Raw genomic sequence first — 113864 nt, 5'->3', positions numbered from 1 at the left:
CGGCGATGACCGCTTGGGTGACAGTCATAGCAGCTGTCATGGAGCGGACGTAGCTGACACTTTCACTAGGCACGATTACCGATTCGTCGGCAAGGTCGGACAAAGCGGTTCGCCGGTCGGAGATAACGATGACTTTGGCGCCGCGCTTTTTCGCCACCCTAGTAGTTTCCAATATCCATGAGCTGGAGCGCCACAGCGCGCAGCTGATGATGCAATCGCCTGCTTTTAGAAGCCGCAATCGGGAAGCCAATGCGGTGCTCATGGCCATGTGAAGTTCCAGATCATGACCGAGTGACTGACCAATGTGCGTTAGTTGCAGACCGGGTGCCGCGTAACTTCCGGTGGCCAACACCATGGATCTATTGGCCTCGGAGATCAGCTCCGCAATGCGACGGAATTGGGTATCGTCGGCGCGGGCAACGAAGTCATGAAGATTTTTGACATCGGCCATCATGCTGGATCGCGACGGGGAGTTGCCAGAAGTGCCCCTGTTGCGCAGGAGCTGGTCGCCGCTCAAAGTCGCGAGGTACCTATGCCTGACTTCCTGCTTCATTTCGGACCAACCGCTGAAGCCCAGGAATTGGGCCGCGCGAACCACCGACGCCACATTGACTCGTGCAAAAGTTGCAACTTTCTGGGCAGAAAGAGGAAAAGTTCCGCCCGGATCGTCTTTCAGCACTTCAAGTACGCGAAGCGTGGCGGGGGATACTTCCCTCTGCTCAACCAGGGAATCGATCCATTCAACAATTTCGGACATACAGGCATTCTGCCCCATCCAGCGACATCTCTTGCAAAAAAGCATGCCAAGTCCGCATGGATGATAGCCTGCAACAAACATTGCAGCTCTTGAAAGGCCCGTATGCTCCAGCAGCCAGTCGCCCTTATCGCGAATGCCCAGATTCTAGACACACGGAACTTCAAAATTTCGTCCGGGAAAACCATCGAGATTATTGACGGTCGCGTCTCGAAGATTCGCGACAGCAATAGCGATGACGTGACCTGTGAAAACGCCATTGACGCGGCAGGAAAAATTATCATGCCGGGATTGATCGATTCCCATGTTCACGTTACCGCTGCCACTGCCTCGCTCGGAGATCTTGCCGACTGGTCACCGAACTACGCCGCGGCCCGTAGCTCGACCCTGATGAAAGACATGCTCCTTCGCGGATTTACCACGGTGAGAGATGTGGCCGGAGCCGATTGGGGCATTGCAGACGCGGTGGAAGAGGGCTATTTTCAAGGACCACGAATCTATTTCGGTGGCAAGGCATTGAGTCAAACTGGCGGGCATGGTGACATGCGTGGGCCGGGACGTACCTTCGTGGACAGTCATCCATGTTGCCCGACGATTGGAGTGATTTGCGATGGGGTGACGGAGGTTCGAAAGGCCTCTCGTGAACAGCTGAGAACTGGAGCCCACCACATCAAGATCATGTTGTCCGGCGGTGTTGCCTCACCGACGGATCGAGTGGATTCAATTCAATTCTCGGATTCGGAAATCCAAGCAATAGTCGAAGAAGCCGAGGCGGCCAATCGTTATGTAGCCGGACACGCTTATACGGCCAAGGCCGTCAATCGTGGGTTGCGCGCAGGTGTCCGAAGTATTGAGCATGGAAACCTGATTGATGACGAAAGCGTGGAACTTTTCAAAGAACACGGTGCCTTCCTGGTGCCGACACTTGTCACCTATGTTCATTTGAAGAAGGACGGCGAGGCAGCTGGGCTTTCGGCAGAAAGTCGAAAAAAGGTGGATCTCGTCCTGAACGCGGGTCTGGACGCCTTGGGCTTGGCAACGAGGGGCGGGGTCAAAATAGCCTTCGGAACTGACCTGCTGGGAGACATGCAAAAGCACCAAAGCGAAGAGTTTACGATTCGTGCCCAAGTTCAAACTAACGAACAAATCATCGCTTCGGCGACCACGATCGGTGCCGAGTTGCTGGGTGCCGAAGCCGATTTGGGGGCCGTGCAAGTTGGTGGTCACGCGGATCTGTTGTTGTTGAGCGGCAACCCGCTCGAGGAGATTCGAGTGTTGGCTGAACCAGAGACCTACCTATCTGGTGTCATTAAGGCCGGAATGCAGCAAAAGTAATCCAGTGCCAGAGTCGGTTCTTGTCGAATTTGGAACATGGTTTCCCCGCTAACTTCGCACCATCGGGTTCCAAGATGCGGCACCCCTACAGGCAAGCAATCGGTTTCAGCCGCTTTGCCAGCTCGCATCGATGTCACCTCACGCCGCGAAGCAGCTTGAAGCCGTTGAACGACGGAGTATGACTCAGTGCGAGGTAGCGCACCAGATCGTTAACGTCAGGTCCTGAAGCCACCCGCCTGCGCGCGTCCCAACGTGCAGGCGGGTGGCTTTTTCGTGTCCGGCGAAGGGGTCTCCAATGACCCTTGTTAAGCTCTTGCTTATATAAGGCAGAGTTGTAGTATGGGGTTGTGCATGCATTTGAAGTCCTGGGCGACCCGACCCGGCGCCGTATCCTCCAGCTTTTGGCCAATGGAGAGCAAAGCTCCGGGGCCATCGCCGGACGCATCCGGGACGAGTTCGGGATCTCCCAACCCGCCGTCTCGCAGCACCTGAAGGTGCTGCGGGAAAGCGGATTCGCCTCGGTCAGGGCGGCGGGCACCCGCAGGCTCTACGCCGTTTCCTCTGAACCGCTGCGCGAGATCGACACCTGGCTCGAGGACTTCAGGCATTTCTGGGACCAGCCGCTGGATGCGCTGGAAACCGAAATTGCCCGCGGAAAACGGGAACGGCGGCTGGCCGCTTCTGCCGCGGACGACCCACAGACCACACCCAAGGAGCAACAATGATCGACATTGCAAGCCAGATCGGCGCCATCGACAGGACGGTCTCCCAGCGGAAGCTGGAAGACGGAAGCGAAGCCGTCTCGGTCCTGGCGCGCCGCACCTACAAGTCCGATCCCGCGGAGCTGTGGGACGCGTTGACCAATCCCGAGCGGATCCCGCGCTGGTTCCTTCCGATCAGCGGTGAGCTGCATGAAGGCGGAACCTTCCAGTTGGAGGGCAACGCCGGTGGACGCATCCTGGAATGCTCGCCACCGACCCGCCTGAAGGTCACCTTCGGCGGCGAGGACAGCCTCGTCGAGCTGCGCCTTGCCGCCGACGAACCCGGCACCACGACCCTGGAGCTGGAGCACACCGTCCCGCTGGCCATGGCCCAAAGCGGTGCCGGGGCACTATGGGTGGGTCCGGGCTGGGACGGAATGTTCCTGGCCCTGGGGCTGTTCGTGGATGGAATCGTGGCCGAGGACCCGGCCGCGGCCGCGCTTTCCCCCGAGGCATTGGCCTTTTCCGAGCGTTCGGTCCGGGTCTGGGCCGAGGCGGTGCGCGAATCGGGCACGGCCACCGGCGAACAGCTCGAGGAAGCTCTGGCCATTTCCCTGGCGCAGTTCGCTCCCGGCAGCGAAGACCCGGCTTCCAGTTAGGTCTGCGGGGCCACGGCCACAAGCAAAGGCCACCCGCCTGGCGTACATCCAAACGTGCCGGCGGGTGGCCTTTTCGTGTCCGGAGGACTCAGGAAGATCCGCGTTCCGGCCCGCGGGGCAGGTCCAACTGCCCGGCGTGAAAGTCGATCCGGCCCGCGGGGCAGGTCCAATTGCCCGGCGTGAAAGTCGAAGTGTTCGGTGGGGTAGGCGTAGAGCTGCGCCAGGGTCATGGCTCGGGTGAAGAACGGGTCCCAGCGGGTCGGGAAGGGCATGGCGCGGGACAGCGCGGCGGGAGACTCGGACTCGAGCTTCCTGCCCAACACCGCCAGGACCCGATGGAGCCTTGCCGCCATCCGGTGACGGTTGTAGAAGCGGGCTGCGGCCTTCGAGCCCCAGTAGTTGACGGCATCGAAGGGGACGGATGCGGCATCCAAGGCGGCGGCGAATCCGGCGGATACGGGGGTCGGCAACCGGGAAAGCACCCGGTGGAGCGGCAACAGGGCGCGTGCCACCATATATCCAAAGACCATGTGGAAGAGCAGTTCCTCGTTGTTCCAGCGGGTCCCTTTGCTGCGGCGGCCGAGGTCGGACGGGGACGCCTGGGCCAACCAGTCGCGTAATTGGTGCTCGGCGCGGGCGTACTGGGCGAGGATGCGTTCCCGGTCCGGGTCCATGACTGCCTTGTGGCTAGGCGCGGGCGTTGGGTGCAGCTGCCGGGAGGGCCGCCCGGATGGCCCGGCGCAACTCGCCAATCTCCGGCTGGCCGGCGAGTCCCGAGGCCGTGGGGTAGACCCGGCAGGCCACGGCCGGTGCGGCAGTGGAGGCAAAGAGGTCGGTGCCTTCGAGGCTGAAGCTGGGAGAGCCGTGGAAGTCGTATCGTTCGGCCTGGTCCTGGGTGGTGATTTCACGAACTTCGACCGCATTCGTGATGCCTTCGAGGCCTAGTGCCGTGTCGAAGAGTTCCTTGGCGGTGCCGGAATTCGGGCATCCGGGGATTACGAGCAAAACCAGTTCCATGTCTTCAGTATCGCGCGTTTCGCAGACGGCGGCAGCACAACATGGCACGGAACACCGGCACACCCGGGCCCCCACCAAGGCGGACCCGGAGCGCGGTGGTCCGGGAAGCGGTGGAAGGTGGGCGGAACTAGCCGTTGAAGGTGCCCGGGAACGGGCCGGTGCGCCCGTCGCGATCCAGGGCATCGAGCGCCGCGATGCTGTCGGTGTCCAGGTCGAAGCCGAGCAGATCCAGGTTCGAGGCCATACGCGAGGCGGTGACGGACTTCGGGATCACCACGTTGCCCTGTTGAAGGTGCCAGCGCAGCACCACCTGGGCCGGGGTGACCCCATGGACCGCGGCGGCTGCCAGCACCGCCGGGTCATCCAGCACGGCGCCCTGGGCCAGCGGGCTCCAGGCCTCGGTCGCGATCCCGTGGGCACGGTTCACCGCGGCGGTCTCGCGGTTCTGCAGGAACGGGTGCAGCTCCACCTGGTTGACCGCCGGCACCGTCCCGCCAAGTTCGATGATGCGCTCGAGCTGTTCCGGCAGGAAATTGGAGACTCCAATGGACCGGCTCAGCCCCGCGGCGCGCAGTTCCTCCAGCACCTGCCAGGATTCGAGGTACGCCTCGGTGTCGGTGCCCGGCCAGTGGATCAGGTACAGGTCCACGTGGTCCAGGCCCAGCTTGTCCAGGCTTGCGGCCAGCCCGTCGCGGGTCGTTTCCCGGCCCAGGTCGGCAAGCCAGAGCTTGGTGGTCACGAAGAGCTCCTCGCGCGGGATGCCGGAATCGGCCAGGGCGCGGCCGACCCCGGACTCGTTGCCGTAGATGGCGGCGGTGTCGATGCTGCGGTACCCGGTTTCCAGTGCCGTGGACACCGCGGCCGTGGTCTGTGCCTCGGGGATCTGGAAGACTCCGTAGCCCAGCTGCGGCATGCTGGTTCCGTCATTGAGGGTGATGGTCGGGACGGTGGTGGTTGAAATGCTCATGGGGATTCTCCTGGGATTGACTGGGTCGGGTGGTTGGGGTGGGGGTGGCACTAGCCGACGGTGACGGGCACCGATTCGGGCGCGCGGGCCCCGGAGTATTCGCCGCCGCGCACGCGGGTCGCAAGGAGCATGACGGCGAGTCCCGCCACGGTGATCCCCGCGCCGGCCCACAGCGGTGAGGTGTACCCCAGTCCCGCGGCGATGGTCAGGCCGCCGACCCAGGCGCCCAGCGCGTTGCCCACGTTGAACGCGGCGATGTTGGCGCCCGAGGCGAGCGTGGGTGCATGCGCCGCATGGTTCATGATGCGCATCTGCAGGCCCGGGACGGTGGAGAAGCCGATGCCGCCCATGAGCAGCAGGGCGACGATGGTGGCAATCTGGTTGCCGGCAAGAAGTGCGAAGGCCACCAGAACGACGGTGAGGATCGAGAGCACCGTGATCAGCGTGGCGGCCAGATTGCGGTCCGCGGCCTTGCCCCCGAGGATGTTGCCCACGAAGAGTCCGACGCCGAAGAGCACCAGCAGCCAGGGAACTGACGTGGCGGCGAAACCGCTGACGCCGGTGAGCGTGAAGGCAATGTAGGTGAAGGCTCCGAACATGCCGCCGTAGCCCAGGATGGTCACAGCCATCGACAGCCAGACCTGGGGGCTGCGGAAGATGTTGAATTCGGCGAAGACGCCGGTGCTCGCGGAACGGGCCAGGTTGCCCGGGACCAGGACCATGATGCCGATGAAGGCAATGATGCCGATGGCGGTGATGGCCCAGAAAGTGGAGCGCCAGCCGGTGGCCTGGCCCAGCAGCGTCCCGAAGGGGACGCCCAGGACGTTGGCGATGGTCAGGCCCGCAAACATGAAGGCGATGGCCCCGGCACGCTTGTTGGGCGCCACCAAATCGGCGGCAACCACCGAACCGATGCCGAAGAAGGCGCCGTGGCACAGCGCGGCAATGATCCGGCCGACCATGACCAACTCGTAGCTCGGGCCGGTGGCGCTGAGCAGGTTTCCGATGATGAACAGGAGCATCAGGAACAGCAGCGACTTCTTGCGGTCCAGCCTGCTGAGCACTGCGGTGAGGATGATGGCGCCGATGGCCACGGCGAGGGCATAGCCGGAGATGAGGTAGCCGGCGACGGTTTCGGTGACCCCGAAATCCGCGGCAACCTCGGGCAACAGGCCCATGATGACGAACTCGGTCAAGCCGATTCCAAAACCGCCCAGGGCAAGGGCGTAGAGAGCTATGGGCATGGAGAACCTTCGGTGTATGAGGGCTGGGATGAGATGCGAAGGGTTTCCCCACATCGGTCGTTGCGTCTGCAACTAACTGCTGACACAATGATTGCATACGCGCTATATCGGCGCAAGGTGCTACTCTTGGGGAGTCGGAAAACACGAGGAGCATTACCCATGGGGATCAAGGACGACGCAGTGCAGGTCCGCGCGCAGGGCTGGCGCACGCTCGCCGCGCTGCACAACCTGATCGAGGGAGAGCTTGAGCGCGCCCTGCAGGCCAAGCACGGGCTCTCCGTCGTTGAATTCACGGTGCTCGATGCCCTGAGCCGGCAGGACGGCTGGCACATGCGCATGGCCCAGCTCGCCCGTGCCGCCGCACTCTCTTCGTCGGCCACCACCCGATTGGTGACCCGTCTCGAGGACCGTGCCCTGCTGACCCGCATCCTGTGCCTGGATGACAGGCGCGGGATCTACACCGAACTCACCGAGGCAGGGGAGCAACTGCTCGTCGAGGCCCACCCGACACATGATGCGGTGCTCCGGGAAGCGCTCGAAAACGCCGCCCGGGTCCCCGAGCTCCAGGGCCTGGTCACCGCGGTCGCTGCCAGCGGCAACGGCTAGCCAGCCTCCAGGCCCACCGCGCATCCCGCCGCATCACCGGCGAGCGCGGGCAATATCCATGACCTTCCGTGTGCCCGCATGTCCGCTCGATGACGCCCGGTGACTTCCCGTGGCATGCGCGGCGGCGTTCCAGCGGCGGGGGTGACGCTTCATGACAACGCGCTTCGGCCGTTGACGCGCCGGGTGAGCAACCCCCTTCCCGGTTCCTAGGGTCGAGTCATTGATTCGACGCGAACCCTCGAAGGAGACCACCCGCATGAGCACCACCGCCATTGACACCAACACTCTTCCCCGCACCCCATGGAACGGGCATGCCGACGAGCGCGAACTTGAACATTGGGCATCCGTAGCCCGCACGGTTGCCCAGGCCCTCGCCGTTGACGCGTTGGCCCGCGACGCCGCGAACCAGGACCCGTTCAGCGAGGTTGGCCTGCTGCGGGATTCGGGGCTGCTGAACCTGCTGGTCCCGGCCGAATCCGGAGGGGCCGGCGGACACTGGGAGTCGGCCTTCGCCGCGGTGCGCATCATTGCGGCGGCCGACGGTTCGATCGCCCAGCTGCTGGCCTACCACTACGCCAACCAGTCCAGCATCGCGTTCTATGCCGATCCTGCGACCCAGGGGGCCTGGTTCGCCCGCAGCGCCGCCGCAGGCTGGCTCTGGGGTGATTCGGTGAACCCCGTCGATCCCGACCTCTCCCTCACCGCCGTGGACGAGGGCTACCGGCTCAATGGACTCAAGCGCTTCTCCACCGGTTCCTCCGTCGGGGACGTGATCGTCGTCAATGCCGCGGTAAGCGGCGGGACAAATGACGGCAAGGTCCTTGCGTTCGTGCTCGAACGCACCCGCGAGGGACTGGAGCTGCTCGGGGACTGGGACCACCTGGGCCAGCGGCTTTCGGCCTCCGGCTCGGTGAAGTACCACGACGTGCTGGTGACGCCCGGGGACGTGCTGGGCGAAATCACGCCCGATCCGATTGTCACGCTGCTGACCCCGGGGCTGCAGCTGGCCTTCGGGAACTTCTACCTCGGCATCGCCGAGGGCGCTTTGGCGGCCGGGCGCAAGATCCTGCTGGAGCGCAAGAACTCCTGGTTCCTTTCCGCGGCCGGCAGCTACGCCCAGGACCCGATCTTCCAGCGCACCATCGGGGAGCTGAAGGCGCGCACCGCCGCCGTCGGCGCCCTGGCCGAGAAGCTCAACCGCCGCTTCGACACCGAGGTGGGCCGCGCCGGCGCACTCGATGCGGCGCAACGAGGTGATGTTGCGGTGGCCATCGCCGAGCTCAAGGTCGTCGCCACCGAGGTGGCGCTGGAGGTGGCCAACCGCATTTACGAGGTCACCGGAGCCAGCTCCACCGGGAACGACGTGGGACTGGACCTGTTCTGGCGCAATGTGCGCACGCACTCGCTGCACGACCCGGTGGACTACAAGAAGATCGAGGTCGGACAGTACTTCCTGCACGGAACCAACGCCCCGCTCTCCCTGTATACCTAAACCGCGCACCCGAACCCCGAAAGGGAGCGCCCATGCAGGGGGACCACCACCCCTGGGTGTTCAGGGCGGCGCTGGCCGGCGAGCACGCCGTGCGCGGGCTTCAGTCCTCGGCACCCAGGTACGCCAGGTCCTCGTCTTCCGGGTCCTCGTAGCTGATCTCGACGCCGGAGGGTTCGGCCAGGGCAAAGGCGACCAGCTTCTTCATCGCCGCGGGAATCCGGAAGTGCGTGTCGCGTTCCAACAGGCCTTCGGCGACCATGAGCTCCAGGAACAACTGTGCGAGGACCACCTCATCGGTGTCCACCTCGTCCAGCGTCGCCATGGCCACCACCAGGTGCTCCACCGGGACCCCCTCGTCGAACCCGGCTTCCAGGAGGATGGAGGACAGCAGGTCAGCGAAGAGATCGTCTTCCGACTCCTGGTCGTCGTCGAACCCGGCGGCCGCCGTGGCGATGAATTGCAGGTACAGGCTCAACGCCACGTCCCGTACCAGGTGCATCAGCATCTCCTCGTGCGCGGCCCCGGCCAAGGCATCCAGGGGACGGCTCATGGTCGCGCGCCGCGAACCCACCTCGAGGATGCCGATGCGCACCAGCGCTTCCCAGAACAAATCGAGCAGCGGAACCTGCTGGGCGCTGGTCGCCTGGAACGGCGCGTCCTCGGCGTCGGGGCCACGGACCGGGATGGTGTTGGCTCCCTGCGCCGCAACTCCCAGTGCCGCGGCCGCAGCCTGGATGTCCTTGCGGGTGAGCCGGCCTGTGGAGGTGACGTCGCGCTTGTCCCCGAACCATGCGAAGAATGCCTGCAGGTGCGCGGCCAGCGGCAATGCGAGCAGTGCATCCCGGGTCTGGGTGCGTGACAGGGCCGGGACCTCGAAGACCCGTTCGTCGAAATCTGCGTCGGCCTGCTCGTCTGCGGCTTCCAGCAACTCTTCCTGCACCTCATCGAACAACTGGTCGCTGCCGCTCCACAAATCCGAGTCGTCCAGATACAGCAGGTACCCCATCACCACCTGCAGGACGAAGCCGAAGTCCTCCTCCGGGTGGTCGAAGAAGTACTTGCCCAGGGCCACCTTCGTGGCGAAAGGATGAAGCTCCGTGGCCACCTGGGTCTTGGCGGCAACGAGGTAGTTTTCCAGGAATGCCCGCAGCACCGGGAGCGGTTCGCCCAGTTCCGGCAGCGAGGTGTTGGCGCGCACCCATTTCATGAATCCCGCAGCCACCTCGTCCCCACTGCTGCGGACCCGGAACTCGTCGATGCTGACGATGTTCCCGGCCGCCCCGGTCCGCCCGGAGTGCCCCTGCTTGGCCTTGTGGGACGTGGGTTTCTTCTTCTTGGACACGGGCTCTCGCATTCTTGCTGGCGGGAGGTGGCAGGCAACTTCCCACCACAGTACAACGGATCGACGCACGGGTTGGGGGGAATCCTTGGACGCGGAGGCCGGTTGCATGGGAGATTTGCATGGTGGATGAGATGAGCGTCGAAATTGAATTGAAGACCCTGGACCGTGCCCGGGAACAGCTACGTACCATGTTGATGTTGGTGGAGGGTGGCCAGATGCGTTGCAGCGCGGCCACCAAGAAGCCGTCGGCCGCAACCATGCGTTTGCTGGCCGAGGCACTGCCGGGAGGTGACTTCTACCCCGACGAGCACATCGCGGCCTTCGCCTGGCCATTGCTGCTGCAAGCCGGCGGACTGGCAGCCGGAACCAGGCTCGAACTCACCGCGCGCGGCCGAGCCGCACTCAAGAAGGAGCCGGATGAAGTCCTGTTGGGGCTGTGGGACCGGTGGGTCCGCGGCGGGGTGATCGACGAGCTGTCCAGGATCGAGGCCATCAAGGGGCAGAAGCGGACCAACACGCTCTCCGGGTTGAAGAACCGCAGGTTCATGGCGGCCGAGGTCCTGAAGGTGCTCTCCACCAGCGAGTTCACCATGGTGACCCAGGCCTACAACGCCTCGATCCACGAGGGCGCGCACTTCACCGTGGTGCGCAACGACATGGCGGCGTTCAAGCTCTATGTCGAAGACCCCGAGTACGGCAGCCTCGGGTATGACCACATCGATTTCGAGGGATTCGTGGACCGGCGTTACCTGATGGCGTTGCTCCTTGAATACGCGGCGACGCTCGGAATCGTTGATGTGCGCTATGTCGATCCCGCGTTCGCGATGGATGACTTTGAGGATTTGTGGGGTACCGAGGCACTAACACGGATCAGCCGCTATGACGGTCTGCGTGCGGTGCGCCTGACCGAATTGGGGTTCCGCTCCATGGGGTGAACGGGAGGAGCCGCCTAACATAGGCAAAACCGAGGATTCGAATCGATAAAAACAGTTTTACGTATGTGCCGTGAGGCTACATCCTTGTGTGAAGGACATCTCATTCTTCTCGCATAAGGAGCAGCACACGTGCAAGGCACTTCCCTGAAACCCCGCGTCGTCACCCTGGGCACGGCCGGCGGCCCGCGTTGGTGGACCGGCGAAAACGCCGGCAAGCGCGCGGGCATCGCCACCGCAGTGGTCGTCGGCGACGCCGTGTACCTGGTGGACGCCGGAACCGGCGTGGGAAACCAGCTCATGAAGGCCGGATTCAGCACCGCGAACCTACGCGGGATCTTCCTGACCCACCTGCACTCCGACCACACCATCGATCTGGCGTCGCTGGCGATTTTCGGGCTCTTCACCATCACCCCCGGCCAAGCTCCGGTCCGCATCATCGGCCCCGGCGACCGTGGCGCCCTGCCGCCGGCCTCGCCGCGCGCCCAGGTCCCGCCGACCCCGCTCTACCCGAAGAATCCGACCCCGGGCACCGCGGACATGTTCAGCCACCTCATGCAGGCCTACGGCACCGACTTGAATGACCGGGTGATCGACGCCCTGCGTCCCTCCCCGCTGGACCACTTCATCGCCTCGGACATCGCGATCCCCGCCGGAAGCGGCTACCACCCCAATGCGAACCCGACCCCCGAGGGCTTCGAGCCGTTCGAGATCTACCGGGACGAGCTGGTCACCGTGACCGCCACCCTGGTCAAGCACCCGCCGATCGCCCCGGCCTTCGCCTTCCGCTTCGACACCGCCGAGGGTTCCGTGACAATCTCCGGGGACACCGCACCGTGCGAGAACCTCGTGCGGCTGGCCCGCGACACCGACCTGCTGCTGCACGAGGCCATCGACTTCGACTGGGTCCAGCGCAGCTACGGGAGCATCGGCACCGAGGCCGCTGCCGCCTCGATGGACCACCACCGCCTCTCGCACACCTCGGCGGCCCAGGCCATCGAGCTGGCCGAACGTGCCGGGGCCCGCACCCTGGCCCTGCACCACCTGGTGCCAGGGACCACACCGGTCTCCACGTGGCTCGCCCACGCCAGGGATTTCTCCGGGACCTTCCTGGTTCCCGATGACCTCGATACCATTTCCTTTAGCCGCGCTCACACAGAATTGATGGTTGCGCCATGACCCACCTCAAGACATCGGCCGGGCAGTCGGCAGAGATCGCCGTTCCGTCGTTGAACGATCCGCACATGCGAAGGATCCTGGCCTCCTCCTTCATCGGCAGCGCCATCGAGTTCTACGACTTCATCCTTTACGCCACCGCCGCGTCGCTGGTGTTCAACAAGGTCTTCTTCGTCAACCAGTCACCCGCAGTGGCGCTCTTCGCCTCCTTCGCCACGCTCGCGGTGGGCTACCTGGCCCGCCCGCTGGGCGGCATCATCTTCGGGCACTACGGAGACAAACTGGGCCGCAAGGGCGTGCTGATCACCTCCATGGTGATGATGGGCGTCGCCTCGACCATCATCGGCCTGCTGCCGCCCACCGCACAGGTCGGTGTCATTGCCCCGATCGCACTTATCACCCTGCGCGTCATCCAGGGCCTGGCCGTGGGCGGGGAATGGGGCGGGGCCATGCTCATGGCACTGGAACACGCACCCAAGGAACGCCGCGGCTTCGCCGCCAGCTTCGCAAACATGGGCGGTCCGGCCGGCGCGGTGCTGGCTACCCTTGCCGTCTCCGCCGTTTCCACGCTGCCCACCGAGCAGTTCCTGGCCTGGGGCTGGCGCATCCCCTTCATCGCCAGCCTGGGCCTGGTTGCCATCGGCCTGGTCATCCGCCTGAAGGTCACCGAATCCCCGCTCTTCCTGGCCCTGGAGGACAAGGCCGCGGAGAAGAAGATCCCGCTGCTGCAGGTGCTGACCAAATACCCGAAATCCGTGCTCATGGGCACGCTGGTGGGCATGAGCTCCTACACCGTGCAGGGAATCATGACGGTCTGGGCCATCTCCTACGTGGTGGAGGAAGCCGGCATGGACCGCACCGCGGTGCTGAACATCAAGGCCGTGGGCGCCACCCTGACCATCGTGGCGGTGTGGTTTGCCGCCCGCTACTCGGACAAGCTGGGCCGCCGCCCGGTGATGATGTTCGGCATCATCGCCGGAGCTGTGCTCGCGCTGCCGATCATGTGGATGCTGCAACTGGGCGAGCTGTGGCTCTTCGCGATCGCGCTTTTCCTGGCCAACGGCGTCATCCAGGGCACCATCTTCGGGCCGTTCGGCGCCTTCACCGCCGAGCTGTTCCCCACGCGCATCCGCTACACCGGGGCCTCGCTGGTCTACCAGCTCTCGTCGACCCTCGGTGCGGGCTTCACCCCGATGATCGTCACCGGCCTGGTGCTGCTCGGTGGCGGCTCGCTGTGGATCGCCGGGGCCGTGTGGGCCGGGGTCTTCATCGTGGCCGCGCTGGCCATGCGCAGCGTCAAGGAAGGCAAGGACGCGGACCTGGGCGCCGAGGAGATGTAGCACCAGCCAGCTGTGCCGCGATGCGGGGGCCGGGAATGTCCGTTCAGGACGTCTCCGGCCCCTGCTCGCGTTCGGCCCCGATCCGTTCGCAGAACTCGATGAAGGCGCGCAGCCGCAGGCTTGGCCGCTCGGCGGCCGTGTAGGCGACGCAGATGTCGCTGTGGCCCACCTGCCCCTCGATCTCCAGCACGGCAAGCGGCAGCCCGTCGTAACTGACATCCGCCGGCGGGCGCTGCACCAGCACCGTGTAGCCCAGCCCGCGGGCGACCATGCCGCGCACCGCCTCGAAGTTCGAGCTGCTCCAGGCGATCTTCGGGTCCAGCCCGGACATGCGCAGGTTGACCAGCTGGTTGTCGCGCACCGTGGGGATGTCCAGGGACACGAAGTCCTCCTCGGCCAGGTCGGACAGCCGCACGGAACCGTTGCCCGCGAGCCGGTGCCCGGCCGCCAGCAGCACATAGGGGCGCCCGCTCATCACCGGGGTGTGCTGCACGCGGGGCAGCAGGTGCCGGGTGTGGGTGATCACCGCATCGAGGTAGCCCTCGAGCAGGCGTTCCTGCAATTCGGCACCGTCTCCCTCGGTGATGTGCACCTCCAGGCCCGGGTTGGGCTTGGTGAATTGCTCGCAGACCACCGGCAGCCAGAAGGCCGAAAGCCCCGAATACATCCCGATGTTCAGCGGCCCCACCAAGCCGCTCTGCCGTTCCCCGATGAGCTCCTGGACCTCCTCGGCGTGCCTGACCAGCTCCTTGGCGTCACGCAGGAAATGTGTTCCCACCGCGGTCAGCACGACGCCGCGGGCCCGGTGGCGCACCAGCAGCTGGGACCCGACGATGCGCTCGAGCTCCCCGATGGCCTGGGACATCGCGGCCTGCGAGATGTGGCAGGAGGCCGCGGCACCGGAGATCGTGCCGGCATCGGCCACGGCGATGAAGTACTGCAATTGCTTGAAGGTGTAGTTGACCACCTCCCCAGCGTAGGTGATGGGCGCTGGGCCGTGGCTGGGCTCCGGGGCAAATGTTCCGGCCTGTCGCGGGGCACTTCATTCGAAAATGCCGTGGGCGGGCATCGGATATCCGGTGCCCGCCCACGGCATGTGCGATGCCCGGTTGTTACTTCTTGGACCTGGACTTGGAATTGGCCTTGCGGGCGTTGACGATCTCCATGACCTGCTCCTCGGCGTCGATGCCGGCCTTGATGCCGCCCGGAACCTTGAAGAAGAACACCGCTCCCATGCCCCACCAGACGAAGAAAATCAGCCACGGCTGCCACGACAGCGAGGCGGGCATGCCCGGCATATACAGGGAGAACAGCGCCAGGGTCAGCACGGTGGCGGCGATGCCGATGGCGATGCCGCCCTTGCCCTTGCCTCCAATGCGCAGCGGGCGATCCATCTGCGGTTCGCGCTTGCGCAGCACCAGGAACGTCACGGCCACCAGGAAGTAGGCAATGATGATGCTCGGTGCGCCGCCGTCAACCAGCCAGCCTAGCATTTCGACGCCGAAGAACGGTGCAAGCATCGAGATGCCGCCGATGAACAGAAGCGCGTTGTGCGGGGTGCGGAACTTCGGGTGCAGGGCGCCGAACCATGCCGGCAGCATGCCGGAACGGGCCAGCGAGAAGACCAGGCGCGAGGCGCCGAGCAGCAACGAGTTCCACGAGGTCAGGATGCCGGCGATGCCGCCGGCGATCAGGATCTTGGCCATGATGTCGGAGCCGAACAGTGCGCCCATGGCATCAGCGGTGGCGATGTCGGTCTTGACCAGCTCGCTGGCCGGCATGGCCGAGGCGGTGGTCAGCACGACCATGATGTACCAAATGGTGGCCAGGACGACCGCGATGACAACGAGCCTGCCGACCTGGCGCGGCGGGATGTTGACCTCCTCGGCCGACTGCGGGATGACGTCGAAGCCGATGAAGAGGAACGGGACCACCATCAGCACCGCGAAGTAGCCGCTGACCCCATTGTTGAACATCGGGAACATGTTCTCGGAGCTGCCGCCGATGACGGAGCCGAAGAGCAGCAGCGCTCCGATCAGCAGCAGGAAGAGCACGGTGAAGGTCTGCACGATGCCAGCCTGCTTCACGCCCAGGATATTGATCAACGTGATCAGTGCTCCGGCGACCACGCCGACCAGTGCCCAGGTGAGGTGGACCTCGTACCCGGCGATGGTCCACAGCGGGATCCGGCTCAGCCCTGGAACGATGTATTCGATGGTGCGCGGTAGCGCCACGGCCTCGAACGCCACGATGGTGACGTAGCCGCCGGTGATGGCCCAGGAACCAATGAACGACGGGCGGGGGCCGAGGGCGCGCAGGATGAAGTTGTGCTCGCCTCCCGCCTTCGGCATTGACGAGGTCAATTCGGCATAGGTCAATCCGACGATGGCCATGATGACGCCGCCGGTAAGCATGGCCAGGACAGCACCCATGGTTCCGGCGCTGGAGAGCCAGCCACCGGTGAGCACCACCCAGCCAAATCCGATCATGGCCCCGAATCCCAGGGCGAGGGCATCGCGGTTGCCCAGCGTCTTGGCCAGCGTGTTCGCCGGTCCCGACGGGGGCTTGAAATCTGTAGTCATAAGGGGTCACTCCTTCGTGCCTTCAACGGTGAAGTATGTCTGAACGGCGTGATCCAGATCTATGTGCAGATCGTCGATCACAGGCCTGTCTGTTGTGTCCATGCCCAATGCGATCGGCCCCGCCGCATGCATCGAGCCGTTCGGCGCTCCGCAGGCGCCGCCCAGCCCACGCTAGAAGAGGTTTTGAGCCCATGGTGAAGCGTCACACATTTGTGGAATGTGACGTGACGCCCATGGGTTTCGAGGTCTGGCAACGGACGGAGCACCATCTGAGAGGCGCTGTGTCGACGAGTCGAGGGCCCAGCTGGACGCGGATATCCACGGACACGGGAGCCTGCCAGTACGGCACGAGGGAAATGTCTGTCATGACATCTGTCATGGCAATTTCATGATCTATAGGACTTCTGCGGGCAGGCCCGAGGCGACAGACTGGAGGCATGAAAACCACGACCGAACAGCAACCGGCATCGCCGCGGGCACCGCAGCCCGGTGCCACGGCACTGGAACTGCGCGACGTGCGCAAGTCCTTCCACACCAACGAAGGCCGGCTCGAGGCCGTCGCGGGGATCGACCTGCGCGTGGGCACCGGGGAGATCGTGGCCTTCCTGGGCCCCAATGGAGCCGGAAAAACCACCACGATCGACATGATGCTCGGCCTCACCCAGCCCACCTCCGGCACGATCTCCGTGTTCTGCAAGCCGCCCCGGGCGGCCGTCGAGGCCGGGGAAATCTCGGCGGTCCTGCAGACCGGCGGGCTGCTGCGCGACCTTACGGTGCGCGAGACCGTCACCGCCATCGCCGCGCTGCACGGTGCCAAGTCGCGAATTGACGAGGTCATGGAACGCACCGACATCACCTCCCTGGCCAGGCGCAAGGTCTCCAAGTGCTCCGGGGGCGAGCAACAGCGGCTCAAGTTCGCCCTGGCCCTGCTGCCCGATCCGCGCCTGCTGATCCTGGACGAACCCACCGCCGGGATGGACGTCTCTGCCCGCCGCGCATTCTGGGACACCATGCGCCAGGACGCGGTCGCCGGGCGCACCGTCCTGTTCGCCACCCACTACCTGGAAGAAGCGCAGGACTTTGCCGAACGCACCGTTCTCATCGGGGCCGGGCGGGTGCTGGCCGACGGGCCCACCGCGCAGCTGCGCGAGATGACCGGGGGACGGGTGGTCGGCGCCACGCTGCCGGCCGGCAGGCCGACCGCCCCCGCCGTGGCGGCGCTCCGGGCCCTGGACCAGGTCACCTCGGTGCGGCTGGAGGGCCGCCGCGTTTCGGTGACCGGCCCCGAGTCCGACGCCGCGGCGCGGATGCTGCTCAACGAACTGGCGGCCACCGACCTGGAAATCACCACGCCGACCCTCGAGGCGGCCTTCATGGCACTGACCGGAGAAGACTCATGAACCCGACCTATGTCCGCATCGAGCTCTTCCGCCAATCCCGGGACGTCGGGAACCTGATGTTCACGGTGCTGATGCCGGTGGTGATGTACCTGCTTTTCGGGAACATGTTCGGCGGCGGGGGAGAACCCGCCGGAAACGGGAACGTGAAGTTCTACGTCATGTCCTCGATGGCGGCCTACGGGGCGGCTCTGGCCACCACCTCCATCGCCGGCACGGCAGCCACCGAGGCCATGTTGGGCTGGGGACGCCAGATCGCCCTGACGCGGATGACACCCGCCGGGTTCGTGTCCTCCAAGCTGGCCGTGGCCCTGATCGTGGCCACCGGTTGCGCCGGGCTGGTCTTCGCGGTCGGGGCGGGAACCGGCGCCCGCGCCGACGCACCGTGGATCTGGACCGCAAGTTTCCTCATCGCGGTGCTCGGCTCCGGGGTCTTTGCCCTGTACGGACTGGGCATCGGAATGGCCTTCAAGTCCGAGACCGCCCTGGGCGTGGCCAGCGGGGGCATGGTGTTCTTCGCGTTCTTCGGAAACGTCTTCATGCCGCTGAGCGGGACCATGCTGGACATCGCCCGCTTCACCCCGATGTACGGCTACGCGGGGCTGGTGCGCTACCCGTTGACCGAGGGCTTCGGCGCGGGCGAGGGGGCCGGAACCGATTCGCTGGGCATGCTTGTCGCTAACCTTGTGGCATGGACTCTTCTCTTCGCGGTGTTCGCCCTCTGGGCAGTGCGCCGCTCCCGGGCGCGGAGGTGAACGACGAGGTGGGCGACCCCGGTTCCTTCTGGTCGAAGTTCGGCTGGCTGCTGGCAGCCGTCTGGGTTGTCTTCCTCATCTTCCCGATCCTGTCCATCACCGAGTCAACGCAGCCCATGCCCGCCAAGATCGCCGGGTACGGGCTGGTGGCGGCCTTCGCCGCCGTCTATCTGTGGGGCTTTTTCACCTACAGCTCGGAACTCGGGGTCAGCGCGAGCGGCCACGGACGCGCCTGGGTCCCTTTCGGCGCCCTGTTGGCGATCACCGCCGCCAGCCTTCCGATCCTCGGTGCCGACGCCATCAGCCTCGGCCCGTTCCTGATCAGCTTCGCTGCCTACCTGCTCTCGGTGCGCAGCATGTGGATCACCAACGCCGGGGTGCTCGCCGCGGCCCTGTCGGTCGCCATCCCCGCGGGGCTGGGCGACTACGTCTTCCTGCTGGGCCTGCTGGTGGTGCTCGTTGTCGTCAACGCGGTGAACACCGCGCTGATCCGGCGCGGCATCGCGGCAGACGACCTGCGCCTCGACTATGCGCTGCTGGCCGAACAGGAACGGATGGCCCGGGACGTGCACGACGTGCTGGGGCACTCGCTCACCGCGATCGGGCTGAAGGCCGAACTCGCCGAACGGCTGCTGGATTCCGACGTCGACGCCGCCCGCGCCGAGCTGCGGCAGATCCGCGCGCTGAATGCCGAGGCGCTGGACTCGATCCGCGCCACCCTGGACGGGCAGCGCAGCACCACCCTGGCCCAGGAACTTGCCTCCGTGCGCGCCGCGCTGGACGATGCGCGGATCAAGACCGTGCTCGTCGGCAACGCGCAGGATCTCGAGCCGGCGCACTCCACGGTGCTGTCCTGGATCCTGCGCGAGGCAGCCACCAACGTGCTGCGCCACGCCCACGCCACCACCTGCTGGATCCGCATCGCCCCCGGCAGGCTGGGCATCGAGGACGACGGCGACTCGCTGGCCGGAAGCCGCGAGGGGCACGGCATGCGCGGGATGCGCGAACGCGCCCGGCTGGCCGGGGCGCGGCTGGAGATCGGGGACTCGGACCACGGTGGCACCAGGGTTGCGGTGAGCTGGGAATGAGCGCAGCAGATGCCGCCGCGGCCGCACCCATCAGGGTGCTGCTGGCCGACGACCAGGCGCTGGTGCGCGGGGCGCTGGCCGCGCTGCTGAACCTGGAACCCGACATCGAGGTCGTCGCCCAGGCCGGTGACGGAGCCGAGGTCGCGAAACTTGCCGTCGAACACCGGGTGGACGTGGCGTTGCTGGATGTCCAGATGCCGGGCACCGACGGGCTGGAAGCGGCACGGATGCTGCGGGCGGCCATGCCCGGTTGCAGGATGCTGATGGTGACGACCTTCGACCGGCCGGGGTACCTGCGGGCCGCGTTCGAGGCCGGGGCCAGCGGGTTCCTGGTCAAGGACACCCCGTCCTCCGAGCTGGCCGCGGCGGTGCGCCGGGTGCATGCCGGGGGCCGGGTGGTTGACCCCGCCCTGGCCGCGACCTCGCTGACGAGCGGGGCCAACCCGCTGACCGAGCGCGAGCGCGAGGTGCTGTCCCGTGCGCAGTCCGGCGCCCCGGTGGCACAGATCGCCGCGTCCCTGCACCTGAGCGCCGGCACGGTGCGCAACCACCTCTCCAGTGCCATCGGCAAGACCGGGGAGGCGAACCGCATCGCCGCGGCCCACCTGGCCCGCGAACAGGGCTGGATCTAGGCGAGCCCACGCCCCTGCGGCACAAGGCCGGGCGGGTGTCCTCTGTAGACTCGTACACATGTCGGTTTCGGAACTTTCCATCAGCACGCAGAACTACCTGAAGGTCATCTGGGGCCTGTCCGAATGGTCCGACGACCCGGTCACCGCAACGGACATCGCCCAGAAATCGGGGCTGCGGGTTTCCTCGGTCTCCGACGCGGTGCGCAAGCTGACCACCCAGGGCCTGGTCAGCCACGCCCGCTACGGGGCCGTGGAGCTGACCGAACTGGGCCGCAAGTACGCCCTGGACATGGTCCGGCGGCACCGGCTGCTGGAGACCTTCCTGGTCGAGCACCTGGGCTACAACTGGGACCAGGTCCACGACGAGGCCGAGAACCTGGAACACGCGATGAGCGACTTCATGGTCGAACGCCTCGACACCTTCCTGGGCCACCCCTCCCGCGACCCGCACGGGGACCCGATCCCGAGCGTCGACGGGGTGCTCACGGTGCCCGACGCGGTGCTGCTGAGCACCGTGGAGCCCGGGGGTCGGGTCGTGGTGGAACGCATCAACGACGAGGACCCGGAGTTGCTGCAGTACCTCAGCGCGCAGGGCGTCGTGCCGGGGGTGGGCCTGGTCGTCGCCCAGGCCGCACCCTTCTCCGATGCGGTGCAGCTGTTGGTCGCCGGCGGCACGGCCAGCATCACGCTGGGCCGCCAGGCCGCCGACGCGCTGCACGTCTCACGGGGCTAGCTCCCGGGGCCCGCGCCTTCCGGCGCCCGGGTCCCGGAATCCGCGGTGCGGCGGCGGCGCGCCGCGGCGAAGATCCGCCGCCCCAGCAGCCCCTGGGCGGGGGCGAAGAGGTACACGAGCGCGAACACCGCGCCCTGAACCAGCACGATCATGCCGCCCGAGGCGGTGTCCAGGTAGTAGCTGGCGTACAGCCCGATGACCGAGCAGGCGACCGAGATGGCCGGGGCGATGATCAGCATCCGCCCGAAGCGATCGGTGAGCAGGTGCGCGGTGGCCCCGGGGATGATCAGCATCGCCACCACCAGGATCACGCCCACCGCCTGCAGCGCCACCACACTGGTCAGCGCCAGCAGGCCCAGCAGCGCGGCGCCCAGCAGCCGCGGGTTCAACCCGATGGCGTGCGCATGGGTCGGATCGAAGGCAAAGAGCGTGAAGTCCCGGCGCCACAGCAGCAGCGCCGCCAGGGCCAACGCCCCCAGGATGAGGATCTGGACCAGCTCGGCCTTGGAGACGCCCAACAGGTTCCCGAAGATGATGTGGCCCAGGTCGGTCTGGGAGGGGGTCACGGAGATCAGCACCAGGCCCAGGGCGAAGAGCGTGGAAAAGACGATGCCGATGGCGGCGTCCTCCTTGATGCGGCTGGTGTCGCGCACCGCCCCGATCAAGCCCACGGCCAGGAAGCCGAAGAGCAGCGCGCCGATGGCGAACGGCACGCCGAGCACGTAGGCCAGCACGACGCCCGGCAGCACCGCGTGGGACACCGCGTCTCCCATCAGCGACCAGCCGATCAGCACCAGCCAGCAGGAGAGCACCGCGCAGACGGCCGCGGCGGTCACGGCGGTGGCCAGGGCGTTGACCATGAAGCCGTAGCCCAGGGGTTCGATGACCAGGTCCAGCAGGTTCATGATTCTTCGTTCCGTCCCAGGACGTCCAGGCCGAAGGCCAGGGCAAGGTTTTCGGGGCGCAGCACGGTGTGCGGGTCCCCGTGCATCAGCACCTTCCGCATCAGGAGCACCGCCTCGTCGGCCAGCGCCGGCAGGGCGTGCAGGTCGTGGGTGGAGACCAGGATCGCGGCCCCGGCGGCGGCCTGTTCGCGCAGCAGCCGGGTGATGGTGGCTTCGGATCTCTTGTCGACCCCGGCGAAGGGTTCGTCGAGCAGCAGCACCGACGCGCCCTGGGCGATGCCGCGGGCGACGAAGGCGCGCTTCTTCTGTCCGCCGGAGAGCTGCCCGATCTGCCGGTTCGCGTGCCCGGTCAGTTCCACGCGTTCCAGGGCCTCGGCGACGGCCAGCTTGTCGGCCTTGGCGGGCCGGCGGGTGAATCCCATGTGCCCGTAGCGGCCCATCATCACCACGTCGTGCACCGAGACCGGGAAGGACCAGTCGACGTCCTCGGACTGCGGCACGTATCCGATGGCCCCGGACCTCCGGGCCCGGGCGGGGGTGCCGCCGTTGATGCGCACGGTTCCGGCCTCGGGCTTGAGCAGGCCCATGATGGCCTTGAACAGCGTCGACTTGCCCGATCCGTTCATGCCCACCAGCCCGCAGATGCGCGAGGGATAAAGCTGCAAGCTGGCCTCGTCGAGGGCCAGCACCTCGCCGTAGCGCACCGTCAAGCCGGTGGCGTCCACGGCGGGGGTGCTCATTCGGTGCCCCCTCTCAGTGCTTCAAGGATCACGTCGGAGTCGTGGCGGATCATTTCCAGGTAGCTGGGGACCGGGCCGTCGGCCTCGGAGAGCGAGTCGACGAACAGCGTGCCGCCGTAGGCTGCATCGGTGGCTTGCACCACCTGCTGCATCGGGGCGTCGGAGACCGTGGATTCGCAGAAGACCGCCGGCACCCGGTGCTCCTTGACGAATTCGATGACCGAGACGATCTGCCGCGGGGTGGCCTGCTGTTCGGCGTTCACGGCCCAGATGTATTTTTCCTTCAGCCCGGCGTCGCGGGCGAGGTAGGAGAAGGCGCCCTCGCAGGTCACCAGCGCCCGCTCGTTCTCCTTCAACCCGGAAAGCCCGGCGACCAGGTTGTCCTGCAGCTCCTGCAGCTGCGCGGTGTAGGCGCCGGCGTTGGCCGTGTAGTGCTCGCGGTTTTCCGGATCCAGCTCGATGAAGGCATCGCGGATGTTGGCCACGTAGTGCTGCACGTTCACCGGGCTCATCCAGGCGTGCGGGTTGGGCTTCCCGGCGTTGGCGTCCTCGGTGATGTCCATGACCTCGATCCCGTCGCTGAGCACCACGTGCGGCACGTCGAGCTCGGCGACGAACTTCCCGAACCAGGCCTCCAGGTTCAGCCCGTTGTCCAGGATCAGCTGGGCCTTGGAAGCCCTGGCGATGTCCTGGGGCGTGGGCTCGTAGCCGTGGATCTCGGCCCCGACCTTGGTGATGGATTGGACCTCGAGCTTGTCGCCGGCGACGTTTTGGGCGATGTCGGCCAGCACGGTGAAGGTGGTCAGCACGACCGGGCGATCGGAAGCGCCCCGAGCGGTTCCGGTTCCGGGGGAGTCGCAGCCGGCAAGCGTCGCGGTGAGCGCGATCGCGGCAAGGGCCGCCGCGAGGCGGCGGTGCCAGCGGGATGTCGCGGCACGGAGGCGTTGAGGATTCGTCATTGAGGTCCTAGGCGGTGCGGTGTGTCGATAGGGGGAAAGGGAGCGGATATCCCATATTACGTCATGGCGTAGATATTTGTACGTCTAGGCGTAACTTTGTGGTCGGGTGCCCGTGAGACGGGCAACGGCGGCAGGGCCCGGCGCCCCGCACCGCGAATCCGCGAACTACCGACCGGTATCCGGAAGAAACCATTGATGTGGCGCGGGCACCGGCATAGAATCGCCCGTGGATCCACATTCATACACCCCTTTTGATCGGTTGGAGTCGTCATGCCCAAGCCCGCGCTGCCCGTCGGATCGCCCTGCTGGATCGATCTGCTGACATCGAACCCGGAGAAATCCAAGGAGTTCTACAACGCGCTCTTTGGCTGGACCTACGAGACCGGGGACCAGGAGAAATACGGCGGCTACGTCACCGCGTCCAAGGACGAGGCGATGGTCGCCGGGATCATGAAGAACGACGGGACCTCCGGCTCCCCCGACACCTGGACGACCTACCTGCGCGTGGACGACATCGACGCGGCGGCGAAGTCCGCGGCGGAGCACGGCGGACAGGTCTACCTGCCGCCCATGGAGGTTCCCGACCAGGGCAAGATGGCGATGTTCGGGGATGCCTCGGGTGCCGCCGTCGGGATCTGGGAATTCGGCGGGCACACCGGATACCAGCTGGCCGCCGAAAACGGGGCACCGGCCTGGCATGAACTGTTCACCCGGGACTTCGCCCCGGCCGTGAAATTCTACCAGGACGTCTTCGGCTGGAAAACCGCGGTGGTCGGCGACACCGACGAATTCCGCTACACCACCCTCGGGGAGGGCGACAACGCAAAGGCCGGCATCATGGACGCCAGTTCGTTCCTGCCCGAGGGGGCCCCGCCCAGCTGGCACGTGTACTTCGCGGTCGACAATGCCGATGACGTGGTTGCCAAGACAGTTGCCCTGGGCGGGGCGGTCATCCAGCCCGCGGAGGATACGCCCTTTGGGCGCAACGCCGCGCTGACGGATCCCACCGGTGCGGAGTTCTGGATCACCCAGGACATCGGCCAGGGAAGGTAACCAGGGGACCGCCGCAACGGTTTCCCGCTTGGGGGATTCATTGTCGTCGGCGCCCGCTACTTGGGGTGCGCGGCGCCGGCGTCAATGGACTTTGGTTGTCGTTCTGCCGCCCATCGCCGCGGACGCCGGGACCGAAGAAACGTGTAGACGACCGTGGCCGCGCCCGAAACATCGGACGCGGCCACGGGCCATGGGGTCGGTGCCGGAAAATGCCCGGCCGAACCGCTTACTTCTTCAGGTGGTCAACCAACTTCGAGGCGATGCCGTTGTAGGACCCCGGGGCCAGCGCCAGCAGGCGTGCCTCGGCCGCGGTGGAGAGGCCCAGCGAGGAGACGAACTCCTGCATGCGGGCCGCGTCGACGCGGCCCGAGGTTCAGATCTTTCTGCAAAAAAGGAAAGCTTCGTCAGCCGATTGACGGCAAATACTCTGGTCTTCCTTTCGCATCAAACCGCATGTAGCTAAAAACTGGAGCCCATTTACTACGAATCGAGCTTATAACCCAGAATCTCTTCCAGAGTTCCAACGAGAAGAGTGAGTCGAAAATCAATGAATTCCGAATCGTTCGTGGGAAGCGGTGAAGGCAGTAGTTGCGAATCGTTAAGCAGTAATGAATCCTCGATGGATTTCTTTTCATAAACGTTATTCAGGTATTGCAGACCCTGACGAGCCAGACCGATGGAACTCGAGTTTACGAGAATCTGGCTAAGGACAAGTTGAGATGCGGGATCATCTATGCCCTCCACCCGCGCATTGGGATCAAAAATTGAGACCGGGCGTGAATGATTTGAGATCTGCTCAAGCGAATTTGGGTCCCGGGCACCCTGCATGGCCAACAGGCAGAGGAAAGCCCGCCAGACCGCAGCTTTTTTCTTCCGTGTTACTTCCCTGAGGAAAGATGTGCTGATAACAAATTTTGGCATTTCTGTATCAAAAACTATTGAATCAACTAATGAGTTGAACTCATCCACGGTTATGGTGTTAGCTGCGCCTTGGTATTGGAAACCAAACCCGCAGCCGACGAACCAAGGCACTATTTTGTCAGCGTTCGTATCGAGATCGTGCTCTACAGCGACCGCCGCCAGGGTTGTTAGCATGCCGCCATAAGGAAGCCAGTCTGCTCTAAGGACTCCGCAATTGTTCTTGAAGAATCGAATGGCGGCGGCAACTGCGCGAATGGCCCGATCCCAGTGCTTTCGGACGAGATCTCCTGTTAGCCCGAGTACGTCGGTCTCGCGGACGCTACGCGAGTGGATAAGGGCGATCACGCGGATGACAGGGAGCCCGTCTTCTTCGAAAAATTCTTCAAGGTCAGGGAATTCAACACATGCTTCAGACCACTTGTCGCGCAGGTTCCATCCCACATCGAAGGATTTGGCGACCATCAAGTCGAAGGCGCTGAGCCGTAGTCCGCCGCGATTGACTCGTTCGAATATACGCGCAATCGCTTCGGGCTCGAGGCCCTTATTTACGATGATGGAAGGAAGGATGAAGGTTTCAAGGGAGCTTAGATGATTTCTGTATAACGAGGATAAATTGGAAGCAACCTCCGTCCTTTGCTCGGCTTGGGTGTACTCAAGCACCTCATCGCGCCACATGAAGTAATCAGTGGGTGATTTGAGCGAGTAGTATGGCACCCATTCCCACGGATTGATCGCTGAGAAGTTGCGATATTTATCGTCCCACTCCTTGCGAGAAAATGCCTTAATGCCCTCTTCAAGTTCCTCGATTGAACTGGCGGATAGCGTCTTCTTTAGATTTGCAGCGAAGACGAAGTCACCCGAGTCATAGATGGCGTGGTAGAGAGATGTTAGTCGTTGCTGACCGTCCAGGGCAACATAATGAACTTTTTGAGGATCAATGGCAGGCCCGCCGTCAAAGGGGCGAAGACGATAAAACGTCTCCCCTGGGAATTCCTGCAAAAGGAGTGATCCCGCTGGCCATTTTCTCGAGATTGTGGCCAGTAGCTGACGTACACGGTCTTCCTCCCAGTCGAAATCTCGCTGAAATTCGGGAAGTACAAGCTCGCCTTTATCTATGAGGTCGAGCAATTCAGGAATACGAATGTCTCTTGTGTTTGTACCAGCTCGTAAATTCGTCATGAGTGTCCTCCGTGGTCAGGAGCGCTATTTGATCTCAAGGCATCAGAAGTTGGCATGTCAACGAGCCCTGAATCATCCTCAATGGACTTGAGTTGGTTAGATATCCAGCTACCTGTAGATGAATTGCTCGCTACGCATGACCAGAGGTGGGGGCGAACGGCCATGTCATTAATGGCGGATCCTGATATTTCGACGATTGAATTAATATTTGAGTTTAGATAGCCATTGTTGAGTGGACGATTATAAGTAGAAATACTCAATTTTGATGATCGTCGCGTGATAGTCCTCTTCCAAGAGCCAGAAACTTGAAGCGGAAGTTTCTCGAGAGCTTTCCTGACTGAATCAATTTCGAGGGAATGTGCGCAAGCGAGTCGCGCGACGCATTCAGCACTTTCATGCGACGGCAAGAATAGATGGATCTCAAGATCTCGACTGTTCGCCGCTAGAAAGAGGTTTGACATATATTGGCGTGTCCATGTTTGCGGGTCCATGGGAGCTAAGCGGAGGGTCGTTGAATTGTTGAAGAATTCATTAAAAAGATCTGTTGATGGTTCAGCTAAAAACTTGAATCCAGACACGGAAACGCTCTCCGCAATCCCGACCGTCGACGAAACTTCACCAAGAAACTTATCTCGTTGAAAGGCTTCATAGATGACACTTGCAACACCAATTGTCAGCAATGAGCTTGAAACAGTCGATAGTAATGTGACTAACGTCGAAGACGTTTCCGGAAGCCTGAAAGCAGCGATCCAGCCTAGTACCCCGAGCGAACTTATGATGATCCCCACAAAGAGGGATGTCCCGAGTTGTCCAGGGAAAATGCGTTTTTTCGTCGTCTTCCTACTCATTTAGAGGATCGAAGGTGGTCGACCAGCTTCGAGGCGATGCCGTTGTAGGACCCCGGGGTCAGCGCCAGCAGGCGTGCCTCGGCCTCGGTGGACAGGCCCAGCGAGGAGACGAACTCCTGCATGCGGGCCGCGTCGACGCGCTGGCCGCGGGTCAGGTCCTTGAGGCGCTCGTATGGGTTTTCCATGCCCTCGATGCCGGCGATGGCCTCGGCGCGCATGACCATCTGGATGGCCTCGCCGAGCACCTCCCAGTTGTGGTCCAGGTCGTTGGCAAGCACGTCTTCGGCTACGTCCAGGCGGTCAAGGCCCTTGGCGACGTTGGAGATTGCCAGCAGCGAGTGGCCGAAGGCGGTGCCGATGTTGCGCTGCGAGGAGGAGTCGGTGAGGTCGCGCTGCCAGCGGCTGGTCACCAGGGTGGCACCAAGGGTGTCGAGCAGGCCGTTGGAGATCTCCAGGTTTGCCTCGGCGTTTTCGAAGCGGATCGGGTTGACCTTGTGCGGCATGGTCGAGGAGCCCGTGGCGCCCGCAACCGGGATCTGCGCGAAGTAGCCGATGGAGATGTAGCTCCACACATCGGTGCACAGGTTGTGCAGGATCCTGTTGAAGCGGGCCATGTCCGCGTACAGCTCGGCCTGCCAGTCGTGCGACTCGATCTGGGTGGTCAGCGGGTTCCAGGTCAGCCCCAGGCCCTCGACGAAGGTGCGCGAGACTTCCTGCCAGTCGGCGGCGGGCACCGAGGCGTAGTGGGCGGCGTAGGTGCCGGTGGCGCCGTTGATCTTGCCCAGGAACTCGGTCTTCTCGATGCGGTCCAGCTGGCGGGTCAGGCGCCAGGCCAGCACGGCAAGTTCCTTGCCCAGGGTGGTGGGGGTTGCAGGCTGTCCGTGGGTGCGCGAGAGCATCGGCACGTCGCGGGAATCCTCGGCCATCGTGGTGATCTGGGCTACCAGCGTGCGTGCCGCCGGCAGCCACACGTTCATGACCGCGTCCTTGACACCCAGGGCGTAGGAGAGGTTGTTGATGTCCTCGGAGGTGCAGCCGAAGTGCACCAGTGCGGTGAGGTTCGCGATGCCGATGCCCTCGAGGCGGCGGCCGATGTAGTACTCCACTGCCTTCACGTCGTGCACCGTGACGGCCTCGATCTCGGCCAGCTCGGCCACGGACGCTGCGTTGAAGTCGGTGACGATCTTGCGCAGCGCGGAACGCTGGGCCTCGGTGAGCGGGGAGGTGCCCGGCAGCACGGAGTTGTCGGTCAGGTGGATCAGCCATTCGACTTCCACGTGGACGCGGTCGCGGTTCAATGCCGCTTCGGAGAGGTGGTCGACCAGCGGGGCCACGGCGGCACGGTAACGACCGTCCAGGGCACCAAGGGCGAGGGGTTCGGATGCAAGTGAAATGCGCGCGGAATCAGCCATGGTGCCCATTCTTTCATGATTCATCGACACGGCGCCCGGGACGTGACGCCGCGCACGTCGCATACCTGACGCATTCGGCCTTGCCGGGTTATCCACATGTCGCGGCCATCGGTCCGCCGGCGGAGCATGGTGCTGTCAGCGTTGAACCCAACAAACACGACCGGGCCACCGGCACGAAGACGGAAGGGGTGCGGCAGAACAGATGCTCGAAGCAATTGCCGATGAAATGCTCATGCGGGTGGTCGCCACCCAGGCCGCGGTGTATCGGGCCCGCGAACAACTCGAACAGGTGCTGCGCCTGGAATGGGAGTCCCCGGCCGGCCGCGCGTTCCGGGACCGGGCTGCCGAACTGGCAGCCAAGGTCGCCGACCTGGACACCCGGCTGGAATCGGCCCGCGGTGAAATCTGGTCCGCCCGGTCCGACCTGGCCGAGCTCGAGTCCACGATCCTGTCCACCCTGGGCACCCTGGGGCCCATCGTGACGCCCGGAGGATTGCCGCGCGGATTGCTTGGAGGGTTCTAGGAAACGGAAAAGGAGGCAAAACCACCATGGGATACGAAGTGCGCGGGGGACCGGGATCCATCCGGTTCACCCTGACCGAACTCGAACGAACCACCTCGATGCTCACCCGGACCGGCGCGGAACTGCTCGAAGGCGCTTCCCTCCTGGCCAGGTTCCCGCAATTCCCTGCGGCCATGTTGGCGCTGGGCACGCTGATGCTGCGGGCCCGAGTCATCGGCGCCGTGCAGTCCCTGGCCGAGGCCGCCGGATCGTGCACCGCACGGGCCGCGGAGGCCGGGGTGCTCGCGTTGGCGGTTGCCACCGCGCGGAGCACCTACGAACAAACCGAATTCGCGGCGCAGCGCGGGATGAACGAGGCACGCGGAAGCTTGTTGCCGCTGACCGCGATGTGGGACCTGGCCAGCAACAAGGGCCGGCCGCGGACCCAAACCACCGAGGACCTGATCAACGAGATGCCGAGCATCCTGGGATTCCCCTTCGGGTTCTTGCGCGACACCGAGCACGGAGGCATGTTCAAGGCCCCGCTGGCCGAACGGCTCTACCCGCAGCTCACCGACTTCCTGCATGACCAGAACCTTCTGCACCTGGCGCCCGTCAAGGTCCGCGGACAGGGGCCAGACCGCGTCGTGCAATTCGACGGGACCATCGAAACCCTGGTCGAGCTGCAGAAGCTGGCGGAGCGGGAACCTCCGGGCAGCCTGCTGGTCACCCGGTTCGAGGGTGACGACGGGCCGGTCTATGTCATGACGATCCCGGGTACGCAGTCGGATCCGCTCAAGGACATCAACGAGAAGGTTCGCCGGATCAGGGGAACGGAATCGGAACCGAAACTGGGCAACCCCTGGGACGGCACTGGCATTGTTGAGGGGATGGGCAACGACTCGAAGAACCTCATCCCGTCCGTCGAGGAGGCATTGCGGAAATCGGGTGCCAACGACGGGGACCGCGTGGTGGTCACCGGATACAGCCAGGGCGGGATCCACGCCGTGAACATCGTCAACCACGAGCATCTGAACAAACTCTTCGACTTCCAGTACCTGACGACATTCGGTTCCCCGACGGGACAGGTCCCGATACCCGAGGACACCCTCGCGCTGCACCTGGAGGACAGGAACGACTTGGTTCCGGGCGCTGACGGGAGCAGGAATCCCGAGGAACGCAACAGGTTGACGGTCGTCTTCGACGGCCCCGACGGATCAATCGAATTGGGCAACGACGGGTTCGGCGAGGCCCACAAGCTGGAGAACTACGAATCGCATGCCAAGGACCTGCGTGGTTCCAAGGACCCGGGAGTCATCGAGTCCCTGGGTCTGTTGGGAACCCTGTTCGGGCAATCCCGGCGCGGGAAGGTGCATTCCTTCCGGCTCGGGCGCCAACCCAAGCCGGAAATGAAGCTGCCGAAGAAAGACGAGAAGCGCGAGCGCCTGTCCAGGATCACCCCGGGACACTAGGAAGCGAAAATCCCGACGGTTGCAGGAACCGATGCGCGGCGCATCAACGCTTCGCCGGTGCGATCCAGCCCATCAGGGCCGAAACGATGGAAATGATCACCGCGCCGAGGACGGCATCCCAAAAGAACCTGTCGACATGCAGCCCCATGGGCAGGTACTGGGTCAACCAGGAGGTCAGCATCAACATTGCGGCGTTGATGACCAAGGTGAACAAGCCAAGGGTCAAGCAGGTGATCGGCAGCGACAGCAGGCTCACGATCGGCTTCACCACCGCATTGACCAGCCCAAAGACCAAGCCCACCACCAGATACGCCAAGACCACGCCCAACGTGGCATCGGTGGACGGTGCGGCGGTGACGGTGATGCCGGGCAAGACCCACGCGGCGGCCGCAAGGGCCAGCGCGTTGATCACCACGCGGAAGATAAACGCAATCATGGACCCAATAATCGCACACAGCATCCGGGCCCCGCGGCAGTGAAACAGTCTTCCCAGAAGCTTGGCAGGAACGATGCGACACATGGGGACTGCCCGGGCGGCAACGGATAAGGTGTAAGGCATGACCACCGAAAATCCTGCGCCCCTCGATCCGGTCCAGCCCCGCACCATTATTGGTCGGATGCCCAATTATGCTGCAGGCAAGCCGCCGCGCGAGGTGCCGGGCCTGAACGCCTTCAAACTCTCCTCGAACGAGAATCCGCTGCCGCCGATCCCCGAGGTGATGGACGCGATCCGGGCCCAACTCGACATCAACCGGTATCCCGATCCGCTTTCAACCAAGTTGCGCAATGCCCTGTCGGAATTCCTCTCGGTCCCGGCCGACGACATCGTCACCGGTGCCGGATCCCTCGGCGCGCTGACCCAGATCCTGGCGACCTTTGCCGGCCAGGACGACGACGGCGTGCAGGACGAAGTGGTCTTTGCCTGGCGCTCCTTCGAGGCGTACCCGATCGTGGTGGAAACCGCCGGGGCCCTGCCGGTGCAGGTTCCCCTGCTGGCGGACGGCCGCCACGACCTGGACGCCATGGCCGCGGCCGTCAACGAAAACACCTCGGTGATCCTGCTGTGCACACCGAACAACCCGACCGGCCCGGCATTGCGCACCGAGGAAGTCGAGGCGTTCATTGCCAAGGTTCCCGCCAACGTGTTGATCGTCATCGACGAGGCCTACCAGGAATTTGTGCGCGATCCACTGGCCGTCAACGGAATCGACACCTACCGCAGGCACCCCAACGTGATGGTGCTGCGGACCTTCTCCAAGGCCCACAGCCTGGCCAACCTGCGCGTGGGGTATTCGGTCTCGCATCCCGAGATCACCAATCACATCCGGGTCGTCGCCACCCCGTTCGCAGTCTCCTCGCTGGCCGAGGATGCGGCGGTTGCATCCCTGGCCCACTTCGACAAGGTTGTGGAAAGGGTACAAAAGGTCGTTGACGAACGCACCCGCGTGGTTGCCGGCCTGCAGGAGCTCGGATGGCAGATTCCGGACGCCGACGGCAACTTCGTTTGGCTGCAACTGGGTGCCAATACCGCCGAATTTGCGGAGCTGGCCTCGGAGCAAGCGTTGGCGGTGCGTGCCTTCGGCAATGAGGGAGTGCGGGTGAGCATCGGGGAAGCCGAGGCCAATACCCGGTTCCTCGAGCTTTGTCGGAACTATCCAAAAGCCCCGACGCTTTCCTAGGGGCGGATAAGTCGTGGTTTGCGGCAATCCACCGCTAGGCTAGAACAGACAATCCCGCTATATGCCCCATGGGGAATGTATTCCGCATGGGGCATATTTCATGTATGTAAGGACGCCCTCGGTATGACCAACACCGTGCACGAGCCCTCGGAGCAAGCGCTGATACAGCTACTTACCCCCGAAGGGGAACGTCGCTCGCATGCCGAGTACGACAGCTACATCCAGGATGTCGACGCGGAAATGTTGCGTGGGTTCTACCGCGACATGGCACTTACCCGCCGCTTCGACCAGGAGGCCACCGCGCTGCAGCGCCAGGGCCAACTGGCCCTGTGGGTTCCCCTGCGGGGCCAGGAAGCGGCACAGATCGGTTCGGGCAGGGCCACCCGCCCGTCCGACTACATCTTCCCCACCTACCGCGAACATGGCGTGGCGCTGACCCGCAATGTCGACTTCCCGCAGATGCTGCGGATCTTCCGCGGCATCTCCAACGGCGGCTGGGACCCGAGGGAAAACAACTTCCACATGTACACCATGGTGCTTGCGGCCCAGATGCCGCACGCCACGGGCTACGCCATGGGCATCCAGCGCGACCAGGCCGGCTGGGACGCCGAACGCCTGGAGAAGGACGGCGAGGCCGTCGTGGCCTACTTCGGCGACGGTTCCTCCACCGAGGGCGAGGTCCATGAATCCATGGTCTTCGCCGCCAGCTTCAATTCCCCGGTCGTCTTCTTCTGCCAGAACAACCAGTGGGCCATCTCGGTCCCGTTCCACGTGCAGTCCAAGGTGCCGCTGGCCGACCGCGCCGCCGGCTACGGCTTCCCCGGAATCCGGGTGGACGGCAACGACGTGCTGGCGGTGCTGGCCGTGACCCGCTGGGCCCTTGAGCGCGCCCGCCGCGGCGAAGGTCCGGTGCTGATCGAGGCGGTCACCTACCGGATGAGCGCCCACACCACCGCCGACGACCCCACCAAGTACCGACTGGACGCCGACGAGGAAGCCTGGGTCGGCCGCGACCCGCTGGCCCGCCTGGAGAAGCACCTGCGGGACAACGACCTGGCCGACGAGCTGTTCTTCAAGCAGGTAGCCGTCGACGGCGACGAGATGGCCACCCGCGTCCGCGTCGAGGCCATGGCGTTCCCGGACCCGGAACTCGCCCAGTCCTTCGCCAACGTCTACGCCGAGGCCCACCCGCTGATCCAGGAAGAGCTCAAGTGGCACCTGGAATACGAAGCAGGATTCGCCGACACCACCGAGGAAGGGGCCACCCGATGAGCACCACCACGATGACCCTGGCCAAGGCCATCACCGCCGGACTCGACAAGGTCCTGGCCGACAACCCGAAGTCCCTGCTCATCGGCGAGGACATCGGACGCCTGGGTGGCGTCTATCGCGTCACCGACGGGCTGATCGACAGCTACGGTGCCGACCGCGTGGTCGACTCGCCGCTGGGCGAGGCCGGGATCATCGGCACCTCCATCGGGATGGCCATCCGCGGCTACGCCCCGATCGCCGAGATCCAGTTCGACGGCTTCGTCTTCCCCGCCTTCAACCAGATCACCACGCAGCTGGCCAAGATGCGCGCCCGCTCCGAGGGCCGCTTCGGCGCCCCCGTGGTCATCCGCATCCCCTACGGCGGCGGCATCGGGTCCATCGAGCACCACTCCGAATCCCCGGAGGCGCTCTTCGCGCACACCGCCGGGCTGCGCATCATGGCGCCGTCCAACGCGCACGACGCCTACTGGATGATCCAGCAGGCCGCGGCCTGCCAGGACCCGGTGATCTTCTTCGAACCCAAGCGCCGCTACTGGCTCAAGGGCGAGGTCGACACCGAGAACCCGGCCGCCGACGCCTTCAAGGCCCAGGTGATCCGTCCCGGCGAGGACGCCACCATCGTCACCTACGGCCCGCTGGTGCCCGTCGCCCTGGCCGCGGCCGAGGCCGCGCGCGAGGACGGCCGCAGCGTCGAGGTCATCGACCTGCGCTCGGTCTCGCCGATCGACTTCGACACCATCACCGAGTCGGTGGAAAAGACCGGCCGGCTCATCGTCACGCACGAGGCCCCCACCTTTGGCGGCATCGGCGGGGAAATCGCCGCCCGCATCTCCGAGCGCGCCTTCCTCTCGCTGGAAGCCCCGGTCATCCGCGTCGGCGGCTTCCACATGCCCTACCCGGTGGCCAAGGTCGAGGAGCAGTACCTGCCCGACATCGACAAGGTCCTCGAGGCCCTCGATCGGTCCTTCGCCTACTAAACCGCAGGTGCGCACCTTTGCCACCGCACCGCAGATGCAAAGTTTCTCACAAGGAGTGAAGACGATGAGCACCTTCAATCTTCCCGATGTCGGCGAGGGCCTCACCGAGGCCGAAATCGTCAGTTGGAAAGTCAAGCCCGGCGACACCGTGGCCGTGAACCAGGTCTTCGTGGAGATCGAGACCGCGAAGTCGCTGGTCGAGCTGCCCAGCCCCTACGCCGGGGTGGTCAAGGAACTGCACGGCGCCGAGGGCGAGACCCTGGCCGTGGGTGCCGCGCTGTTCACGGTGGAGGAGGCCGGTTCCCGCCCGGCCCCGCTGGCCAACGTGCCCCAGGTGGCCGACATCGCCGAATCCGACACCCCGGTCGCCAGCGAGGAACCCGGCCCGCTGGTCGGCTCGGGACCCAAGGCCGATGCCGTCAAGCGCCGCGCCCGCACCAACCGCCCGGTCCCGACCAGGCCCGGCAGGGCCGCAGGCGCACCGGGTGCCCCGGCGATCCCCGCCGCGCTGGCCGACACCATCTCCCGCCGCGCCGCCGAGATCGGCCAGGCCTCCACCCGGCTGACCGCAGCGGCCAAGCCCGCCGTGGCCGCCTTCGTGGACCGCGTGCTGGCCAAGCCGCCGGTGCGCAAGGTCGCCAAGGAGCTCGGCGTGGACCTGACCGAGGTCACCGGCACCGGAGGCCAGGGCGAGATCACCCGCGACGACGTGCTCTCCTACAAGTCCCAGCGCGAGGCCGAGCGCGATGCGGCCCCGATGTTCTGGTCTTCCCAGGGCGTGGAGCTCGACGAGCGGATCGTGCGCACCCCGGTGCGCGGGGTGCGCAAGGCCACCGCCAAGGCCATGGTCGAATCGGCCTTCACCGCCCCGCACGTGTCGATCTTCGTGGACGTGGATGCCTCCCGGACCATGGAGTACGTGGCCCGGCTGAAGAAGAGCCGCGACTTCGAGGGCATCCGGGTTTCCCCGCTGCTGGTGCTGGCCAAGGCCGTCATCTGGGCGGCCGCCCGAAACCCCTCGGTCAACGCCTCCTGGGTGGAGACCGAGAACGGCGCCGAGATCCAGGTCAAGCACTTCATGAACCTGGGCATCGCTGCGGCAACGCCGCGCGGGCTGATCGTCCCGAACGTCAAGGAAGCCCAGAACCTGTCCATGCGCGAGCTGGCGATCGCGCTGAACGACCTCGCCGAGACCGCCCGCGCCGGCAAGACCTCCCCGGCCGACATGGCCGGCGGCACCCTGACGGTGACCAACATCGGCGTGCTGGGCATCGACACCGGAACACCGATCATCAACCCCGGCGAGGTCGCGATCGTCGCCTTCGGCACCATCCGGCAGAAGCCGTGGGTCGTCGACGGTGCAGTGGTGCCGCGCTGGATCACCACCCTGGGCGGATCCTTCGACCACCGCGTGGTGGACGGGGACCTGTCGGCCCGTTTCATGGCGGACGTGGCGGCCATCATGCAGGAACCGGCGCTGCTGCTGGACTGACACACAGCGGGACAACCTGTCGGTCCGCGGCCGGTGCGTGGAAGCGATTCCGCGCACTGGCCGCGGCACTTTCCCGCGCTGGCAATTCCACCGGTGCTGGGGCACAGTGGAAAGCGTATCGACGTCCGATTATGCACTCGCGCACAAGGAGACCACCGATGAGCATCAACCGGGCAGCCGCCGCATTCGGTGTTGCATCGCTGCTGGGCATGGTTTTGCTGGCCGGCTGCGCAGATGCCGCACCCCGCAAGACCTTGAACCAGAGCACCATCGATTCGAGCCCCTTCGGCCCGCCGCAGGTGCCCTCCGCCTACCCCGGGGAAGATTCCGGCAGCCCGGGCCCGACCCCCACCCCGGCGGCCTCGAGCCAAGCGTCCGGCGCCCGGGTCCCCGCAGGCGAGATCGACACCACCGGGTGGAAGAGCTTAAGCACCCAGGGAGTGGGCTTCACGTACCCGGCCGACTGGAACATCGAGGAAGACGACTGCAGCGACTGCAACTCCACGGCCAAGGCACTGGCTGACCCGTTCGCCAAGTGGGACCTCGAAAACTCCGACGGCGACGAGATCGCGGAGTTCCGGGCCGACAGTGCGACGGACACCGACGGCGACATCGCAACCTACACCCGCACCGTCCTGGAATCCACGCCCCTGGACGCCGGCTTCCACCAACCGGCCGAGGTGCTCTTCGAACACATGGTGATCCAGGCGCCGGGCAAGAAGACCGAGCAAAAGGTCGTGCTGATGATCAACGACTCCGCCGCCACCAAGGCGCGCGGCGAGCGCCCGGCGCTGGACTTCTTCACCCCGGTCAAGGGCCTGGCCAGCCAAATGGCCAGCACCGACGACCTGGCCGAGGAACTGGGGTTCGACGACGACCAGGTGAGCCTCGACGAGGCCAGGAAGATCATGCGAAGCAAGGAATACCGGCAATTGCGGGCCGTCATGCTCAGCGTGCGGATTCAGAAGTAGCATGGAAGTCGACCAACCCACGTACCGACCGGGAAGTGCCGAGTGAATCACCAGCTGTACATCAAGATCTGTGGACTGAGCACTCCCGCGACCGTGGAAGCGGCCGTGGAGGCCGGTGCGAACGCCGTGGGATTCGTCTTTGCCCCCGGCAGCCCCCGGACCGTGGACCCGGAGCTCGTCAAGACGCTCGTCGCCCGGGTGCCCGCGGACGTCGAAACCGTCGGGGTCTTCCGCAACCAGCCGCTGGACCAGGTCATCGACCTCGCCAAGCGGGCCGGCGTGGGCACCGTCCAGCTGCATGGCGACGAGCCCTACGCGGATGTGCAGGCACTGCGCGAGCAGGGGTTTGCGACGCTGCGGGCCCTTTCCTTCGACGACTACCGGGCGCTGGCCCCGGCGGAACGGGAACGCTGGGAGGCCGAACGGATCCTGCTGGACGCCGTGGAACCGGGCGCCGGGGTCACCTTTGACGCCTCGGAGCTGCTGGCGGAACCGCCCGCCGGAACCTGGATACTGGCCGGGGGGCTGAACCCCGGCAACGTCGCGCACCTGGTTCAGACCCTGCAGCCTGCCGGGGTCGATGTCTCTTCCGGGGTCGAATCCAGCCGAGGTACCAAGGACATCGGGCTGATCGAGGCATTCGTCGCCGCGGCCCGGTCCGCCGAAGCCACGGCCCAATAGGCGCAGCGTCCTTCGCCCCGGAGGATGCTGGAATGGCGGCCACGCCGACGACTGATACTTTTTGGCTCTGAATCGAGCCGATACATGTATTTCCCATAAGTAATCTTTGCGTCCTAATCTGGCAGTGGAGCACATCAGTGCCCGCGACCGGAGGGTGGACGACGTGGAAGTGCGTCAGATGCGTTACTTCATTGCCGTGGCCGAGGAAAAACACTTCGGCCGCGCTGCGCAACGCCTGCACATGGCCCAGCCCCCGCTGTCCCAACAGATCAAGGCGCTCGAGGAGCAGCTGGGCACCCAGCTGCTGGTGCGCACCACCCGCAAGGTCGACCTCACCGCTGCCGGCGAACTGCTCCTGGCCCGGGCCAGGTTGCTGCTGGCCGAGATCGAGAAGCTCGAACAAGACGTCAAGCTCGTGGGCCAGGGAGCCAGCGGCGTGCTGCGGGTTGGTGTGTCCGGCACCGCCACCTACCGTCTGATGCCCATCATCGTGCAGGCCGCCCGGAAACACATGCCGGGCCTGCGCCTGAGCGTGCAGGGCGAGATGCTCACCCCCGAGATGGAAATCGCGCTGGAAGAGCAGCGCGTGGACGTCGCGGTGCTGCGCCCGCCGATCCGTTCGAACCAGTTGAGCCTGAAATTCCTGGAGAAGGACGAACTGGTGGTGGCCCTGCCCGAGGACCACGAACTGGCCTCGCGCGGGCTGCTTGAGCTCGCGGACCTGGCCGATGAACCATTCATCGCCTACCCGTTGAGCTCCGCGGTGAATGCCATCTCCACCGAGGCCTGCCGCCAGGCCGGGTTCAGCCCCCGGATCGTCCAGGAAACCCAGGAAACCTCCACCCTGCTTTCATTCGTTGCCGCCGGGATGGGCGTTGCCCTGGTCCCCACCGCGCGACGCATGTTTGCCCTGCAAGGCATCGTCTTCCGCCAGTTGCGCAATGCGCCAGCGGTCGACCTTGCCGTTGCCTGGAAGACCGACAACGAAACAGCCCTGCTGAAGAAGTTCCTGGACCTCTTCGAGACTCCAGCCACCACGGAAGGAAACCAAGCGTGAAAATCCTGCGCATTGAAGCGATTCCCTATTCGATTCCCTACAACCACCCGCTCAAGTTTGCCAGCGGGGAGGTCACCGACGCCGAGCACGTGCTGGTGCGCATCCATTCGGACGAGGGACTCATCGGCGAGGCCGACGCCCCGCCGCGCCCCTACACCTACGGCGAGACCCAGGCATCGATCATCACCATCATCGAGAATGTCTTCGCCCCGCAACTGATCGGGCTCGATCCATTCGACCGCGGCAAGGTCCATGAGGTCATGGCCCGGACCATCCACAACCAGGTGGCCAAGGGCGCCGTGGACATCGCGCTGTGGGACCTGATGGGCAAGGCACTGGGGACCCCGGTGCACAAGCTGCTGGGCGGCTACACCGATTCGATGCGCGTCTCGCACATGCTCGGGTTCAAGCCGGCCCAGGAACTGCTCGACGAGGCGCTGCGTTTCGGCGAGGAATATGGCATCACCACCTTCAAGCTCAAGGTAGGACGCCGCCCGCTGGCCCTGGACATCGAGGCCTGCCACGTGCTGCGCGCCGGGCTCGGCGACGACGTGGAACTCTACCTGGATGCCAACCGCGGCTGGAGCGCCAACGAAGCCATGGAGGTGCTGCGACGCACCGAGGGCCTGGGGCTGACGGCCCTGGAGGAACCCTGCGACGCGAAGGAAGCCATGAGCCGCCGTCGCCTCGTGGAGAAGTCCCCGATCCCCATCGTGGGCGACGAATCGGTGCCGACGGCGGGGGATGTCTCGCGCGAGCTGCTCTCCGGCGGCTCCAACGCGATCTGCATCAAGACCGCCCGCAGCGGCTTCACCGAAGCCACCGAGATCCTGGGCCTGTGCACCGGGCTGGGCGTGGATGTCACCATGGGTAACCAGATCGACACCCAGGTCGGCTCGCTGGCCACCGTGACCTTCGGTGCCGCCCACGAGGCCACCGTCCGCCGGGCAGGGGAGTTGTCCAACTTCCTGGACATGGCCGACGACCTGCTGGCCGAACCCATCCGGATCAACGGCGGCCGCATCTCGGTGCGCAACGTCCCGGGCGTCGGCGCGGCCGTCGACGAGGACAAGCTCACCCGCTACCGCCAGAACTAGCACCTACCCAAAACGCCTACTCCAGGAGAAGACATGTTGTTCCTAGCCCGCATGGACGTAACGTTCCCGCCACACCTGACCGAGGCGCAGATCGCCGATTTCCAGGTCCGCGAGAAGGAATACTCGGGATCGCTGCAAGGCAGCGGAAAGATGGCCGGCATCTGGCGCATCGTCGGCGAGTACGCCAACCACTCGCTGTTCGATGTCGAGTCGAATGACGAGCTGCACCAGATCCTCAGCGGGTTCCCGATGTACCCGTACATGAAGATCAAGGTCACGCCGCTTGCCAAGCACCCGAACTCGATTCGCTGACACCGGTATTCTTTAGAACGCCACCCGGTCCGTGGCGTCGGGACGCGCTTTAATGCGTGCCCCGGCGCCACGGACCGTTGTCGTTGGAGGACGCGCGCGGGCCCGCCGGCGCACTGTTCTCGCCTGGGCCCGCCTTCCGAACAGGGGTCATGACGGGAAGCCTGGACCGGGCGTCCAGGCCGCGGACATCGATGCTTCACAGCACCCGCGATGCAATGGTTGAATGATCTCCTCCGCATCCTGGATCGGGCGCGATCCGGTCGTCGGGGCCGTTCAACCGTGGAAACCGTCGACTTATATGCAGAACATCTGAATGTAGCGAAAAGAAGTATTTCCCTCTTCCTAATAACCGTCATAGATTGAAGGCATGGAAAATCGCTGTGACAGCAATCACCGGACCATGTGACCGGCGTCCAGCGCAACAACACCCCTCCAGCAGGAGATAGAAGGAGCAACTCGTGAGCACCGAAACCACCGCCAGCGCAGCATCGTCAGGCAACGCAGCCACCGACCGATTCCGCGAATCGGGCAAGACCTCTTCCCTCACGGTTGATGTCGAGCGCGTCAACCTGCTGGCCAGCAAGCTGATCAAGGCCGCCAACGACATCGTCCTCGAAGAGCGCGTCAGCTACGACGAGTTCAATGCCCTGAAGGCATGGCTGATCAAGGTCGGCGCCGACGGCGAATGGCCGCTGTTCCTCGACGTCTGGCTGGAGCACTCCGTAGAGGACGTCGCCACCGACCACCGCGAGGGCAACAAGGGCTCCATCGAGGGCCCGTACTACGTGCCCGAGGCTCCTGAGCAGAACTCCCCGGCCACCATCCAGATGCGCGACGACGAAAAGGGCACCTCGCTGCTCTTCCAGGGCCAGGTCCGCAGCACCGACGGCAGCGCGTTGCCGAATGCGAAGATCGAGCTGTGGCACGCCGACGAAGAGGGCTTCTACTCGCAGTTCGCACCAAACATCCCCGAGTGGAACCTGCGCGGCACCTTCATTGCCGATGCGGAAGGCAACTTCCAGATCAACACCATGCAGCCGGCCCCGTACCAGATCCCGACCGACGGCGCCTGCGGCCAGCTGATCGCCGCCGCCGGCTGGCACGCCTGGCGCCCGGCCCACCTGCACCTGAAGGTCTCGGCCCCCGGCTTCGAACTGCTCACCGCCCAGCTGTACTTCCCGGGCGACGAGCACAACGACGACGACATCGCCACCGCGGTAAAGCCGGAGCTGCTGCTGGACATCCAGCCGGCCACCGAAGGCACCGGCGTGCAGACCACCTACGACTTCGTGCTTGATCCCGTAGCCAAGTAGGTCCTCGCCTCCCTCGTCACGGCGGGGCTCCCGGAGACATGTCCCGGGGACCCCGCCGTTGTCGTACCCCCGCACTTCCGCGGCGCCGCGAGCGGTGCCGCAGCCGGGCACCCAGACAACACCAAGACCACCGTCGCAACCCGGCAAGACATGCGAAAGAGAACCAGCAATGACCCAGGAATCCATGTTGAACTCGGTTGATATCAGTGAACTGCGCAGCGCGTTTGGCCAATTCACCACCGGCGTCACCGTGGTCACCACGCAGGGCACGGACGGACATCCCTACGGCGCCATGGTGACCGCGTTCGCCGCGGTGTCGGTGGACCCGCCCCTGGCACAGATCACGCTGACCCGCAGCTCGAGGGCAGCCAAGCACCTCGACGGGTCCTCATTCGCCATCAATATCCTCTCCGCGGACCAGCTTGAGGTTGCCAGGCACTTCGCCGGCCAGCCCTTGGACCGCGAACCGGAATGGGTCCTGAACGGAAACGTCCCGGTGCTGGTGGGCAACGCCGCCACGCTGGAATGCCGGGCCTGGAACCACTACGACGGCGGCGACCACATCATCGTGGTCGGCGAAGTGACGTCGCTGACCATCGGCGATGCCGAGCCGCTGCTCTTCCACGAAGGCACGTTCCACCGCATCGGTGAACGCCTCCTGGGCGGAGAAAGCGAAAGCTGGTTCGCCGGCGCCAAGGCCTTCCAGCCATTCGTTCCGCAACACCAGTGAGACCCTGCGCCGCCCGGCGCAGGCCAACCGACAGCCCATGCACCACCTGGCCACAAAGGAGCACACCATGTTTGTCCCAACACGGCGAAAGACCGCAGGAAACCAGCGTCCCTCCGCCAACGTGCGGCCGATATCCGAGACCGCACCGGTGCTGAACCACTGGGCCTGGACCGGGTGGATGCCCGAAGCCGAGCCCGAACCCCGGCACCCTGCACTGCCGGCGGCCGAAAACCACCCGGCGTTGCTTGCCGCATAAACCTTGCGTCCCGAGCGGTACGGACCAGCGAAAGGCCCCAGACAGCAAAGACGCTGGCTGGGGCCTTTCGTGCGTCAGGTGCTCGACCACGAGCGCACCGCGACCCGTCAACCGACCGAGCGGAGAAAATCCGTGGTGTCTGCCGCCACGCGTTCAGGGCATTCCCACAGCACCAGGTGTCCGGTGTCCGGATAGACCTTCAGGACCGAACCGGCAATCCGCGCGGCCAGGGCCTGCTCATCGGCCAGTGACAGCAGGTGGTCGTGCCCGCCCCACAGGACCAACGTGGGTGTCGCGATGGTTCCCGATTCGGTGGGCGGTGCGGCCTCGCACAATCCCTTAAGGATGGCGCGCCACACGTGTGCGGGCATCCTGGTTCCGTCGTCCACGCGGTCGTCGATGAACCAGGCGGGCACCTCGTGCAGCAGCGGAAACCAGGTGAGCGATTCGCGGACCCACGCCGCGCCGATCGGGTCTACCAGTGTCTCGACTTCATCGGCGAAGGCGGGCCGGCCGCGCAGGCTCAGCGGAGCGCCGACCAGCACCAGGGCCGCGACCCGTTCCGGGCGGCCCGCGGCCAGCGCCTGGGCCACATAGCCGCCGCTCGAGGAACCCAGGACGAAGGCCCGGGGGACCTCGAGCGCATCGAGGATCGCGGCCACGTCCGCGGCCTGTTCCGCCAGCGAATATCCGTCCTCCGGCTTGTCCGCATCGCCCTGGCCGCGCAGGTCCGGAGCGTAGATCCTGAAGCCGGCCAACAGGGGTGCGAGGCGGTCGAAGCTCTCGAAGGACTCGCCCCAGGCATGCAGCAACAGCAACGGCCGGGCGTCCGGATCCCCGTCGATGAAGCACGGCACCTCGATGCCGGTGGAGAGCGTGAGTTTGTGCGCCTTGGATCCCATGGTTTCAGGCTACGCCCGGGGTTCCCTCCTGCCCATGCCTACCCGTCGGACTCCCGGTACCGGGCAGCGAGCTCGGTGCGGGAGGTCACCCCGAGCTTGGCGTAGATCCGGGTCAGGTGGTACTGGACGGTCTTGGCGCCGATGAACAGTTCCTCGCCGGCCTTCTTGTTGCTCGCCCCGGCACAGACCAGCGAAGCCACCGCCTTTTCCTGGGAGGTGAGCGTCGACCAATCCGCGGCGTCGCGGCGCGGAACGCTGATGCCGGTGGCCTGCAGCTCCCGGTTGCACCGTTCGATGTAGATCGTGGCACCCAATTGGGTGTAACCGGCCAGCGCCCGGGTGAGCGGTCCGACGGCGTCCCCGCGCTTGCCCGCCCGGCGCAGGGCCTGCCCGTAGGCGTACTCGACCTGGGCCCGCAGCACCGGCAGGGCGGTTCCCTGCAGCTTGGCCAGGGCCTCGTCGAAGGCGGCCCGCGCTCCGTCGATCTCTCCGCGCGCACTGAGGATCTGTCCGCGCACCACCAGGGCGCGCGCCGTGGTCGAGCGGTGGTTGCGTGCCCGGGCCAGGGCCTCGTACGGGTCCAGCAACGCTTCGGCCTCCTCGAGGCGGTCCTTGCGGACCAGGGCATCGAGGTAGAGGTCCTGCCAGGGCCAGAAACCCGGTTCGTCGATTCCGCCGGAACGGTCAAACGCCAACAATGGCTCGAGGGCCAGAATGACCTCGTCGTGGTCGGCGCGGGCCCTGGCGGCCGAGGCACGCGCCATGCGGTACGGCACTTGCATCACTTCGTAGCTTCCGGTGCGTGCCCAGGCCTTGGCCAGGTGGGCCTGGGCCTCGTCCTGTTCGCCGCGCATGGAATGGATCAGCACCGCGGTGTGGTGCAGCAACGGGCGCATCAACTCGATGCCGGAGCGCTCCTGCAGGACGATGGCTGCCCGCACCGTCTCCAGCGCCTCGTCCCAGTCCCCGGAGGCGAACTCGGCCCGGGCCAGCCAGGCCCTGGCCCACAGGGCAATGCGGTGGGAACCTTCGCTGTAGTCGGTCGAGCTGGCGCTGGAAAGTTCGTGGCGGGCCAGCTCAACCTGGTCCCCGGCAACATGCAACCAACCCAGCGACATCTCGGCGCGCTGGCGCTGGGCACCCGAAGGCAGGGTGGACAGCAGCGCTGTCAGCATTTCCTCGCCCCGCATGGTTTCGCCGACCATGCCCAGACCCAGTCCCTGGATGACCGAGGCCTCGACGGCCAACGTGCTTTCCGGGCTGGCCAGCTCCAGGGTCTTTTCCGCCCAATCCACCAAACCTGGCCCGTCAATCCGGCAGAGAGCGTCGAGGACCCGGCGTTGGGCGACGGTGGCCATGATCTCGGTCAGCCCCGAGTGCGCGGCGCCGGTCCAGGCGCTGGCCAGCCACAAACCGGCGGTGTTGGCCAGGCCCCGGAGGATCGCGATGTAGCCCGAAAGCAGGTCGCGTGCGGGACTGGCGGCCAGGGAAGCCAGCTCGTCCGAACAGGCCAGCGCGCCGGGCAGGTCGCCTGCGGCCACCGTGGCGTCCACGGCACGCAGGAAGAGCGGATCGCGGTGTTCCCGGTCCGTCGCCAGGCCAGCCGCCCGATGCAGGGCCACCGCTGCCGAGGCCCACTGCCCCTTTTTCGCCTGTCTTTGGGCGTAGCGCTCCAAAAGGTGCGCCAGCGCGGGATCCGAGAGCAACGTGGCATCGGCCCGGTGGGCCAGGGCGGTTCCTTCGGACTCGCTTGTGTCGGCAGCAGCCGCATGCAAGGCCAGACGGCGCGAAAGCGGGATCAGGTGGTAGACGGCCATCTGGGCGATCAGTCCCGGGAACACCAAGGAGAGGTTTCCGCCGGTTCCCGCCACGGACGCCAGCCCGGAGGCCACGCATTCCTCCACCAGCGGGAGCGGGTCCGCGGTTCCGGCCAAGCGAACCACGGCGTCCAGCCGTGCGCCGTACTCCATCACCGAGGCGGCCTCGACGAGGGATCTGGCATCCGGCGAGAGCCCGCCCAGCCGCGCGGCCGTGTCGGCGGAGAACGCACGGGGCACCGGGAACCGGCGGCCCGGTTGGTTCCAGGTTTCCTCGGGATTCTCCCTGACCAGGTCCAGGGCCGTGTGCATGTTTCCGCCGGTGTAGGCGGCCAGCTGGTCGGCCGCGGCTGCGGTGAGCTCGATGCCGAGCCGGGCCACGGAGATTTCCCTCAGGGCCGCTCCGCTCGGGGGATCCAGCTCGATTGTGGTGCTGCCCGGCGATTCGATGAGTTCGCGGGCTCCGGGCGGGAGGAACGCGGCTTCCTCCTGGCGCAGGGTCAGGATCACCAGCACCCGTTCGTTGCGCAGCCGCCGCCAGGCGAACAGCAGTGCGGCGAGGGATTCGGCGTCCGCCCACTGCAGGTTTTCCACCAGGATGATGCCGGTGCGCTTGCCGACCGCCTGGAGGAAGGCGAGCAGGGCCTCGGGCAGCGGGTCGGGACCCGCGGTGCCGGAGGCACCCAGCATTTCCTGCAGGGCCGATCCTGGCAGTTCCCTCTCCCAGCGGGCCCCGCCGGAGGTCCAGGCGGCAAGATGCTTGTTGTTTTCCATGAAGCGCCTGGCCACGGTGCTCTTTCCGCACCCGGCCGGGCCGCGCAGGATGAGCAGCTGCGCGGCACATCCCTCGGCGGCTTGCAGCAAGCGAGCCATCAAGGCCAATGACCGTTGTTGATCCATGGTTCCGCGTCTACCAATCTTTCAATGTACACAGACGGGGCTGCGTGGACATCATTGTCCACGCAGCCCCCCAATGGTCGGTTGGTGCACCCGACCAGTGCTTATTTTGCGATGCCGGCCTGTGCCTTGACGGCGCGTACCGGGATGCCGGTTTCCGAGTTCCGCAGCGGAACGCACGCGGTGACCAATGCACCAACGATAGCAACCCCGGCAAAGACGTAGAAGGCGATGTGGTTTTCCACGCCCGCGGCCATGAGCAGCCCGCCGATCAACGGACCGAAGATGCCGCCCAACCGGCCGAACCCGGCGCACCAGGCAACGCCGGCGCCGCGCGCGGCGGAGTTGTAGTAGTTGGAAACGAACCCGTAGATCAGCACCTGGGTGCCGATGGTTCCAACCCCGGCCACCGCTACCAGTGCGAGCAGGATGCCGAAGGGAAGCTGCATGGTCAGCAGCACCATGGCGACCGCGGCGAGGAAGAACGTCGTGGAGACCACGCGCTTGGCACCGATGCGGTCGGCGCCCACGGAGGCAATGAGCCCGCCGAAGACCGCGCCGGCGTTGAGCACCAGCAGGAAGGCCAGCGAGTAGGACTTGCCGTAGCCGAACTGGGACATGATCTGCGGCAGCCAGGTGTTCAGGCCGTAGGTCAGCATCAGGCCGGCGAAGCTCATCAGGCCCAGCAGGAGGGTCGGCAGCGCGTACTTCCTGGAGGCCAGTGCCCGGAAGCCGATCTTGGTGTCAACGGCTTCGGGGAGAAGGGCGTGGGCGCCGGTGGCAACGGGTTCGGTGATCGGGACGCCGGTGCGGATCGAGACGCGCTGTGCGTCCTCGGTGCGGCCGCGGGCCATGAGCCATTCGGGGGATTCCGGGAGCTTGGCCAGTGCCATGGGCAGCAGGAAAAGGATGGGGGTGGCACCGACGAGGAAGAGCCCGCGCCAGCCGATGTGGTCCAGGAGCACGATGGCCAGCAGGGACGCCAGGACGCCGCCGACCGGGACGCCGGAATAGACGATGGCGTTGTAGTAGTTGCGCTTGCCCTTGGGGGCGAACTCGGCCACGACCGCGCCGGCGGTGGCCACCAACGCGCCGACCCCGAGCCCGGTGGCGAAACGCAGGGCACCGAACGCGAAGACGTTCGGGGCCAGGGCGGTCAGGCCCATGAACACGGAGAACCAGATGATGCCGGTGATCATGATTTTCCGCCGGCCCAGGTAGTCCCCGACCGCGCCGGTGGTCAGGGCGCCGACCATGACACCGAACAGGGCCCAGCTGCCCAGCACCCCGGCCGTGGCGGGGCCGATTTCCCCGAGCTGGGAGGGATCGTTCAGCAGGGTGGAGACGATGGTTCCGTAGACGACCAGGTCGTATCCGTCGAAGATCAGGGCGATGGCGGCAATGGCCACCACCCAGCGGACGGTGCTCTTTTGCCTTGCGAGGGTGCTTGGTTCCGGTGATTTCACGTTGTGCTCCGTTTGTCTCATGGGCCCGGCGCGCACGGCATTGTGCGGGTGTCAGGGCACGAACAAGTACCTCGGGGGATTCCCCGGGGTGTGGAAGCCGTGGCCCGGGGGATCCCGGGTGGCGGGCCGTGGAATTGCTGGGGTGGAAACTTGGTGCTGGTGGATACCGGTCGCAGGCGGCGGCAAGACCGCCGCCTGCGACCCGGATGGGGGGCGGGGACGGGGCCTAGCCCAGGTCCCCGCCGGCCACCGCCAGGGTGCTGCCGGTGATGTAGGAAGCCTCGTCGGAGGCCAGGAACGCGATGGGACCGGCCTGCTCCTCAAGGGTTCCGTAGCGCTTCAACAGGGTCGAATCGACGGTCTGGTCAACGATCTGCTGGTACCAGGCCTGCTCCTGCTCGCCCTCGGGTGAGGGGCCTCGCTTGACCAGGCGCTCGGGGGCCTGCGTGCCGCCCGGCGCGGTGGCCACCACACGGATCCCGTGGGCAGCCCCCTCCATGGCCAGGGCCGAGGTGATGGCCTTGACCCCGCCCTTGGCCCCGGCATACGGGACGCGGTTGACGCCTCGAGTGGCCACCGAGGAAACGTTCACGATGGTGCCGGACCCGGCCTTGATCATTTCCGGGAACGCGGCGCGGCACATCCACAGGGTGGGGAAGAGCGAACGCTGGATTTCCTTGCTGATCTCCTCCGGGGTGTAGTGCTCGTACGGCTTGGCCCAGATGGTCCCGCCGACGTTGTTGATGAGCACGTCGATCCGGCCGTATTCGCCGACCGCGGCGGTGACCGCGGACATCGCGCCCTCGAAGACCTCCAGGTCGGCGGTCACGCTCAGGGCGTGCACGCCGTGGGCCCGCAGGCCCTCGGCAACGTCGTGGACCAGCGGGGACCGGTCCACCAGGACCAGTTCCCCGCCCTCGGCGGCGATCCGCCGGGCCACGGCCCAGCCGATGCCCTGGGCCGCCCCGGTGATCAGCACGACCTTGGAGTCAAAGCGTCCGGCGTGGAAGGACTCGGGCAGGGAGGTCGTGGCGGCCTGGTGTGCCGCCGTGTTGTCGGCGCTCATTTGCCCGGGGTGCGCGACGCCGCGGCCATGGTGGCCTTGGCGTGCTCGTTGTGGGCGATGATGGCCGTGCGGGCGGCGGCCAGGTCCTGGTTTTCGAAGGCGGCGACGATTTGCAGGTGGTCGGCGTCGACCGCGCCGTCGATCCAGTGCTCCTTGCGCAGCACCTTGGCCATGGTCGCGGGGACCTCCAGGCGGTTGTACGCCTGCAACAGGTGTTCGTTGCCGACGCAGCTGAACAGGAACTGGTGGAAGGCCTCGTTGGTGATGGTGAATTCCTCGGAGCTGACGAACTTCTCGCCGTCCAGGGTCTTGCCGGCCAGTTCGGCCAGCACCTTGAACTCGACAAGCTGCTCGGGCGTCAGCTTGCCCATGGTCAGTTCAACGATGGCCAGTTCCAGAGCCATGCGCGCGTCGAATTGCGCCTGAAAGGTTGCGTGCTCTTCGCCGATTTCGTAGGCGGGCAGGGCTGCCGGGGCCTCGGAGGCGGGAGCCTCCGCCGGAGCAGCTGCCGCTTCGGGTGCCGGTGCGGCGGCATCGGGGGTGACGGCCAGTGCGAACTTCTCGAAGTAGAAGTTCTGCGGCTTGATGCCCTCGGCCTCCAGGTGGCGGCGCACGCCCTCGACCATCGGCGGTGGACCGCAGAGGTAGATGTCGACGTCGCCCTCGACCAGGTGGTGCGGCTCGAAGTGGTTGGTGACGTAGCCCTTCTTTTCCGAGCTGCTGGCCGGGTCGCCGACGACGGTGTCGAAGGTGAAGCCGTCGATGCGTGCCTTGTAGTCCTCGAGCACGTCAAGCTCGACCAGGTCGGTGTCGGTGTTGACGCCGTAGATCAGGTGGGTCGGGTGGGGGGTGTCCATGCCCGAGAGCTTTTCCAGGATGGCCAGCAGCGGGGCCAGTCCGGTGCCGCCGGCCAGCAGCAGCGAGGTGCGCTTGGGATCGCGCAGGAAGAAGCTGCCCATCGGGCCGGTGAAGTTCAGCTTGTCCCCGACGGCTGCGACGTCGCGCATGTAGGTGGACATCAGTCCGCCGTCGGTGATGCGGATCAGGAAGGAGAGGGTGGAGACCTCCGGGCCGGAGCTGAAGGAGTACGAGCGGGTCTGGCCCCCGGAGCCGGGAACCTCGATGTTCACGTACTGGCCGGGCAGGAACGAGAGCTCGTCGCGGTTCTCGATCTCGAGGCTGAACGCGTAGGTGGTCTCGGAGAGGCGGCGGATCTCGGTCAGCGTCGAGGAGTACGTGGTCGCGGCGGTCTTGGCGACGTCCGAGGTGGTGGGAATCTGCAGCACCAGGTCGGACTCGGGGACCATCTGGCAGGGCAGGCAGAAGCCCTTCTCGGCCTCGTCGTCGGTCAGCGCTTCCTCGATGTAGTCGCCGGCGTCGAAGGTGCCGGATTCGCAGAAGGCCTTGCAGGTGCCGCACGCGCCGTCGCGGCAGTCGAGCGGGATGTTGATCCGTGCCTTGTAGGAGGCATCGGCGACGGTTTCGCGGGGTCCGACCTTGATGAACCGGGTAATTCCGTCCTCGAAGGCGAGGGCAACCTGATAGGTCATGAGGGGAGCTCTTTTCAAAATAGTGCAGGGTGGTGCGGCAAGAGGTGCAAGGTGGTGGTGCGGGGGCGAATCAACGCCCCCGCACGCCGGTCTCGAAGGGCCTGGGAGGGGCCCGGGACGGGACTAGATGTGGTAGATGTCGACCACGTGGTGGATGTAGTCGTTCTTCAGGACGACCTTCTTGGCCATGATCACCGGCTGGGTGCCGGAGTAGTCGATGGTGTAGAAGGAGGTGCCGAAGTAGGTGTCGACGTTCTGGTAGCGGTAGTACAGGGTGAACCAGTTGAACCGGATATCAACCTTGTCGCCGTCGACGGACACGATCTCGACATTGGAGATGTTGTGCCCGGTGCGCGGCTCCGGCAGCGAGGTGGCGCTGGAGCGGTCGGTCTTGATGCGGAAGACGCGGTCTTCCAGGCCGCCGCGGTTTCCGTAGTAGATCAGCGAAATCTCGCGCTGCGGGTCCTCGGTGAGCTTGTCGTCGTCGGCCCAGGCGGGCATCCAGAAGGTGGCCTCGGGGTGGTAGCAGTCGATCCAGCGGTCGAAGTCGCGGTCGTCCAGGAAGCGGGCCTCGCGGTAGAGGAACTGCTTGATGTCCTCCAGCGCGAGGGGCCCGGAGCTGGTCTGTACCTCGGTGACGATGGCGTCAGTGGTTGCAGTCAATGTCATGCCCCTTTTCGGTGGTTCCGTTGGTGGTGTTTGCCGCCTCGGCGGCGACGGCCTCGCGCATGGTGGTCAACCAGTAGCCGTGCTGGATCGGGTACAGGCCCTCGTCCTCGGTGCGGGCGCCGGAGGAAATCGGCTCCAGGCCGATCTTCTTGGCGTTCTCGTCGGGACCGGTGATCTGGTGCGCCTGGCCGCGGGAAAGGTCGTTCCACTTGGCGGCGGTGGCCATGTAGGTCTTCTGGCAGGAACGGAATTCCTCCAGGTCGTCCGGCGTGGCCATGCCCGAGGCATTGAAGAAGTCCTCGTACTGGCGGATGCGGTTGGCGCGGGCCTCGTCGGATTCGCCGACCGGGGCGATGCAGTAGATGGTGACCTCGGTCTTGTCGACGGCCACCGGGCGGAAGACGCGGATCTGCGAGGAGAACTGGTCCATCAGGTACACGTTCGGGTACAGGCAGAGGTTGCGGGAAACACCGATCATCCAGTCGGCCTTGGCCTCGCCGTGGGCGGCGACCAGTTCGTCGCGCTTCTCGGCCAACGGGCGGTTGGCCGGGTCCAGCCATTCGGTCCACAACAGCAGGTGGCCGTTGTCGAAGGAGTAGTAGCCGCCCTCCTGCTTGTCCCAGCCACCGGCATCCATGGTCTTGGTGTCGTTGGAGGATTCGCCGGCCGCGCGGCGGGCCTGGGTGGCGGCGTAGTTCCAGTGGGTGGCCGAGACGTGGTAGCCGTCGGCACCGTTTTCCGCCTGCAGCTTCCAGTTGCCGTCGTAGGTGTAGGTGGAGGAGCCGCGCAGGACCTCAAGTCCCTCGGGGGACTGGTCCACGATCATGTCGATGATCTTGGTGGATTCGCCGAGGTGCTCGGTCAGCGGCTTGACGTCCGCGTTCAGCGAGCCGAAGAGGAAGCCGCGGTAGGACTCGAAGCGGGCGACCTTGGTCAGGTCGTGCGAGCCGTCCTTGTTGAAGCCCTCCGGGTAGCCGGCGCCGCGGGAGTCCTTGACCTTGAGCAGCTTGCCGGAGTTGTTGAAGGTCCAGCCGTGGAAGGGGCAGGTGAACGTGGTGCGGTTGTCGGTCTTGCGGCGGCAGAGCATCGCACCACGGTGGCTGCACGCGTTGATGAGGGCGTTGAGCACGCCTTCCTTGTTGCGCGAGATCACGATCGGCTGGCGGCCGATGTTGGTGGTGAAGTAGTCGCCGATGTTCGGGATCTGGGATTCGTGGGCCAGGTAGATCCAGTTGCCCTCCCAGATGTGCTTCATCTCCAGTTCGAAGACCTCTTCGTCGGTGAAGATGTTCCGGTTGGCGCGGAAGACGCCGGTCTCCGGGCTGTCGACGAGTGCGTCGTCGAGCAAGGTCGAGACTGCATTGAGAGTTTCAGTCATGGTGTGCTCCATCCTTCATAGGGGCGCTGGCGCCCGGGTCCACCGCTGGGGTGGCGAAACCATGATCTACACCATGCCAGTACGTGCGCGAACTCACACTGGGCATATGCCTAGGCTTGACCAAGGGTAGGGTTCATTGAGTGGATTGAGATATCAATCACACTATTCTGGGTATTTGTCTGGTGTTCACCGGCACCGTAGCGTTGGTGGCCAAGCGCCATGGGCCCTTACCGCGGCCATGCCGCCGGCGACGGGCCCGGGCATTCCCCACCCGAAAGGCGGCCCGCCCCGTGCCCGACAGCCATCGCGAGGAAACCGCAGCCACCGGGCGAAAGGCCCGCCGCCCGGGGTTCTGGGGAGATGTCTCGATCAGCGCGATCTGTGCAGGCCTCATCGCCGTGGCGGTCTCCTATGCCGGCCCGATGCTGGTCATCATCCAGGCCGCCGAGCGGGCGGGCCTCGAATCGGCGCAGACCACGTCCTGGGTCTGGGCGGTATCGGTGGGCAGCGGCATCGTGGGCCTGGTGCTGAGCCTGTTTACGCGCCAGCCCGTCGTGGTGGCCTGGTCCGTTCCTGGCGCGGCGCTGCTGCTGACGGTGCTGGGGGACTACGAATTCTCCGAGGCCGTCGGGGCCTACCTGGTGGCCGGGTTGCTGGGCCTGGTGCTCAGTTTGAGCGGGCTGTTCGGGAAATTGCTGGCCGTGGTTCCGCGGCCGATCCTTGCGGCCGTCCTGGCCGGGGTGCTGCTGCCGTTCGTCCTGAACGTGACCCAGGCGGTGCTTGCCTCGCCGCTGGTCGCCGGTGGATTGGTGGTGGCATATTTTGCCGGGCGGCGACTGTTCCCGAAGTACGCGGTGCCAGGTGCCCTGGTTGTTGGCGTGCTGCTGTCGGTGGCGGCCGGCCAGGCCCAGGCCCCGGAGCTGTCGCTGGCGCTGACCAGCCCGCTGTTCACGGTTCCCACCTTTTCCATCCAGGCCATCATGGGCATTTCCATCCCGTTGCTGATCGTGACGATGGCCGGACAGAACGGCCCTGGACTGGTCATGATGCGCACCAGCGGCTATGAGCCCAACGACCGGCTGCTGCTGGCCGGCACCTGCGTGGCCAGCGTGCTCTTTGCGCCGTTCGGGTCGCACGCCATCAACCTCGCGGCCATCACCGCGGGAATCTGCTGCGGGCGCGAGGCCCACGAGGACCCGGCCAAGCGCTATGTCGCAGGGGTTGCCGGTGGACTGTTCTTCATTGGCTTCGGGTTGTTCAGCGCCACGATCCTGGACCTCTTTGACGCGGTGCCGGGCGAGCTGATCACCGCCATGGCCGGGGTGGCATTGCTGGGCGCGTTGCAGGGGTCGATGCTGGACATGCTTGATGCCGGGCGGCATGGGCCGGCGGCCATCGAGGCCGCCGTGGTCACCCTGATCGTCACGGCCTCGGGCATTTCCCCCTTCGGCGTCGTGGCACCGTTCTGGGGCGTGTTGGCAGGTGCGGCCGTGTATCTGGTGCTGACGGCCCTGCGGAATCCGCGCGGCCGGAAAAGCCCCGTGGGCCCAATTCGGGAGCAGCAGGTCCCGGCCACCGAATCCCGGGGCTGAGCCGCCGGGGCACCGGTTCCGGGAGCGTATCCGGGCCGGTTCAGCCGGGCTCCACGCGGTGCGCCGGGTCGGAGACCAATTCGTGCCGACGCTTGTGGCGGCGGTATTCGTGCCAGGTCAGCACCGTGACCGCGGCGTCGAAGATGGTCAGCGCCCACAGTCCGCCGGTGGGCGCCACAACTAGTTCGTACCCCTGGTAGGCGATGAAGGCCAGCAACATGGCAATCATCCAGGGGTAGGCCCAGAACTGCTTGCGCAGCAGCGCGGTGACCAGCACGATCTTCACCGCGCCGTGGATCAGCAGGTAGACGGCGGCGAAGGCGATCCCCTGGTCGGTCAGCCCGCCGGCCACGTGGAGCAGGTGCGTGGCGATGAAGTCCGTGGGATCCTCGGAGAGCTCCTCGCGCGTCAGCAGCACCACCAGGTGGTTCAACGTCCCGGGGCTGGCGAATAGCAGCAGCAGGCCGCCGATGACTTCCGCCAGTCCGTCAAGGCCCTTGCCAACGACGCCGATCCAAAACAGGCGTCCCCACCAGTCGAGCTTTTTCACGGGCGCTTCTCCTAGTCGGCAGGGGCCGCCGGGGCCAATCCCGAGAGCTTTTCGACCAGCAGCAAGCCAGCCGACGACCCGGTCCAGTTCCTCTCCAGCGACTGCCTCCCGGAGGCCCGAACCACCAGGCGCAGCACCAGGGCCACGACCAGGACGTCGTCGGCGTATCCGATCACCGGGATGAAGTCCGGCACCAGATCGATCGGGGAAGCGAGGTAGGCGAGCAGGAAAAGCAGGGCCAGGCGCGGACGCAGCGGCAATTCCCGGTCCGACACGAGCCTGCCCAGGAAGCGGAGCAGGTCGGGCAACAATTTCAGGGCGTCGCCCAGGGCGACGGCCCCGGGGTTCTTGCGCGCGTAAAGCCACAAGGACGCCAGTGCCACCGCATAGGCCAGGAGCACGCTGCCGCCGATGACCAACAGGGGCTCAAGCCACGGCATGCGGGACTCAGCCCCGCCCGGAATCCGTGGTTCCCTGTTCGTCCGGGGAACCATCGTTGTGCAGCCGGGCATAGACCATGTCGGCATACTCCTCGAGGCGTGCGACGCAGATCTTCAGGTGTTCTTCGGCCGCGCCGGCCTCGGCCAGTTCCAGCACGTCGCGGCTCTTCAGATCGCGGTGCCACCGCCGCAGGCGTTCCAGGCTCTGCTCTTCTTCCTCCAGCTCGGCCAGGGTGAACTTTTCGATGCGGACCTCCTTGGCGATCTCGGCCTCGAACTTGCCGCAGTCGGCGGAGAACTCCTTCCACTCCTCGAGCCGCAGGGTTCGGAAGGCGGAGGCGACCGCTTCCTGCCCGGGTGCGCCGGCGGTCGCCGTGGAAAGCACGATGACATCGCCCGCGCCCTTGGCCGCCAGGTCCTGGACCTTGGCGAGGGAGCCTTGGAAATGCGGGGTGTCGGGCACGGTCCACACCCCCTGGGAGACGGGGGCTGCGCCGATGCGGCGCAGTTCGCGCCACACGGCGACGCGGTGCCGCGACGAGGCCCCGGTCAAACGAACGATCAATACCAACCATGTCATGGTGCAAGGATAGATGGTTACATCAAAGAATGTAACAAGTTATACAAGAATACTTGGCTCCCGGGGCAGTGCGCAGCTCGGTTGGCCACGCCGGTCCTGACCGTGCAGGGGCCAATGCTTGCCATCCCCAACCAGTATATGCAACTATCTGCGTATGAATGCAGATAGCGAAGCATGCGCCCTGGACGCCGACAGCCAGTACGTCGAACTGGCGGTGGAGGTGTTCAGCATGCTCGCGGACGCCACCCGGGTGCGGATCATCCTGGCCTTGAGGTCCGGGGAGATGGCGGTCGGTGCCCTGGCCGAGTTGCTGGGCAAGACGCCAGCCTCGGTCTCCCAGCATCTGGCCAAGATGCGCCTGGCACGCATGGTCTCGACGAGGCAGGACGGGACCAAGGTGCTTTACCGCCTGGAAAACGAGCACGCGCGCCAACTGGTCGTCGACGCCATCCACCAGGCCGAACACGCCCTGGGAGGCACCCCCGCCCACCATTCCCGGGGGCAACAGTGAACGCGGCGAGCGGACAGGCGCCGGGGAACCACGTCCACGATCACGGGCCCGGAGGGCACCACGACCACCCGCATGAGCACGAGCACAACCATGCCGGCCATGACCACGCCCATGACCATGGCGCCCACGGCCACAAGCACCGCTCCGGCTTCACCGGATGGCTGTTCGAGCTCTTCGTTCCGCACACCCACGACGCCGCCGATTCCATCGACGACGCCCTGGAATCCAACATCCAAGGGATCCGGGCACTGAAGGTCAGCCTGGCCATCCTGCTGGCAACCACCGTCCTGCAATTCATCGTGGTGGGTTTCAGCGGATCGGTGGCCCTGCTGGCCGACACCATCCACAACCTCTCCGATGCGCTCACGGCCGTGCCCCTGTGGATCGCCTTCATCCTTGGGCGCCGGGCGGCCAACCGGAGCTACACCTTCGGCTACGGGCGGGCCGAGGACCTGGCCGGGTTGTTCATCGTGGTCGTGGTGGCCCTGTCCGCGGTCCTGGCGGCCTGGCAGTCGATCGACCGTCTGCTGCACCCGCAACCCCTGGCGCACCTGGGCTGGGTGCTGGCCGCAGGCGTCGTGGGATTCATCGGCAACGAGGCCGTGGCGATGTACCGGATCAAGATCGGGCGGAGGATCGGCTCCGCCGCGCTGGTTGCCGACGGGGTGCACGCCCGCACCGACGGATTCACCTCCCTGGCAGTCGTGCTGGGCGCCGGCGGCGCGATGCTGGGCTTCCCGCTGGCCGACCCCATCGTGGGCCTGCTCATTTCCGCGGCCATCATCGTCCTGCTGGTGGGCACCATCCGCAGCATCGGGCGCCGGCTCATGGACGGCATCGAGCCGGACCTGCTGGCCCGGGCCGAGGAGGCCTTCGCCTCGGTTCCCGGGATCGTTCAAACGCCGCGGATCCAGTTGCGCTGGGTCGGGCACCGGCTGCACTGCACCGCCGTGGTCGTGGTCCGGGACGCGGCCCTCTCCGAGGTCGAGGCCACGGTGGAGGAGGCCAAGGCGGCCGTTGCCCGGGCGCTGCCCAAGCTCGATGACGTGTTGGTCCAGACCGGGACGCGGCGCCTGGATGCGGTGGGGGAGGACGCCGAGTCCGAGCTGGTGCGGGAACCGGGGAACTGATCTCCGCCCCGGACCCGGCTCAGCGCCCCGAAACCACGCCCGGGAAGGCCACGAGCAGGGTCCGCGTGTAGGGGTGGGCCGGGGCGGTGAACACCGCTTCGGTGGGCCCGGATTCCACGATCCTCCCGCCCTGCATCACCAGCACCTCATCGCTCATGTGCCGGATCACCGACAGGTCGTGGGAGATGAACAGGTAGGACAGGCCGAGCCGCCGCTGCAGGTCATCGAGCAAATCCAGCACCTGCGCCTGGATGGAGACATCCAGCGCGGAGACCGGCTCGTCGCAGATCAGCACCCGCGGGTTCGGGGCCAAGGCCCGGGCAATGGCCAGGCGCTGGCGTTGCCCGCCGGAGAGCGTTGCCGGGTTCCGGCCGGCCAGGTCCCCGTCCAGGCCCACCAGCGCGAGCAGCTCGGAGATCTTCGCCGCGTGCTTGCGAGGGTTGCGGGTGGCCCCGAAGCTGAGGGCGTCGGCCAGCAGGGCGCCGGCGGACAGGCGCGGGTCGAAGGAGGACAGCGGGTCCTGGTAGATGGCGCCGAGCGCGGAGCGGCGCGTGCGCCGGGCGGCCTCGGGCACCTGGCTCCAGGGCTCGCCAAAGAGCTCCACGGTGCCGGCATCGGGGGCCAGCAGGCCCAGGGCCATGCGGGCCGTGGTGGTCTTGCCCGACCCCGATTCGCCCACCACGCCCAGGGTGCGGCCGGCGTGCAGCTCGAAGCCCACGTCCTTCACGGCCGCGAAGTCGGGGCCACCGGGGACCGTGAAGCTCTTGGACAGCGCTTCGGCGCGCAGCACCGGCCGGCCGCCGGCCTGGCTTTCTTGCGGCGTGTCGGGCCGCGGGGTGGAAGCCCTCGTGGAGGCGGGGGAGAGCGGTGCGAAGCGGGGCTTGCCGGCGGGAACCGCGGCCAGCAGCGCGCGCGTGTACGGGTGCTGCGGGTCGCCCAGGATCCGTTCCGCGGGCCCGGACTCAACGATCCGCCCGCCCTGCATCACCGCGATCGAATCGGCGAGATTGGCCACCGCGGCCAGGTCGTGGCTGATCAGCAGCATGCCGGAGCCGGCGGCGCGCAGACCGCCGAGCAGGTCCATGACCTGCGCGGCAATCGTCGCATCCAGCGCCGTGGTCGGCTCGTCGGCGATGACCAGGGCGGGGCCCAGCGCGATGGCCGAGGCAATCAAGGCGCGCTGGCGCATGCCGCCGGACAGCTCGCCCGAGCGCTGCCCGGCCCGGCGCACCGGGTCATCCAGCCCCACCGCTTCGAGCAGCTCGACAACGCGGGCCGCCCGCGCGGCCCCGGAGCCGGAGCCGTGCAAACGCAGCGCATCGTCGATTTCCTTGCCGATCTTGCGCAGGGGATCGAGCGAGGTGAGCGCATCCTGCAGGATGAACCCCACCCGCTTGCCGCGGATGGAGCGCCAGGCGCGCTGGGACAGGCCCCGGGCATCGACGCCCGCCACCTCCAGCGCGTTGGCGCGCACGGTGGATCCCGGCCCGGCCAAACCAATCAGCGAACGTGCCGTCACCGACTTTCCGGAGCCGGATTCACCGACCAGCGCCAGGCATTCACCGGGGTTGACGGTGAAGGAAACGTCCAAGACAACTGGGGTTTCGCCGAAGGCGACGTCGAGGTTTTCGACGCGCAGGAGCGGTGCGGCGGCATTCATCGGGCACCTGCCGTTTTCAGCGCGCGGGAAAGCACGGTGGAGGCCGCAGCCACCAGCACGATGGCCAGGCCGGGGAAGAACGTCATCCACCAGGCCAGGGCCAGGTAGGTGCGCCCGGCCGAGAGCATGGCGCCCCATTCGGGGGCCGGGGGAGGGGAGCCCAGGCCCAGGAAGCTCAGCGACGCGGCCCAGACCACCGCCTGCCCCAGCCCCAGGGTGCCCAGCACCGCGATCGGCGCCAACGCGTTGGGCAGGATATGCGTGGCCAGGATCTTCGCGCGGGAGCGGCCCAGCACCGTGGCGGCCTCGACCATGGGGGAGGTGCGCAGCGCGATGATCTGCGCTCGGATCATCCGCGCGTACCCCGGTGCGGTGGTCAGCCCGACGGCCACCACCGTCGTCCCGACGCCCGGTCCGGCCAGCGCGATGAACACCAGGGCCAGCAGTAGGCCGGGCAGCGCGAAGAGCACCTCCAGGATGCGGCCCACCCCGAAGTCCAGCCACTTGCCGCCGAAGCCGGCAACCGTGCCCAGCAGCAGGGCCAGACCCAGGCCGATCGCGGTGGCCGCGGCCCCGATCAGCAGCGAGGGCCGGGCGCCGTGGATGATCCGGGAGTAGATGTCGCGGCCGGACTCGTCGGTGCCCAGCAGGTGGGCTGCCCCGGGAGGCGAAAACGCGTCGACGGGGTTGATGGCCAACGGGTCAAAGGGTGCCAGGACGTTCGGGAGAAGCGCCGCGAGCACGAAGAAGGCCAGCACCGCGGCTGAAAGCAGCAGCGGCAGGCGCGCTGCAACCGCCCGCAGCCCCCGGGTGCCGGGTGCCGGTCGCTTCGCGGTGTGTTGGGCCAGCACCGGGTCGCCCGGGGGCAGTTCCTGCCTCTCGTTGCTCATGATCCGGCCATCCGCGGGTCGGCCAGGCGCTCGGCAAGATCGGAAAAGGCCATGATCACCACGTAGGCGCCGGCCGAGAGCAGGGCCACGCCGGTGACCATCGGGATGTCGCGGGCGGTCACCGCCGAAAGCAGCGAACGGCCCAGGCCCGGCCGGGCGAAAATGGACTCCACGACCACCGCCCCGGAGAGCAGCGAGCCGAATGCCCAGCCGGAGAGTGCGATGCCCGGCAGGGCGGCGTGGCGCAGGGAATGGCGCAGCAGCACCCCGGTCTCCGATTCCCCGCGCGCCCGGGCGGAGAGGGCAAAGGGGGAGCGGTGTGCCGCTTCCAGGGTGTCGCGCATGACCTGGCCGAGGAACCCCGCCAGCGGCAGGGCCAGGGTGGCCACCGGCAGCACCAGCCCGGCCGGCGCATTGGTGCTCACCGGCGGCAGCCAGCCCAGCGCCGTGGCAAAAAGCATTATCAGCACGCTGGCGAGCCAGAAGTGCGGGACCGCGGCCGAGACGATCTCCAGGCCCGAGGCCAACGCGGACCCCAGGGCACCGCTGCGCGTGGAGAGCACCGCGACGACCAGCGCCAGCGCCCAGGCCACGAGCAGGGCCAGCACGGCCAGGACCAGGGTGGGCGGGACGAGCTCTCCCAGGACCTCGGACACCGGGGTCTTCAGCGAATAGGAGGTGCCCAGGTCCCCGGTGGCCAGGCGCCACAACTGGCCGAAATATTGCACGTACAGCGGCGCATCAAGGCCGTAGTCGGCGCGGGCCTGGGCCAGCGCCTCGGCCGAGGCCTGCGAGCCCGGCCCGCCCATGATCGCCTCGGCCGGGTCGCCCGGGATCATCCGGATGCCGAAGAAGATCGCGGTGGCCACCGCCCACAACACGAACAGCCCCCCGCCGACCTTGCCCAGCACCCAGCGGGCGGCCACCCCGGCAATCCGGGTCGACCGCCCGCCGGCAGGCATGGGCTGGTTCATCTTTGGAGTCTGGTTTTCGGCGTTCGGCTACTTGGCCAGCCAGGTGTCAAAGAACGTCGGGGTGGCCACCGCGGTGGTCGCGCCCACGTTCTTCAGCTTCTCCGAGTACAGGAAGTGGTTCTGCTGGTCATAGAGCGGCAGCAGGTAGTGCCCCTCGAGCACCAGCTTCTGCGCCTGCGCGTACTTGTCCTTGCGCTCCGCTTCGTCGGCGGTGGAGCCCGCGGCGTCCAGCAGCTCATCGAGCGCCGGGTCCTTGACCTGGGAGAGGTTGGCGAAGTAGCCCGAGGGCGCCGGGATCGTGGAGTCCGAGTGGAAGAGGATGCTCAGCACGCTCGGTCCGACCTTGGTGTAGGGGGCGGAGACCAGGTTGTAGTCGTTCTTGAACAGTTCGCCGTACCAGCTGGAGAGGTCCAGCAGGTTGATCTTGATCTCGATGCCCGATTCCTTGGCCGTGGCCTGCAGCTGCTCAAAGAGCGACTGCTCGGCGGGGATCGACTGGCTGGTGCTCACCGGGAAGACCAGCGACAGGCGCTTGCCGTCCTTGGTCCGATAGCCCTCGGAGTCGCGCTCGGTCCAGCCGGCCGAATCCAGCAGCTCCCCGGCCTTGGCCGGGTCGTAGGCAAAGAGCGGTTCGGCGGAGTAGGCCAGTGGCTCGACGCTGGAGAGCGGCGAATAGGAGCGCGGCGCGGTGCCGAAGAACAGCGAGTCGATGCCGGCATCCACGTTCACCGCGTGGATGAAGGCCTCGCGGACCTTGGAATCGTTGAAGGGCGCCTTGGAGGAGTTCAGCTCAATGCGGTTCGAGGCACCCGGGCGCGGGGCGTCGAGGTGCTTGATGGTCTGGAGCTTGATCGCCGCGGCAATGGTGTCGGGCTGGGCGTTGTCGATGACCTGCACCTCGCCGGCCTGCAGCGCGGCGTAGCGGGTGGCCGCCTCGGGGATGAAACGCCAAGTGATGCCGTCCAGGTAGGCCGCGCCCTCGTGGCCGTCCGTGGCGACCGGCTGCACGTAGTCCTCGTTGCGGACCAGGTTCACCGCGTCCTGCTTCTTCCAGGATTCGACCTTGAACGGGCCGGTGCCCACGGGGGCCGCGCAATTTTCTTCCTGGCTGCGCTTCAGTGCGGTGGGGGATTCGATGGCTACCCATGGCATGGAGAAGGACTCCAGCAGCGAGTTGTCCGGGCTCTTGAGCTTCAGTTCGAGGGTGGCCGCATCCAGGGCCTTCATGGAATCGATCTTGCCCAGGGCCAGGTACCCGGTGGAGGAGGCGGTCTTGGGATCGAGCAGGTGCTCGAAGTTGGCCTTCACGGCGGCGGCGTCCAACGCGGTGCCGTCGGTGAACTTGATGCCTTCACGGATCTTCAGGGTCCGGGTGAGCCCGTCCTGCGAGACCGTGGAGTCCTCGGCCAGCCACGGGATGAGTTTGCCCTCGGCGTCCTTGGTGTACAGGGTTTCCAGGTACTGCGAAGAGACCAGGGCCTGCGGGTAGTTGCCGCCCACATGCGGGTCCAGGCAGCTGGGCTCGGCGTCGCCCGAGGCGTAGACCAGGGTGCCGCCGGCGACCGGGGTTCCGGCGTCATTGCCGGATTCCGGAGCAGTGGTGGCCGGGGCGCAGCCGGCAAGCACGAGTGCTGCGGCAAGGCCGAAGGCGGCCGGGAACAGTCGACGGGCCAGGGGACGAACGTTATTCATGAAGCTGCTTCCTGCGAACCAATGACGATGAAGTGAAGTGGAGTCGTGCGCCCGTCGCCGGACCGCGGGGGATGCTGGCGGTGGGCACCGCCCTCAACCTTAGTCCGTGCCTTGAGCCGGGGCAGGGGGTGTGTGGGTGAACTCATAGCGCGAGCGCCGAGGTCCGCAACAAAGCTTAACTGCGAGCGGGTGCGACGGAGATCGCTATTCTGATCTCCACCGCACCCGATGCGTGGATGGCGGTTAGGCGCTGGCCACCGTGAAGCGGCGGTGCAGGTGCTTCGGGTCCTCGATTTCGTCAAGCGCGGCAACGGCGAAGTCGCCGGTGCTCACGTGGTCCCCGGCCGGGGAATCGTTGCCCAGCACGATGTTGCCGGTGGCCTCGCCCGGGGCAATCACCGGGGCGGGGGCCAGCATGGTCCAGTCCAGGCCCGAAGCCGAGGTGTAGAAATCCAGGACCTCGCCCATGGTGCGGGCCTCGGGCATGTACTCCTCGGGGAACCCGGGGGTGTTGAACAGGCGGACCCCGTCGACTTCGGTGGCGCCGGCTCCGCCGACGACGAAGACGCGGGCGGGGACCAGGGTCTCGGAGATCTCTTCGTGGGCGTCGATGAACGGCTGGTGGGATTCACCGGTGCGCGATGGCGGGATCGAGAAGACGACGACGTCGTTTTCCTTGGCCAGCGCGCGGTAGGCCGCGGTGTCGCCAAGTTCGGCGACGGTTGCGGAGGCGGCTCCGGCGACTTCGCGCCCGCTGCGGGACACCGCGGTGACCTCGTGGCCACGCTTGGCGGCCTCGGCAACAACCTGGCTTCCGACCATTCCGGTGGCTCCGTATACGGCAATCTTCATGGGTGGTTCCTTGATCTCTAGGGTGGCGGGCGGACGGCCCTGCCGTGTCATTGCCCCAATGGTATCCAATTGATATCGAGTACCTCAACGTAATATGGTTACCCCATGGATACCACTGGTGCGGTTTTCGATGTCATGAGCCCCGACTGCCCCTCGCGCCTGATCCTGCAACGCATGGGGGACAAATGGACGCCGCTGGTGTTCCTGGCCCTGGAATCCGGGCCCCGCCGCTTCTCGCAGCTGAGGGCCGACATCGGTGGTGTCACACCCAAGGTTCTCACCCAAACACTTCGCCAGCTAGAACGTGACGGCTTGTTGACCCGCACCAGCTACCCCGAGATCCCGCCCCGGGTGGAATATGCACTCACCAGGCTCGGCGACACCCTGCTCGGTCCCCTCGAAGTCATGCGGGAATGGTCGCAAGCCCATGCGGCATCCATCCTCCGGGCCCGGAGCGACTACGACGAACTCCACCAGGCCTAGCCGAGGCCAGAAGATCTTCGCCCCGAGGGCAATCCGTTTGCACTGTGGTTCCGAATACCTGGTGTCAGCAACGCAAACGCGTTGAAGATCGACAGGAACCCAAGGAGCACACCATGGCCTCGACACACACCACCACCCACCGCTCTCTGGTGCAATATGTTGCACTGGCTGTTGGCGCGGTCTTCCTGTTGGTTGGTGTCCTGGGATTCATTCCCGGCATCACCAGCAACACCGAACACCTGGGGATGGCCGGACACCACTCCAGCTCAATGTTGCTCGGCATCTTCCAGGTCTCGGTCCTGCACAACGTAGTCCACCTGCTCTTCGGCGTCCTGGGTGTCATGCTGTGGCGCAATCCGGCGAAGGCGAAGGCGTTCCTGGTCGTCGGCGGGATTTTCTACTTGGTCCTGGGCTTCTACGGGGTTTTCATCGACCAATCCAGTACCGCAAACTTCGTCCCGGTCAACACGGCTGACAACGTGCTGCACTTTGCGCTCGGCGTTGGCATGGCCGGACTGGGCCTGGTCCTTGGCCGGAATCTGGCCCCGGCCCGCCGCGCGGCCTAGGTACGTCCCCGCCGCAAACCGAAGCCGATCCCGGGACCCGCCGTACGTTCACATGGTGAAACGTGCGGCGGGTCTCCTGCTGCCACGGCTTTGTGGTGCAACCGCCAGGAAGTCGTTGTTACTGCCACGGACGGGTATCCTCAATCGCAGCAGAACATGCCGCCTCAACTTCCAGGTGCGGCACCCCGAACAAAGGATGCGCCGCATGCTGGCACTGGCTGCCGCCTCCCCGATCGTGGTGGCCATGGCCCTGTTCTTCGCCAAGACCAAGGCGACCACCATGGCGACCTGGTCGCTGGTCACCGGGGTGCTGGCAGCGATCTTCTTTTTCCCCACCCCGCTGGCTGAACTGCTGGACGCCGGGGCCATGTTCGGCCCCACCATCCTGGAGGTGCTGCTGATCCTTTTCGCCGGGGTGCTGCTCTCGCGCATCACCACCGAAACCGGCGCCATGGACAGGATCTCCGGCTGGCTGCGCCAAAGCGCCTCGAACCAGCAGGCCGGGACGGTGCTGGTGATCTTCGGGCTGGTCCCGTTCGCCGAATCCGTCACCGGGTTCGGCATCGGTGTCACCGTGGGCGTGCCGCTGCTGCTGCAGCTGGGGCACTCGATCAAGCACTCGGCGATCCTGAGCCTGCTGGGGCTGGTGGCGGTCCCGTGGGGAGCGCTCGGCCCCGGCACCCTCGTGGCGGCGGACCTGGCCGGACTCACCCTCTTCGGCGTGGGCGTGCGCTCGGCGCTGATGACCCTGCCGGTGGTGCTGGGCGCGGGAATCGTCTCCTGGCTGGTGCTGCGGGCAGGCTCGCCTCGCCCCGGGCGGCTGCTGGCGCACCTGCTGGGTGCCGCGGTGCTGCTCAACGCCGGAATCCTCGCCGCCAACCTGCTCATGGGAACCCCGCCGGCCGGCATCGTTGGTTCCCTGCTGGTGTTGGCCGTGCACCTGCTGGCGTTCAAGGCCGGAGGCACCCTGGTGTCCGCCGGACGTGCGGTCTGGGTGGCACTGCTGCCCTACGGGGTGCTTACCGTCGGGCTGTTGGTGGCCAGGGCACTGACCTCGCCCATGGAACCCTCGTTGCTCAAGCGCGCACTGACCAGCGGCGGGGTGTGGCTGGTTGTCGCCTGCCTGGTCGCGCAATATGCCTCCGCCTCGCTCGGCGGAGGCAACCGGAAGCTGCGCGCCCGGGCCCATCTGGCCTACCGAAGCTGGATCCCGATCGGGGTGACCACCGGGGGCTTCACCATCCTCGGAGCCCTGCTTGCCGCCACGGGCATGGGCAGGGAACTGGGCGCGGCGCTTGCCGGGATCGGCACCGGATACCTGGTGCTGGGGCCGGTCATCAATGGGCTGGCCGGTTTCATCTCCGGATCAAACACCGCGGCAAACTCCATGCTCGCGGCAACCCAGGCGCAGGCGGCCACCGCGATGGGTTCCTCGGTGCTGCAGATCGTCGCGGTTTCCAATGTCACCGCCTCGATGGCCACGATGCTCTCGCCCTCGCGGATCCTGCTGGCCTACGGGCTGGCCATCTTGCCGGTGGCCTCGGTTCCCGGTTCCGTCCCGGAGGAAGTGCCGCCGAGCGAGCACGAGGTCACCGCGTGGATCGCCCCGCGGCTCGGAGTGCTGCTGGTGGTGGTGTGCACGCTGCTGGGCGTGGTCACCTGGGTGATCCACTAGCCGGCTTCCGGCAAGTCGGCCAGGGGCAGTACATCGACGTGGCTACTCGTCCTCGGAGGAAAGCAGCCGGCGGCGGGCGCTGAGCAACTCCACTTCCGGGCGTGCAGCGACCAGCCGCTCGATCCCGTCGAGCACCTCGATCACGTGCGCGGCGTCCGCCGCGACGAGTCCCGCCGCCAGCCCGGCGCGCCGGTGGAGTTCCTGGCTTCCGCTCTCCGCGACGGAAACCTCGAACCGGTGCCTGATCTCGGCGAGCATCGGACGCACGACGGTGCGCTTCTGCTTGAGCGATTGCACATCGCCCAGCAGGAGATCGAATTCGATCCATCCAAACCACATGGATACATCATGCGCTGTCCGTCGTCGCGTTGTCCCAGGGGACCGGGGGATTTTCTAGCGGACGCCGTTTTCGGCGATGGCCGCCGCCAGCACCGGGGCGAGGCGTTTGACGCCCTCGCGGATCTTTTCTTCAGGAACCGCGCTGAAGGCCAAACGCAGCCGGTGGCTTGGCCCGTCGTGGGGGCTGAAGGCAGCTCCGGGTATGAAGACCACGCCCGCCTCGATGCCCTTGGACAACAGTGAATAGGTGTCGATTCCCTCCGGCAGCGTGACCCAGATGAAGAAGCCGCCCTCGGGCCGGGTGTAGCCGACACCCTCCGGCATGTACTCATCCAGCGCCTCGAGCATCGCGGCGCAACGCCCGGCGTACAGCTCCCGGTAGGTCTGGATCTGCCCGCGCCAGTCGTGCCCGTCGAGGTACTTGCTGACCAGCATCTGGTTGAAGGTTGCCGGGCAGAGCGTGACGGCCTCGGCGGCGAGGTAGAAGCGGCGGAACAGGTGGGGCGGAACCACCGCCCAGCCGATGCGCAGGCCGGGGGCCAGGATCTTGGAGAAGGATCCCATGTAGATGACGTTCTCGGGGTAGTCGGCGCGCAGCGGGCGGATCGGCTCGCCGGAGTAACGCAGCATCCCGTAGGGGTTGTCCTCCAGGATGAGGATGTTTTCCTCGATGCAGATCTCGGCGATCTCCGCGCGGCGCTCGGCGGCCAGGGTAATGCCCGAAGGGTTGTTGAAATTGGGGATCGTGTAGAGGAACTTGATCCGTGCGCCGGCCTCGCGCAGCTGCCCGATGCGTTGGCGCAGTGCGGAGGGAATGAGCCCGTGCTCGTCGGTGCCGATGGGTTCTGCGCGGACCTGGTAGGCCTCGAAGGTGTTCAGCGCGCCCACGTAGGTGGGGTCCTCGCACAATACGGTGTCCCCGGGGTTGCAGAAGACCTTGCAAGCGACATCCTGTGCGGCTTGTGACCCGGTGGTGATGACAATGTTATTCGGGTCGACCCCGGTGATCCCTTCCTCGGCCATGACCTCGCAGATCTGGGCGCGAAGTTCCTCGGTGCCCTGGCCGCTGCCGTACTGCAACGCTGTCATGCCCTGGGTCGCGATCAGCTCCGAGGCCATGGCCCCGAGCTTTTCCAGCGGCAGCGACTGCAGGTACGGGTTGCCGCCGGCCAGCGAAACCAGTGAGGGGTCCAGGGAAAGCTCAAAGACGTCGCGGACCGCGGACTGCTTGATGTGCGAGGCGCGCTCGGAAAAGAGCGACTCGTGCGCGGCGGCGCGTTCGAGGGCGATTTCGGTTTCACTGCCCGCAAGGGGTCCTGTAATTGAGCTCACATCCGAACCTTATCAACAGTTGTTGCCTATACGTCAACACCTGGCTATTTCTGGCTCAAGTACTTGTTGACGTCGATGCCATTGAGCAGGACCTTCGCTTCGCCCGTGCCGGCGGCAACCATCGCGGTATAGGTGAGCTGGGCGATGATGCGCGGATCGTCGCACACCCCGCCCGAGCTGAGCTCCCCGGAAAGCTCCACCGTGACCGTGTCGCCGGCGACGGAGGATGAGACGTACGTGAGGTTCGAGCTCGCGAGCGCATTCATCAAGCCGGATTCCCCGTGCTGTGCGTCCTTGTCATCGAGCAGGTCGCTCATCGCCGCCTCCACCTGGCTGGCGTACACCACCGGCCCGGTCTCCGTGGCCACGATGCTGTCGCCGCACCCGATCATCGGGCCGGATTTTCCCTGGTCGTTGAGGGCCACGTAGAAGATCGTCAAGGCCGATGTCGTGGTCGAAGGGCTCGTGGCGGGCGCCGTTTCCGAAGGCGAAGGCGTGGGTGTTGCCGTGACCGAGGGGGACGGGGTGGCGCTCGCGGGTGTGTCCGTTGCCGGTGTCGTGGACGAGGGGACCCCGGACTCCGGAATCCCTGTCGTGGTCGGGGCCTCGGCGGGGCCGCCGAAGCAACCCGACAGCGAAAGGGCCATGCCGGCACCCGCCACCGAGGCCAGCGAAAGCCTGATCATTCGATTCCGGAGCATGGCACCCAACCCCTTCTTGGCAACGACGCCGGCCACTGCGGCCACTTCCAACCTAGGGGGAAGGGGGGCACCGAAACCAGCACGGGGGTGTTGCGGTTGGGTCTATTCCGGGGTGTCGGTCGGGCTTGCCGCCCGTGCGTCCAGCCAGGCCTGGACGGAGGCCGGACGGATCCTGCGGTGGGTGCCCCGGTATTCAACCGGGATGGTTCCCGAGTCGGTGAGCTTGCGCAGGTAGCTGGCCGAGACCCCGGCCATCTTCGCCGCCTGCGAGGTGTTCAGCAGGGACTCGACGGTGCTCACGCTCACCTCGTCGCCGCGCGCCATGCGCTGCAGGACATCAATGAGTGCCGCGTGGGCGACGTCGGGCAATTGCAGGGTGGTGCCGTTGACGAAAACGGTGGTGTCCGCGGACTCGTCCAGGGCTGCCGCGAGCCGTGCCGCGGCCTTCTTCTCCAGTGCGGGGAAGGCCCGGACCTTGCTCAATGAGGGTGTTGGAAGCGACATGCTTCCATCATGCATGATTCGAGGCAAAAGTGCCGGTGTGGCGCGTCCTTGGCCGGCGGCACCTGCCGGAAGCCTGAAACTACTCAAGTTACTTGATCAAGTTGCTTGTACAATAGTGTCCATGCCTGAAAATTCCGTGTCCCTGTCCTTGGTCGAAGCCATCCGCCCGATTGCGCGCCGCCTCAATTCCGCCAGCACTTTCTCAACCGGAAAACTTGGCATCCTGAGCCACCTGGCACGGAACGGGCGGGCATCCACCACCGAGCTGGCGGCAACCATCAGGGTCACCCCGCAGGCGGTGTCGCTGGCGGCACGCGAACTTGAGGACATGGGCCTCCTCGGCCGGGCACCCGACGCCGAGGACCGCCGCCGGACCTGGATCGAACTGACCGATGCGGGTCACGCGAGGCTCGCGCAGGAGCGGGCGGCCGGTCTGAAATGGCTCGAGGAAATGATCTCGGCACGGCTCACGCAGCCGGAACAACAATCTCTTGAAACGCTGATCCCGCTCTTGCGGAAGCTCGACCCGGAGTCGCGCGATGCCTAGGGCCATTGCAACCTCCCGCCCAAACCTGATGCCGGCGCTGGTCTATGCCGCGCTTTCCACCGCGATCGTGAGCTCGCTGGGCATGCTATTGGTCCCCTCGATCGCCATCGGCATGCAGGTGCCGGTCAGCACCGCCCAATGGATGCTGACCATCAACCTGCTCGTCGGCGCCATCGCGACGCCCGTCATGGGCAGGCTGAGCGACGGACCCCACAAGAAGCGGCTCCTGGTGTGGTCGTTGGGGATCATCCTTCTCGGTTCGGTCCTGGCGGCACTGGCACCGACCTTCACGGTCTTCCTGATCGGGCGGGCACTGCAGGGGCTGACCTACGGGATTGTCCCGGTGACGATTTCCCTGGCCCGGCGCTACATCGAACCGTCCAAGGTGCAGCCGTCGATCTCGAGCCTTTCGGTCACGGTGTCGACGGGAATAGGGATCGGCTACCCCCTGACCGGGATCATCGCCGGTCTCGTGGATTTCCGCTTTGCGTTCTGGTTTGCCGCGCTCTTTGTCGTTAGCGCCATCATCGTGGTCGTCCGCGTGGTGCCCGGCGGACCCGACGCATTGGCCGGCCAGGAGCCATTCGACTATCTGGGCACGGGCCTGCTTGGCCTGGGCCTGGGCACACTGCTGCTGGGCATCAGCGAGGGCCCCAACTGGGGCTGGGGATCGCCGGAAACCGTGGGGATCCTCGCGGTCGCAGCGCTCCTGCTGGCCGTTTGGTCCAGGACCGCCCTGCGGTCAAGCCATCCGCTGATCAACCTGCGGGTGCTGCGCCACGGCGAGGTGCTCCTGGCAAACCTCACCGCGGTGGGCCTTGGCGCAGCGCTCTACATCGGGCTGTCGATTTCAAGCCTCATCGCCCAGACTCCCGCCTCGACGGGCTACGGGATTGCCCTGCCCGTCTTCTGGGCCGGGTTCGTGATGTTCCCGCTCTCGGTGGGCAGCTTCACCGCCAACCGCATCGTGCGCCGGCTGTCGAACCGGATCGGCCTCACGGCGCTGTTGCCCATCGGTGCCGGGGTGGTCGCGGTCTCGGGGACCATGCTGTGGTTTGCCCACACGCAATTGTGGGAGATCCTGCTCGGGATGCTGCTCTTCGGCCTGGGCATGGGTGCGAGCTACGCGGCCATGCCTGCATTGATCGCCCGCAGCGTTGCCACGGAGGAATTGGGCAGCTCGGTGAGTTTCAACCAGGTCCTGCGCACCGTGGGCAGCTCGTTCGGCACGGCCGTCGCCGGCGCGGTGCTTGCCGCGAACATGGGCCCTCAAATGCATTCGACCGACACTGGGATCACCCTGACGTTGGCCATCGGCGCGGTATTGTGCATGGCGGTGTTCGCAGCACTGCTCATCCACACCCTGAAAAACAAGGTGGCGGCCGTCGTGCGCCGCGCCGGTTGATCCCGTCGAATGGCCCATGCCTCCGGGGCCTGTTCGGGCCGGCCGGTGGCCCCGGGCAACCGGGTTGGAAGGCCATGGACGGCACCGATTGGGTTCCGCGGAACAGGCGGATATTTCCCCTTGGTTGCGCCCAGCGGTGGCGCAAATACGCCGAAGTACCGTATCCTGATGCCTACGGTCTAAAGAAAGTACTGACCAGTGCGCCGTTGCCGCAGCCATCACCCCCGGCCGGCAGACGCACAGCGAGGCAAGGAACCAGGCAGGCACCACATGGATGTGGTTGCGCCGGTTTCTTCGTTGTCCGCGATCGTTGAATCGCCCCTCGCTCCGATACATTTCAGAACTTTCAAGGAGACTTTCATGTCCATCGATACTTCCCTCGACGCCGCCGCAACCATCACCGAAGCCGATATCTTCGACGCCCACCTCGGCGGCAAGCTCAGCGTCCAGTCCAAGATGCCGCTGACCACCAAGCGCGATCTTTCCATTGCCTACACCCCGGGCGTCGCCCAGGTTTCCCGCGCCATTGCCGCGGACCCGGCCTTGGCCGCGACCCACACCTGGGCCTCGCGCCTGGTCGTGGTGGTTTCCGACGGAACCGCAGTGCTTGGCCTGGGCAACATTGGAGCCGCCGCCTCGCTGCCGGTCATGGAAGGCAAGAGCGCGCTCTTCAAGGAATTCGGCGGCCTGGACTCCATTCCGCTGGTCCTGAACACCACCAACGTCGATGAAATCGTCGAAACCCTGGTGCGCCTGCGCCCCAGCTTCGGCGCTGTCAACCTCGAGGACGTCTCGGCCCCGCGCTGCTTCGAGCTCGAGGCCCGCCTCATCGAGGCACTGGACTGCCCGGTCATGCACGATGACCAGCACGGCACCGCCGTGGTGGTCCTGGCCGCGCTGATCAACGCCGCCACGGTGTTCGCCGCCATCACCAACAGGGACGGACTGATCGGCGGGATCCGAGAGGCCCTCGACGGCGCCGACGTGGTCGTGGGAGTCTCCTCCTCCAAGTTCCTCGAGGAAGACCTGGCCGGCATGAACGATGACGCGATCATCTTCGCCCTGTCCAACCCGGATCCGGAAGTCATGCCGGATGTGGCGCGCAAGTACGCCGCCGTCGTTGCCACGGGCCGCTCGGACTTCCCGAACCAGATCAACAACGTGCTGGCCTTCCCGGGCATCTTCCGCGGCGCCCTGGATGCCGGTGCACGCCGCATCACCTCCGAAATGAAGCTGGCCGCGGCCCACGCCATCGCCGAGCTGGCCGAGGAAGACCTCTCCAGCGAGTTCATCGTTCCCTCGCCGCTTGACCCGCGCGTGATGCCGGCGGTTTCCGCCGCCGTCCAGGCAGCGGTCGTCGCCGAGTAGCGACCCTGCACGCCACGCACCAATAGGGGGCGTTGGGTTGGTTTCCGGGGATATTCCGGAACCCAACCCAACGCCCCCTTCGTGCTGGCACCGCCCGCCGAAATCAGGCGGTCGCGCCGGCCACCTGCACCTCGCCGCCGCGCAGTGCGGCGGCCTCGTCCCAGCTGCCCGGGCCGAAGGTGAAGGCGCCACGGTAGCCGGCTGCCGGATGGCGCTCGTTGAGCAGCGGACCATCGCCGAACAGCTTTTCGCGCAGCGTGCCCGGAGAGTACTCGCTCTGGGCCAGGCCGCGTTCGCGCAGCACCGGAAGGACCTTGTCGGCGAATTCCTCGAAGGATCCCGGAATCACCCAGTTGATGACGTTGATGCCGTCCACGCCCGCTGCCTGCCACTTTTCGATCTCGTCGGCGATCTGCTCGGGGGTTCCCACCACTCGGGTGTTGCGGGCCTGGAGCCAAGCGATGTCGGCAACCACCGGCTCGCGGTCGGTGATGTGCTTGGACACCCACTCGGAGAAGCCCTTGCCCGTGTTGGTGTCGAGGTCAGCGATCGGGGTTTCCGGCGGATAGACGCGGCCGGTCTTGTCCACGATGGCCGAATGGGCAAGGTAGCCATCGACGCTCACGAACCGGTCGTAGTACGCCTCCTTCTCCCTGGCCTCTTCCTCGGTGTCGCCGATGATGAACGAGAGTCCCTGGAAGAACTTGATGTCCTCCGGGTTGCGTCCGTACTCCACGGCCAGCCGGCGGGTGTCATGGATGAGTTCGGCCGCAACGGCCGGCGACGGGGCAATGATGAACGTTGCCTCGGCGTTGCGCGCGGCGAAGGCGCGCCCGGAGATCGAGGACCCGGCCTGGAAGAGCAGCGGCGTGCGCTGCGGGGAGGGCGAGGGCAGGTGCGGGCCCTCGACCCGGTAGCGCTTGGACTCGTGGTAGATCTTGTGGATCTTGGACGGATCCGAAAAGACCCCGCTTTCCTTGTCCTTCTTCAACGCGCCGGCATCCCAGGAACCTTCCCAGAGCTTGTACGCGACATCAACGTATTCGTCGGCCCAGGCGTAGCGCTCGGCGTGGTCGGTCAGCTGCGGCAGGCCGTAGTTGCGTGAGGCGTTGTCGTTGATGCCTGTCACGATGTTCCAGGCGATCCGCCCGTTGGAAATGTGGTCAAGCGTGGAGATCTGCCGGGCGAAGTTGTAGGGATGGTTCTGCACCACGTTCGAGGTGGTCGCCAGGCCGATGTGCTTGGTGCTGACCGCGAGTGCCCCAAGAAGCACCGTGGGATCGTTGGACGGAATCTGCAGGCCTTCGTTCGCATAGACGTCGAAGTCCGCGTCCGAATCCCCGTACAGCCCCGAGACATCGGCAAAGAACATGGCGTCGAACTTGGCCGCCTCGAGCGTCTGGGCCAGATCGATCCAGGTGTTGACGTCGTTGAATTCGGTCTGGCCCGCGTCCGGGCGGCGCCACTGGCCATGGTGGATGTGGCTGGTCGTATTCATGACGAATGCGTTGAAGTGAAGTGGCTTGCCCACGGTGTTGCTCCTTGCAAGTCGGCGGCTGGATCCGTCCTCCCGGGCTCTGGATGCCCCGGGATCGCTGGTGTCCCTTGATGTTTTCAGGCACGGCACCGGGACTGGAGATTACGAAGTGATGGGTCGTCACATGACCTCTTATGACCGCGTAATGACGTTGTGAAGGGCCCGAGGTCGCGTCATGTGACGGCATATTTCGGCCTAAGTACCCATGCAAAGCGTCCGAGACCCGGTGGTGGCGCACGGCAAGCCGGCGCCGGTAGACATGTCTCAGGCAACCCGCCCTACAGGTTCCGATCCCCGGGACCCAGGCCTTACACCCCACAATCAGCAGGAGTACCACCGTGAAAAATCGCCAGCCGGCGTACCAGACAGAGCCAGCCAACGCCCCACGATCCGACGGACGCCCATCGGCCACAACCGCAGGGAACCTCTGCAAGCGGCTGTCGCTGACCGTCGCGGCATTCGGCGCGTTGCTCGCATTGACCGCCTGCGGCGGCGCGGTGCACGCGGATTCCGCACAGGGCCCGAATCGCGCACCGGTCTCCGGCGGAACACTGGTCTACGCAACGGGTGACACCGAACCGGCCTGCCTCGACCCGATTGTCTCAGGCAATGTACCGCAAGCGTTGGTCTCCACCCAGTACCTGGAACCCTTGTTCTTCCAGGACGAGAAGGGCGAAATCGGCCCGTGGCTGGCCAAGAGCTGGAAATGGTCCAAGGACCGGCTGGCCCTGGACATCACGGTTCGCCAGGACGTCCACTTCACCGATGGCCAACAGCTCAATGCCGAAACCATCATCGACAATGTCGCCTACATCAAGAATCCCCAGACGCTGTCCAGCACCGGCATCCTGGCGGTCGAGAAAGTGGCCTCGGTGGAAAAGATCAGCGAGTTCACCGTGCGACTGCACCTCTCCAAACCCGACAACGCGTTGCTTGAGCACTTTGCCCAGGTCTGGGTTCCGATCCAGTCCCAGAAGGCGCTGGCACGCGGGGCCGAGGCAAACTGCCTCTCGCCGGTGGGCACCGGTCCGTTCAAGGTCGAAAGCTGGTCAAAGCAGCAGGAAGTCGTGCTCACCCGCAACGAGGATTACCACACGCCGGCGCCCACGGCCGGGCATGCAGGTCCTGCCTACCTTGAGAAGATCATCTGGCGATTCCTGCCCGACCATGCTGCACGCTTTGCCGCCCTTCAATCCGGGGAGGTCGACGTCATTGATGTGCTGCAGCCACAGAACGCCGTCGCTGCGAAGGCCGACCCGGCGCTCGAGACCTTGATCGGTTCAAGGCCGGGACACGTGGTGAACCTGACGCTGAACACCACGGAGGGGCCCTTCACCGACGTACGTGTGCGTGAGGCATTCGTGCGCTCGGTGGACGTCGACGCGGCCCTGAAATCCATCTTCATGAGCACGGTGCCGCGCTCGAACTCGGTGCTCAGCAGCATCACGAAGTTCAACCGGCAAAGCCCGGATGCCTACTCCACCGACGTGGACAAGGCGAACCGACTTCTGGATGAAGCGGGCTGGACCGTCCGGGACGCGGAGGGCTACCGGACCAAGGACGGCCAACGGCTGTCCACCAGCGTGATCCAAAACGACAGCATTCTCATTCCGGTCTCCGTCCTCGAGCAATTCCAGCACAGTGCCAAGGCCGTCGGTTTCGAGCTGGTCATCAGCCAGGAGGAACCGGCAAGCTTCAACGCCAAGCGGTACGCCTGGGACTATGGGATCTCGCCGCTGTACTACACCAAGAATTCACCTTCGGTGTTGAACATCGTCTACGACTCCGCGCACATCCCCTCGGTCATCAAGGGCGGCTACCACGCAAACAACAACGGCCTGACCGGGCCGGCCGCGGACGCCATCGACCAGGCACTGCGACTTGCGGCGACGACCGGCAGTGAAAAGGAACGCGGGGAGCTCTACGCCGAGGCGCAGCAGCTCATCGACAAGCAGTACCTCTCCCTGCCGATCTTCGACCAGCAGACGCGGCTCGGCTTCCGCTCCGACGTTGAAGGAGTCAAGCTTCTTTCCCCGTTGGGCATGCCCACCTTCTACGACACCTGGTTGGACCGATCATGAGCCTCGATACAGATAACCCGACCCCCGCCCATTCAATTGCAGCGACTGCCACCCAGAGCACCGAGGCGCGGGCTCGGCTTAAATCGGTCCTTCGACTGACGGGATTTCGCATTCTCGGTGCCGCAGGAGTCCTCTGGGCCGTGGCCACGCTCGCATTTTTCGCCATGCGACTGGTCCCGGGGGATCCCGTGGACGCATTGCTGGGGGGACCAGGCAACAACGCCACCGAGGAAGTGCGCCAAGCAACCCGGGAACTCAACGGACTGGACCGGCCGCTCTTGGTCCAATACGGCGCCTATCTCGGAAAACTCGTGACAGGTGACCTGGGGGATTCATATCAGTTGCGCGAACCCGTGGCCCAGGTCCTGGGCGAACAACTGGGCAACACCCTGGTGCTTGCAGTCCTGTCCCTGGCCACCGCCTGGGTTCTGGCCTTGGCCCTCGCGCTTTGGTCGGCCCGCGGCGGCAAGGTCGCCACGTTGGTGGGAAACCTGCTCGAAGTCGTCTCGGCAGCGGTACCGCACTTCTGGCTCGGCAGCCTGCTCATCCTGGTGTTCAGCGTCAGCCTGCAATGGCTTCCAGCCACCAGCGGGGCACCCGGGGTTGAAGGACTGGTCCTTCCCGTTCTCACCTTGGCCATTCCGCTGGCAGGGTTCCTGGGCCAGGTCATGCGTGAATCGATGCTCACCGCCATGAACTCGCCGTTTGCGATTTCCTCCAGGGCGCGTGGTGAATCCGAGGTGTCGCTGAGCCTGCGCCACGCGCTGCGACATGCCGCGCTTCCCGGGATCGGCCTGTCCGGCTGGGCCATGGGTTCGCTGATCAGCGGTGCCGTCGTTGTTGAAACCGTCTTTGCCCGCCCCGGCATCGGACGCACTCTGCTGCAATCGGTGCTGGTCAGGGACGTCCCGGTGGTGCTCGGAGTGGTGGTGCTGGTTGCTGCCGTCTACATCCTCGTTACCCTGCTCAGCGACTTGGCCGAACGCTGGGCCGACCCCAGGTTGCGTGCCGCATGAGCGCGCCAACCCACCTGCCCAAGACCACCGCCGACCCGGAGGAAGCCATGACCCACAGCATTCAAACCCCAGTGCTGGATCGTTCGCCGGACCGGCGAGGACCTGCCGAGCCCCAGCCTCGGACGCACACCCCGTTCATATCCCAAGCCAGGGAACTGTTCATCGGACTTGGCCCGGGCATCATCGTCCCCTTGGTGCTGATGCTGGGTCTCGTTGCCGCCGCGGCGATCCCGGCCGCGTTGGCCCCCAGCGGACCGCTGGACATGAACCCAGCCGAGGCATTCACCGCACCGGGCACCGCCCACTGGTTCGGCACCGACGAATCCGGACGCGACGTCTTCTCCCGCGTAATCCACGGTGCACGGAGCTCGCTGCTGATCGGCGTGCTGGCCACTGTCATCGGCCTGGGCACTGCGGTGGTGCTCGGTGCCCTCGCGGGGCTCGGCACCCGTGCGGTGGACTTTGGTGTCTCCCGCTTTCTTGAGGTCCTCTTCGCATTCCCGGGCCTGTTGCTGGCCCTGCTGGTCATCACCATCCTGGGACCCGGCGTCGTGACCACCACCATCGCCGTCGGGCTCTCCGCGGCACCCGGCTACGCCCGGATGATCCGCTCGCAAGTGCTCTCGGTGCGGCGCTCCGGCTACGTGGAAGCCTCGATCGTCCAGGGGAAATCCCGTGCCTTCATCGTTCGCCACCACATCCTGCCCAATGTTGCCGCGCCGCTGTTCGTGCTGGCCACCCTCGGGGTCGGCCAAGCCATCGTGTGGGCGTCCTCGCTGAGCTTCCTTGGACTGGGGGCAACCCCGCCGGATCCCGAATGGGGATCGATGCTCTCCCTTGGCCGGCTTTACATCGGCAACGCCTGGTGGCTGACGTTCTTCCCCGGCCTGTTCATCGTGCTCAGCGCCGCCACCACCACGCTGCTGGGCCACGGCATCCAACGCAAGCTCAAGGACAAGTAATGTCATCATCAACCTCCACGCCTGCCGACGGCAGCGAACCCGTCATCAAGGTCAGCGACCTGAGGATCGCCTTCGGATCCAAGGCCCAGGCAACCCCCACGGTCCACGGAATCGATTTCGAGATCCATGCCGGCGAATGCCTGGCCATCGTTGGCGAATCCGGATCCGGAAAATCGGTGACAGCCCGTACCCTGATCGGGTTGACCGGTGCCAACGCCGTCATCCAGGCGCAGACCCTGCAGCTGCAGGGCAAGGACCTGCGCCGCAACTCCGACCGCGCCTGGCGCAAGGTCCGCGGCGCGGGCATCGGCTACGTGCTGCAGGACGCGCTGGTCTCCCTTGACCCGTTGCGGCCCATCGGCCGCGAGATCGCCGACTCGCTGCGCATCCACACCAACCTTTCCCCTGCTGCACGCACCGCTAAGGTGCTGGGGCTGCTCGAGGCGGTCGGCATCCCGGACCCCGAACAACGCATCAACCAGCGCTCCGGGGAGCTGTCCGGCGGACTGCGGCAACGCGCGCTCATCGCGGCCGCGATCGCGCTGGACCCGGCACTGCTGATTGCCGATGAACCGACCACGGCCTTGGACGCCACGGTCCAGCAGCAGATCCTTGACCTGCTGGCCGAACGCAAGGCCGCCGGGACCTCGTTGCTGCTGATCAGCCACGACCTGGCGGTGGTGGGGCAGCTGGCGGACCGCATTGCGGTGATGCGCCGAGGCGAAATCGTCGAGACCGGGCCGACGGCCCAGGTGCTGGGGAACCCGCAGCATGAGTACACCCAGCGGTTGCTGCGCGCCGTGCCCACCGACAAGCCGCGCGGCACCAGGCTTGCGCCCGCCGGGGCCGGGATCTCGGTGCGCCAGCACGCGTTGATCGGTGCCGGCCGCGCGGCCGATACCACCAGGGACCACACGGGTCCGGTCCTGGTGGCCGAGTCCCTGCGCAAGACCTACCGAAACCCCGACGGTACGCCGCGTGTTGCCGTCCACGACGTCTCCTTCGCGCTGACCCGCGGCCAGACATTGGGGATCGTGGGGGAATCCGGTTCGGGCAAGAGCACCGTCGCCCGCATGGCCCTGGGTCTGACGATTCCCGACGCCGGGGAAGTGCGGCTGCTGGGCAACCCATGGAGCACCCTGCCCGAGAAGCAGCGCCGCCCGCAGCGCAAGCACATCACCTCCATCTACCAGGACCCGCTGGGATCCTTCGACCCGCAATGGGATGTGGCCCGGATCCTCTCCGATGCCCTGCCCGATTCCGGATCCCTTGCCCGGTCCGAGCGCCGCGACGAGGTCATCCGCCTGCTGGAAACCGTGGGGCTTGACGCCTCCGTGGAATCCAGGCTGCCGCTTCGCCTCTCCGGCGGCCAACGCCAACGCATCGCCATTGCCCGAGCCCTGGCCCCGGGTCCCGACGTGATCATCTGCGACGAACCGGTTTCGGCACTGGATGTCTCCATCCAGGCCCAGGTGCTGGACCTGCTTGACGAACTGCAGCGCGAATTCAAGCTCAGCTACCTGTTCATCTCCCACGACCTGGGTGTGGTGCAGCACGTCAGCGACGAAATCGTCGTGATGGAGGCCGGCCGGGTCGTGGAAGCCGGACGGACCTCGGAGGTCTTTGCCAACCCGGCCGAGGAATACACCAAAAAACTACTTGCCGCCGCCCCGCGGCTGAACACCACCCTGACCGGAGGAATAGCATGACCATCAGCCTTGAACGCACAGCCATCGCCCAACAGAACGCCGCACAACCGCCGGAGACCAAGGCCCTGCTGGAGCGCTTCGCCCCGGTATTCGAGGCCATCGCCGCCACGACCATCGCGTCCGAGGCCACCCGCACCCTGGCCCACGAAGCCGTCGACCTGCTCAAGGGCTCGGGTTTCACTGCCCTCAGGGTCCCGGTGGAATTCGGCGGGGCCGGAGCCACCCTGGGCCAGTCGCTGCGGCTGCTGCGCGAACTCGGGGCGGCCGACTCCAACCTGGTCCAGGCGCTGCGCGCACACTTCACCACCGTGGAAACCCTGGTCTCCGGCACCGACTCCGCGGCACGGGAACGCTGGTTGCCGCGCGTGGTGGCCGGGGAGGTGTTCGGCAACGCCACCACCGAGAAGGGCAACAAACCGGGAACCAATTCCACGCTCATCACCCGGGACGCCGGACGAACGCTGCTTAACGGCACCAAGTACTACAGCACCGGCAGCCTGTATGCCGACTGGATCAAGGTCAGCGCAGACACCGCAGACGGGCAATCCGTGCGCGTGAGCGTGCACCGCAACGACCCCGGCGTGGAACTGGTCGACGACTGGGACGGATTCGGCCAGCGGCTGACCGCCTCGGGCACCACTCGGTTCACTAATGTCGAGGTTTCCCCAGAAAACATCGATGCCTCCGGAGGCGTCGAAGGCGTCGGATTCGGCGCCGCCTACGTCCAGGGCATCCTGCTGGTGGCCCTGGGTGGAATCGCCTCGGCCGTGCGGCGCGATGCCATCGACTATGTCCGCGGGCGGGAGCGCACCTTTTCCCACGGCGTGGGGGATTCCCCGCAGCGCGACCCGCTAGTCCAGGAAGTCGTCGGACGAATCAGCTCCACGGTGTTTGCCATCGAATCCGTGCTGGAAACCGTGGGCTCGCGCATCCAGGACGCCGCCGCCTTGTCGGCCGCCGGGGAACTTGATGCGGCTGGAACCGCCGAACTGGACACAGTACTTTCCGAGGCGCAGATCTTCGTCGTCGAGCAGACCCTGGACGTGGCCAACCGGCTCTTCGAGGTCGGGGGAGCCTCGGCGGCCTCCGAAACCCGGGGCCTTGACCGCCACTGGCGCAACGCCCGGGTGCTGGGCCAGCACAACCCGGTGATCTACCGGGCCCGCGCCGTCGGACAGCAACGCCTGACCGGGGACCATCTCACCACACCCATCTATGTCGGAGCCACCACCCCCGACGGAGATGCAGCATGAGCAAGCCCCTGCTTTTCAACGCCTTCCTGATGAACACCGCCAGCCACATCCACCACGGGCAGTGGCGGCACCCCGAGGCCCGGCAGCACGAATTCAACGACGTCAACCTGTGGATCGAGCTGGCCAAGACCCTGGAGGAGGGCCTGTTCGACGCGATGTTCTTCGCGGATGTCACGGGGCTCTACGGCCCGGCCGACGGCCAATACGCGGACAACGTGCACGAGGGCCTGCAGATCCCGTCCAACGACCCCGCGGTGCTGCTTGGTGCCTTGGCCGTGGCCACCAAGGACATCGGGCTGGCCTACACCTCCAACATCATGCAGAACCACCCTTTCAACTTCGCCCGCCAGGTCTCCACCCTCGACCACATCTCGAAGGGACGCATCGCGTGGAACATCGTGACCAGCACCCAGGAAAATGCGGCCCGCAACTTCGGCTACGACGCACTGGTGGAGCACGACGCCCGCTACGACTGGGCCGATGAATACCTGGATGTCGCCTACAAGCTCTGGGAAGGATCCTGGGACGAGGGGGCGCTGCTGGTGGACAAGGCCGGCGGACGCTACTCGGATCCGTCCAAGATCCACAAGATCAACCACGTCGGTGCCCGCTACAAGGTGGAGGGACCGCACCTGCCGTCTCCGTCGCCGCAGCGCACCCCGCTGCTCTTCCAGGCCGGAGGTTCCCCGCGCGGCATCCGCTTCGCCGCCAAGCATGCCGAGGCGGTGTTCATCGGCCCGCCGGACCCGGCCGGGGCCAAGATCCACACCGACAACGCCCGGGCCGAAGTGGTCCGTGCCGGGCGCCGGGCAGAGGACCTCAAGTTCTTCCAGGGCATCAGCTTCATTGTCGGCTCGACCCATGCGGAAGTCGCAGCCAAGCGGGAGGAGCTCGAGCGACACACCTCGGTGGTGGGCTACCTGACCCATTCCTCGCTGGGGATCCTGCCCGACGGCTCCCGACTGCCCCAGGACACCGAGCTGCGCGACATCCCCAACAACGGGGGACAGGGATTCGTCGATTGGCTGCGCGCCGCGACACCCGACCGTGAACCCACGCTCGCCGACCTGGCCAAGAACCGCATCGAACGCAGTGTCGTGGCGGGGACCCCCGACGAAATCGCCGACCAGCTCTCGACCTGGCAGCAGGCGGGAATTGACGGCATCAACGTCATCAACTGGCGTCTGCCCGACACCTACCTGGAATTCAACGAACGCATCCTTCCCACGCTCCAGACCCGTGGGCTGGCGAAGACCGCCTACGAACCGGGCACGCTGCGAAACAAGATCTTTGGACGGGACAGGTTGCCCAAGAACCATCCGGGAGCCGCATACCGGGGTGCTTTCGGTCCTAACCGGTTAGGTGGAAAGGAACCGGTGCTCGCACATGGCTGACACCCAGTTGATAGCAAACCCCATTTCTGTCCAGGCGGAAACAGCCGAGTTGGTGGGCATCTTCGGGCCGATATTTGAGCGCATCGCGGCCGGTGCCATCGAACGCGAACGGGAGCGCCGTTTACCCTTTGCGGAGATTCGTGATCTTTTGGCCGCTGGCTTCGGGAGGCTGCGGGTGCCACGAGAGCACGGCGGATTCGGCGCGAGCCACCAACAGTTCTTCTCCTTGCTGGTGGACCTCGGTGCTGCCGATTCCAACATAGTGCAGGCCCTGCGCGGCCATATCGGGTTCGTCGAATTCACCAGGAGCCATCGCAATCACGAGTTCCGTCGCACCTGGTTTACGCGGATCACGGAGGGTGAGCTGGTGGGCAACGCGGAGAGCGAGCGCACCGGCGTCTTCGCCCAGCAGGCCACGGAAGTAACCGAGCGTGACGGGCAGCTCCTGCTCAACGGCACGAAGTACTACACCACGGGATCGATATTCGCGGATTGGATCCTGGTGAGTGCGGTGCACCGTGACGGAGACCAAGAAACCCCCGTCACGGTGCAGGTGCCAACGTCGCACTCCGGGGTGAATACCATCGACGACTGGGACGGTTTCGGTCAACGACTGACCGGATCCGGAACCACCGTCTTTACTGATGTCGCCGTGGATCCGGCAAACCTGACCCCGCGGAATGCCGCAGCACCACATGGATCCGTTCTGCACGCCACCTACCAGCTGGTTCATTTGGCAGCACTGGCCGGCATTGCCGCCGCGGCACTGGGCGAAGTGACGGACTTTGTTCGCGGCAGAAGCCGCAACCTGTTCAACCCGGCGGTTCCGGCCCGTCAGGACCCGGTGGCGTTGCAGGTGCTCGGGGAATGCTTTGGGACTGTGGCCTCGGTGCGTTCTACGGTGCTTGGAGCGGCCGCGAGCCTCGACGGCGCCAGCACTGCGATGGATGTAGGGTTCGAGGCCCGGGATCTGCTGGCCGCAGCCGACGCCCACGTCTTCGGTGTCCAAGGCACTGTCATAGACGCGGTGCTCGGCTGCACAGGGAAATTGTTTGAGGTCGGAGGGGCTTCGGCCACGGCATCTGGCCGGGCCCTGGACAGGCATTGGCGCAATGCCCGCACCGTTTCCTCCCACAACCCGGCAAAGTACCGCCAACAAGCCGTGGGCGACTACGTGGCCAATGGAGCGGCGCCGGGTGAACTGATTGAACGCCTGCTCTCGGCTGTTCCGGTAGCTGAATAGCCGCAGACCCGCAATAAAATCCAACCGTGCTTCACACGGGGCGGCTTCAAGGACCCACGGGCGGGGACCTTGGAGCCGCCGTTCTCGTGGGCGCAGGAAGTTATCCACAATTTTCAAAAAGCGCCCCACCGCATCGGGGAACGGCGAACACTGGGTGGTGTCAACGAAAGATCCTAGTGGACCAAGGAGCAGGAACCATGTGCCTCCAGTGCGATGGGTGGTCGGCCGCGGAAGTCGAACGCCACATCAACAACCTGATCGAACAGCACGGCTGGGCCTTCCACTACGTGGAGGACCCGAACCCGCGTCGGTGCTTCGGCTACACCATGGGGCTGACCAGGCTTGGCGAACCGGAGTTCCTGGTCCGCGGGCTGGACATGGCCGACACCAACACCATGTTCACCGGCTTCGTCTCATCGGTGATCGACCGCCACGAACACTTCGACAACGGGCACACCTCAAACTGGGTGGACGGGAGGCTGCTGTATTTCTCCACCATGCACGGGGCCACCAAGTACGCCCTGGGCGCCTACGCCCGGTACGGGCACGCCACCCGGGTGCTGGAAATCCATTTCATGGACCCCGAGGTGCCGCCGGCCACCCCGGCGCTCCTCTTCAAACCCGTTTCCAAGCCGGCCGGGTACGGCCCGGTCGCGGCCCGAAAACGCTAGGAACAGGAGGCCTGAAGATGTTGTTTGGACCAGCGGTGGATCCGGAGGACGTGGCGTTCCTGCAACCGATTCGCGACTTGATTCGCCGGGAAGGCTACGGCAGGGTCATCGACGCGGACTCCGAACTCCGGCAACACGTTTGCTACACGGTCGGACTGACGGAGAAGGGGTTGCCTGAGCTGATTGCCGGGATGGAGGACTTCACCGAGTTTCCCGAAGGGACCCCGGGCTTGATGCACCACTTGGCTGGAATGTTGCTGCACCGGGGCGGGGGCTATGGGGAAGGCGACGTTTTCGAATTCCACGGGCAGTGGGTCCGCTTGATCCCCGAATCCCTCTACAAGGCGCAGTGCGACGTGGCGCTTGACCTCTACGGCCCAAACTTTGCCTTGCTGCAGGTCGCCCCCTGTGACCCCAACCCGACCGAGCGCAAAAGCACCCAGCCGATCTGCCTCAACTGAAGGTCCGGGCCAGGGGGTAGTCGTCCACGTGCGGCTCACGCACCAGGCGGCGGATCGGTTCTCCCGCAACACGGGAAATCCCAGCCGCCGCCCAAGGCGTGCGCCCCGAAGTCAGGCCCGCAGGCGGGCCCGGCGTTCGGCATGCTCGGCCACGACCTTGGCGTTGTGTTCTGCGCGGATGGCCATGTGCTGCGGGTTCCGGCGCACGACCATGTAGCCGATGCCCAGGGCAACGAACCAGACCGGGGTGAACAGCAGGGCCGCAAGGGTGTCGGGCTGGGTGGTCAGTGCCCAGATGATGAAGGCAAAGAAGGCCAGCACCACGTAGGTCATGTACGAGCCTCCAGGCATCTTGAACTTGCTTTCCTCATGCAGATGCGGGCGGCGACGACGGTAGACGATGTAGCTGACCAGGATGATGGTCCACACGAACATGAAGCAGAGTGCCGAGATCGTGGTGACCAGGGTAAAGGCCTCGGCCACGGAACCCTCGGCGTAGAGCAGGGCCACGCCGGCGAGCAGGAACATGCAGGAGAAGATCAGCGCGTTCTTCGGGACCTTGCGGCTCGAGAGCCTGCCGAACGCCTTGGGCGCGTCTCCCTCGCGGGCCAGCCCGTAGACCATGCGAGAGGTGGAATAGATCCCGGAGTTGGCACTGGAAGTGGCGGAGGTCAGCACCACGAAGTTGATCACGCCGGCGGCACCAACCAGACCGGCGAGGGCGAACATGCCCACGAAAGGCGATTCGTCCGCGGAGTAGCTGGTCCAGGGGCGCACCGACATCAGGATGATCAGCGCACCGACGTAGAAGAGCAGCACACGGATCGGGATGGAGTTGATCGCCCGGGGCAGGTTCTTTTCCGGGTCCTTGGTCTCGGCCGCCGCAGTGCCGACCAGCTCGATGCCGACGAAGGCGAACACGGCGATCTGGAAGCCCGCCACGAAGCCCATGAAGCCTGTGGGGAACATGCCTCCGTGGGACCACAGGTTGGTGAAGGACGCGCGTGCGCCGTCGGATTCGAAGCTCACGATGATCATGACCAGACCGACGACGATCAGGGCCAGGATGGCAACGATCTTGATGAGGGCAAACCAGAACTCGGTCTCGCCGAAGGCGCGGACCGTGGGCAGGTTCAGGGCCAGCAACACCAGGATGCAGGTGACGGCCGGGATCCACAGCGCCAGGTTGGGCCACCAGAAGGCGACGTAGTGGGCGATGGCGACGACGTCGGCGATGCCGGTGACGACCCAGCAGAACCAGTAGGTCCAGCCGGTGAAGAAGGCGGCCCAGGGGCCCAGGATGTCCCCGGCGAAGTCGCCGAAGTTCTTGTACTTCAGGTTGCTCAGCAGCAGCTCGCCCATGGCACGCATGACGAAGAACAGCATGAATCCGATGATCATGTAGACGAAAATGACCGAAGGCCCCGCCGCCGAGATGGTCTTTCCCGAGCCCATGAACAGGCCGGTGCCGATGGCGCCGCCGATGGCCATGAGCTGGATGTGGCGATTGGAAAGGGCCCGTTCCAGTGGCGGATTCCCGCCACTTTGGGTCGCATCAAGGGTTTTTTCTGTCATGGGGCGTGCTTCCTTGTGGAGATATGTGCGTAGTTGCACGTGACGGCCGATACAGTGCCGAAAAAACGATACGCCTATTTGACGCTGTTCGTGAAACATTCTCGACGCGTACGGGCATCAATCAGGGGTTTGACGCGCTTTCGCGACATGGAAGGCTCGCGGCGCCGTTCGCGTTGGTACCTTGGCATGCGTTGTCGGTAGGCTGGAGGCATGGCATTCCGTAATCGTCGCGCAGCTAACCTTCCAGCAAAACTTTCCCGCTCTTGGCTGCTAGTCAACGCCTCGAAGCCCGAGGACTTCGGCCCGGCGCTCGCGTCCGAGGCCGATTCGGTGATCTTCGACATGGAAGCAGCCGTTCCGGATGACAAGAAGGATGCCGCACGCGACGCCGTGGTCGAGGCCCTGTCCACGGGCATGACCGCCTGGGTGCGAGTCAACGGAATCGACACCGACTTCTGGGCCCGGGACCTGGCCGAACTGTCCAAGGCCCCGGGCCTGCGCGGGGTCATGCTCGCGATGACCGAGAAGCCGGAGCAGGTCACCTACACGGCCATGCGCCTGCAGGCCGGCACCCCGGTGCTCGCCCTGGTTGAAACGGCGCTCGGCATCGAGAACGCCACCGCCATCGCCTCGGCCCCCGGCACCTTCCGCCTGGCCTTTGGCGTCAACGACTTCCGCAAGGACACCGGCGTCTCCGGCGACCCGCTGGCCCTGGCCTACGCCCGCGGCAAGCTCGTGGTGGCCTCGCGTGTGGGCAAGCTTCCCGGCGCGATCGACGGACCCCCTGCCCCGGGCGCGGATGCCGCCGAGGTCCTGGCCGACTCCGCCGTGACCGCCTCAATGGGCATGACCGGCAAGCTGGCGCTCTCGCGCACGCAGGTCGACGAGATCAACCTTGGCCTCTCGCCGAGCATCGACGAGCTGTCCTGGGCCCACGAAATGCTTGAGGCGCACGCCGCCGGGGCTTCGGTGGGCGACGGTTCCTACCTGCCGCGTCTGGCCCGTGCCCAGAAGATCGCCGATCTGGCCGATTCCTACGGATTGTGGAACGCCTAAAACCCGTTCTTTCCCTCGGCCCCCGTCCCGGAGTTCCTCCGGCACGGGGGCCGAGCTGTTTGCCGCGTCCTTGTGTCCCACGGCGCACGGGCAGAGACTTGAGGCATGAACCCGGAACCAAGGACCCGCCTGCGCGGTGGATCCTGATGGCCAGCCTCTACGAAAAGCACATCCTGCCGCGCCTGGTCGCATACACCTGCGGCAATGCCTCGCTGGCCCCGCTGCGCGCCAGGGCATGCACCGGGCTGCGCGGGAAGGTGCTGGAACTGGGGTTCGGCTCCGGGACCAACGTGCCACACTACCCGCGGTCCGTCACCGAGCTGGTCGCCGTCGAACCCTCCGACACCGCCTGGCGGCTCTCGGCCCCGGCGCGTGCCTCCTCGGCCACGAGGATCCTGCGCGGATCGCTCGACGGCCAATCGCTGACCGAAGAGGACGGCGGTTTTGATGCAGCACTGAGCACGTTCACGTTGTGCACCGTCCCTGACGCGGGCGCGGCGCTGGCGCAGATCCACCGGGTGCTGAAACCCGGGGCAGGGCTGCACTTCCTCGAGCACGGACTGGCGCCCGATGAAAAGGTTGCGCGCTTCCAGCAAAGGTTTGAGCCCGTCCAGAAGGCGCTGGCCGGCGGCTGCCACCTCACTCGTTCCGTGGAGGGGATGCTGCGCGAAGCGGGCTTCGAGATCACCGAGCTGGACTCCTTCTACCTGCCCGGGGCCCCGCGCTTCGAATCCGCGCTGAGCCTGGGCACGGCCATCCGGCGCTGACGGGCGCGCGGCCTAATCCTTGAGGTATCGGGACACCAGCTCGCGCTTGAGGATCTTCCCGCTGGGGCCCAACGGGAATTCGACCACGATTTCGACCAGCCGCGGATACTTGTAGGCGGCCAGCCGCTCCTGCGCGTAATCGATGATGGCCGTGGCATCCAGCAGGCTTCCGGCCACCAGCGTCACCGCCGCCACGATTTCCTGCCCGTGCGCCTCGTCCGGCACCCCGAAGACCGCCACGTTGGTGATCTCCGGGTTGGCGATCAGCACCTCCTCGATCTCCCGCGGGTACACGTTGTAGCCGTTGCGCAGGATCATGTCCTTCTTCCGGTCCACGATGGTGATGTAGCCCTCGGCGTCCTTGGTGCCCAGGTCCCCGGTGCGGAACCAGCCATCGACCATGGCCTCGGCGGTGGCCTCGGGCCGGTTCAGGTACCCGGAGAAGAGGTTGTGCCCGCGCACCACCAGCTCGCCCAATTCGCCCTCTCCCAGCAGCTCGATGGCATCGTGGACCTCGGGGCGGGCCACCTCGATTTCCACACCCCAGACGGCCTGGCCCACGGTGCCGGGCCGCGGCTCGATGCCCACGTGGTTGAAGGACGCCACCGGGGAGGTCTCGGTCAGCCCGTACCCCTCGTGGATGGTGGCGCCGAAGTGCTCGCGGAAGCCATCGAGGATGGCCAGCGGCAGCGCGGCACCCCCGGAGACCGCATAGCGCAGTGCCGGGGCAGGTTCCGGCCGGGCCTTGGCCGCAGCGAGCAGCCCCACGTACATGGTCGGGACCCCGATGAAGATGTTCACACCCTCATCGAGCAGCATGGACAGGGCGGCCTCGCCGGTGAACTTGGGAAGCAACAGGATCTCGGCCCCGGCGCGCAATCCGGTGTTCAGCGCCACGGTCTGCCCGAAGGTGTGGAACAGCGGCAGCCCGCCGAAGATCTTGTCGCCGCGGCGCATGTCGAAGGTGTTCAGCAGCAGCACGTTGACCTGCTCGACCAGGGCGAAGTGGGTGCCCAGGGCGCCCTTGGGCTTGCCCGTGGTCCCCGAGGTGTACAGGATCGTGGCAATGTCCAGCGGGCCGCGCGGCAGGTAGGTGTCGATGGGGGCCGCCGACCGGGCCAGGTCCTCGAGCCGGTCGAACTCCCCGGCCTCGGGGGACAGGACGGTGATAACCTCGGCGCCGGCGGCAACCGCTCCCGCGGCGCCCTCGACCAGCAGCGGGGCGGCGCACACCATCAGCCTGGCCTCGGCGTCGGTGAGCACGTATTCGATTTCGTGGCGCTTGAGCAGCGCGTGGATCGGCACAGCCACCGCTCCCAGGGACAGCACCGCGTAATAGACGCGCGCGAAGTCGGTGACGTTCGGGATCAGGATGGCGATCCTGTCCCCGTCCTTGACCCCGGCCTCGCGCAGCGCCCCGGCATAGGCGCGGGTCTGGTCCCAGAGCTCCTTGTAGCTGGTGCTGGCTCCGCCCAGGGTGATGGCCGGCAGCTCGCCGTGGCGCCTGGCGCCCTCGGCCACGATCGCGGCGACGGACAGGGTGGCATTTGGAACTGCAGCGTTCACGGCGATACTCCCAGGAGCGGTTCGGGTGGCTTATGCCCCATCCTGCGTGCCGCGCCCGCGCCTGTCAATGAACCGGGCGCGGGCGCGGCACTAGGCTCGGGCGACGACCTCGGCGACCGGGACGGTACCGTCGGTGAAGTTGATGGTTTTGCAGACGCTTGCCGGTTCGTCCAGGGCGGCCACGATGGCCAGGGCGGTGTTGGACCGGGAGGTCGAGGTGTCGGATGCCGGGTCCGGGTCCGGGCGCAGCAGCCCGGTGGGTTCGGCCAGGGTCAGTGCCCCGGGGCCCAGGATCGTGTAGTCCAGCGAGCTCGCGCGCAGGTGCTCGTCGGCGGCGATCTTGGCGGCCATGTACGGGTAGAACGGGTCATCGAGCGGCACCAGGTGTTCGGCGTCGGCGGTGAGGAAGGAGACCATCACGTAGCGCGCGATGCCGGCGAGCTCGGCCGCGATCATGGAGCGGATGGCCGCGTCGCGGTCCACCGCATAGGTGCGGTCGGGGTTTCCGCCGCCGGCCCCCGCGGACCAAACAATCGCGTCGGAGCCCTTGAATGCCTCGGCCATCTCGGCGGCCGAGGCGTTTTCGACATCCAGCACCAGGGCGGTTGCGCCGGTGGCGGCGATGTCGGCAACGTGGTCCGGGTTGCGGATGATCGAGGCGACGGAGTCCCCGCGCCGTGCCAGTTCCGCTGCTGCCAGCAACGCGACCTTGCCGTGGCCGCCAATGATCGTGATCTTCATGTTTGACCTGTTCTTCCGTTCGTGGACAGCGACGCGCATGTTCCGGCTTTGCCCTTGTGCTTGAGCCTACCGAAGAACCATGGCCACGGCCGGGAACGGGCGTTGGATTGCCCGGAGGGCATAGCCGGGAATAATCGGGGCGGTCGCCACACACCGATCCATCGTCAACGCCCGGTCGCCGCTTCGGCAAGGGAAACCGGCTGCCGGGACGCGAAGCCCCGAACATGGTCAGCCGGTGACGAGGATTCCGTCTTCGTCGGAATACAGGGTGGCTCCCGGGGTGAAGGTGGCTCCGCCGAATTGAACGGGGATGTCCACCGCTCCGACGGAGTCCTTGGCGCTCTTGCGCGGGTTCGAGCCCAGGGCCTTGATGCCAAGCGCGGTGCCCGCCAGGGCCACGCGGTCGCGGATTGCCCCGAAGATCACGACCCCGGCCCAGCCGTTGGTGACAGCGGCGGCGGCAATCATGTCGCCCATCAGGGCGGACTCCAGGGATCCGGCACCGTCAACCACCAGCACCGCTCCGTCGCCGGGGGAGTTGAGCAGCGACTTGACCAGGCCGTTGTCGCGGTAGCAGCGGACCGTGCGGACCGGTCCGCTGAAGCGCGGGTGCGCGCCGAGGTTTTCAAACGGCAGGGACACCGATTGCAGGGATTCGTCGGCGTCAAAGAGGTCGCAAGTCGTAAAGGTCATGGGCCTTAGCCTACGATCCGCGGCCCGGGAATCCATGCGGTGTTACGCGTTCCGGATGGCGCGGCCCAAGATTTGCGGCCGCGCCGTGCGGAACTAGCTGAAGACGTTGCGGCTGGTGCCCAGGGACTCGATGGAGGTTTCCAGCACGTCCCCGGCCTTCAGCCACGGGTGGCGTCCGGCCTCGTTGCGCCGGCCCAGGGCCACGCCGGCCGGGGTCCCGGTGAGGATCAAGTCGCCCGGGCGCAGCTCGTTGAACACCGACAGGTATGCCACCAGCGCGGCGGGGGAGAAGACGAGGTCGGCGGTGGAATCCTCCTGGACGACCTCGCCGTTCACGCGCGTGGTGATCTTCGCGCCCTGGGTGAAGTCCTCGGCGCTGACCAGCCAGGGGCCCAGCGGGGAAGCCGCGTCCCAGCACTTGCCCTGCGTCCACTCGGTGGTGCGGCCCTGGTACCCGCGCATGGACACGTCGTTGGAGACCGCGTATCCGGCGATGTGCTGGTGCGCATCGGCCTCGGCGATGCGCCGCCCGGGCTCGCCGATGATGACCGCCAGCTCGCCCTCCCAGTCGATGCGGTGGTCCTCGGCCGGGATCTCGATCCCGTCGTTGGCACCGGTCAGCGAGGACGCGAACTTGGTGAAGATCGTGGGGAACTTCGGTTCCTCCTTGCCGACCTCGGCGATGTGGTTCCGGTAGTTCAACCCGATGCAGTAGACCTTGGCCGGGTTCACGATCAGCGGGGCGTAGTCGGCCTCCGACAGCGGAATCGCGGTGCCGAAATCGACGGCGGAATCCAACGAATCAAGACGGGCTTCCTCCGGTGCGCCTAGGAATGCACCGACGTCGTCGAAGCCCGAAAGCTCGAACGCGGCATCTCCCTCAATGAGCGCGGCAAAGGTCTGGTCGGTGGCGCCGGGCCGGCGCAACGTAGCAAGTTTCATGGGCCTATCCCATCACACCTGCAACCGCCCGCCGCCACCTGTGACGCACCTTGTCATCCGCCGGAAGCAGCGATCCTAGTGCAGTGCCGCGGTGAATTCGGCGGCGAGCCCGGTGATGGCCTCGTACTGGCCGGCCGCCACCAGGGCCCCGGGAAGGACCGCGGAGTCGACGCATACGGCCAGTGCCCCGGCGTCGAGGAACTCGTTGGCGTTGGCCAGGGTGATCCCGCCGGTGGGCAGCAGCCGCACCCCGGGGTAGGGTTCCTGCAGATCCAACAGGTAGCGCGAGCCCATCGTTGCGGCGGGGAAGATCTTGACCATGGCGCTGCCCAGGTCAAGGGCCATCGCGACCTCGGTGGGGGTCATGGCGCCCAGGCAGAAAGGAATCCCGGCCTGCGCGGCGACCTCCGCCACCTCCGGGCGGATGCCGGGGGCGATGATGAACCGCGCCCCCGCGTCGATGGCGGCCCGCGCCTGGTCGGCGTGCAGCACGGTGCCGGCTCCGACGATGGCGCCGTGCATTTCGGCGGTGTCGGCTGCCCGGGCCAGGTGGGTGAGCATGTCGGGGGTCGTGAAGGTGAATTCGACCGCGTTGATGCCCCCGGCGACCAGCGCGCCGCAGAGTGCTGCGGCGTCGGTGATGGCCTCGGTTCGCACCACCGCCAGGGTCTTATCCCGGTGGAGCAGCTCGATCATTTCCGGAGTGTTCATAAGGATTGCGTGGTTCCTTCCGTGCCGCGGCGCAAGGCGCGGCCGGCCAAGGCCGAAGTGGGTTGGTGCTCCGAAACGGCGGGCACGCCGTTGACGAACACGTGGTTGATTCCTGCCGCCGGTTGCCGTGGATCGGCAAAGGTGGCCATGTCAATAATGGCATCCGGGTCGAAGACGAGCACATCGGCGGCGTTTCCGGCCGCCAGCACCCCGCGGTTGGACAGGCGCAGGCGCTGTGCCGGACGGCCTGTCAGCTGGTGGATGACCGCGGGAAGGTCCATGGCCTTGGCCTCGCGGGCGAGGGCGCCGACAAAGCGTGGAAAACTTCCCCACACACCGGGATGCCCGGCGGTGTCCGAGCCGAAGCCGACGCCGGCACCGGTGTGCGTGCGGTGGACCAAGATGGCCCGAAGGTCTTCCTCGGTGCCCGCGGCGTACAGGACGCCGGTGGCCAGCGAATCCGTGTGCAGGATCCGCGCCAGGGTGGTGACCGGATCCGATGACTGGATCGCTGCGATGCGCGCAATGCTTTGGCCCACGAGCATCGCTAGCTGCCCGGAGCACACGAAGGCAATGGTGAGCGCATCCCAGTCGATGCCCGAGGCTTCCAGATCGGAGCTGATCCGTGCAACAGCCTCGGGGTCATCGAGCCGTGCCAGGACATCTTCGTCTTGCCCGTCCCGGGCCCAGCCGGGCAGCAGCGAGGCCAGCATGCCGGGGTTCTCGAGGTACGGGTGGGAATCGCAGGACAGGTCAACCCCCGCCTTGAGGGCCCGGTCAAGTACGGCCAACAGGTCTGCAGCGCCTGCCCTGTCCGCGGCAAGGTGCGTCAGGTGCACCGGCACACCGGTCTTGGCGGCCAACTCAACGGACCGGGTGGCGGACTCGGCGGCGGGAACGGCCAAGGAATCCAGGTCCGGCGCCCAATACCCGCCGTAGGCGCCAACCGCAGCGCACAGCGCCTCCAGCTCGGCGGTCTCTGCCGGTGTTGCCGAATCACCCGGAGCGGAAGACGACAGGCCCACGGCTCCTTGCTCCAGGGCATCGGCCATGGCCTTAACCTCGGCGACGAGCTGCTGCGCGCCGGGCGCAACCGCTGGGCTTCCCGTGGCCAGGGCGCGCACGGCGTTCTTTGGCACCAGGTAGGCGGTGTTCGTGCCGGTGCCGGAATCGAGATGGTCGAGGTATTGGCCAACGGTGCGCCACTCCACGTCGCGGTCCGCCCAATCCGGGTCTAAGCCGGAAAAATGGTTGCGCAGTACCGATGCCGAAGCATCGGTGAGCGGGGCGCAGTGTGCCCCGTCCTGGCCAAGAACCTCGGTGGTGACGCCCTGGGTGAGTGCCGAGTGACGTGCCGGGTCCGTCAGCGGGGCGGTGTCCGAGGTACCTCGCAGGTTGATGAATCCGGGGCAGGCCACCAGCCCGGCCCCGTCAATGAGGACGGTGGCTCCGTCGTCCTTGAATGATCCTGCCGGGAATATGCCCGCAATGAGCCCTGACTCCAGCACGATGTCGCCCAGGTATTCGGGATTTCCGGTGCCGTCGAGGACCCGGGTGTGGGTGATAGCGGTGCGTACAGCGGTTGGGCGCACCTCGTGGGCCCGCATCAGAGGGAGACGTGGGCGAGGGAAACGGCATTTTGGCCGTTTGCTGCCGGGCAAACCGACTGGCATCGCTTGTTGGTGGTGGCATGTCCCTCGGTGGTGGGACTTGCCGAACGGTGGTTGTGCAACGTGGAGAGCTTCGAATTTGAGGGGGTGAGGTTTTCCACGGCTATTTCCTTATAAAGAGGTCCAGCGGCGAAGTGCCCGATGAACAGCGCAAATGGCGGGCACATAGGTCTCATGTCTAACACGGTCTGGAAAATCCCGTCAATGCGCCCGACGGTGCAGGCAGGACCGAATGCCGCCGGATTCGCCAGGAACGCTGCAAGGTTGGACTGGATGTGATGGCAGGGGAGCCTTCCGGGGGAGAACACTGCGTCGTGGGAAGCCGGGGAGCCGGCTGTGCCAGGGGTAAGGACGTTCCAGGAATCGTCACCTCATGGCAACGACCCACAGGCAACGTCCATCGAAGCCGGGTGGCCCACCCAGCCAGCTTTTCGGGAACATCCGGGGAGTCGAAAAATCGTCGAATGAGTATGAACATTCATGCACCGAAATGAAAGATATTCTCGGTCATTCAGATGCCCTGAATTGAGCAGTGAAAGGACCATATTGAACCTACAAGAGTCGTTGCGGGTTTGCCCGAACATGGCCATCCCGATGTGGCCTTGATTGAGCCAAATGGAATCGGAGATGTGTTGCCCGGGACCGATGCATTTGGTGCCCGGGGGACCTTGTCCGTCTGGCGCGCTGACACCAATTTCGCGTCAGTGAAGCTGGGTGAATCAGGCTGGTCGGGTGCTCGCCAGACAGTGCGCGGCAACCGGACACGGAACCATCCGTGGGTCGGGTCGGGCCGATGCCCGGAACCCCGTTCCTGCACCGGAATGCCGGGATCGCGGCAATAATTCGCGCAACCACAAGCCAGTTTGAGCGATGTGGGTGCAGAAAACAGCGCCACGGCCCAAAATTGCTTCGGTCAGGTGCCGGGAAAGGCGTGGATCACCCGCGATTTGGTGTGAGGCTCGTTACTGTCTATGCATGGAATCGGGAGCCAAAAAGCGGCTGTCCCGCAGCTGGGGGACGCCGCCCGAAACGGGGAGCGGCGGGAACAGTGGCCCGAAGGCTCAAATCGATTATCTGCCCAACGTAGGCAAGGATCTCCAGTCACTCATTGTTGCTATCTGGAGTCGATCTAAATGCGGTGATCAACGGAAACATTCAACAAAAATCCGCCAATTTCGGAGTAATCAGAATGCCGCCGAACGGCACCTCTCAGTTAGATACGAGGCCATGATTCACGCATGTTTGCTAGGTATCCAAGGTCGTTCGGGCCGACGAGAGCAGGCTACGTAACCAAAGTGAAGCAGGTTTTGATGTGTTTGAATTTATTGGCGAAAGGTACCGCCAAATATTGTTTGCCTCATGGCAGCATTTCTCGCTCGTTGCGCAGTGTCTGATCCTCGCAACGATTATCGCCGTGGTCATCGCGGCGCTGGTTTACCGCAATAAGTCTCTATCCTCCCTGGCCAATGGTGTCTCTGCCATCGGCCTGACGGTTCCATCCTTCGCCGCGATCGGCTTGTTGATCGCACCCATCGGGTTTGGCGTCACCCCGGCCGTCTTCGTGGTCACCTTTTTTGCCGCGCTGCCCATCGTGCGAAACGCCATCGTCGGCCTGGCCGGGATTTCCCCCTCTGTCGTCGAGTCCGCCCGCGGCATTGGCATGAGCCGCATGCGCACCCTGGCCACCATCGAACTTCCCATGGCGTGGCCCGTTATCCTGTCGGGAATCCGGGTATCGGCCCAGATGGTCATGGGCGTGGCAGCCATTGCCGCATATGCCCTGGGCCCCGGCCTCGGCGGATTCATCTTCTCCGGACTCTCCCGCCTGGGCGGTGCCAAGTCCCTGGAATCCGTGCTCGTCGGTGTCATCGGCGTGGTCATCTTGGCCTTCATTATTGATCTCATTCTGCTCGGCATCGGCCGACTTACCACCCCGCGAGGTATCCGTGTCTGAATCCTCTGACGCCATCACTGGCGCATCCATCTTGCTTGACGAAGTCACCAAGCAATACCCCGGCCAAACCAAGCCGGCTGTCGGCGGACTCACCCTGGAAATTCCCGCCGGAAGCATCGTCATGTTCGTCGGCCCCTCGGGCTGCGGCAAGACGACGACGCTGAAAATGATCAACCGCCTGATCGAACCCACCGGCGGCAAGATCGTCATCAACGGCGAGGACGTCACCAAGATGGACGGCGACACCCTGCGCCGCCGCATCGGCTACGTCATCCAGGCCGGCGGCCTCTTCCCGCACATGACGGTTGCAGCCAACATCGCGATTGTTCCGAAGATGCTGGGCTGGAAGAAGGACAAGATCGCCGCCCGCATCGACGAGCTGCTCGAACTGGTCTCGCTTGACCCGGCCATCTACCGCGACCGCTACCCGAAGGAACTCTCCGGCGGGCAGCAGCAGCGCGTGGGCGTGGCCCGGGCGCTGGCCGCCGATCCGCCGGTGCTGCTCATGGACGAGCCCTTCGGCGCGGTGGACCCGATCACCCGCCAGCGCCTGCAGGACGAACTGCTGAACATCCAGTCCGAGGTGCAGAAGACCATCGTGATGGTCACCCACGACTTCGACGAGGCGGTAAAGCTCGGCGACTGGATCGCCGTCTTCGACGAGGGCGCCCAGCTGGTCCAGTACGATTCCCCCGAACGCATCCTGGCCAACCCCGCCAACGAGTTCGTGGAGAACTTCATCGGCTCCGGCGCGGGCCTCAAGCAGCTCACCCTCACCCGCGTGAACCAGGTCGAGCTCATGGACGCCATCACCGCCACCGCCGGCGAGCTGGCAAGCGACGTGCTCTCTCGCCTCCAGGGTGCCGGTGCGTCCCATGCCGTGATCCTGGATTCGCGCCGCCGACCGGTGCGCCGCCTGACCCGCCGCCAGCTCTCGCGCCTGCAGCTGGTCGACGACACCATCGACGAGTCGATGCCCTCGGTCGGCGACCAGGCCACGTTGAACGACGCGCTGGACACCATGCTGGTGGCCAGCTCGGAAACCGCGGTGGTCACCGGACGCCGCGACGTGTTCCGCGGCGTGATCAACGTGAAGACCATCATGGAGGCGATCTCCCAGGCAAACGCCGATGCGGAGTCCGCCGCCGGCGATGCCCCCGTCGGGCTGAACTCCGGCGCCATCCCGGCACTGGCGGTGGAAATCGCCGTCGCCGCCGAATCCGCGCTTCACGGTGCGGCCCCGGATGAACCTCAGGGCTCGGAGGAACCACGATGAGCACGCTCGCCGCTGGAACCAATCTGGCACAAATCACCGAGCCCAGCGCTCCCATAGAGCACCCCTGGCGGGTGCTGGCCCTGCAACTGCTCGGAATCCTGGCGGCGCTGGCCGCCGTGGCCATGTGGCTGGCCAACGCCGACCTGAGCGCCACCGAACGCACCACGCTGGCCCCGTCGGTCCTCTGGGGCTACACCGTCGAACACCTGAACCTCACGGTCGTCGCCGCCCTGATCGTCCTGGTCATCGCGATCCCGCTGGGCATCGTGCTCACCCGGCCCTCCATGCGCCGCTTCACCAACCCGGTGATGGCCGTGGCCAACATCGGACAAGCGGCCCCGGCCATCGGGCTGGTCGTCCTGCTGGCGTTCTGGCTGGGCTTTGGCTATTGGGCATCCGTGGTGGCGCTGGTGCTCTACGCGATCCTGCCGGTGCTGACCAACACCATGGTGGGGCTCAAGCAGGTCGACGAACGGCTCGTCGAGGCCGGGCGTGGCATGGGCATGAGCTCCATGGCCGTCCTCTTCAAGGTCGAGCTCCCGCTGGCCGTCCCGGTGATGCTCTCGGGCATCCGCACCGCCCTGGTGCTGCTGGTCGGCACCGCGACCCTGGCCGCCTTCATCAATGGCGGCGGGCTGGGCATCCTGATCGTCACCGGCGTGAACCTGAACCTCACGGTGGTGCTGATTGCCGGTTCCCTGCTGGTGGCATTCCTGGCGCTGCTCATCGACTGGCTTGGCCGCGTCGTTGAACAGCTGGCCCGGCCGAAAGGACTCTAGGCATGAAGAAAACAAAATGGATTAAATCGACGGCACTCCTGGCCGCGGCCGGCGTGCTGCTGACCGGATGCGGACTTTCCTCCGCTGCCTCGTACGTGCCGCCAGCCGGTCCGGGCAGCATCAGCCCGCTTCCGGACCTGCCGCAGGACGCGACCATGACTGTGACCAGCAAGGCGTTCACCGAACAGCTGATCCTGGGCAAGATCGCCGTGTTGGCCGGACATGCCGCAGGATTCAAGGTCAACGACTTGACGAACGTTCCCGGCAGCCAACCGGCCCGGGAGCTGATCCATTCGGGCCAGGCGAACATGATGTGGGAATACACCGGCACCGCCTGGATGACCTACCTGGGACACGAGGACGGCATCGCCAACCAGGCCAAGATGTGGCAATCGGTGCACGACCAGGACCTGGGCAACGGGATCATCTGGGGCGATCCCGCGCCGATGAACAACACCTACGCCATGGCCGTGCGCAGCGAAGCGGTCGGGGACCTGGGCGGGATCTCCAAGCTGTCCCAGCTCAAGGACCTGTCGCCCAAGGACCTCACGTTTTGCGTAGACGCGGAGTTCAACTCGCGTTCCGACGGGCTGAACCCGATGCTGGAGCTCTACGGGCTCGAGCGCGGCAATCCGGCTTCCGTTCCCGACACGAACGTCGGGCTCTACGACACCGGTGCCATCTACAGCGCAACAGACGAAGGCGCATGCAACTTCGGCGAGGTCTTCACGACCGATGGCCGCATCAAGGCACTAGACCTAACCGTCCTGGAAGACGACCTGGGATACTTCCCCGCCTACAACGTGGCACCGGTGTTCTACGGGAAGTTCGCCGAGAAGTACCCGGGCATCGAGGAGGTCTTCGCCAAGATCGCCCCGCTGCTCACCGACGAGGCGCTGCAGGCCATGAACCTCGAGGTCGACGTCAAGGGCCGCGAACCCGCGGACGTCGCCTTCGAGTGGATGGTCCAGAACGGATTTATTTCCGAGCCGTAGCCATACGTACATCGGCAAGACAACCGGGCCTAGTTGGTTTCACGTGAAACCAACCAGGCCCGGTTGTGTTCGACAGGCCTGGCACCTGCCAGTTGTTGAGCGGCCCGGCCGGCCCCGGGGTGCCATGACCTGAATTGCGGCGGTTCCAGGGAGAAGGACGTTCCAGGATTCTTCACCTCAAGTCCATGGGGCGAAGGTGGATCGACAGGCAACTTTCATCGGAGTGTGGCCATCTGCTCAGGACACAGTTACGTCATGTAAGTAATTCGGGAAAGGTTGCTCCGTTGCCTCGGAAAGGTTCCTTCGCGTAAATCGTTAAACATTGCCAAGCACACCATCGCCGGGCGGGACCGTCTCACGGCAGAGAGAAAACTGGGCGCAGGCGGACAACAAGGCCGCCCATGCTTCGGTTAGGGGACGGAACACCGTGGCACCGAAGGCGGTGGGACCAGCCAAGACCCCTTCCGGAATCCCGGCTTCGGTGTGGGACACGGAGAAGCCCTGGGGCACGTGTCTCACGAATCATTGCCCAGGCGGCCCCGGTACCGGGAAATGACAGGGAGTTGCAGACGCTTCATCCCTGAATCATGTCTTCACAGAAAAGCCGTGGTCCGGGTGGAGTCTGCGCTCAACCACCCGGACCACGGCTCATTTTCTATTCGTTAGGCACCGCATAGGCTGCGGGCCGAGGGAACCTTGCCACCAACCGTATATTTGATTGCCTTAAGGTCTTGGGTGTTGGCTTCGCGCCATCCCTTGCCGAAACCCGCTGTATCGAACTTGGGATTCGTTCCGGTGCTCTTCAACTTGAGGGTTTGCTTCCAGGAACCGCCGAAAGCGGAACCGAGCGTTGCCGTCCTGCCGCTGCGTACTCCATGCATGCACTCGCCACCGCCGTTGAGAACCGATTGGGCAACGGTTAACTTGCTGCCTTGCACCGAGGTGAATGCCAACTGTCCAACATACATCTTTGACTTCTTGTCGTACCGAACGCCCGATACATACGTGCGGTTCGTGATCTTGCCCTTTATCGCCTTCGAGGTGGATACCTCGTTCCATGGCAGCAGGACACTGGGGTTTCCACACGCGCCGGGGCCGATCGCGTACTTCTCGTAGTGGAACCGGATACCCTTGGCCGAAACATCCCATGCCGCGGGGCGAGGAATGTAGTAGCCGTAGTCGGACTTGGAAGCTACGGGTATCAAATCGTTGACGCAGGTGTTCTTCGACTTTGCGAATCCACGTGAGACAGCAACCTTGGTGGTGATGTCGTCCTGCGCCACGAAAGTTCCGATCCCAACCTTCTTGCCGGTTTTTAGATCAAGCGTGAAGGACCTGACGTTGCTCCATGCCGAAGCGCCGCAAACGTACGAGGAGAAGTGCATGGTTACCGAAGCATAGCGATTTTTGTAGATGGCAGTCTTGGACGGGGCCGCAACAAACGAAGCTGTCTGGGTCCTGCCGCAGCCCTGCTGGCGTGCCGAGTTGAAGGACTTCAGTTCGGCCTTGACCATGTCATTCGCGTACTTTGTGAAAACCTTGCGATTCTTGGCCGTCGAATTGCCCAAAACCGGCAGCTTGACCGTTTGAACGGACTTCTTCGGTGATTTGGTATTTGTGGTTTTCTTCTTGCCGGTGGAAATTTTCGGTGACTTGGCCTTTTTGGCCCCGGCGATCATGACATTGGGTGCCGACACCGACAGCGTAGCACCAACGACTGTTGCCATGCTTGCAGGTGCGGCGGCAGCTGGCCCTGCAAGCGCCAAGGACCCAAATACCAGTGCACCTGACGCTAGTAATGAAACTATTTTTTTCACGAATTTCCCCCATGTTTTTGAATGATTCAGGGACACGCTATCCAGTATTTCCAACTGTTTGAAAAGCATTACGTGACATGGGGTTTCATGACGTCATGAAGCCCTATTGCATGGTGAACCGGAACCGCCGCATGTGCTGTCGAGATGGACGAAACTGTTGCCAAGCGCGACGGAGAAATAGAAGGGTTTCTAATGGGTAGTGGCAAGCCTGAGGCTGGCTGTCAGAATGGAAACCTTGGACCGGGCGAGACTCGCTACGTATCTGACCTGCCTGGAGGCAGTGTCCTGCGGCTGACTCGTCCGCCCTGCCCGTGAGGCCAGTTCTGGCTCGCATTATGGCCTGATAGGAGATTGTCTGTCCCGCCGTTTCCCGGGGGAACGTGACTCGTTAGAGATCTGCCTCGGCGCGAACCCACCCGGCCGGCCAACCAGATCCCTGCCTTGGGAAGGAAACCACTGCCATGAACGCAGTCCGGGAGTAATACACGAACATCGTCGGCGTGGACGCCCATGCCCGCACCAACATCTGCCCCATCCTCACGGCCGACACCGGCCAGGTCGTGGACACGGCTACGTTCCCCACCAGCCCTGCGGGTCTCAAACGCGCCGACGCGTGGATCGACCGGCGCAGCGAACCCGGCAAGACCCTTGTGGCCATCGCGGGTGCCAAGTCCTACGGTGCCGGGCTCACCCGCGCCGGAAACGTAAAATCAGACATCGACGCGCTGGCGGCGGCCCGCACGGTGCTCGGAGTGGACGTGGAAGCCCTGCTGGAACCCCGAGCCGAGGGCGCCCGTGAAGCCCTGCGGATCCTCCTCAACGCCCGGAGCATCATGGAACGCCAGGGTACCGCCGACCGGCTGATGCTCACCGCGCTGCTGCGGACGATGGATATGGGCGTCGATGCCCGCCGCGTCCTCACCGACGAGCAGATCCTCGGCATCAGCCGCGGGCGGGCCCACGCGAGGACGACCTGCCCGCCCGGATCGCCCGCGCCGAGGCCAAGCGCCTCACCGCTGCCCTCCTTCAGTTCCAGGTGCTGCGGGACCAGAACAAGGCCGAGCTTGAGCAAATCGTCGGCATGATGGCCGCCGGCCCCCGGAATTTCCCGGGATCGGTCAGGTATCCGCGGCCCGGGTGCTCATCTCCTACTCGCACCAGGGGAAGGCCCGTTCGGAAGCCGCATTCGCCGTACTGGCCGGGACGAGCCCCATCCCTGCCTTCTCGGGCAACACCGTCCGGCACCGACCGAACCGCCACGGCGAACGGCAACTGAACCACGCATTGCACGCCATTTTCCGAACCTGAATGAAGTTCGATGCCACCACCATCGCATATGTCAACCGGCGGACCGCCGAAGGCAGGAGCCTTCGAGAGATCCGCCGCTGCATCACACGATTCACCGCCAGGCAACTCTTCAGAAAGCTGCCAGCCCTCTTGACTTAAGCCATGGAAGGGTCAGTACTCGATGCGGGTGTCGAGCCCCGCCCACAGGGTGAATGGTTCGTGGCGGTCGAACCCGCCCTCGGGCATGCGTTCGACCGACATCAGGAGGGAGCGTTCGGTCTCGCTGCCCTCGAAGTATTCGTAGAAGGCCGCGTCGTCGAAGCCGGCCTCCGCCGCCTCGTGCCTGTCGGCGGCAAAGACCACACGCGAGACACGGGCCCAGAGGGCCGAGGCAAGGCACATCGGGCAGGGCTCGCAGCTGGAGTACAACACCGCGCCGGTGAGGTCGAAAGTGCCTAGCGCTGTACATGCGGCGCGGATGGCGGTGACTTCGGCGTGGGCGGTGGGGTCGTTGTTGGCCGTGACGCGGTTGACCCCCTCGAAGCGTGATCCGTCTGCGGTCACGACCAAGGCCCCGAAAGGCCCGCCCGCATTGCGGACGTTGTCGGCGGCAATGGCAACGGCAGACGCGAGGTTTTTTGCGGAAACGGTGGTGTCCGTCATGGTGGCGACTTCCTTACCCATCAGGCGAAGCGCCGGAGAAAGGATGTCTTCCACTCTGCAGGGAAGCCGGCGTCGGTCACCCTCAACATAGCAAGGGAAGATGCACGACGCCACCATCCACGCGCGGCTAGGCGCGGGTCTTGGCGACGGCGCGAAGCCTCCGGAACACTGACACCGCGTGCCACACCACGGCGTAGGCCGCCAAGGCCACAACCAGGGCGGCGCCTCCACGCGTAATGACGATCCACAGGAACGTACCGGCACTGGCTGCGTCCTCCATGACAGGCTTCGAATCCAGGCCGAGGGCCGCGGCAATGGCGGCCGGAACCACCAGGAGCAGCGCCAGCAGGAGGGCGCGGACTTTCTTGCCTTTAGCTTCGCCGCTCATCCCCCGATGCCCGGAGGCTTTTTGCCGTTTGAGGTACCAGAGGACGACGAACGCCAAACCGGCCAGGGTGCTGCCATGTTGCAGGAGCCGGTAGACGGCGATTCCGGCGACAGGCTCGCTGGCCAGCAACGGCACTCGTTCCACTACCCAGCCGTAGGAATGCGTGAAGGAATCCCACGCCAGGTGCGTGAGGAGCCCGAGCATCAGTGAATAGAAGGTCCACAACGCAACCCGGGCACTGGTCGGCGGGCGGCCCTTGAGCGCCGGCTTGTCCGGGACCCACGAGTCGGGAAGCGCCCACCGCAGCGGCTTCACCACGAGCCACAGGAAACCGGCCAACACCAGCGCCAGCGGCAACCCGACGCTCAGGATCTGGGAAAAATCGTGCGAGTTCGCGCCGTTGAGCATGGGTGCGTACCAGGCGTCGCTGGTGGAAGACATCATGGCGAAGTAGGGGACGTCCGGGGCCATGGCGCCGGCGACCAGGGCAACGGGGACGAATGGTTGTCGCAGGAAGGGCAAGACTGCAGCCGGGTGAGCCAAGGTGAAAGGCAAGGGATTCCTCGAAAAGTTGCGTCGGAGCCCACGGGGCAACGTGTTGACGTTGCGAATGGGTTCACCTCCAAGCCTAGTTGGCTCCGGGTCCGAACGCGGCCGGTTGGACTGTTGGAACCAACACGTTTGACCAGACCGCGACGACTACGAAACCCGGGTCACCAAGCCGCGGGTTGAGACGCTGCTCGACGCCAGGAGGTTTGCGGTGTCAAAAATCATCTCCTGCATGGCCTGGGCGGCGCGGGTCGGCGAGACATCGTTGCGGTGGGCGAGGCTGACCGTCCGGGACAACCCGGGGTCGGTGAGCCGCACCGAACACAGGCGCGGCCGATCGAGCATGACCATGGCAGGGACCACGGCGACCCCCAGTCCGCGTTCCACGCAACGCAACACGGCATCCATTTCAGACCCCTCAAGGACCAGGTTCGGGGCGAGTCCGGCGGCATGGAACGCCTGCGAGGTGGCCTCCCGCAGGTCGTAGCTCTGGTGGTAAGTGATCTGCGGCAGTTCCGCCAGCTCGGCAAGGGTCAGGGAGGCGCGTCCGGCAAGGTGGGTGCTGTTCACCGAGGCGACGACCACCAACTCCTCGGTGAGCAGCGGAGTGCGCTGCAGGCTGGCGGTGGGTGCCGTGCGGTCCTCCGAGGTGACGATGAGCGCCAGGTCGAGGGCACCCCCGGCGAGCTCGTCGAGCAGGCCGCGGGAGCCCTGCTCGATCAGGTGCAGGTCGATGCCGGGGTAGGCCGCATGGAACGCGGTCAGCACATCCGGAACCAGGCTGACGCACAATGTCGGGGTCGCACCGAGCCTCACCCGCCCCTTTTTGAGGCCGGCGAGTTCCTGCATCTCGTGGCGGACGGTTTCCGCGTCGGCGAGCATCCGCCTGGCCAGGGGGAGCAGCGATTCCCCTGCATCGGTGAGTGTGATGTTGCCCCGGGCCCGGTGGAACAGCTCCGCACCGAGATCCGATTCCAGGGTGGAGATCTGCCGGCTCAAGGAAGGCTGCGCGAGGTGCAGAAGCGCGGCGGCACGCGTGAAGTGGCCCGTGCGTGCGACTTCCATGAAGCTTTGGAGCTGTTCCAGGTTCATGGTCGATAGCGTATACGCATTGAAACGACTCGAACAATTCATTGGACGGATCGAGGGCAAGTTCCTAGCGTTGAAGACATGAGTGCAACAGCAACGAAAGAACAACAGATTTCCACCACCGTTCTGGTCATCGGCACCGGAGGATCCGGCCTGCGGGCCGCCATCGAGCTGGCCGAAATGGGGGTCGACGTGCTCGCCGTGGGCAAGCGCCCGCGCAACGACGCCCACACCTCGCTCGCCGCCGGCGGCATCAACGCGGCCCTCGGAACCATGGACAAGGACGACAGCTGGCAGCAGCACGCCGCCGACACCATCAAGGAAAGCTACTACCTGGCCAACCCGCACACGGTCGAAATCGTCGCCCGCGGCGCGGCCCAGGGAATCCACGACCTGGAACGCTACGGCATGGGCTTCGCCAGGGAGGAGGACGGGCGGATCTCCCAGCGATTCTTCGGCGCCCACACCTTCCGCCGCACCGCTTTTGCCGGAGACTACACCGGCCTGGAAATCCAGCGCAGCCTGGTGAGCCGGGCCGAACAACTGCAGATCCCGATCCTTGACTCGGTCTACGTCACCCGGCTGCTGGTGAAGAACAACCAGGTCTTTGGCGCCTACGGCTTCGACATCAACACCGGCAAGCGCTACCTCATCCACGCCGACTCGGTCATCCTGGCCGCCGGGGGCCACACCCGCATCTGGCGCCGCACCTCCTCCCGCCGCGACGAGAACACCGGGGACGCCTTACGCCTGGCCGTGGATGCCGGCGCCCGCCTGCGCGACCCCGAGCTGGTGCAGTTCCACCCCTCTGGCATCATCGAACCCGAGAACGCAGCGGGCACCCTGATCTCCGAGGCGGCCCGCGGCGAAGGCGGCATCCTGCGAAACGCGCTGGGGGAGCGGTTCATGGAACGCTACGACCCGATCCGCAAGGAACTCTCCACCCGGGACCGCGTGGCGCTGGCCGCCTACACCGAGATCAAGGAAGGCCGCGGCACCAAGAACGGCGGCGTCTGGCTGGATGTCTCGCACCTGCCGCGCGAAACCATCATGGAGCGGCTGCCGCGCGTCTACCAGACCATGATGGAGGTGCAGATGCTCGACATCACCGCCGAGCCCATCGAGATCGCACCCACCGCGCACTACTCCATGGGCGGGGTCTGGGTGCGCCCGGAAGACCACAGCACAGACGTCGATGGCCTCTACGCCATCGGCGAGGCCTCCAGCGGACTGCATGGCGCCAACAGGCTGGGAGGCAACTCGTTGATCGAGCTGCTGGTCTTCGGCCGCATCGTGGCACGCGCCGCGGCGAAGTACTCGGCGTCGCTGGATTCCCAGCCCCGCTCACACGAGGCGCTGGCGACCGCGCGGGCCGAGATCGACGACCTGCTGGCGGCCGAGGGCCAGGAGAACGTGCGCGAGCTGCAGCGCGCCATCCGGAACATGATGACCGACCATGCGGGCGTGGTGCGGGACGAGGACGGCCTGTTGGCCGGCCTGGCGAAGCTGGACTCGATCGAAGAGCGCATGGAGGCCGTGGGGATCCACCCCGACATTGCTGGCTACCAGGACCTGGCCCACGCATTCGACCTGAAGGGATCCGCGCTGGCCGCCCGGGCCACCCTCGAGGCCGCACTTGAACGCCGGGAGACGCGCGGCTGCCACAACCGCAGTGACTACCCCCAGATGGACCCCGCGCTGCAGGTCAACCTGGTGTGGTCGCCTTTCGCCGGAATCGTTCGCGAGGAAATCCCCGAGATCTCGGATGAAATCGCCCGGCTTGTCAAGGACGTTTCCAGCGTCGGAAAGCTCGTGGAGTAGCAGGCCGGCGGTGCTGCCTGCGGCCGGGTGGCCGTTCCCCGCGGAGGGGAAGGCCGCCCGGGCCATGGCATTTTGCGGCGGCTAGTGCTGTTCGGCCGGGTCGGCCACGGGCTTGACGCGGAAGGTGATCACGGCGAACAGGACTGCGGCCAGGCCCGCTCCCAAGGCGAAGACGAGGAAGTTCGAGTTGACGCCGAGCCCGGAGGCCAACAACAGTCCGCCAACCTGCGGGGCTGCGACGGCGCCGATGCGGCCCATGCCCATCGCCCAGCCCAGCGCGGTGCCGCGCAGGCGCTCCGGGTAGTGGTTGGCGACGGCGGCGATCAGCAGCGCCGCGGTGCCGTGGGTGCCCACGCCAGCGAGAATCAACATCGCGTAGACGACCCCGACCGGGGGAGTGGTCATGATGACGGCCAGGCCGATCCCGGCCACCAGGGCCGCGGCGGCCGCGGCGGGGGCGGCGCCAAAGCGGTCGCCGGCCCAGGCCGTGACGACGGAGCCTGCCACTGCACCCAGGTTCAGGGCCAGCGCGAAGGTCAGGGCCGAGCCCAGGTCATACCCGGCCTGTTCCATCAGGCTGGGCAGCCAGGTGCCCAGGCCGTACCAGGCGAAGAGGATGGCCAGCGAGGCCACCGCGAAGAGCACCGAGGCACGGGCATAGGGGGCGCGGAGCAGCTGGCCGAAGCCGGAGCCGCGGCGCGCGCCCGGACCGCTGCGGTGCTTGAAGGACAGGGTTTCGGGCAGGTAGCGGTAGCCCATCGGCACCACCACGACCAGCGCGATGACGGCAATCAGGAACATCGCTTCCCAGCCGAAGGCCGGGATGACCCAGATGCCGGTGACGGCGGCGATCGAACCGCCGATGGGCACACCCGACATCATCAACGTGGCCATGGTCGAGCGCCAGCGGTCCGGCACCAGTTCGGCCACCATGGCGTTGGCTGAGGGAACGAGGCCACCCAGGCCGATTCCGGCCAGCAGGCGGAGGGCGCCGAAGACCAGGGGGTTCGGGGCGAAGGCGCACAGGATGGTGAGGGTGGAGAAGAGGATCGAGCAGGCCAGGATGGTCCGTCGCCGACCCAGCACGTCGGCCAGCCGTCCGGCCCCGAGCGCACCGATCATCATGCCCACGAAGGCCAGCGAGCCGATGGTGCCCATGGTCGTCGGGGTCAGGCCCCAGTCGTCGATCGCCAGCAGTGATGACTGCACGGTGCCGTACACGATGAGGTCGTACCCGTCGAAAACCACCAGCAGCCAACAGGTCACAATGGCCAGCACGGCCTTGCGGTTTGAGATGTTCCTGGGCTTTGACGGCTGTGCCGAATCGCCGGTGTTCTGTCCGGTGGGACCCGCAACGGCGCTCGTTGTGGAAAAAGTCATAGCTACAAGTGTTGCCGGTCTCAGTGTGACGGCGCATATAATTCTGATGTGCAGAAATTACGGGTAAGCCGCGAAATCCCCCGCTACCCCATCGACGCGGTCGACAACGCCCTGAAGCTCATTGAGCTGTTGCGCGACCATGGCTCCGTCCGGCTCAAGGACGCGGCCGCCGAGCTCGGCGTCTCGCCCTCCACCGTCCACCGCCTGCTGGCCATGCTCATTTATCGCGGCTTTGCCGAACGCGCGAGGGGCCGCGGTTACGTTCCGGGTCCCGCCCTCGGGGCCGGACCGGCCGGCCACGGCAGGATCAGCGAGCTGCGTGCCCTGGCCCAGCCGCTGCTGGAGGACCTGGCGGCCACGATGCGGGAAACAGTGAACCTGATGGTGCGCGTGGGCGGGGAAGTCCGGTTCCTGTCCACCGTCGAGGGTTCCCGGCCGGTGCGCGTCGGCGACCGCCAGGGGACGGTGCTGCCCGCACACCGGGCCTCGGCCGGAAAGGCCATGCTGGCCCGGCTCGACCCGCACGAGCTTGAGCAGCTTTACCGGGGGGAAACGGCCACCGCGCGCAAACTCAATGAGGCTGACTATGCCGCCCTGGTGCGCGAACTCGGATTCGTCCGGGAACGCGGGTTTGCCGCCAACTTCGAGGGGACCGAAGAGGGGGTCAGCGCGCTGGGAATGGCCATCACCAATGCCGACGGCGAGGTGGTCTGCGGCATCAGCGTGGCCATCCCGCAGTCCCGTTTCCGGGAGGTGTTCGACGCGGGCCTGCTCGGGGAAACCGCGCGCACCGCCAAACTGCTGGAAGAGCGGCTGGGCGAGGTGGCCGGCGGCCCCGGGCTGGACCGGGACCAGCCGCCTTCGCCCCGGTAGCCGCGGGCAACCTCGGCCCTTGGCGTGCGGGCCTCTGGCCTTGATCGGGCGCAGGGACGAGAATGAGGCTGGGGGGAGCCCCGAATCGGGAAACCCGGGAAGGGAAGCTGCATGGAGAACGTCATCGAGGTGCAGGGCCTTGCCAAGCGCTTCGCCCACCGCGAGGCGTTGCGCGGCATTGACTTCGAGATCCCCCGCGGCAGCGTCTTCGGGGTGATCGGGCCCAACGGTGCCGGCAAGACTACCGCCATGCGCTGCCTGCTGGACATCATCAGGCCCACGGCCGGAAAGGTGCGGGTGCTGGGCGCCGATCCGCGCCGCGCGGGCCCGGAGATCCGCCGCCGCATCGGGTACCTGCCGGGCGAACTCGCCCTGGAACGGCGGATCACCGGGCGGAGGATGATGGACCACTTTGCCGCCATCAGCGGACCCGTGGCCCCCGGCCGGGTCGAGGAACTCGCCTCACGGCTGGGACTCGAGCTGGACCGGCAGTCGCGCAAGCTCTCCAAGGGCAACAAGCAGAAACTCGGACTGGTGCAGGCATTCATGCACGATCCGGAGCTGCTCATCCTCGACGAACCCACCTCCGGACTGGACCCGCTGATGCAGCGGGAGTTCCTCGGGATGGTCGAGGATGCCCGCGGGCGCGGGCAGACGCTCTTCCTCTCCTCCCACCTGATCGGGGAGATCGAACAGGCGGCGGACCGCGTGGCGATCCTGCGCGACGGATTGATCGTACGCACCGCCACCGTCGAAGAGCTGCGGGCAGGTGCCCGTCGCCGGCTGCGCGTCCTGGCCGCCACCGACCCGGAGACGCTGGCCGCGGCACTGGAACCGCTCCCCGGCCTTCAGCTGCTGGACACCGAACGGCTCGGCGAAGGGGGCTGCGCACTCGAGGCGCGTTTCTCCGGCGAGGTCGGTGCGCTCCTGCACGCCCTGGCCGGGATCGAGGTGCTCGACCTGGTCCTTGAGGAACCGGACCTGGAGGAAGCGGTGCTCGAGCTCTACGGCTCACCTCCCGGCAACGGACGCCATCGCGCGGGGGAGCCGCGGCCATGACGCCCGCCGCCCGCCGCCCGTTCCTGCCGCTGATGAGCAAGGCGCTGCTGGACACCTGGCGTTCCACACTCGTCTGGGCCCTGGTGTTCGTGTCCGTGCTTGCGCTCTACCTTCCGCTGTACCCGTCCATGGCCGGCCCGGACATGGCGAAACTGCTCGCCTCCCTGCCCGAGGAGCTGATCCGGGCCCTGAACTACGACCAGATCGCGACGGGCGCCGGATACGCCCAGGCGACTTTCTTCGGCCTGCTGGGATTCATGCTCTCCTCGGCCGTGGCCATCGGCACCGGGGCGGCGGCCATCGGCGAGGACGAGGATGCTGGCCTGCTCGAGCTCACGCTCGCCCACGGGGTGACGCGCACCCAGGTGGTCCTGGAACGGTCCCTGGCGCTGCTGCTGCGCATGGCCTTCCTGATGGCGGTGATCTACGTGGGGGTGCTGGCGCTGAACGGGCCCTCGGAGCTGGGACTTGATCCCGGGACGCTCTTCCAGGCGGTGGCGCAGTTCCTGCTGCTGGTGCTGCTCGGCGGAACGGCGGCGCTGCTGGGCGGGGCCGCGGGTGGGCACCGGACCCACGGAACAGCGGCCGGCGCCCTGGTGGCGGTCGGGGGTTACATGCTCAACGCGCTGGGCAACCAGGGCGAGGACCTGCAGTGGATGCACGCCTTCTCCCCGTACCACTGGGCGCTCGGCGGGCAGCCCGTGGCCAACGGCGTGGACTGGAGCGCGTTGTGGGGACTGGCGGGCCTGAACGTGCTTTTCGTTGCGCTCGCCGTATTCGCGCTGCGCCGCCGCGATGTCGGGGGAGCCTAGCTGCAGGATCCGAACCCACGATTGACACAGCGTGTGACCGGGTGAAGCCGGCGATGGATCCGCGATCGCGGACGTGACGCCCACCCGGGGTGGGGCCGACGCGGCCACCAAGGCCATCGGGAAGGGAGTGATCGGCGGGCGCCGGCTCGCGCGACCGTGCGGAAAAGGCCAAGAGGTGGCCCCCGGAACCACCCGGGGGCCACCTCTTGGAGTGTGTGGTGGAGCCTACAGCCCCTTGACGATGATGACGTCCAGCCGGCGCGGGCCGTGCACGCCCTCGACGCGCTCGAGCTCGATGTCGCTGGTCGCGCTGGGACCGGAGATCCAGGTCAGCGGACGGGTGATGTCCATGCGCGGCAGGGCCTCGGGCAGCAGACGCACGATCGTGGACGCCGGAACCACGCACACGTGGTGGTCCGGGACCAGCGAGATCGCACGGCGGCCCTGGTCGGGTGTGCCGTCAAGCACGATGGTGCCGGACTCGGCAATGGAGACGGCCGATGAAGTCAGCACCGCGTCTGTGGAATCCAGCTCCGGGATGCCCAGCACCGCGCCGGGGGCGTCGGTGCGGCGGCGCGCATCGCCGTCCGGCGTGGCATCGGCCAGCCAGGTCTCGTCGATGCCGTGCGGCACCACAAAGCTGGTCGCGTCCTTGAGCCGGTCGGCAATCGTTGCCGAAAGCTGCGCCGAATCCACGACGTCGACGTGCGCCTTGTAGTCCTCGAGCCGGTCGACCAGCAGTTCGATGAGCTCGGCCAGCGGCATGTCCGAGGTGGTGCGGTACTCGCGGGGGATAGGCTCCGGCGTCGGGGCATCGCCCAGGGCGGAGGTGATGCGGGAGAGGATTTCTTCCTTGGCGCTCATTGTGGCTATTTCTCCTGCTCATTGGTGGTTGCAACCGGCTCGTGGTCCTTCTTCCACCAGTCGCGGAAGGACTGCGTCGGGGGAGCGGGGATGTCGCGGGACTGGGTCCAGCCTGCGGCGATTCCCGGAAGCCGCTTGATCTTCTTGTCGCGCCCGGCGGCGAGCTTGCCCAGCGGCAGGCCCTTTTCCAGCAGGCCCAGGTGCTTTCCGGAGGAGAAGGCCCACTGGGCACCCTTCATCATCAGGTCCATCTGGCTGGGCAGCATTTTCTCGCCGCGCTTGGAATCCACGTCCTCGCCGCGCAGGTGCACCAGGATTTCGGGGATGTTGATCTTCACCGGGCAGGCGTCGAAGCAGGCACCGCAGAGCGAGGAAGCGTAGGGCAGCGAGCTGTTCTCCTCGGACTTGATGCCGGTGAGCAGCGGGGTGAGGATCGCGCCGATGGGTCCCGGGTACGTCGAGCCGTAGGCGTGGCCGCCCGTGCGCTCGTAGACCGGGCACACGTTCATGCAGGCCGAGCAGCGGATGCAGTTCAGCGCGGTGCGCCCGTACTTGTCGGCCAGTGCGGCGGTGCGGCCGTTGTCCAGCATCACCAGGTGCACGTTCTGCGGTCCGTCGCCCTCGGTGACGCCCGTCCACAGAGAGGTGTACGGGTTCATGCGCTCGCCGGTGGAGGAGCGCGGCAGCAGCTGCATGAAGACCTCGAGGTCCTCCTTGCCCGGCAGCAGCTTCTCGATGCCCATGACGGTGATCAGCGTTTCGGGCAGGGTCAGGCACATGCGCCCGTTGCCCTCGGACTCGACGACCGCCAGCGTGCCGGAGTCGGCCAGGGCGAAGTTGGCCCCGGAGACCGCGACCTTGGCGGAGAGGAACTTGCGGCGCAGGTGCTCGCGCGCGGCCATCGCCAGCAGGCGCGGCTCGTCGGTCAGGTTCGGGTCCACGTTCGGCATTTCCGCCAGGAAGATGTCGCGCACCTCGGTGCGGTTCTTGTGGATGGCCGGGACCAGTATGTGGCTGGGCTTGTCGTGGCCCAGCTGGACGATCAGCTCGGCCAGGTCGGTCTCGAAGGCGGAGATGCCCTGCTCCTCGAGGTACTCGTTGAGCCCGATCTCCTGGGTGGCCATGGACTTGACCTTGACGACCTCGTCGGTGTCCTGTTCCTTGATCAGGTCCGAGACGATCCGGTTGGCCTCGTCGGCATCGCGGGCCCAGTGGATGATTCCGCCGCGGGCGGTGAAGTTCTTTTCGAACTCCTCAAGCAGGGCCGGCAGGTTCGCCATGACCTGGTTCTTGGTTGCCGCTCCGGCGTCGCGCAATTCCTCCCAGTCGGGAAGTTCGCCCACGACCTTGAGGCGCTTGTCGCGGATGGTGTGGGTCGCGTGGCGCAGGTTGGCGCGCATCTGGGTGTTGCCCAGTTCGCGGTGCGCCGCGGCCGGGAACGGCTCGTCGATGTGCAGGTTGCCGTCGCCGAAAACCGGCAGGCTCGGCATTCCCATGAAGACGTTGCTCATTTACTTGCCTCCCTTTCCTACGAATACCTCGCCCGTCACGGAGACGGGTTCGGCCATGGTGCTGGCCAGGATCTCCGCAAAGTGAAGAGTGGTGGTGCTGGACTTGGTGCGCGAGAGCCCGCCGCCGATGTGCATGAGGCAGGAGGCGTCTCCGCCGGAGCACAGCGAGGCGCCGGTGGATTCGATGTTCTTGGCCTTGTCCTCGAGCATCGCCGAGGACACGTCGGCGTTCTTCATGGAGAAGGTTCCGCCGAACCCGCAGCACTGGTCGGCCTCGGGCAGGTCGGCAACCTCGATGCCGCCGACACTCTTGAGCAGGTCCAGCTGGCGGTCGCCCAGGTGCAGCGAGCGCATGCCGTGGCAGGAGGGGTGGTAGGTGACCTTGTGCGCAAAGTGCGAACCGAGCTGTTCGGCGGCATTGGTGACGCCCAGGACGTCGACCAAAAGCTGGGAGAGTTCGTAGGTCTTGGCGCCCACGGCCTCGGCACGTGCCTTCAGCGCGGCGTCGCCGCAGCGTTCGGCAAGGATGGGGTGCTGGTGCTTGACCGAGGCGACGCAGGACCCGGACGGTGCAACCGCAAAG

107 protein-coding genes (2 of these 107 running past the window's edge) are annotated in these 113864 nt (G+C 65.9%); 58 read left to right on the top strand and 49 right to left on the bottom strand.

The window, feature by feature from the left end; translation table 11 throughout:
- Window positions 1-757, bottom strand: the 5' portion of a protein-coding gene (locus BLJ79_RS07850; RefSeq protein ID WP_071214154.1) for a MurR/RpiR family transcriptional regulator. 95 nt of this gene lie to the left of the window's left edge; 757 of the gene's 852 nt are visible here — the first part of the coding sequence; the start codon lies at window positions 755-757; its stop codon lies off the left edge, out of view.
- 102 nt (window positions 758-859) lie between these two features.
- Here BLJ79_RS07850 and BLJ79_RS07845 point away from each other — a divergent pair, with 102 nt between their 5' ends.
- From BLJ79_RS07845 to BLJ79_RS07835, 3 genes are all read left to right on the top strand, one after another.
- A complete protein-coding gene (locus BLJ79_RS07845; protein ID WP_071214153.1) occupies window positions 860-2089 on the top strand; it encodes a metal-dependent hydrolase family protein in 1230 nt (409 codons plus the stop codon).
- A 347-nt stretch (window positions 2090-2436) separates the two neighbouring features.
- Window positions 2437-2814 (top strand): ArsR/SmtB family transcription factor, encoded by a 378-nt coding sequence (locus tag BLJ79_RS07840; RefSeq protein WP_071214152.1) that lies wholly within the window; start codon window positions 2437-2439, stop codon window positions 2812-2814.
- Window positions 2811-3449, top strand: a complete 639-nt coding sequence (locus BLJ79_RS07835; protein ID WP_071214151.1) for an SRPBCC domain-containing protein — start codon at window positions 2811-2813, stop codon at window positions 3447-3449. Before BLJ79_RS07840 ends, BLJ79_RS07835 begins: the two co-directional genes overlap by 4 nt.
- Here the strand turns inward: BLJ79_RS07835 and BLJ79_RS07830 are convergent.
- The 4 genes from BLJ79_RS07830 to BLJ79_RS07815 form a co-directional block, all read right to left on the bottom strand.
- The gene (locus BLJ79_RS07830; protein ID WP_071214150.1) at window positions 3446-4123 is read right to left on the bottom strand and encodes a DinB family protein; all 678 of its coding nucleotides are present in this window, start codon (window positions 4121-4123) and stop codon (window positions 3446-3448) included. The genes BLJ79_RS07835 and BLJ79_RS07830 overlap by 4 nt on opposite strands.
- 13 nt (window positions 4124-4136) lie before the next feature.
- Window positions 4137-4466 (bottom strand): hypothetical protein, encoded by a 330-nt coding sequence (locus BLJ79_RS07825; protein ID WP_071214149.1) that lies wholly within the window; start codon window positions 4464-4466, stop codon window positions 4137-4139.
- Window positions 4467-4593: 127 nt separating this feature from the next.
- Entirely contained in the window at window positions 4594-5433 is an 840-nt protein-coding gene (locus BLJ79_RS07820; RefSeq protein ID WP_071214148.1) for an aldo/keto reductase, read from the bottom strand.
- A gap of 50 nt (window positions 5434-5483) precedes the next feature.
- A complete protein-coding gene (locus BLJ79_RS07815; protein WP_071214147.1) occupies window positions 5484-6677 on the bottom strand; it encodes an MFS transporter in 1194 nt (397 codons plus the stop codon).
- Between the two features lie 159 nt (window positions 6678-6836).
- On the opposite strand from BLJ79_RS07815, the gene BLJ79_RS07810 reads away from it, so the two are divergent.
- Together BLJ79_RS07810 and BLJ79_RS07805 are read left to right on the top strand one after the other, a co-directional pair.
- Entirely contained in the window at window positions 6837-7283 is a 447-nt protein-coding gene (locus tag BLJ79_RS07810; RefSeq protein ID WP_071214146.1) for a MarR family winged helix-turn-helix transcriptional regulator, read from the top strand.
- 256 nt (window positions 7284-7539) lie between these two features.
- Window positions 7540-8775, top strand: coding sequence for an acyl-CoA dehydrogenase family protein (locus tag BLJ79_RS07805; protein WP_071214145.1), 1236 nt, complete (start codon window positions 7540-7542; stop codon window positions 8773-8775).
- 100 nt (window positions 8776-8875) lie between these two features.
- Here BLJ79_RS07805 and BLJ79_RS07800 read toward each other — a convergent pair whose 3' ends face one another.
- Window positions 8876-10117 (bottom strand): hypothetical protein, encoded by a 1242-nt coding sequence (locus BLJ79_RS07800; RefSeq protein WP_071214144.1) that lies wholly within the window; start codon window positions 10115-10117, stop codon window positions 8876-8878.
- A 131-nt stretch (window positions 10118-10248) separates the two neighbouring features.
- Here BLJ79_RS07800 and BLJ79_RS23330 point away from each other — a divergent pair, with 131 nt between their 5' ends.
- The 3 genes from BLJ79_RS23330 to BLJ79_RS07785 all read left to right on the top strand — a co-directional run bounded on the left by BLJ79_RS23330 (window position 10249) and on the right by BLJ79_RS07785 (window position 13565).
- The gene (locus tag BLJ79_RS23330) at window positions 10249-11052 is read left to right on the top strand and encodes a hypothetical protein (protein ID WP_175475418.1); all 804 of its coding nucleotides are present in this window, start codon (window positions 10249-10251) and stop codon (window positions 11050-11052) included.
- Between the two features lie 129 nt (window positions 11053-11181).
- Window positions 11182-12228: an MBL fold metallo-hydrolase gene (locus BLJ79_RS07790; protein WP_071214142.1), complete on the top strand. Its 1047-nt coding sequence runs from the start codon at window positions 11182-11184 to the stop codon at window positions 12226-12228.
- Complete coding sequence (locus BLJ79_RS07785; protein ID WP_071214141.1) at window positions 12225-13565, top strand: MFS transporter; 1341 nt, start codon at window positions 12225-12227, stop codon at window positions 13563-13565. Before BLJ79_RS07790 ends, BLJ79_RS07785 begins: the two co-directional genes overlap by 4 nt.
- A gap of 43 nt (window positions 13566-13608) precedes the next feature.
- Here BLJ79_RS07785 and BLJ79_RS07780 read toward each other — a convergent pair whose 3' ends face one another.
- Both BLJ79_RS07780 and BLJ79_RS07775 read right to left on the bottom strand, forming a co-directional pair.
- On the bottom strand, window positions 13609-14532 hold the full coding sequence (locus BLJ79_RS07780; protein ID WP_071214140.1) for a LysR substrate-binding domain-containing protein: 924 nt from the start codon (window positions 14530-14532) through the stop codon (window positions 13609-13611).
- 145 nt (window positions 14533-14677) lie between these two features.
- The gene (locus BLJ79_RS07775) at window positions 14678-16147 is read right to left on the bottom strand and encodes an APC family permease (protein ID WP_083411092.1); all 1470 of its coding nucleotides are present in this window, start codon (window positions 16145-16147) and stop codon (window positions 14678-14680) included.
- Window positions 16148-16584: 437 nt separating this feature from the next.
- Here BLJ79_RS07775 and BLJ79_RS07770 point away from each other — a divergent pair, with 437 nt between their 5' ends.
- The 5 genes from BLJ79_RS07770 to BLJ79_RS07750 are packed head-to-tail and all read left to right on the top strand — an operon-like array spanning window position 16585 to window position 20752.
- Window positions 16585-17547, top strand: coding sequence for an ABC transporter ATP-binding protein (locus BLJ79_RS07770; protein ID WP_071214139.1), 963 nt, complete (start codon window positions 16585-16587; stop codon window positions 17545-17547).
- Window positions 17544-18299, top strand: a complete 756-nt coding sequence (locus BLJ79_RS07765) for an ABC transporter permease (RefSeq protein ID WP_071214138.1) — start codon at window positions 17544-17546, stop codon at window positions 18297-18299. The genes BLJ79_RS07770 and BLJ79_RS07765 overlap by 4 nt, the downstream gene beginning before the upstream one ends.
- Window positions 18296-19387 (top strand): sensor histidine kinase, encoded by a 1092-nt coding sequence (locus BLJ79_RS07760; protein ID WP_071214137.1) that lies wholly within the window; start codon window positions 18296-18298, stop codon window positions 19385-19387. The genes BLJ79_RS07765 and BLJ79_RS07760 overlap by 4 nt, the downstream gene beginning before the upstream one ends.
- Window positions 19384-20019 carry a response regulator transcription factor gene (locus tag BLJ79_RS07755; protein WP_071214136.1) on the top strand — a complete coding sequence of 212 codons (636 nt, stop codon included), beginning with the start codon at window positions 19384-19386 and terminating at the stop codon, window positions 20017-20019. Before BLJ79_RS07760 ends, BLJ79_RS07755 begins: the two co-directional genes overlap by 4 nt.
- 58 nt (window positions 20020-20077) lie before the next feature.
- On the top strand, window positions 20078-20752 hold the full coding sequence (locus BLJ79_RS07750) for a metal-dependent transcriptional regulator (RefSeq protein ID WP_071214135.1): 675 nt from the start codon (window positions 20078-20080) through the stop codon (window positions 20750-20752).
- On the opposite strand, the gene BLJ79_RS07745 is transcribed toward BLJ79_RS07750, so the two are convergent.
- Genes BLJ79_RS07745 through BLJ79_RS07735 form a run of 3 tightly spaced genes read right to left on the bottom strand, consistent with a single transcriptional unit; the run spans window position 20749 to window position 23356 of the window.
- A complete protein-coding gene (locus BLJ79_RS07745; protein ID WP_071214134.1) occupies window positions 20749-21657 on the bottom strand; it encodes a metal ABC transporter permease in 909 nt (302 codons plus the stop codon). The two genes, BLJ79_RS07750 and BLJ79_RS07745, sit on opposite strands and share 4 nt — an antisense overlap.
- A complete protein-coding gene (locus BLJ79_RS07740) occupies window positions 21654-22397 on the bottom strand; it encodes a metal ABC transporter ATP-binding protein (protein ID WP_071214133.1) in 744 nt (247 codons plus the stop codon). The genes BLJ79_RS07745 and BLJ79_RS07740 overlap by 4 nt, the downstream gene beginning before the upstream one ends.
- Complete coding sequence (locus tag BLJ79_RS07735; protein WP_071214132.1) at window positions 22394-23356, bottom strand: metal ABC transporter substrate-binding protein; 963 nt, start codon at window positions 23354-23356, stop codon at window positions 22394-22396. Before BLJ79_RS07735 ends, BLJ79_RS07740 begins: the two co-directional genes overlap by 4 nt.
- A 270-nt stretch (window positions 23357-23626) precedes the next feature.
- Between BLJ79_RS07735 and BLJ79_RS07730 the strand changes: the two genes are divergently transcribed.
- Entirely contained in the window at window positions 23627-24409 is a 783-nt protein-coding gene (locus BLJ79_RS07730) for a VOC family protein (RefSeq protein WP_071214131.1), read from the top strand.
- Between the two features lie 480 nt (window positions 24410-24889).
- Here the strand turns inward: BLJ79_RS07730 and BLJ79_RS07725 are convergent, their stop codons facing one another.
- Entirely contained in the window at window positions 24890-26509 is a 1620-nt protein-coding gene (locus BLJ79_RS07725) for a GmrSD restriction endonuclease domain-containing protein (RefSeq protein ID WP_083411090.1), read from the bottom strand.
- Between the two features lie 844 nt (window positions 26510-27353).
- On the bottom strand, window positions 27354-28769 hold the full coding sequence (gene purB, locus BLJ79_RS07720; RefSeq protein ID WP_083411163.1) for an adenylosuccinate lyase: 1416 nt from the start codon (window positions 28767-28769) through the stop codon (window positions 27354-27356).
- A gap of 202 nt (window positions 28770-28971) precedes the next feature.
- Between purB and BLJ79_RS07715 the strand changes: the two genes are divergently transcribed.
- Both BLJ79_RS07715 and BLJ79_RS07710 read left to right on the top strand, forming a co-directional pair.
- Window positions 28972-29292, top strand: a complete 321-nt coding sequence (locus BLJ79_RS07715; RefSeq protein WP_071214129.1) for a hypothetical protein — start codon at window positions 28972-28974, stop codon at window positions 29290-29292.
- Window positions 29293-29318: 26 nt separating this feature from the next.
- The gene (locus BLJ79_RS07710) at window positions 29319-30743 is read left to right on the top strand and encodes an alpha/beta hydrolase family protein (protein ID WP_071214128.1); all 1425 of its coding nucleotides are present in this window, start codon (window positions 29319-29321) and stop codon (window positions 30741-30743) included.
- 43 nt (window positions 30744-30786) lie between these two features.
- Here BLJ79_RS07710 and BLJ79_RS07705 read toward each other — a convergent pair whose 3' ends face one another.
- Window positions 30787-31179, bottom strand: coding sequence for a phage holin family protein (locus BLJ79_RS07705; RefSeq protein WP_071214127.1), 393 nt, complete (start codon window positions 31177-31179; stop codon window positions 30787-30789).
- Between the two features lie 121 nt (window positions 31180-31300).
- On the opposite strand from BLJ79_RS07705, the gene BLJ79_RS07700 reads away from it, so the two are divergent.
- The 12 genes from BLJ79_RS07700 (at window position 31301) to BLJ79_RS07645 (ending at window position 42580) form a co-directional block, all read left to right on the top strand.
- Entirely contained in the window at window positions 31301-32422 is a 1122-nt protein-coding gene (locus tag BLJ79_RS07700; RefSeq protein ID WP_071214126.1) for a histidinol-phosphate transaminase, read from the top strand.
- A 123-nt stretch (window positions 32423-32545) separates the two neighbouring features.
- Window positions 32546-33694: a thiamine pyrophosphate-dependent dehydrogenase E1 component subunit alpha gene (locus BLJ79_RS07695; RefSeq protein ID WP_071214125.1), complete on the top strand. Its 1149-nt coding sequence runs from the start codon at window positions 32546-32548 to the stop codon at window positions 33692-33694.
- Window positions 33691-34671 (top strand): alpha-ketoacid dehydrogenase subunit beta, encoded by a 981-nt coding sequence (locus BLJ79_RS07690; protein ID WP_071214124.1) that lies wholly within the window; start codon window positions 33691-33693, stop codon window positions 34669-34671. Before BLJ79_RS07695 ends, BLJ79_RS07690 begins: the two co-directional genes overlap by 4 nt.
- Window positions 34672-34735: 64 nt before the next feature.
- Window positions 34736-36163, top strand: a complete 1428-nt coding sequence (locus BLJ79_RS07685) for a dihydrolipoamide acetyltransferase family protein (protein ID WP_071214123.1) — start codon at window positions 34736-34738, stop codon at window positions 36161-36163.
- Between the two features lie 158 nt (window positions 36164-36321).
- The gene (locus BLJ79_RS07680) at window positions 36322-37134 is read left to right on the top strand and encodes a hypothetical protein (RefSeq protein ID WP_071214122.1); all 813 of its coding nucleotides are present in this window, start codon (window positions 36322-36324) and stop codon (window positions 37132-37134) included.
- 42 nt (window positions 37135-37176) lie between these two features.
- Complete coding sequence (locus tag BLJ79_RS07675; protein ID WP_083411089.1) at window positions 37177-37815, top strand: phosphoribosylanthranilate isomerase; 639 nt, start codon at window positions 37177-37179, stop codon at window positions 37813-37815.
- A 163-nt stretch (window positions 37816-37978) separates the two neighbouring features.
- Window positions 37979-38872 carry a LysR substrate-binding domain-containing protein gene (locus BLJ79_RS07670; RefSeq protein WP_071214501.1) on the top strand — a complete coding sequence of 298 codons (894 nt, stop codon included), beginning with the start codon at window positions 37979-37981 and terminating at the stop codon, window positions 38870-38872.
- Window positions 38869-39969, top strand: a complete 1101-nt coding sequence (locus tag BLJ79_RS07665; RefSeq protein ID WP_071214121.1) for an enolase C-terminal domain-like protein — start codon at window positions 38869-38871, stop codon at window positions 39967-39969. Before BLJ79_RS07670 ends, BLJ79_RS07665 begins: the two co-directional genes overlap by 4 nt.
- A 33-nt stretch (window positions 39970-40002) precedes the next feature.
- Window positions 40003-40281, top strand: a complete 279-nt coding sequence (catC, locus tag BLJ79_RS07660) for a muconolactone Delta-isomerase (protein WP_071214120.1) — start codon at window positions 40003-40005, stop codon at window positions 40279-40281.
- Window positions 40282-40739: 458 nt separating this feature from the next.
- Window positions 40740-41594: a catechol 1,2-dioxygenase gene (catA, locus tag BLJ79_RS07655; RefSeq protein WP_071214119.1), complete on the top strand. Its 855-nt coding sequence runs from the start codon at window positions 40740-40742 to the stop codon at window positions 41592-41594.
- Window positions 41595-41763: 169 nt separating this feature from the next.
- Window positions 41764-42324 carry a flavin reductase family protein gene (locus BLJ79_RS07650; protein WP_071214118.1) on the top strand — a complete coding sequence of 187 codons (561 nt, stop codon included), beginning with the start codon at window positions 41764-41766 and terminating at the stop codon, window positions 42322-42324.
- A 67-nt stretch (window positions 42325-42391) separates the two neighbouring features.
- Entirely contained in the window at window positions 42392-42580 is a 189-nt protein-coding gene (locus BLJ79_RS07645) for a hypothetical protein (protein ID WP_071214117.1), read from the top strand.
- 107 nt (window positions 42581-42687) lie between these two features.
- Here the strand turns inward: BLJ79_RS07645 and BLJ79_RS07640 are convergent, their stop codons facing one another.
- From BLJ79_RS07640 to benA, 7 genes are all read right to left on the bottom strand, one after another.
- The gene (locus BLJ79_RS07640; protein ID WP_071214116.1) at window positions 42688-43482 is read right to left on the bottom strand and encodes an alpha/beta fold hydrolase; all 795 of its coding nucleotides are present in this window, start codon (window positions 43480-43482) and stop codon (window positions 42688-42690) included.
- Between the two features lie 38 nt (window positions 43483-43520).
- On the bottom strand, window positions 43521-46199 hold the full coding sequence (locus BLJ79_RS07635; RefSeq protein WP_071214115.1) for a helix-turn-helix transcriptional regulator: 2679 nt from the start codon (window positions 46197-46199) through the stop codon (window positions 43521-43523).
- Between the two features lie 101 nt (window positions 46200-46300).
- Entirely contained in the window at window positions 46301-47662 is a 1362-nt protein-coding gene (locus BLJ79_RS07630) for an MFS transporter (RefSeq protein ID WP_286135303.1), read from the bottom strand.
- Window positions 47663-47888: 226 nt separating this feature from the next.
- Window positions 47889-48728 (bottom strand): 1,6-dihydroxycyclohexa-2,4-diene-1-carboxylate dehydrogenase, encoded by an 840-nt coding sequence (locus BLJ79_RS07625; protein WP_083411086.1) that lies wholly within the window; start codon window positions 48726-48728, stop codon window positions 47889-47891.
- Window positions 48725-50278 carry a benzoate 1,2-dioxygenase electron transfer component BenC gene (gene benC, locus BLJ79_RS07620; RefSeq protein ID WP_071214114.1) on the bottom strand — a complete coding sequence of 518 codons (1554 nt, stop codon included), beginning with the start codon at window positions 50276-50278 and terminating at the stop codon, window positions 48725-48727. Before benC ends, BLJ79_RS07625 begins: the two co-directional genes overlap by 4 nt.
- A gap of 123 nt (window positions 50279-50401) precedes the next feature.
- The gene (benB, locus tag BLJ79_RS07615) at window positions 50402-50947 is read right to left on the bottom strand and encodes a benzoate 1,2-dioxygenase small subunit (protein ID WP_071214113.1); all 546 of its coding nucleotides are present in this window, start codon (window positions 50945-50947) and stop codon (window positions 50402-50404) included.
- Window positions 50925-52325 (bottom strand): benzoate 1,2-dioxygenase large subunit, encoded by a 1401-nt coding sequence (gene benA / locus BLJ79_RS07610; RefSeq protein WP_071214498.1) that lies wholly within the window; start codon window positions 52323-52325, stop codon window positions 50925-50927. The genes benB and benA overlap by 23 nt, the downstream gene beginning before the upstream one ends.
- A gap of 290 nt (window positions 52326-52615) precedes the next feature.
- On the opposite strand from benA, the gene BLJ79_RS07605 reads away from it, so the two are divergent.
- Window positions 52616-53917 (top strand): benzoate/H(+) symporter BenE family transporter, encoded by a 1302-nt coding sequence (locus BLJ79_RS07605; RefSeq protein WP_083411085.1) that lies wholly within the window; start codon window positions 52616-52618, stop codon window positions 53915-53917.
- Window positions 53918-53957: 40 nt separating this feature from the next.
- Here the strand turns inward: BLJ79_RS07605 and BLJ79_RS23325 are convergent, their stop codons facing one another.
- From BLJ79_RS23325 to BLJ79_RS07590, 3 genes are read right to left on the bottom strand one after another with little or no spacing between them, the layout of a single operon-like run.
- Window positions 53958-54467 carry a DUF2127 domain-containing protein gene (locus BLJ79_RS23325; RefSeq protein WP_071214112.1) on the bottom strand — a complete coding sequence of 170 codons (510 nt, stop codon included), beginning with the start codon at window positions 54465-54467 and terminating at the stop codon, window positions 53958-53960.
- 11 nt (window positions 54468-54478) lie between these two features.
- Window positions 54479-54907, bottom strand: coding sequence for a DUF1232 domain-containing protein (locus BLJ79_RS23320; protein ID WP_071214111.1), 429 nt, complete (start codon window positions 54905-54907; stop codon window positions 54479-54481).
- Window positions 54908-54914: 7 nt separating this feature from the next.
- On the bottom strand, window positions 54915-55472 hold the full coding sequence (locus BLJ79_RS07590; protein WP_217641832.1) for a Chromate resistance protein ChrB: 558 nt from the start codon (window positions 55470-55472) through the stop codon (window positions 54915-54917).
- 169 nt (window positions 55473-55641) lie between these two features.
- Between BLJ79_RS07590 and BLJ79_RS22820 the strand changes: the two genes are divergently transcribed.
- Together BLJ79_RS22820 and BLJ79_RS07580 are read left to right on the top strand one after the other, a co-directional pair.
- The gene (locus BLJ79_RS22820) at window positions 55642-55998 is read left to right on the top strand and encodes an ArsR/SmtB family transcription factor (protein ID WP_071214109.1); all 357 of its coding nucleotides are present in this window, start codon (window positions 55642-55644) and stop codon (window positions 55996-55998) included.
- Window positions 55995-57128, top strand: coding sequence for a cation diffusion facilitator family transporter (locus BLJ79_RS07580; RefSeq protein ID WP_139194771.1), 1134 nt, complete (start codon window positions 55995-55997; stop codon window positions 57126-57128). The genes BLJ79_RS22820 and BLJ79_RS07580 overlap by 4 nt, the downstream gene beginning before the upstream one ends.
- Window positions 57129-57147: 19 nt before the next feature.
- On the opposite strand, the gene BLJ79_RS07575 is transcribed toward BLJ79_RS07580, so the two are convergent.
- The 5 genes from BLJ79_RS07575 to BLJ79_RS07555 form a co-directional block, all read right to left on the bottom strand.
- Window positions 57148-58788: a dipeptide ABC transporter ATP-binding protein gene (locus BLJ79_RS07575; protein WP_071214108.1), complete on the bottom strand. Its 1641-nt coding sequence runs from the start codon at window positions 58786-58788 to the stop codon at window positions 57148-57150.
- Window positions 58785-59678 (bottom strand): ABC transporter permease, encoded by an 894-nt coding sequence (locus BLJ79_RS07570; protein ID WP_083411083.1) that lies wholly within the window; start codon window positions 59676-59678, stop codon window positions 58785-58787. Before BLJ79_RS07570 ends, BLJ79_RS07575 begins: the two co-directional genes overlap by 4 nt.
- Complete coding sequence (locus BLJ79_RS07565; protein ID WP_286135302.1) at window positions 59675-60652, bottom strand: ABC transporter permease; 978 nt, start codon at window positions 60650-60652, stop codon at window positions 59675-59677. Before BLJ79_RS07565 ends, BLJ79_RS07570 begins: the two co-directional genes overlap by 4 nt.
- 27 nt (window positions 60653-60679) lie before the next feature.
- Complete coding sequence (locus BLJ79_RS07560) at window positions 60680-62344, bottom strand: ABC transporter substrate-binding protein (protein WP_071214106.1); 1665 nt, start codon at window positions 62342-62344, stop codon at window positions 60680-60682.
- Window positions 62345-62587: 243 nt separating this feature from the next.
- On the bottom strand, window positions 62588-63196 hold the full coding sequence (locus BLJ79_RS07555) for an NAD(P)-dependent oxidoreductase (protein ID WP_071214105.1): 609 nt from the start codon (window positions 63194-63196) through the stop codon (window positions 62588-62590).
- Window positions 63197-63301: 105 nt separating this feature from the next.
- Between BLJ79_RS07555 and BLJ79_RS07550 the strand changes: the two genes are divergently transcribed.
- The 3 genes from BLJ79_RS07550 (at window position 63302) to BLJ79_RS07540 (ending at window position 65920) form a co-directional block, all read left to right on the top strand.
- The gene (locus tag BLJ79_RS07550; protein WP_071214104.1) at window positions 63302-63679 is read left to right on the top strand and encodes a winged helix-turn-helix transcriptional regulator; all 378 of its coding nucleotides are present in this window, start codon (window positions 63302-63304) and stop codon (window positions 63677-63679) included.
- 113 nt (window positions 63680-63792) lie between these two features.
- Entirely contained in the window at window positions 63793-64245 is a 453-nt protein-coding gene (locus BLJ79_RS07545) for a DUF4383 domain-containing protein (protein ID WP_071214103.1), read from the top strand.
- 205 nt (window positions 64246-64450) lie between these two features.
- Window positions 64451-65920 carry an L-lactate permease gene (locus tag BLJ79_RS07540; protein ID WP_071214102.1) on the top strand — a complete coding sequence of 490 codons (1470 nt, stop codon included), beginning with the start codon at window positions 64451-64453 and terminating at the stop codon, window positions 65918-65920.
- 42 nt (window positions 65921-65962) lie between these two features.
- Here BLJ79_RS07540 and BLJ79_RS07535 read toward each other — a convergent pair whose 3' ends face one another.
- The 4 genes from BLJ79_RS07535 to BLJ79_RS07520 all read right to left on the bottom strand — a co-directional run bounded on the left by BLJ79_RS07535 (window position 65963) and on the right by BLJ79_RS07520 (window position 68796).
- Window positions 65963-66259, bottom strand: coding sequence for a DUF503 domain-containing protein (locus tag BLJ79_RS07535; protein ID WP_071214101.1), 297 nt, complete (start codon window positions 66257-66259; stop codon window positions 65963-65965).
- Window positions 66260-66313: 54 nt separating this feature from the next.
- Window positions 66314-67591, bottom strand: coding sequence for an aminotransferase-like domain-containing protein (locus BLJ79_RS07530; protein WP_071214100.1), 1278 nt, complete (start codon window positions 67589-67591; stop codon window positions 66314-66316).
- Between the two features lie 44 nt (window positions 67592-67635).
- Window positions 67636-68292 (bottom strand): GerMN domain-containing protein, encoded by a 657-nt coding sequence (locus BLJ79_RS22320; RefSeq protein ID WP_286135301.1) that lies wholly within the window; start codon window positions 68290-68292, stop codon window positions 67636-67638.
- Between the two features lie 102 nt (window positions 68293-68394).
- Window positions 68395-68796 carry a helix-turn-helix domain-containing protein gene (locus BLJ79_RS07520; protein ID WP_071214099.1) on the bottom strand — a complete coding sequence of 134 codons (402 nt, stop codon included), beginning with the start codon at window positions 68794-68796 and terminating at the stop codon, window positions 68395-68397.
- Between the two features lie 121 nt (window positions 68797-68917).
- On the opposite strand from BLJ79_RS07520, the gene BLJ79_RS07515 reads away from it, so the two are divergent.
- The 3 genes from BLJ79_RS07515 (at window position 68918) to BLJ79_RS07505 (ending at window position 72116) form a co-directional block, all read left to right on the top strand.
- Window positions 68918-69343: a MarR family winged helix-turn-helix transcriptional regulator gene (locus BLJ79_RS07515; RefSeq protein WP_071214098.1), complete on the top strand. Its 426-nt coding sequence runs from the start codon at window positions 68918-68920 to the stop codon at window positions 69341-69343.
- Complete coding sequence (locus BLJ79_RS07510) at window positions 69336-70748, top strand: MFS transporter (RefSeq protein WP_071214097.1); 1413 nt, start codon at window positions 69336-69338, stop codon at window positions 70746-70748. The genes BLJ79_RS07515 and BLJ79_RS07510 overlap by 8 nt, the downstream gene beginning before the upstream one ends.
- Window positions 70749-71108: 360 nt before the next feature.
- Window positions 71109-72116, top strand: a complete 1008-nt coding sequence (locus tag BLJ79_RS07505) for an NAD(P)-dependent malic enzyme (RefSeq protein WP_071214096.1) — start codon at window positions 71109-71111, stop codon at window positions 72114-72116.
- Window positions 72117-72219: 103 nt separating this feature from the next.
- Here BLJ79_RS07505 and BLJ79_RS07500 read toward each other — a convergent pair whose 3' ends face one another.
- Window positions 72220-73647: an LLM class flavin-dependent oxidoreductase gene (locus BLJ79_RS07500; RefSeq protein ID WP_071214095.1), complete on the bottom strand. Its 1428-nt coding sequence runs from the start codon at window positions 73645-73647 to the stop codon at window positions 72220-72222.
- A 344-nt stretch (window positions 73648-73991) separates the two neighbouring features.
- Between BLJ79_RS07500 and BLJ79_RS07495 the strand changes: the two genes are divergently transcribed.
- The 9 genes from BLJ79_RS07495 (at window position 73992) to BLJ79_RS07455 (ending at window position 84443) form a co-directional block, all read left to right on the top strand.
- Window positions 73992-75734 carry an ABC transporter substrate-binding protein gene (locus BLJ79_RS07495; protein WP_071214094.1) on the top strand — a complete coding sequence of 581 codons (1743 nt, stop codon included), beginning with the start codon at window positions 73992-73994 and terminating at the stop codon, window positions 75732-75734.
- Complete coding sequence (locus BLJ79_RS07490) at window positions 75731-76750, top strand: ABC transporter permease (RefSeq protein ID WP_071214093.1); 1020 nt, start codon at window positions 75731-75733, stop codon at window positions 76748-76750. Before BLJ79_RS07495 ends, BLJ79_RS07490 begins: the two co-directional genes overlap by 4 nt.
- Window positions 76747-77712, top strand: a complete 966-nt coding sequence (locus BLJ79_RS07485; protein ID WP_071214092.1) for an ABC transporter permease — start codon at window positions 76747-76749, stop codon at window positions 77710-77712. Before BLJ79_RS07490 ends, BLJ79_RS07485 begins: the two co-directional genes overlap by 4 nt.
- The gene (locus BLJ79_RS07480) at window positions 77712-79421 is read left to right on the top strand and encodes a dipeptide ABC transporter ATP-binding protein (protein WP_071214091.1); all 1710 of its coding nucleotides are present in this window, start codon (window positions 77712-77714) and stop codon (window positions 79419-79421) included. Before BLJ79_RS07485 ends, BLJ79_RS07480 begins: the two co-directional genes overlap by 1 nt.
- Window positions 79418-80674: an acyl-CoA dehydrogenase family protein gene (locus BLJ79_RS07475; RefSeq protein WP_071214090.1), complete on the top strand. Its 1257-nt coding sequence runs from the start codon at window positions 79418-79420 to the stop codon at window positions 80672-80674. Before BLJ79_RS07480 ends, BLJ79_RS07475 begins: the two co-directional genes overlap by 4 nt.
- Complete coding sequence (locus BLJ79_RS07470) at window positions 80671-82068, top strand: LLM class flavin-dependent oxidoreductase (protein ID WP_071214089.1); 1398 nt, start codon at window positions 80671-80673, stop codon at window positions 82066-82068. Before BLJ79_RS07475 ends, BLJ79_RS07470 begins: the two co-directional genes overlap by 4 nt.
- A complete protein-coding gene (locus BLJ79_RS07465) occupies window positions 82061-83311 on the top strand; it encodes an acyl-CoA dehydrogenase family protein (protein WP_083411081.1) in 1251 nt (416 codons plus the stop codon). Before BLJ79_RS07470 ends, BLJ79_RS07465 begins: the two co-directional genes overlap by 8 nt.
- Window positions 83312-83508: 197 nt before the next feature.
- On the top strand, window positions 83509-83982 hold the full coding sequence (locus BLJ79_RS07460) for a DUF4262 domain-containing protein (protein WP_071214088.1): 474 nt from the start codon (window positions 83509-83511) through the stop codon (window positions 83980-83982).
- A gap of 17 nt (window positions 83983-83999) precedes the next feature.
- Window positions 84000-84443: a hypothetical protein gene (locus BLJ79_RS07455; protein ID WP_071214087.1), complete on the top strand. Its 444-nt coding sequence runs from the start codon at window positions 84000-84002 to the stop codon at window positions 84441-84443.
- A gap of 111 nt (window positions 84444-84554) precedes the next feature.
- On the opposite strand, the gene cycA is transcribed toward BLJ79_RS07455, so the two are convergent.
- Entirely contained in the window at window positions 84555-86018 is a 1464-nt protein-coding gene (cycA, locus tag BLJ79_RS07450) for a D-serine/D-alanine/glycine transporter (protein ID WP_071214086.1), read from the bottom strand.
- A 210-nt stretch (window positions 86019-86228) separates the two neighbouring features.
- On the opposite strand from cycA, the gene BLJ79_RS07445 reads away from it, so the two are divergent.
- Together BLJ79_RS07445 and BLJ79_RS07440 are read left to right on the top strand one after the other, a co-directional pair.
- On the top strand, window positions 86229-87074 hold the full coding sequence (locus tag BLJ79_RS07445; RefSeq protein ID WP_071214085.1) for an HpcH/HpaI aldolase/citrate lyase family protein: 846 nt from the start codon (window positions 86229-86231) through the stop codon (window positions 87072-87074).
- A 146-nt stretch (window positions 87075-87220) separates the two neighbouring features.
- The gene (locus BLJ79_RS07440) at window positions 87221-87841 is read left to right on the top strand and encodes a class I SAM-dependent methyltransferase (protein ID WP_071214084.1); all 621 of its coding nucleotides are present in this window, start codon (window positions 87221-87223) and stop codon (window positions 87839-87841) included.
- A 12-nt stretch (window positions 87842-87853) separates the two neighbouring features.
- Here the strand turns inward: BLJ79_RS07440 and BLJ79_RS07435 are convergent, their stop codons facing one another.
- From BLJ79_RS07435 to BLJ79_RS07410, 6 genes are all read right to left on the bottom strand, one after another.
- Window positions 87854-89407 (bottom strand): AMP-binding protein, encoded by a 1554-nt coding sequence (locus tag BLJ79_RS07435; protein WP_071214083.1) that lies wholly within the window; start codon window positions 89405-89407, stop codon window positions 87854-87856.
- Between the two features lie 90 nt (window positions 89408-89497).
- Window positions 89498-90148, bottom strand: coding sequence for an NAD(P)H-binding protein (locus BLJ79_RS07430; RefSeq protein ID WP_071214082.1), 651 nt, complete (start codon window positions 90146-90148; stop codon window positions 89498-89500).
- A gap of 228 nt (window positions 90149-90376) precedes the next feature.
- A complete protein-coding gene (gene rraA, locus BLJ79_RS07425) occupies window positions 90377-90841 on the bottom strand; it encodes a ribonuclease E activity regulator RraA (RefSeq protein ID WP_071214081.1) in 465 nt (154 codons plus the stop codon).
- A 93-nt stretch (window positions 90842-90934) separates the two neighbouring features.
- A complete protein-coding gene (locus BLJ79_RS07420) occupies window positions 90935-91783 on the bottom strand; it encodes a fumarylacetoacetate hydrolase family protein (RefSeq protein WP_071214080.1) in 849 nt (282 codons plus the stop codon).
- Between the two features lie 75 nt (window positions 91784-91858).
- Window positions 91859-92494, bottom strand: coding sequence for a bifunctional 4-hydroxy-2-oxoglutarate aldolase/2-dehydro-3-deoxy-phosphogluconate aldolase (locus BLJ79_RS07415; RefSeq protein WP_071214079.1), 636 nt, complete (start codon window positions 92492-92494; stop codon window positions 91859-91861).
- Entirely contained in the window at window positions 92491-94086 is a 1596-nt protein-coding gene (locus tag BLJ79_RS07410; RefSeq protein ID WP_139194770.1) for an N-acyl-D-amino-acid deacylase family protein, read from the bottom strand. Before BLJ79_RS07410 ends, BLJ79_RS07415 begins: the two co-directional genes overlap by 4 nt.
- 1390 nt (window positions 94087-95476) lie before the next feature.
- Between BLJ79_RS07410 and BLJ79_RS07405 the strand changes: the two genes are divergently transcribed.
- The 4 genes from BLJ79_RS07405 to BLJ79_RS07390 are packed head-to-tail and all read left to right on the top strand — an operon-like array spanning window position 95477 to window position 99168.
- Window positions 95477-96118 carry an ABC transporter permease gene (locus BLJ79_RS07405; RefSeq protein ID WP_071214077.1) on the top strand — a complete coding sequence of 214 codons (642 nt, stop codon included), beginning with the start codon at window positions 95477-95479 and terminating at the stop codon, window positions 96116-96118.
- Complete coding sequence (locus BLJ79_RS07400; RefSeq protein WP_071214076.1) at window positions 96111-97394, top strand: ABC transporter ATP-binding protein; 1284 nt, start codon at window positions 96111-96113, stop codon at window positions 97392-97394. Before BLJ79_RS07405 ends, BLJ79_RS07400 begins: the two co-directional genes overlap by 8 nt.
- On the top strand, window positions 97391-98173 hold the full coding sequence (locus BLJ79_RS07395; RefSeq protein WP_071214075.1) for an ABC transporter permease: 783 nt from the start codon (window positions 97391-97393) through the stop codon (window positions 98171-98173). Before BLJ79_RS07400 ends, BLJ79_RS07395 begins: the two co-directional genes overlap by 4 nt.
- 2 nt (window positions 98174-98175) lie before the next feature.
- Complete coding sequence (locus BLJ79_RS07390; protein WP_071214074.1) at window positions 98176-99168, top strand: glycine betaine ABC transporter substrate-binding protein; 993 nt, start codon at window positions 98176-98178, stop codon at window positions 99166-99168.
- 662 nt (window positions 99169-99830) lie between these two features.
- Here BLJ79_RS07390 and BLJ79_RS07385 read toward each other — a convergent pair.
- Window positions 99831-101054 (bottom strand): RsiV family protein, encoded by a 1224-nt coding sequence (locus BLJ79_RS07385; RefSeq protein WP_139194769.1) that lies wholly within the window; start codon window positions 101052-101054, stop codon window positions 99831-99833.
- 431 nt (window positions 101055-101485) lie between these two features.
- Between BLJ79_RS07385 and BLJ79_RS07380 the strand changes: the two genes are divergently transcribed.
- Window positions 101486-102070, top strand: coding sequence for a hypothetical protein (locus BLJ79_RS07380; protein WP_071214072.1), 585 nt, complete (start codon window positions 101486-101488; stop codon window positions 102068-102070).
- A 28-nt stretch (window positions 102071-102098) separates the two neighbouring features.
- Window positions 102099-102293 carry a transposase gene (locus tag BLJ79_RS22315; RefSeq protein ID WP_083411080.1) on the top strand — a complete coding sequence of 65 codons (195 nt, stop codon included), beginning with the start codon at window positions 102099-102101 and terminating at the stop codon, window positions 102291-102293.
- A gap of 150 nt (window positions 102294-102443) precedes the next feature.
- On the opposite strand, the gene BLJ79_RS07375 is transcribed toward BLJ79_RS22315, so the two are convergent.
- The 3 genes from BLJ79_RS07375 to BLJ79_RS07365 all read right to left on the bottom strand — a co-directional run bounded on the left by BLJ79_RS07375 (window position 102444) and on the right by BLJ79_RS07365 (window position 104964).
- Window positions 102444-102935, bottom strand: coding sequence for a nucleoside deaminase (locus BLJ79_RS07375; RefSeq protein WP_071214071.1), 492 nt, complete (start codon window positions 102933-102935; stop codon window positions 102444-102446).
- Between the two features lie 127 nt (window positions 102936-103062).
- Window positions 103063-103878, bottom strand: coding sequence for a DUF4184 family protein (locus BLJ79_RS07370; RefSeq protein WP_071214070.1), 816 nt, complete (start codon window positions 103876-103878; stop codon window positions 103063-103065).
- 144 nt (window positions 103879-104022) lie between these two features.
- On the bottom strand, window positions 104023-104964 hold the full coding sequence (locus tag BLJ79_RS07365) for a LysR family transcriptional regulator (protein ID WP_071214069.1): 942 nt from the start codon (window positions 104962-104964) through the stop codon (window positions 104023-104025).
- 78 nt (window positions 104965-105042) lie between these two features.
- On the opposite strand from BLJ79_RS07365, the gene BLJ79_RS07360 reads away from it, so the two are divergent.
- The gene (locus BLJ79_RS07360) at window positions 105043-106782 is read left to right on the top strand and encodes an L-aspartate oxidase (protein ID WP_071214068.1); all 1740 of its coding nucleotides are present in this window, start codon (window positions 105043-105045) and stop codon (window positions 106780-106782) included.
- 81 nt (window positions 106783-106863) lie between these two features.
- Here BLJ79_RS07360 and BLJ79_RS07355 read toward each other — a convergent pair whose 3' ends face one another.
- On the bottom strand, window positions 106864-108162 hold the full coding sequence (locus tag BLJ79_RS07355; RefSeq protein ID WP_083411078.1) for an MFS transporter: 1299 nt from the start codon (window positions 108160-108162) through the stop codon (window positions 106864-106866).
- 48 nt (window positions 108163-108210) lie between these two features.
- Between BLJ79_RS07355 and BLJ79_RS07350 the strand changes: the two genes are divergently transcribed.
- The 3 genes from BLJ79_RS07350 to BLJ79_RS07340 all read left to right on the top strand — a co-directional run bounded on the left by BLJ79_RS07350 (window position 108211) and on the right by BLJ79_RS07340 (window position 110906).
- Entirely contained in the window at window positions 108211-109035 is an 825-nt protein-coding gene (locus BLJ79_RS07350; protein ID WP_071214067.1) for an IclR family transcriptional regulator, read from the top strand.
- Window positions 109036-109146: 111 nt separating this feature from the next.
- Entirely contained in the window at window positions 109147-110094 is a 948-nt protein-coding gene (locus BLJ79_RS07345) for an ABC transporter ATP-binding protein (protein ID WP_071214066.1), read from the top strand.
- Window positions 110091-110906, top strand: coding sequence for an ABC transporter permease subunit (locus BLJ79_RS07340; RefSeq protein ID WP_071214065.1), 816 nt, complete (start codon window positions 110091-110093; stop codon window positions 110904-110906). The genes BLJ79_RS07345 and BLJ79_RS07340 overlap by 4 nt, the downstream gene beginning before the upstream one ends.
- Window positions 110907-111131: 225 nt before the next feature.
- Here the strand turns inward: BLJ79_RS07340 and BLJ79_RS07335 are convergent, their stop codons facing one another.
- The 3 genes in view from BLJ79_RS07335 to BLJ79_RS07325 are tightly spaced (at most 5 nt apart) and all read right to left on the bottom strand, a layout consistent with a single transcriptional unit that may run on beyond the window.
- Window positions 111132-111770, bottom strand: coding sequence for a LutC/YkgG family protein (locus BLJ79_RS07335; protein WP_071214064.1), 639 nt, complete (start codon window positions 111768-111770; stop codon window positions 111132-111134).
- Between the two features lie 5 nt (window positions 111771-111775).
- Window positions 111776-113281 carry a LutB/LldF family L-lactate oxidation iron-sulfur protein gene (locus tag BLJ79_RS07330; protein WP_071214063.1) on the bottom strand — a complete coding sequence of 502 codons (1506 nt, stop codon included), beginning with the start codon at window positions 113279-113281 and terminating at the stop codon, window positions 111776-111778.
- Window positions 113282-113864, bottom strand: partial view of a (Fe-S)-binding protein gene (locus tag BLJ79_RS07325; protein ID WP_071214062.1) — the 3' portion only. The gene runs 215 nt beyond the window's last position; the window shows 583 of its 798 coding nt (coding positions 216-798); its start codon lies beyond the right edge, outside the window; the stop codon is at window positions 113282-113284.

The organism is Arthrobacter sp. UCD-GKA, assembly GCF_001863355.1.
Lineage (GTDB): Bacteria > Actinomycetota > Actinomycetes > Actinomycetales > Micrococcaceae > Paeniglutamicibacter.
Note: the sequence above shows the minus strand (reverse complement) of the source record. Positions and strands in the feature narration are given on the sequence as shown.

Bases quoted from the DNA above. Each gene is read 5' to 3' on its own strand.
- BLJ79_RS07545 (WP_071214103.1), top strand. From the start codon at position 63,793: ATGGCCTCGACACACACCACCACCCACCGCTCTCTGGTGCAATATGTT.
- benA (WP_071214498.1), bottom strand. From the start codon at position 52,325: ATGACTGAAACTCTCAATGCAGTCTCGACCTTGCTCGACGACGCACTC.
- BLJ79_RS07730 (WP_071214131.1), top strand. From the start codon at position 23,627: ATGCCCAAGCCCGCGCTGCCCGTCGGATCGCCCTGCTGGATCGATCTG.
- BLJ79_RS07335 (WP_071214064.1), bottom strand. From the start codon at position 111,770: ATGAGCGCCAAGGAAGAAATCCTCTCCCGCATCACCTCCGCCCTGGGC.
- BLJ79_RS07680 (WP_071214122.1), top strand. From the start codon at position 36,322: ATGAGCATCAACCGGGCAGCCGCCGCATTCGGTGTTGCATCGCTGCTG.
- BLJ79_RS07440 (WP_071214084.1), top strand. From the start codon at position 87,221: ATGGCCAGCCTCTACGAAAAGCACATCCTGCCGCGCCTGGTCGCATAC.
- BLJ79_RS07570 (WP_083411083.1), bottom strand. From the start codon at position 59,678: ATGAGCAACGAGAGGCAGGAACTGCCCCCGGGCGACCCGGTGCTGGCC.
- BLJ79_RS07340 (WP_071214065.1), top strand. From the start codon at position 110,091: ATGACGCCCGCCGCCCGCCGCCCGTTCCTGCCGCTGATGAGCAAGGCG.
- BLJ79_RS07460 (WP_071214088.1), top strand. From the start codon at position 83,509: ATGTGCCTCCAGTGCGATGGGTGGTCGGCCGCGGAAGTCGAACGCCAC.
- BLJ79_RS07715 (WP_071214129.1), top strand. From the start codon at position 28,972: ATGCTCGAAGCAATTGCCGATGAAATGCTCATGCGGGTGGTCGCCACC.
- BLJ79_RS07375 (WP_071214071.1), bottom strand. From the start codon at position 102,935: ATGACGGACACCACCGTTTCCGCAAAAAACCTCGCGTCTGCCGTTGCC.
- BLJ79_RS07635 (WP_071214115.1), bottom strand. From the start codon at position 46,199: ATGGATCAACAACGGTCATTGGCCTTGATGGCTCGCTTGCTGCAAGCC.
- catC (WP_071214120.1), top strand. From the start codon at position 40,003: ATGTTGTTCCTAGCCCGCATGGACGTAACGTTCCCGCCACACCTGACC.
- benB (WP_071214113.1), bottom strand. From the start codon at position 50,947: ATGACATTGACTGCAACCACTGACGCCATCGTCACCGAGGTACAGACC.
- rraA (WP_071214081.1), bottom strand. From the start codon at position 90,841: ATGACCTTTACGACTTGCGACCTCTTTGACGCCGACGAATCCCTGCAA.
- BLJ79_RS07825 (WP_071214149.1), bottom strand. From the start codon at position 4,466: ATGGAACTGGTTTTGCTCGTAATCCCCGGATGCCCGAATTCCGGCACC.
- BLJ79_RS07700 (WP_071214126.1), top strand. From the start codon at position 31,301: ATGACCACCGAAAATCCTGCGCCCCTCGATCCGGTCCAGCCCCGCACC.
- BLJ79_RS07475 (WP_071214090.1), top strand. From the start codon at position 79,418: ATGACCATCAGCCTTGAACGCACAGCCATCGCCCAACAGAACGCCGCA.
- purB (WP_083411163.1), bottom strand. From the start codon at position 28,769: ATGGCTGATTCCGCGCGCATTTCACTTGCATCCGAACCCCTCGCCCTT.
- BLJ79_RS07415 (WP_071214079.1), bottom strand. From the start codon at position 92,494: ATGAACACTCCGGAAATGATCGAGCTGCTCCACCGGGATAAGACCCTG.
- BLJ79_RS07330 (WP_071214063.1), bottom strand. From the start codon at position 113,281: ATGAGCAACGTCTTCATGGGAATGCCGAGCCTGCCGGTTTTCGGCGAC.
- BLJ79_RS23330 (WP_175475418.1), top strand. From the start codon at position 10,249: ATGAGCGTCGAAATTGAATTGAAGACCCTGGACCGTGCCCGGGAACAG.
- benC (WP_071214114.1), bottom strand. From the start codon at position 50,278: ATGACCTATCAGGTTGCCCTCGCCTTCGAGGACGGAATTACCCGGTTC.
- BLJ79_RS22320 (WP_286135301.1), bottom strand. From the start codon at position 68,292: ATGCTCCGGAATCGAATGATCAGGCTTTCGCTGGCCTCGGTGGCGGGT.
- BLJ79_RS07695 (WP_071214125.1), top strand. From the start codon at position 32,546: ATGACCAACACCGTGCACGAGCCCTCGGAGCAAGCGCTGATACAGCTA.
- BLJ79_RS07815 (WP_071214147.1), bottom strand. From the start codon at position 6,677: ATGCCCATAGCTCTCTACGCCCTTGCCCTGGGCGGTTTTGGAATCGGC.
- BLJ79_RS07520 (WP_071214099.1), bottom strand. From the start codon at position 68,796: ATGTCGCTTCCAACACCCTCATTGAGCAAGGTCCGGGCCTTCCCCGCA.
- BLJ79_RS07755 (WP_071214136.1), top strand. From the start codon at position 19,384: ATGAGCGCAGCAGATGCCGCCGCGGCCGCACCCATCAGGGTGCTGCTG.
- BLJ79_RS07365 (WP_071214069.1), bottom strand. From the start codon at position 104,964: ATGAACCTGGAACAGCTCCAAAGCTTCATGGAAGTCGCACGCACGGGC.
- BLJ79_RS07465 (WP_083411081.1), top strand. From the start codon at position 82,061: ATGGCTGACACCCAGTTGATAGCAAACCCCATTTCTGTCCAGGCGGAA.
- BLJ79_RS07490 (WP_071214093.1), top strand. From the start codon at position 75,731: ATGAGCCTCGATACAGATAACCCGACCCCCGCCCATTCAATTGCAGCG.
- BLJ79_RS07430 (WP_071214082.1), bottom strand. From the start codon at position 90,148: ATGAAGATCACGATCATTGGCGGCCACGGCAAGGTCGCGTTGCTGGCA.
- BLJ79_RS07845 (WP_071214153.1), top strand. From the start codon at position 860: ATGCTCCAGCAGCCAGTCGCCCTTATCGCGAATGCCCAGATTCTAGAC.
- BLJ79_RS07830 (WP_071214150.1), bottom strand. From the start codon at position 4,123: ATGGACCCGGACCGGGAACGCATCCTCGCCCAGTACGCCCGCGCCGAG.
- BLJ79_RS07835 (WP_071214151.1), top strand. From the start codon at position 2,811: ATGATCGACATTGCAAGCCAGATCGGCGCCATCGACAGGACGGTCTCC.
- BLJ79_RS07740 (WP_071214133.1), bottom strand. From the start codon at position 22,397: ATGAGCACCCCCGCCGTGGACGCCACCGGCTTGACGGTGCGCTACGGC.
- BLJ79_RS07345 (WP_071214066.1), top strand. From the start codon at position 109,147: ATGGAGAACGTCATCGAGGTGCAGGGCCTTGCCAAGCGCTTCGCCCAC.
- BLJ79_RS07690 (WP_071214124.1), top strand. From the start codon at position 33,691: ATGAGCACCACCACGATGACCCTGGCCAAGGCCATCACCGCCGGACTC.
- BLJ79_RS07550 (WP_071214104.1), top strand. From the start codon at position 63,302: ATGGATACCACTGGTGCGGTTTTCGATGTCATGAGCCCCGACTGCCCC.
- BLJ79_RS07385 (WP_139194769.1), bottom strand. From the start codon at position 101,054: ATGCTTTTCAAACAGTTGGAAATACTGGATAGCGTGTCCCTGAATCAT.
- BLJ79_RS07485 (WP_071214092.1), top strand. From the start codon at position 76,747: ATGAGCGCGCCAACCCACCTGCCCAAGACCACCGCCGACCCGGAGGAA.
- BLJ79_RS07515 (WP_071214098.1), top strand. From the start codon at position 68,918: ATGCCTGAAAATTCCGTGTCCCTGTCCTTGGTCGAAGCCATCCGCCCG.
- BLJ79_RS07420 (WP_071214080.1), bottom strand. From the start codon at position 91,783: ATGAAACTTGCTACGTTGCGCCGGCCCGGCGCCACCGACCAGACCTTT.
- BLJ79_RS07710 (WP_071214128.1), top strand. From the start codon at position 29,319: ATGGGATACGAAGTGCGCGGGGGACCGGGATCCATCCGGTTCACCCTG.
- BLJ79_RS07445 (WP_071214085.1), top strand. From the start codon at position 86,229: ATGGCATTCCGTAATCGTCGCGCAGCTAACCTTCCAGCAAAACTTTCC.
- BLJ79_RS07785 (WP_071214141.1), top strand. From the start codon at position 12,225: ATGACCCACCTCAAGACATCGGCCGGGCAGTCGGCAGAGATCGCCGTT.
- BLJ79_RS07510 (WP_071214097.1), top strand. From the start codon at position 69,336: ATGCCTAGGGCCATTGCAACCTCCCGCCCAAACCTGATGCCGGCGCTG.
- BLJ79_RS07685 (WP_071214123.1), top strand. From the start codon at position 34,736: ATGAGCACCTTCAATCTTCCCGATGTCGGCGAGGGCCTCACCGAGGCC.
- BLJ79_RS07770 (WP_071214139.1), top strand. From the start codon at position 16,585: ATGAAAACCACGACCGAACAGCAACCGGCATCGCCGCGGGCACCGCAG.
- BLJ79_RS07390 (WP_071214074.1), top strand. From the start codon at position 98,176: ATGAAGAAAACAAAATGGATTAAATCGACGGCACTCCTGGCCGCGGCC.
- BLJ79_RS07360 (WP_071214068.1), top strand. From the start codon at position 105,043: ATGAGTGCAACAGCAACGAAAGAACAACAGATTTCCACCACCGTTCTG.
- BLJ79_RS22820 (WP_071214109.1), top strand. From the start codon at position 55,642: ATGAATGCAGATAGCGAAGCATGCGCCCTGGACGCCGACAGCCAGTAC.
- BLJ79_RS07745 (WP_071214134.1), bottom strand. From the start codon at position 21,657: ATGAACCTGCTGGACCTGGTCATCGAACCCCTGGGCTACGGCTTCATG.
- BLJ79_RS07775 (WP_083411092.1), bottom strand. From the start codon at position 16,147: ATGACTACAGATTTCAAGCCCCCGTCGGGACCGGCGAACACGCTGGCC.
- BLJ79_RS07555 (WP_071214105.1), bottom strand. From the start codon at position 63,196: ATGAAGATTGCCGTATACGGAGCCACCGGAATGGTCGGAAGCCAGGTT.
- BLJ79_RS07540 (WP_071214102.1), top strand. From the start codon at position 64,451: ATGCTGGCACTGGCTGCCGCCTCCCCGATCGTGGTGGCCATGGCCCTG.
- BLJ79_RS07565 (WP_286135302.1), bottom strand. From the start codon at position 60,652: ATGAACCAGCCCATGCCTGCCGGCGGGCGGTCGACCCGGATTGCCGGG.
- BLJ79_RS07355 (WP_083411078.1), bottom strand. From the start codon at position 108,162: ATGACTTTTTCCACAACGAGCGCCGTTGCGGGTCCCACCGGACAGAAC.
- BLJ79_RS07705 (WP_071214127.1), bottom strand. From the start codon at position 31,179: ATGATTGCGTTTATCTTCCGCGTGGTGATCAACGCGCTGGCCCTTGCG.
- BLJ79_RS07560 (WP_071214106.1), bottom strand. From the start codon at position 62,344: ATGAATAACGTTCGTCCCCTGGCCCGTCGACTGTTCCCGGCCGCCTTC.
- BLJ79_RS07505 (WP_071214096.1), top strand. From the start codon at position 71,109: ATGTCCATCGATACTTCCCTCGACGCCGCCGCAACCATCACCGAAGCC.
- BLJ79_RS07480 (WP_071214091.1), top strand. From the start codon at position 77,712: ATGTCATCATCAACCTCCACGCCTGCCGACGGCAGCGAACCCGTCATC.
- BLJ79_RS07535 (WP_071214101.1), bottom strand. From the start codon at position 66,259: ATGTGGTTTGGATGGATCGAATTCGATCTCCTGCTGGGCGATGTGCAA.
- BLJ79_RS07805 (WP_071214145.1), top strand. From the start codon at position 7,540: ATGAGCACCACCGCCATTGACACCAACACTCTTCCCCGCACCCCATGG.
- BLJ79_RS07625 (WP_083411086.1), bottom strand. From the start codon at position 48,728: ATGAGCGCCGACAACACGGCGGCACACCAGGCCGCCACGACCTCCCTG.
- BLJ79_RS07645 (WP_071214117.1), top strand. From the start codon at position 42,392: ATGTTTGTCCCAACACGGCGAAAGACCGCAGGAAACCAGCGTCCCTCC.
- BLJ79_RS07725 (WP_083411090.1), bottom strand. From the start codon at position 26,509: ATGACGAATTTACGAGCTGGTACAAACACAAGAGACATTCGTATTCCT.
- BLJ79_RS23320 (WP_071214111.1), bottom strand. From the start codon at position 54,907: ATGCCGTGGCTTGAGCCCCTGTTGGTCATCGGCGGCAGCGTGCTCCTG.
- BLJ79_RS07735 (WP_071214132.1), bottom strand. From the start codon at position 23,356: ATGACGAATCCTCAACGCCTCCGTGCCGCGACATCCCGCTGGCACCGC.
- BLJ79_RS07640 (WP_071214116.1), bottom strand. From the start codon at position 43,482: ATGGGATCCAAGGCGCACAAACTCACGCTCTCCACCGGCATCGAGGTG.
- BLJ79_RS07395 (WP_071214075.1), top strand. From the start codon at position 97,391: ATGAGCACGCTCGCCGCTGGAACCAATCTGGCACAAATCACCGAGCCC.
- BLJ79_RS07455 (WP_071214087.1), top strand. From the start codon at position 84,000: ATGTTGTTTGGACCAGCGGTGGATCCGGAGGACGTGGCGTTCCTGCAA.
- BLJ79_RS07820 (WP_071214148.1), bottom strand. From the start codon at position 5,433: ATGAGCATTTCAACCACCACCGTCCCGACCATCACCCTCAATGACGGA.
- cycA (WP_071214086.1), bottom strand. From the start codon at position 86,018: ATGACAGAAAAAACCCTTGATGCGACCCAAAGTGGCGGGAATCCGCCA.
- BLJ79_RS07810 (WP_071214146.1), top strand. From the start codon at position 6,837: ATGGGGATCAAGGACGACGCAGTGCAGGTCCGCGCGCAGGGCTGGCGC.
- BLJ79_RS07470 (WP_071214089.1), top strand. From the start codon at position 80,671: ATGAGCAAGCCCCTGCTTTTCAACGCCTTCCTGATGAACACCGCCAGC.
- BLJ79_RS07650 (WP_071214118.1), top strand. From the start codon at position 41,764: ATGACCCAGGAATCCATGTTGAACTCGGTTGATATCAGTGAACTGCGC.
- BLJ79_RS07765 (WP_071214138.1), top strand. From the start codon at position 17,544: ATGAACCCGACCTATGTCCGCATCGAGCTCTTCCGCCAATCCCGGGAC.
- BLJ79_RS07575 (WP_071214108.1), bottom strand. From the start codon at position 58,788: ATGAATGCCGCCGCACCGCTCCTGCGCGTCGAAAACCTCGACGTCGCC.
- BLJ79_RS07750 (WP_071214135.1), top strand. From the start codon at position 20,078: ATGTCGGTTTCGGAACTTTCCATCAGCACGCAGAACTACCTGAAGGTC.